The following is a 113,303-nucleotide window of genomic DNA, read 5'->3' on the forward strand; positions in this document are numbered from 1 at the left end:
GCCACACCCGGTTCCCCTGGGCCGCCGGGACATTACCGGCCCAACCGACCCAGGAAGAAAGGTAGGACGACTCATGACCCTGCGCGATACCCAGGAACCGGCCGCATCGGCCGAGCCTGCCACCGTGACCTTCCGCTCCGGCGACGAAAACTGTCACGCCTGGTATTTCCCGGCCGAATGCGCCGACCTCGATGGACCGGCCGGCCGTCCGGTCGCGGTCATGGCGCACGGTTTCGGGGGGACCAAGGATTCCGGTCTCGAACCGTTCGCGCGCGCCTACGCCGCGGCCGGGATCGACGTCCTGGCCTTCGACTTCCGGTATTTCGGGGCGAGCGGAGGCCGGCCGCGGCAGCGGGTGCGGATGGCCGAGCAGCTGGCCGACTACCGGGCCGCTGTCCTGGCCGCCGCCCGGCTGCCCGGAGTGGACCCGCACCGAGTGGTGCTGTGGGGTGTTTCGCTCTCCGGTGGCCATGTCTTCGCCGCCGGCGCCGCCGCGAGCGCCACCGCGCCGGACTCGGCCGCGGTCCGGGCCTCCGTCGCCGCGCTCGTCTCGGTCACCCCCCTGGTCGACGGCCGCGCGGCAGGGGTCCTCGCGGTCCGGGAGAGCGGTATCACCGGGGTACTGCGCGGAACGTTCGGCGCCGTCCGAGCCGGGCTGGCCGGCGTGACCGGCGGTTCCGGGCTCATCCCGCTCGTCGGCCGGCCGGGTGACGTCGCCGCGCTGACACCGGACGGCTACTACGAGTCCTACCGGGCGCTGGCCGGTCCCACCTGGCGCAACGAGATCGATCCGACTGTGCTGCTCCAGCTCTCCGGCTACCGGCCCGCCCGTGCCGCCGCCGCGCTGAACCTGCCCGTACTGGTGCAGATCGCCGATTTCGACCGCGGCGCGCCGCCCTACGCCGCAGCCAAGGCGGCGTTCGCGGCGCGGGCCGAGGTGCGCCACTACCCGTGCGACCACTTCGGGGTATGGCCGGGCAATCCGTTCTTCGACGCCGCCGTCGCGCACCAGCTGCTGTTCCTGCGCCGTCATCTCGCGCTGGACGAATCGAGTGGGACACGATCGTCGGCCGGGGCTCGCTGATCCGGCTCCAGCCTATGGGTGAGTCCTCTCACCCATAGGCTGCCTCTGTCGTCCAGGTCTGGGGCGTGTCCTGCGAAGGTTGCTCCGACCTGTAGATATCGGGTAATTCGTTATGGTCTCGTCGCGGCGGGAATATCGGCCCGCGCGGGGGTGACGCGGCCTGCGGTAGCGTCGGCGACACCCGGCGATGGTGTGAGACAGCACAAATTGCAGGCAGGTAACACCAGTTGTGAACGGCCTTACGTTCGTGACGATTCGGCATATCGTCATGCGGGTAATACCTGGGGTCGGCGGTGGTTGTCGCGGCTGCCGGCCACTGATCGATACACAGGAGCAGAATGACTGCCAGAACTGAACTCGTCCGCGAACTGAACGGACCCACCGCCGCCTCGGAAATGCTCTCCGATCAGGAGATCGCGGATTTGCTCGGATTGTTCCGCAGTGCCCAGCAACAGGAAAAGGACCTGCTCATCGAGGCCGTCAACGGAATGATCCGGTTCTTCCCACCGCCGTTCCGGGGGATCACCCGCCGGATCATGTTCGGGGACAAACTCGAAGGATGAGCGATCTGGTCACCCGCGCGCAGATGATCCTGCTCGCGCGCACGCTACACGTGCCTGTCGAACGTATCGCCTACCTCGAACGACTCGGACCCGAACACCTGCACGAACTCGAGCAGCGGATCTCGGGCCGGATCTACGAGTACCACGGCGAGATGTTCAAACGGATCGGGCGATTGATCCCGATCATCCCGCTCACGGTTTCGCTGCCCCTGGTCCAGCGAATCGTGCCCCCCATGATGACCGGCCGCGCGGCCGGGGCCGTCGGTGTGGAATATCCGGATGCCGCCGCCGATACCCTCACCATGCTCAAGACCGCGTACGCGGCGGACTGCACACCGTACGTGGATCCCAAGGCACTCGGTGAACTGGGCGACATCATGGCCTCCGAGCCGTTGGTCGCGATCGTGAACGAGGTATTGCGCCGCAAGGACCACATCACCGTCGGCCCTTTTCTCGAATACGCCAAACCGAAATTCGTCGAGGCGGTCGAGCACGGCACCCTCGACGACGAGGGCATCATCTTCTCCGCCGCCTACGCCTACTCCGCCTCCGCCATCAGCAACGTACTGCGCCAGTTGCTGGACGGCCGGTCGAAGCGGATTCCACGGATGATGGAGACCGTGCTGGCCGGTTCGCCGGAGTTGCAGGAAGCGTCGATCTCGGTGATGTCGCGTGCCGAGAACGATGTGGTCTCCCGGATCGGCGATATCCTGCTGTCCCTCGCCTCCGCGGAAGCTCTGGGTAAGCTCGCCGCCCGCACCATCCAGAAGGGTGCCGCGCCGGAACTGATGACCTTCGTATCCAAATTGAGCCGGCCGGGGCTGCAGCGGATGGCGATGAATCCGATCTTCGCCAATACCGCCGCGCTCAACGCGATCGTCGAATCCCTCGTCATCGCGTTCCAACCCGGGCCCTGGCGCGGTCTGCTGGTGCTCGCCGAACGCTGCCATCCCGACGTGCAGCGCTATATCGCCGGCCTGATCGCGCGGATGCCGCAGGAGCGGATCGCCGAACTTCCGTCGATCGCCAACACCGATGACCTGTGGGCCGAGCTCCTGCGGCTGGTCGCCGTCGCCGATCACCCTTCGCAACGCCACATCGGTGCGATCTGGGCGAAGTTGCCGGCGGAACGGCGGGCCGGGCTGCACCGCCGGATCGCCGAACTCCGACTGGACGTACAGCTGGCCGGAATCGTCGAAGAAGTGCCCAACATATCGGTGGAGGAGGTGTTCTACCAGCGGCGCCGACGCGGACGCCGACGTGGCCCGGCCCCCGATAGCTGGAGTGTCGCCTGAACGGGTGAAGGCCGCCGGCCGATCGTCGCACCGTGTCTCATTTCGGGCGCGGCTGCAGTGATTGCGGTCCACAGTCCGAAAATTCAATTACCTTCGTGTAGGTCTCTGATTTCGCTCGGAATTTGCTGTCCCTCGCCGGATGCGGCGGGCAAATCGACGAAAAGAGGTCGGCACGAGATGAGCAACGGACAGTTCCTCCATCGGATACGCCGTATGGCTGTTCTCACCGGTATCGCGGCGGCCGCGCTGGCGCCCACAGCGCCCGCGCTGGCCGAACCGCTGTGGCCGAACGGGCCGAACGTACCCGGCGCCCCGGCCATCATCCCGACCCAGGCGCCGTGCTCACCCGCGGCCCGGGCCTGCCTGCGTCTGTCCAGCAACGAGGTCTGGCTGATGGACGACGGCAAGGTCACCTACGGCCCGACGCCGATGTCACACGGCATGCAGGGATTCGAGACTCCGCCCGGGGTCTTCCACGTCGCGTTCAAAGAGCTGTACCACTGGAGCACGATGCACAACGCCCCGATGCACTACGCGGTCTTCTTCAACGGCGATATCGCCTTCCACATCGGGCCGGTGGAGCACAAATCGCACGGGTGTATCCGGCTGACCGAACCCGGCGCCATCGCGGTCTACCACTATCTGAACCCGGGTGATGTCGTCGAGGTCGTGCCCTGATACCTCGGGTGACCCGGTCCGGCCCGTCGCCCGCCGGCGTCGCGGGCCGGTCGGGGGCCCGGTCCCCGGGCCGGGCATCCGGTTTCGTACGCTTGTCCGATGTGGATCATCGTGGTTGTCGCCATCATCAGTTGTGTGCTCATCGCGATCGGCTTCGCGCTCGGTCTGCCGGACTGAGAACACACTGTCGCGCGTGACCACCTGCCCGGTGCGACCGGGCGGGTCGTAGTGAGCCACCCGGCGCGGTGGAGTCAGTCGGTGCTGTCCTCGGTCTCCTTCGCCGGGTCCGGAGCGGGGCGATCGGTCGCGACCGGGCGCAGCAGTGCCCAGGTCACGAAGGCCGCGGCGACCACCACCAGGGCCAGACCGGCCCACAGGTTCACATTGATACCGCCGGTCTTGGCTTCCTCGTCGACGGTGTCGTGGACGAGTCCGGTGATCACCAGGATGATCCCGTAGAGGCCGAGCAGGCTGCCCACGATGGTGCGGATATCGAAGAACACGATGGTTGTCCTATCCGGTGACGATATTGAGGACGATCACGAGTACCAGCGCGATACCCGCCAGCAGTACCGGGCGCTGATACCAGGGCAAGGTGGCGGCTTCGGGGTCGGTGCGCAGTTCGCGCGGTGTCTCCGAATACACCAGGCCGACCAGTTCGGACGCCGGTTTCGGCTCGGTCACCAGGGTTACCGCCACGCTGACCAGGATATCCAGTACGAAGGCCGCGCCGGCGGCGACGAAACTGACGCCCTGGCCCGATAGCGAGATCACCTCCGTCTCGTTCAGCACGAAGATGAAGACCGCTACCGCGGTACCCGACACCAGCCCGGTCCAGCCGGCCGTCGGGGTCATCCGTTTCCAGAACATGCCGAGGATGAATGTGGCGAACAGAGGCGCGTTGAAGAAGCTGAACAGCGTCTGCAGGTAGTCCATGATGTTGCTGAACCCGCCGGCGATGAACGCGGTGAAGATAGCGGCGATGGTGGCGCCCACGGTGGCCAGCCGGCCCACCCGCAGGTAGTAGCCGTCGGATTTGTCCTTGACGACGTACTGCTGCCACAGGTCGATACTGAACACCGTGTTGAACGCGGAGACGTTCGCCGCCATACCGGCCATGAACGCGGCCAGCAGCCCGGCCAGGCCCACCCCCAGCAGACCGTTGGGCAGCACATCCTTCATCAGGTAGAGCAATGCCTGGTTGTAGGTGACATCGCTGTCCACGTCCGGGTTCGCGGTGACCGCTGCTTTGTACTGGGCCATCTGCGGGACCATTACCGCACTGATCATGCCCGGGATGATCACGATCAACGGGATGAAGATCTTCGGGAACGCGCCGATGATCGGGGTGCGTCGCGCCGCGGCGATGGAATGGGTGGCCAGGGCGCGCTGCACTTCGACGAAGTTGGTGGTCCAGTAGCCGAAGGAGAGTACGAATCCGAGGCCGAACACGATGCCGAGAATCGACAGGAAATCATTGGCGAAACCCGACAGCGCGTTACCGGGCCAGGAGTCCAGCTGTTCAGCGCCGCCGGGAGAGGCGGCGACCTTGTCCTGCAAGCCCGACCAGCCGCCGACTCGGTGCAGGCCGATGAGGGTCAGCGGGAGAAGTGCGGCCACGATGACGAAGAACTGCAGCACCTCGTTGTAGATCGCCGCGGAGAGTCCGCCGAGGGTGATGTAGGACAGCACGATCACCGCCGCCACGATGACCGAAACCCAGAGCGGCCAGCCCAGCAGGACATTGACGATGGTGCCGAGCAGATAGAGGTTGACACCGGCGATGAGTACCTGGGCGACCGCGAAACTGAGCGCGTTCACCAGGTGCGCGCCGGTGCCGAAGCGGCGCCGCATGAACTCCGGGACACTGCGTACCTTCGACCCGTAGTAGAAGGGCATCATCACCACACCCAGGAAGAGCATGGCCGGGACCGCGCCGATCCAGAAGTAGTGGAAGGCGGGGAAACCGTATTCGGCGCCGTTGGCCGACATTCCCATGATCTCGACGGCGCCGAGGTTGGCGGAGATGAACGCCAGTCCGGTGACCCAGGCCGGTAGCGATCGCCCGGACAGGAAGAAGTCCATACTCGACGAGATCCGTTGCCGGGCCAGCAGGCCGATACCGAGGACGAAGACGAAATAGAGGGCGACGATCGCGTAGTCGACCGGCTGGGCGTCCAGCCGCAGCACCTCGCCTTCCGCGAACAATGAAACGACCTCATGGGATAGCTCGTGCTGCGACATACGACGTTCTCCTCGAAGCGGTCCCGGACAACCGCGCGCAGCTCGCCTCATCGCTTCTACCGATGGCTGGCCGCACTACCAGACCGGCTCTGGTGAATCAAACGTACCGTGCGGGCCGATCGGTCGGGTGGTGTCGGACGGAATCGGGCGTGTCAGTCGGTACGGGTCCCGCTGAGTGGGCTTCGCCCGACTGCGGGCGTCGTTGTACGGGCGCACCCTCTCGTGCGCTCTGCCGCGTCTTGCTACCATGGATGGCGGCGCATCCAATCGCATTGTGCGCCAGGGAATTTCGAAAATCCCTGGCGCCCCTGTGGTGTGCGCGGGTTTCGTGGTCACCGAAGTAGGGGTCGCCGTGATTGTACGCGTGCAGAGCACCGAGTTGTCCGGCGTAGAGCGTTTCGTCCGACGGCTGCTGACCGATTGGGGCCCGGGTCCCGCCCGGGTGGGCGGCGTGGCCCTGCTCGGCTCGCCGCTACCGCGCTCGCGTCGCCGGTCCGCCCCGGCCACCGACCTGCTGGTCTGGACTCCGCACGGCTGCACCCTGGTGGTGCTGGCCGATTTCGGGTCGGTCCAGCACGGAGTGCTGACCACCGGGCCCACCGGTCGCTGGCAGGTCGGCGAGAGTGCCGCGGATCTGCGCACCGGGAGATCCACGCCGAACCCGCTACTGCGCGGGCGCAAATTGCGCAACGAATTGTCCGCGATGTTCCGGCGGCACGGCCTGTCCGAGCAGCTCGATGTCCTTGTGGTGCTGATCCCCAAGACGGGCTCGCGGATCAGCTGGACCCCGCGGCCACCGGAGGACGGCATCGAGACCATCCTGGTCCGGATCGGTTCCTCCGCGGGGCTGACCGCGCATTTCGAGCGTTCGTCGGTGGGGGAAGTCCGCTGGCGCGGTGCGGATATCGCGCGAGCATTCGAGATCCTGGGGGTTCCGCGGCACCTGCCCGATCCCGGCGAGCTGGCGAAGGAGGGGTTCGTTCTCGCGCCGGGCAGCGTCGCCGATCTCCGCACCGCGGGGGACGAGTCGTCCGGACCACCGGTCGAACCCGCGGGTTCGCACCCCTTGATCGCGCTGTCCGGAAGGTCCGTCCGGCTTCCCGGACCACGAATCGAGGCGCCTACGGAGATGCCCGCTGCGGTCGTGGAACGGGATGCGCGGCCGCCCTCGACGGCGATCGGATCGGGGCCGTACTCGGCGATCGGATCGGGGTCGGCAGGGTCCGTGACAGCAACCGAGACGGACGCGCAAGGGACAACCGACAGCGACGTCCGAGCAGAGACGCGGGGCTCGGACGCGGACAACGGACCGGAGCGGGTCGGCGGGGCCCGCGGCGGCACGGAGGCGGAGTCGCGAGAAGGAACCGGGCCATCGGAGTGGGAGACCGGCGCGGCGCGCGGTGAACCGGCCGTGGGTCAGGCGGCATCGCGCGAATCCGGTGGGTCGCGGGCGGATGCGGTCGCAGCGAGCGGGCCGCCCGTCCGGCCTGCCCCGTCCGCCCCGAACCGCCGGGACTCCGACGGCCGCGCCGCCCCCGATTCCGATCGTGAGCACCGGGTCGCCGCCGGTGCTCGGGCCGGTGTGCTGCGTGGTCTCGCCGGTGCCCGCGAGATTCCGGCCCGGGTCCGCCGCGCCGCCGCGAGCCCGCGGCCGGCCGCCCCACCGCCCGGGGAAGCCCACAACTACGGCAGGCCGGAGCGCCGTGGAAGGGACCTGCGGTATCGCGCGGCCCTGGGGTTGTCCGGGGTGGCGCTCGCCGCCGTGACGGCGACGGTTTTCGCGGCATCCGGTTTCGCCCGGTTCGATGTGACCGAATACGGTGCCCTGTGCGGCGGTGGCGAGGGGAATCCGGCCGCCGCACCGTATTCGGGGGCCGGACCCAGCCCGATATATCTCGGTGGCGATCTACCGGAGTACACCGCGTTCGGGCCATCCGCGGTCTGGCGCCCGATCGACCCGGGTGCGGTCCAGCTGGTCGCGTGTGTAGCCCAGGAACGCCGCGGTGAACTCGTGCGGACCTGCCAATACCCACCGGCCCCCGGACAGCCGGTGGGCCGGACCCTCAACCTGTTCACGGCGGTCTATCGCCTCACGGTGTACGAGGCCCGCACGGCGAACCAACTGGCCGCGATGGCGATCACCGGCGACCAGTTCGGCGCGGATCCCGCGATCGCGGAACCGGATCCGTGCCGCGCGGCCACCGGCACGCCCGAGGACGGCCTACCGGGCCGACGGCACAGCCGGCCTTCGCAGCAGCAGATCGAGCAGGCCCTCACGCCGTTCGTGGCACCGGCGTCGCAACTGATCCGGGCCGCTCGCTGAGGTTTCCGGAGCCGGCACGGCATAACAGGACTCCTGATGGGCGGCGGACTCTCGCCACACCAGACGCTCGATCGACCCGGCTACGCGCCCAGGATGTCCCGCAGGAGGGCAGCGAGGCCACCAGGGCACCGGCCCCCGAATTCGCTGCCCAGGACCCCGATGAGCGAGTCGCGGGTGTCCGGTGTGCGGTCCGTTCCCGTGCCGAACTGCGGGCAGGCGCCCTCGTAACCGTTAGGCTCGGGACACCCGCCGATCATCGCCGCGCCGGTACCGGCGCCGGCCCGACCGCAGGAGATGCGACACAGTGGGCAAAGGTTCGATCCTCATCACCGGCGCGAGTTCCGGCCTCGGCGCCGAAATGGCCCGGCAGTTCGCTGCTCTCGGCTACGACCTGGCCCTGTGCGCTCGCCGCACGGAGCGGCTCGACGAGCTCTCCCAGGAGATCGCGGTGGCCCACCCCGAGGTCCGGGTGCGGATCGCGGAACTGGATGTCACCGATTTCGACGCCGTACCGAAGGTTTTCGACGGATTCGCCGACGATCTGGGCCGGATCGACCGGGTGATCGTCAATGCGGGTCTCGGTAAAGGTGTGCCGTTCGGCAAGGGCGGTGACCGTCCCAATCGTCAGACCGCCCAGACCAATTTCATCGGCGCCATGGCCCAGATGGAGGCGGCCATGAAGATCTTCCGCGCGCAGGGCGGTGGGCATCTGGTGGTGATCTCCTCCATCTCCGCGGTCCGCGGGATGCCCAAGACCATGACCAGCTACGCGGCGAGTAAGGCCGGAGTGGCGGCGATGGCCGAGGGGATCGCGGCCGAACGGGTGCCCGGCGTGGATGTGTCGATCATCTTCCCCGGCTACATCTCCTCGGAGATGAACGACAAGGCCGCGCATCCGCCCACGTTCCTGGTCGATACCCGCACCGGCGTCCGGTCCATGGTGTCGGCGATCGAGAAGCGGCGCTTCAAGGCCTACACCCCGGCGTGGCCGTGGGTACCGCTGGCCTACGCGATGAAGGTGCTGCCGCTGTCGATCGTGCGCAGGCTCGCCGGTATCTGACCGGCGCGCTCGGTGATCAGCCCCTTTCGTCCTCGCCGAGTATCGTCACGGCCGCCGAGAGTTCGGCGAGCGCGGCCACGATCTCGGTCAGGCGTTCGATGCCGAGTTCGGCCACCAGCCGGGCGGCGAATTCCGCGTGCCGCGGCGTGATCCGGGCCACGGCCGCGTGTCCGGCGTCGGTGATCGCGACCAGTTTGGCCCGGCGGTGTGCCGGATTGGGCCGGTACTCCGCGAGGCCCCGGTCCACCAGCAGGTCGGCGATGCGCTGCACCCCCTGCCGGGTGACGCCCATCGCCCGGGCGATCCCGGCCACCGGAAGTGGTTCGTGCAGTACCGCGCCCAGCACCTGCCACCAGGCGGCGGTGAGCCCGGCCGGTCCGGCCAGGTCCTCGGCGATCGCGAGGAACTGGCCGTTGAGCCGGAACGAGGTGATGGCGGCCGCGCTGAACAGCTGCTGTTCGGCGTTCTCCACGGTGCCCGTCCTCAGACCGCCGCCTGCCGTGCCTCGTATTCCGCGAGTACCGCGTAACCCGCCGGATCTCCGGCGCTGAAGAGGCGGTACCAGCCGTCGAGTACCTCGGGTTCGTAGATTTCCAGTGCTGCCAGTACTTCGCGCGCGAATTCGAAGGGCGCGGTGGAATTCGCGGTGATCACTCCGCGATCGGTGACGGCCGGTTCGTCGGCGTAGTACTCGCCGCCCGCGTAGCCGCTGGCAGCGAGGAATTCGGCGATATTGCTGGTGTGCCGGCGATCATCGAGCAGGCCGGCCCGGGCGAGGCCGAAGGTCGCGCCGCAGATAGCGGCGACCGGTACTCCGGCCGCGGCGAATTCGCGCGCCTTCTCGGCGAACGGGTCGAGTTCGCCCGTTTCCCAGCCGGTGGCACCCGGCAGGATGAGCATGGCGCTGTCGGCCGGAGTCAGCTCGGCCAGGGTGGTATCGGGGACGATCCGCATCCCGCCCATCGTGGTGACGGGATCGGCACTCGCACCGACCGTGCGGGTGCGGTACGCGCCCGGTTCGCGATGCCAGGCGTCGTTGTTGATATGCGCGGTCGCCGCCCCCACTTCCCAGTCGGCGAGGGTGTCGTATACGGCCAGGTGCACGAGTTTCGAAGTCATGACAACATGCTGTCAATAAGACAGTGTATTGTCAACATGGGCAGGACTCAGAACCGCGGCGTCCCGCCCACCACCTCGGCGCGTTCCAGCACGGATATCTCGTCCGCGCTGTATCCGAGTTCGGTGAGAACCGCGTGATTGTCCTGGCCGAGCAGTGGCGCGGGGGAGCGGTGATAGCTGCCCGGCCCGGCGGAGAAGCGGGCGGGGACCGTGCTGTGCCGCGCGGACGGATTGACCGGATGCGGGACCGCCTCGAAGAAGTTTCGATGGTGGAGTTGCGGGATCTCGCCCTGACGGTGCGGCTGGAGTACCTCGGCGACCGGGATCCCGGCAGCCCAGAGCCGGGATACGATCTCGCCGACTTCCCGGTCGGCGAACCAGGACGCGAGGTGTACGTCGATCTCGTCGTGCCGCTTGCGCCGGCCCGCGACCGTCCGCAACCCGGGGTCGGCAGCCCACACAGGCTGCTCCAGAATCTCGACGAGCGCGGCCCACTGCTCGTCGGTGGTGACGGCGAGCGCTACCCAGTTGTCGGGCCGGCCGAACTCGTCGAGTCCGGCTGCCCGGTAGAGGTTCTGTGGCGCGGCGTGCGGACCGCGGTTGCCCGTGCGTTCCAGCAGTGCGCCGTAGGCGGAATACTCGATGACCTGCTCGGCGGTGATGTTCAGCGCGGCGTCGACCATGGCCGCCTCGACCAGCACCCCCGCGCCGGTGCGGCGCCGGTGTTCGAGAGCGAGCAACAGGGCGATCAGGGCGTGCACACCGGCGTTCGGGTCGCCGAGACTATAGGGCTCCACCGGGTTCTGATCCGGATAACCGGTGCGCGCGGTGAGCCCGGAGGCGTCCTCGATCACGTAGGCGAAGGCCGGATTGTCGCGCCAGGGACCGTCGATACCGAAACCCGGCATCCGCACCATGACGGCATCCGGGCGCAGCCTACGGACAGTTTCCCAGTCGAGACCGATCTGCTCGATCACCCGGGGCGTGTAGTTCTCCACGATCACCTCGCAGGAGGCCACCAGCCGACGCAGGATCTCGCGGCCCGCCGCGGTGCGGAAATCGACGGTGATACCGCGCTTTCCCGTGTTCAGGCCGGTGAAAATCCCCGACTTTTCCCACCACCGGTCCTCGTCGATCGGTACGCCCGCGATGAGCCGGGTCCCGTCGGGACGCTGGGCCGATTCGACATGGATCACCTCCGCACCCTGCATGGCCAGGAAATGGGTGCAGGACGGACCCGCCCAGAACGTGGTCATATCGAGTACCCGCAGGCCTCGGAACGGAAGGGGATTCGAGGTGGCGATACCGGTCCGGGCCGGGCGGCCGGGGAATCCGGCGCTGCGGTAATGCTCGGTGTGCTCGCCCAGCCGGGGCGCCGGGGTGGGCTCGCGTAGCAGTGCGGGCAGGGTACGGAACGGTGGTCCGGGCTGGACGAAGCCGCCACGCGGATTCACGGTGAAGAAGTCGCGGGCCAGGTGCTGGTCGAATTCGGTGACATTGGCGCCGTCGGCCACTGGACTGTTCGGGATCCGGAATGCCGTGGCCAGCTCCCGGATCTCGTCGACCTTGTGCGCCGCGAACCATTCGGCGATCTCCGCGGCCTTCTCGTTGGTGCGTTCGGTGATGGCCGGAGTCGGGTCCTCCTCGATCCATTCGGGATGCCCGACCATGACGCACAGATCGAACCACTGCTGCGCGGTACCGCAGCCGACCGCGATCAGACCGTCGGCGGCTGTGGCGACACCGGGGCGGCTCAGCCTGCGCCGGGTACGGAACGGGCGGTTCACCGTCTCGTAGAACGACACCGGATAGTAGGAGAGCCCGAGAATCTGGGTTTCCAGCATCGACAGATCGACCAGTTCGCCGGTGGCCGTGGTGAGGGCGCGCTGCCGGGCGGTGAGCAGTGCGGCCGCCGCATACGCGCCCGCGAACCATTCCCCGGCATCCCCGCCGATATACAGCGGCGCCCGGTCGGGGGCGCCGCGGCCGAGGCCGACGATCCCACCCGACCAGGCTTGCAGGGTGAACTCGGTGGCGGGCCGCCCGGTCCACGGCCCGTCGAGACCGAACGGGGTGATCGCGGTGACCACGAGATGGGGATGGCGCTCGCGTAATGCGGCGGGCGAGTAGCCGGGGTCGCCGGCCGCTCCGGGGCCCGGTGACCAGACCACCGCGTCGGCGTTCGTCAACAGCCGGTCGAGCAGTTCGCGGTCCGCGGCGACCGCGGGATCGGCTACCACGCTGTGCGCGCCACCGGCGAGGAACTGGAAAAGCGCACCGTCCGCGCCGTTTTCGAGGATGGCGCCGGAGACCGACCGGCCACGCAGCGGGTTGCCCTCCGGTGGTTCGGCGGCGACCACCCGGGCTCCGGCATCGGCGAGGAGCTTGGCGCAGTAGGCGCCGGCGATCCCGCTCGACAGATCGACCACCACGTAGCCCGTCAGCGGCGAACTCTCCGGGGGGCCGTATCGGCCCGCGGTCCGATTCACTGTCATAACCCTCTCGATTCCTGTGCCGGGACTGCCGGCCGCGGTGGATCCGTGCGTCGGCGGGGAACCCCCCGGAGACCACGCTGCACCCGCACTGTGGTGCGGGTGCAGCGCACCGGCACGCCCGGGCCGGTGTTGTCGATCCCCCGATGGGGTGCGGCCGGGTTATTCCGGCTTCTCGCGACCCGATTTGCTCAGCCGGAATTCCGGGGGGAACCGGCTGTCGTTGTCCTTGACCGAGTTGTTGAGTCCGCCGTCGAGGGCGTTGTCCAGCATCAGGTCGTTGTCGTCGGCGTGGATATGGCCGCCCATCGATTCGAAGAAACCGCTGAGCAGGCTGCCCATGTACTCGCCCTGCTGCTGTTTCATGATCTCGAAGAAGACCTTCTGCATGAATACCGTGTCCGTGGGCCGGTTACGGGCGCAGGCCAGGGCGTACTTGCCGGTCTCGGCTTCGAGGTCGGCGCGGGGTACGACACTGTTGAGGAAATTGCACTCGTCCATCTCCGCCGCGGAGAACGCGCGGCCGGTGAACACCATTTCCTGGAACTTCCGCAACCCCATGGTCTGCGCCCAGGTCCACATCCGTGGACCCCAGCCGTAGTAGCGGAACGACGGATGCCCGAACAGCGCGTCGTCGGAGGAGATCACCAGGTCCGCGTCGGCGGCCTGGTAGAAGTGCCAGCCGTAGCAGTAGCCTTTGACCTCGACGATGCTGATCTTCTTGAACTCCTGCAGGCTCCGGCAGCCCGCCTGGGCGTTGGCGTACCACTGGCTGATGCTCGCGCCGTGCCGGAACGATTCCTTCGGCGGATACCGGACATCCTCGTCGGGACCGATCTTGTATTCGCTCAGGCGTGGTCCCTGGTCGGGGTCGTTCTGCACGGCCATGAACTCACCGAGATCCGCGCCGGACCCGAAATCGTCGCCCGCGCCGCGGATCACCAGCACCTTGACGTCATCATCGATACTCGCCCGGTGGATGAGATCGCCGTAGCGCACGCGCGCGGCCATGGTGGGCGCGTTGAGCTGATCGGGGCGGTCGAAGGTGATGGTCGCGATCCGGGTCGCGGGGTCCTTCGAATACCGGATGATCTCCTCGGCGCTCGGCTGCGCCGCGCTCCCCGCGGCTCCTTCGTCGTCGGTCCGTGCGCCGTTCGCGGGGGTGGTCATCGCGGCTCCCAGTGCGGGCTCGAGGTCAGGATCTGCGGGCCGTCCTCGCCGATGAGTACGGCATCGCGTCCGAAGACGGCACCCACCCCTTCGGCCCAGACGTAACCGGTCAGCGCGAGCACCATGCCGGGCTCGAGGATCTCGGCTTCCGCGGTACGCCGCAGCGCCGGCGCGACCACCGGCGGGTCGAAACCCATGCCGAGGCCGCGCGCGACCGGCATGACCGGTAGCGGCTCACCTGCGGCGAGATAGGCGTCGAGCAGACCGGCCGCGGGCGCACCCGGCCGACATGCCTGGAGGAGACTGTCCCACAGTCGGTTCCAGCGGCCGTAGAGTTTTCCGGTCGCCGGTGTCACCGCGCCGACCGGCCAGGTGCGCCCGACCTCACCGATGTATCCGTCGGCCAGGACTCCGGAGGAGAAGGCGACCAGATCGCCCTCCTGGACCCGCCGGTCCGCGGTCGCCCGCCGCCACGGATGATCGCGAGCGGTCACCCAGGCCGCATCCTGGGTCGCGGGGGTGCTCACACCGCCCGCGGCGCAGGCTTCCAGCAGCACACCGGCCAGCCCCTGTTCGGAGACCCCGGGTGCGAGTTCGGCCAGGCCGGCGGCGAGACCCTGTTCGGCGACCCGCAGGCCGGCGCGCATGGTCGCGATCTCGTCCGCGGTCTTGACCCGCCGGGCCGCCCGGAAGGCGAGTTCGCCGTCGACGATCTCGGCATTCGGGAACGCGGTGGGCAGCAGCTCGGCGAAACCGGGCGAGAGCGCGTCGGTGCCCACCCGCCGGGCATCGGCCGCACCTGCTATCTCGCGCAGCACCGCGACGAGATTGCGGGGATCCCACATGGTCTCGTACAGATTGTCGTGCGGGATGTCCTCGGGGATGCCCTCGTCCCAGGTGCTGTGCAGGTGGACCGCTCCGGTCCTCCGCACGATCAGGGCCACCGGGCCGAACGGCCGGGTCCCCGCCACCCACAGTTGGGGCGCGCCGGACAGATAGCGGGCGTTGGCCTGCCGTCCGGCGATCAGTACATCGAGGTCGTGGGCTCGCATCTGTGCCAGCACGCGCTCGCGGCGTCCCACCCGCAGCGCGCGATCGTCCGGCAGGATCTCAGTCGCCATAGGGGGCATAGGTGTAGTCGGTGAGAGGCTTGAAGCCTCCTTCGGTAACCACCACGATCTCCTCACTGCGGTAGCCGCCGGTGCCGTCCTCCCACACCACGGGTTCGAGGACCAGCACCATGCCGGGTCGGAGCACGAAGTTCTCGTCGAATTCGGCGCCGAGGTCGGTACCGATCATCGGCACCTCCGCGGCGCTCACGCCGATACCGTGCGAGATGTAGAAATGCGGGAGCCAGGGACGCTGCCCGCCGGCCGCCGCGGTGGCCGCGGCGCCGAGCTGGGCCGCGGTGGCGCCGGGGCGGATCTGCGCGAGGACCGCGTCCAGGATCTCCCGCCATTCGCGGTACTGCGCCTGCTGGCGCGGTGCCGGGTCCTGGCCGACTATCCAGGTACGGCCGAAATCCGAGCAGTAGCCGTTGTAGGTGATCGAGACATCGGTCCACAGCACATCACCGGCCGCGAGCTCCCGTTCGGTGGTGAGCAGCGGCAGCGCGAGATCGCCGTGCTTGGTCCACACTCCGTCGGCTTTGGTCGCCGGCATGACCTGCCAGATGGCGTCCAGCATGGTGGCGGTCGCGCCGAGTTCGAACGCGCGCCGGACGAATCGTGCGGACAGGTCGATCTGACGCTGTCCGGGCGCCAGCGAGGTGTGGATATCGACGATCGCCTCCTCGGTGATCCGGCAGGCCTTGCGGATACAGGAGAGTTCGTCGGGTGTCTTGATCAGTTTGGCCGGTCCGATGACCGCGGCCGCGTCCACCGGTTTCCCGCCCGGGAAGAGCCGGTCGCGGGCCCGCAGCATCGCACCGGTGTACTCGTCGACCGCGAAAGTCGATCCGGCCGGCACCAGATCGGCCAGGATGCGCGCGAAATCCGCGACACCCTCGTCGAATTCGAGGTACACCGGCGAATGCAGATGGTCGTCGGGCAGCTCGGATTCCGCCGCCGCGCCGGCCCGGAAGGGCAGGAACAGATGCGGCCATTCGTCGTCCGCGGTGACCACCGCGACCGGCCGTTCGACATGGGCCAGGCCGGCGTCGCCGAGCGGCCAGTTGGCACCGGTCGCGTAGACGACATTGTTGTTCAGCAGCAGAATCGCCGCGTCCACACCGCGCTCGGCCATCGCCGAACGCAGACGGGCCCCGGTCTCCCGGCGCATCCGGGCCCGGTCGGGAAGATCGGGTATATCGATCGCCGCGGTGGTCGCGGCGGAGAGTGCGGTCATCGCAACAGATCCTTCTCGCCCTCGGCGCTACAGCCCGGCCTGTACACCCAGGAAGTCCTTGATGTTTCCGCTCACGATGCGGGCGGCATCCTCCGGGCCGACGGCCGCCACGACCGCGGCCAGCGACTGCTCCGAGTAGCCGAATGTGCTCTCGTTGTGCGGATAGTCCGAGGACCACATCACCCGGTCCACCCCGATCTGGTCGATGATGGCCAGGCCGAGCGGGTCGACCATGAACGAGGCGCGCATATGGTTCTGCCAGTAATGGCGCACCTCGTGTTCGACCGGGCGGTTGTACATGTGCCGGTAGGAGGCGTTCATATGCTCGGCGTCCTGCAGCGCCGAGGCGACCCAGTTGATCCCGCCCTCGAACCAGCCGATCTGCAGGCCCGGATGCCGGTCGATGATGCCGCTGAACAGATACTTGGAGAACAGCTCCCGGAACGGGGCCACATTGTGCATCATGCCGACGACGACGCTGTTCACCTCGCACGGCGCCGACAGCGGCGATTCGCCGATATGGTGCGAGACCGGTACGCCGGATTCCTCGATGGCGTCCCAGACGCCGATCATCTCGGTGCTGCCGTAGTCGATGACATTGCCGTCGTCGTCCTTGCCGGCCGATAGTGGCAGCAGGAATGTTCTGAGGCCCAGTGCCTTCAGCTCGGTCAGGGTCCGGCGCGCCCCGTCGGCGTCCCACCAGTTGATCAATCCGACACCGTACAACTTCCCGCCGGAACGTTCCTGCACCTCGGCGATGTACTCGTTGTAGATGCGGAAACAGCGCTCGCGGACCGCCTTGTCCGGGTAGAAGAGCAGGGCCAGCAGCGAATTGGGGAACGCCAGTTCCCTGTCGATACCGTCGGCGCGCAGATCCGCCACCCGGGCCTCGAGGTTCGTGCTACCCGAACCGTCGAGCGGGTCGTACTGCATCAGTACCCGGCTGAAATCGCCGGGCAGGAACGATTTGCCCTTGCGCCCGATCTGGTAGGCCCCGTCCTCGTACCACACTCGGGGTGCCTTGTCCCGGAGCTCCTCGGGGAAGCGTTCGTAGAAGATATCGTCGGCGAGGGAGATGTGGTTGTCGGCGGAGAAGACCTCGGTGCCGGTGGGGAGTCCGAGTGTGCCCTCGGCGTGGCCCCGGCGATCCTTCGGCGGACCGAAACCCTGTGGCGGGTAGAGCTGGGCACTGCTGGGCGAAGTCGGCATCGTGACCCTCCAATGGATCGTTTGATTCGCGAATTTGCCGTCGGCGGTCGTGGCCCCGGGCGGCCGCTGCCGTCACCGTGTTATGCCGATTCCGTATGAATTGCTGCGCAAACGGATCGGCGGTGCGTGCGGCCGGATATCGGGTGGTGGCCCGCCAAGCTGAAAACGACATTGTCACAAAGCGAGAGTGACGTTCTATGAGATAGTGGCGATTTATGCGTTCTTCTGCGGCTAGGGCTGCGAGAATGATATTTTCATCAGAGGTTCACGCCGGGTGCCGCGAGTATTGCGCGGGGGCGGATTTCGGGTCTGTGATGGCCGCGATCCGCGCGTGAAGACCCGTTGCCGGGGCAACTTCCCTGTAACCCTTGTCACAGGATCGAAACCAACCTACTGTGTGTTCACTAGGTTTGTCAGATCGGGGTTCGGACCATGACAGCTCCTCGTCCTTATGCCGCACTCCTCGCCAAAGGGGAAGACCGCAGGCAGCGCATCCTCGCCGTCGCCCAACGTCTGCTCACCCGGAACGGCTGGCGCAGCACCACGCTCGCCCAGATCGCCGGAGAGGCCGGAGTGACCTCCGCGGGGTTGCTGCATCACTTCTCCTCCAAAGAGCAGTTGCTGCATGCCGTTCTGGACGCGCGCGACGCCGAGGACCTGGAGGACGCCAATATCAACGGCGATCTGATCGTCGAGATCCGCAAGGTGGTCACCCGGATGGAACGGCATCCGGAATTGGTCGGCACCTTCGTCGTCCTCCTGGTCGAGAACCTGATGCCCGAAGCGCCGCTGCACGATCGCATGCTCGATCGGTGGCATATGGCGGTCGAACTGGTCGTCCAGGCCATCCTCCGCGGCCAGGAGGACGGTCGGTACCGGCGCGATATCGACCCCCGGGTCCGTGCGGTGGAAATCGTCGCCTTCTTGAACGGAATGGAGATCTCATGGCTGCTCGATCGTTCGATCCCGCTGGCCGACGTATTCAACGGTTACACCGAGTCGCTGGCCCGCGACTTGGCGGCGAAGGAGATGTGATGAGGTACCGGCTCGATGTGGTGGCGGCAACCGTGGCCGACGCGGTCCAGTTCGCCGGCGGGTGGTTGTTCGATCGATCGGTGGCCGGCTGGGACGTGACGGTGCTGCTCGCGCAGCCGTCCGATATCCGGCCGTTGAAGATCCTCGGCGCCGAGGTCCGCGAGCTCGACGCGGTACTGGCCACCGAGGTGCCCGGCAGGCTGCCGCAGGCGCTGGCCGTCAACGCCGATGTCTGTAGCAGGGACGGCCGCGCCCGCAAGGGTGTACTGCGGGCCCTCGAAGACCGGGGGATCGAGGTCGTCGTCTGGGGTGACGGCTGGCCGGCCGGTCAGGATCACGGCGTGGATCCGGTGCTGCACCGGCTGAGCTGTGCCGCGCGAGCGTTCAAGGCGCAGGCGATGGTCGCGGCCGGGCTCTCGCCCGCCGCGGTGACGCCGAGCGAGATCTTTCGTAGCGGGGCCATGGAGTACGCGCCGTTCTGCGCGGATCTGGTGCCCGCGGTCTGATCGCGGGTCCGCATGCCGCCGGGTGGCCGAGCGGTCCCGTGTGGGTGGGCCCCGGTGTGCGGCCGGCCGGGTCGGCCTGGATCACGCCGACCCGGACAGTGTTCCGGTGGTAGCGGCGGGCTCCGGAAGCGGGACGCCGGAAGTGGGGCGTCGCCGCTGATTTTCCGGACCCGTCGCGAGGATTCGGCGACCGGATCGGAAGTTCGAAAATGCGTTTCGTACGCATTTGTGCGAATTCAACACGGGGGTCGAAGTATCGGGGGGATTTGAAACATCGAATTTCACAATTTCGTGGGTCGCTCGGGGGTTGTCGTGGGCGTTTCGCTGGTCCGCGGGTGGGGGGATCATGCCTGTTCGAGGGGTTTTTGTGGCGGCGCGGTCGCCGTTTGCCCGATCTGCCTGGGCGTTCCGGGAAACTTGTTGCCAAGTATTGAATTCTCCGTATTCGGATGTCATCCTATTGGAAATTGAGAATGACATTTCCGTACCGAGAGATGTGACAGCAGACCGGCTGAGACGGCATCAGCCTTCGGATCGTGATCCGTAGCCGTTCACCCGGGAACCGTTCGTCGCGCCGCGGCTCGTCCGGAGCCGCCCCGTCTCGGTGGGACCGCGCCACCCGGCGCATCCGCCGAGCCGTCGATCGTTCGACAGGAGCACTTCGATGCCGAATTCCTCGTTGCCCGGGTGCGTCCCCGGCCTCCCGGGGGACCGCCCGAACGGCACGGCGGCAACCGTTTCCGACGCGATGAGGTCCCGATGACCACCCGCACCCCGGTCTGGATCCGGGCCAAGGACCGGATCGCGGGACCTCTCCAGACAGTGGGCGGCCTGTTCGCCATGACCGCGGACGCGGTGAAATTCGCGTTCCGGCGGCCGTTCCAGACCCGGGAATTCTTCGAACAGGCGTGGTTCATCGTGCGGGTCTCGCTGGTTCCCACGCTGCTGGTGGCGATCCCGTTCACCGTGCTGGTCAGCTTCACCCTCAACATCCTGTTGCGCGAGTTGGGCGCCGCCGACCTGTCCGGGGCGGGCGCGGCCTTCGGGGCGGTGACCCAGGTGGGCCCGATGGTCACCGTGCTGATCGTGGCCGGTTCCGGAGCCACCGCGATGTGCGCCGATCTGGGGTCCCGGACCATCCGGGAGGAGATCGCGGCCATGGAGGTGCTCGGGATCGATCCGGTCCAGCGCCTGGTCACCCCGCGCATGCTGGCCTCCGGGCTGGTCGCGTTACTGCTGAACAACCTGGTCTGCATCATCGGCGTGCTCGGCGGATACGTCTTCTCGGTGTACGTGCAGGACGTGAATCCGGGTGCGTTCGTCGCCGGGATCACCCTGCTCACCGGCATCAACGAGGTGATCATCTCGTCGGTGAAGGCACTGCTGTTCGGGCTGGTCGCCGGGATCGTCGCCTGCTATCGCGGGCTGATCGTCACCGGTGGCGCGAAAGCGGTGGGTAACGCGGTCAACGAGACCGTGGTCTATGCGTTCATGTCGCTGTTCGTCATCAATGTGATGGTCACGGCGATCGGCATCCAGTTGACGACCGGATGAGAGGAGGTATCCGATGACAGCCTCCGCGGTTCTGGCGGCTCGGTATCCGATGATCATCCGCCGGCTGCGTAAACCGGTGGATGTACTGGGCCGGCTCGGTGACCACGCCATCTTCTATACGAAGGCGCTGGCATTCGCGCCGATGGCGGCGTGGCGGTACAAGCGGGAGACGATCCGGCTGATCGCCGAGATCAGTATGGGCGCGGGCACATTGGCGGCATTCGGCGGCACGGTGGTGATCGTCAGCTTTCTGACCCTGGCCACCGGCGGCACCCTGGCGGTACAGGGTTACAGCTCGCTCGGTGATATCGGGATCGAGGCACTCACCGGCTTCCTGTCCGCGTTCATCAACGTGCGGATCTCGGCCCCGGTCGTGGCCGGTATCGGACTGGCGGCCACCTTCGGTGCCGGCGTCACGGCGCAATTGGGCGCCATGCGGATCAACGAAGAGATCGATGCGCTGGAATCCATCGCGATAGAGCCGATCTCGTATCTCGTCGGCACTCGTATCGTGGCCGGGATGATCGCCATCACCCCGCTGTACGCGATCGCGGTGATCGCCTCGTTCCTGGCCAGCCGGTTCACCACCGTGGTGATCCTGGGCCAGTCCTCCGGACTCTACGACCACTACTTCGCCACCTTCCTGAACCCGATCGACCTGATCTGGTCGTTCCTACAGGCGATCCTCATGGCGATCACGATCCTGCTGATCCACACCTACTTCGGGTTCTTCGCCGCGGGCGGGCCCTCGGGTGTCGGGACAGCGGTGGGCAACGCGGTGCGGACCTCGCTCATCGCGGTCGTATCGGTGACGCTGCTGGTCTCGCTCGCCGTGTACGGGTCCAACGGCAACTTCGAGCTGTCGGGGTAGGGGATGGCGCTGGTGGCAAACGAAACGCAGTCGTGGGCGTACCGCCCACTGTCGGGCTCGCAGCCGCCCGGCCCGCCGGCGGGCCGCCGCCGGCGGGACCGGCTGCGGTCGTTGTCCGCGGCGGGACGGCCCGCCGCGGGGTTGGTGGCGCTGTCCGCCGGTATCGCGATCGTGGTCCTCGCCGTCACCCTCTTCCAGGGTGGATTCGCCGATACCGTGGCGGTCACCGTGCATTCGCCGCGGGCCGGGCTGGTGATGTACCCCGACGCCGAGGTGAAACTGCGCGGGGTCACGGTGGGTGCGGTGCACTCCATCGCGGAACGCTCCGACGGAACCGCCGAGATCGAACTGGCGATCGATCGCGGGCAGCTCGACCGCATACCCGGCGACGTCACCGTGGATATCGCCTCCACCACCGTGTTCGGTGCCAAATACATCCAGCTGGTGCCGCCCGACCGGCCCTCGGACCGCCGTCTGGAGGCCGGACAGGTGTTCGCCGCCGAGAGCGTGACGGTCGAGATCAATACGGTCTTCCAGCAACTCACCCAGGTGCTGGGCGAGATCCAGCCGGAGAAGCTGAACGAGACCCTCGGCGCCCTGGCCAACGCGATGCGCGGACGCGGTGACCGGGTGGGCCAGATGCTGGTCGACCTCGAGGCTTTCCTGGCGAAACTGGAACCGGGATTGCCCGCGTTGCGCGCCGATCTCGCCATGGCGCCGCAGGTCGCGGGGACCTACGCGGATTCGGCGCAGCCACTGGTGGACACCGTCGCCAACGCCACGAAATTGAGCAACACGGTGGTGGAGGAACAACAGCAGCTCGACGTTCTGCTCATGAGCCTGATCGGCCTGGCCGATACCGGCAATCGGGTGATCGGCGACAACGGCGCGGCGCTGGCGAGTTCACTCGACGCGCTCGTCCCCACCACCGATCTCACCAACCGCTACCGCACGGCGCTGACCTGCGCGCTGGACGGTCTCGGCTATCTCGCCTCGGTGAAACCGGTGCAGGTACCGGGAATCGGGTTGTCGGCGAACTTCCTCTGGGGTGTGGAACCGTACCGGTATCCGGATCATCTCCCGAAAGTCGCGGCCAAGGGCGGACCGCAGTGCTCGATGCTGCCGGTCGGTTACGAGGACTTCCCGCCGTTCGTAGTCACCGATGTCGGCGCCGACCCGAATGCCGGCCCGTTCCGGCCCGGGCTCACCCTGAACACCGAATCATTGGCCAGAGCGCTGTTCGGCCCGGCCGCCGCCGGGAAGGAAGCGCCGCGATGAGCAACCGCGATACGCCCCTGCTGAAATTCGGGATCTTCGCCGCGGTGATGGTGGTGCTCTCGGCCTGCCTGATCATCGTGTTCGGGGAGTACCGCAGCGGGTCCACCAACGAATACTCGGCGGTGTTCGCCGACTCCTCGGCGCTGCGCGAAGGGGATACGGTCCGGGTTTCGGGCGTTGTGGTCGGTTCCGTGCGCGGCGTCGAGCTCGAGCAGGACCACCGGGTACGGGTGGAATTCGACGCCGACCGGGCATTGCCACTGACCACGGGCACCCAGGTCGCGGTGCGGTATCTCAACCTCGTCGGTGATCGCTATCTCGAACTCGTCGACAAACCCGGCAACGAGCTGCCGGCGGGCGGGGAGCTACCGATCGAGAACACGGTCGGCGCACTGGATCTGGATCTGTTGCTCGGTGGTCTGAAACCGGTGATCCAGGGCCTGAACGCCCGTGATGTGAACGCGCTGACCTGGTCGCTGCTGGAGATCGTGCAGGGCAAGGAGGGCACAGTGAACTCCATCCTCGGGCGTACCGCCTCGTTCTCCGCGGCGCTGGCCGATAACAACCAGATCATCGCGCAGCTGATCGACAACCTGAAGACGGTGATGACGACACTGCAATCGGAGGGCGGCCAGTTCTCGAATCTGGTGGATCGACTCGAACAGCTGATCACCCAGCTCAGCAACGATCGTGATCCGATCGCCGCGGCGATCGACTCCCTGGAGAGCGGCACCGCCACGGTCGCCGATCTGCTCACCCAGGGCCGCCCGCCGCTGGCCGGCGCCATCGACCAGGTCAACCAGCTGGCCGCCAATATCGACGGCGACAAGCAGACCCTCGACACCGCTCTGCGGAAGGCTCCGGAGAATTTCCGGAAACTGGTGCGCACCGGCGCCTATGGCAACTTCATCCAGTACTACCTGTGCGATTTGACCCTGCGGGTCAACGATCTGTCCGGTCAGGTCGTGGAGATCCCGGCAGCCGTACAGACCGACGGAAGGTGCGCTCCCTGACATGTTTCGATACCGCGGAAGACATCTGCTGCGGCACGGCCTGGTCGGGATCGTGCTCATCGTCTGTGTCATCTCGCTGGGGCTGCAGTCCCAGCAGGTGATCGCCTGGGGGACGACGGTCCGCTACCAGGCCCTCTTCCAGGAGGCCGGGGGCCTGGAAGCCGGGGACGAGGTGATCGTGTCGGGTGTGCGGGTCGGTTCGGTGACCGATGTCCAGTTGGACAACGGGGACGCGCGAGTGGTGTTCACCGTGCGCGGTTCGGTGCCGGTGGGTGCCGAGAGCACGGTGCAGATCAAGACGGGTTCGTTACTGGGCAAGCGGATCATGACCCTGGTCTCGCACGGTGACGAGCACCTGCGGCCGCTGGCCACGATCCCGGTCGAGCGCACCTCGTCGCCGTATTCGCTGACCGACGCGCTCGGCGAGCTGACCACCAGCGCCGGGGCGATGGACACCGATTCGCTGAACAATTCGCTGAACATGCTCTCGTCGACACTCGATACGATCGCCCCGCAGCTGGGGCCGGCGTTCGACGGTCTGTCCGAATTGTCGAAAACCATCAACAGCCGCAATACCGCGCTGCGGGATCTGCTCGCCGCCTCCCGGGATGTCACCGGCATCCTGGCAGACCGCGGCCAGCAGGTGAACACCATGCTGCTCAACGCCAATACGCTGATCGGTGTTCTCGACGACCGTCGGCAGGCGATCGCGACCCTGCTGGCCAATACCGCCGTTGTCGCCGATCAGCTGACCGAACTCGTCGCCGACAACGAGGCCGAACTGGGGCCCGCACTGGACCGGCTCAACTCCGTGACCGAGGTGTTGCAGCAGAACCGTGACAACATCGCCAAGGCGATTCCGGGCCTGGCCAAGGCGTCGCTGACCCAGGGCGAGGCGGTATCGGGCGGACCGTTCTACAACGCCTATGTCGCCAATCTGATACCCGCCCAGTGGATCCGGCCGTTCGTCGACGCCGCGTTCGGCGGGTCGGTCCCGCAACCACCCGCACCGCAACCGGGGGCACCGCGATGAATCGGACGCCGATCCTGCGAGTGGCCGCCGGCGTCCTGGCTGTCGTGGTGGTGGCGGCCGCGTTCGCGCTGGTGAACCGTACAGTGCTCGCGCCGACCACGGTTCGCGCGATTTTCACCACCGCCACCGCCATCTATCCCGGTGACGATGTGCGCGTCTCCGGAGTGAAGGTGGGGACGATCGCGGGACTCGAACCGCGCGGCACCACCGTGGAGATGGAACTGCACATCGACCGGGGCGTGGATATCCCGGCGAACGCCGGCGCGGTGATCGTGGCGCAGAGCCTGATCGATTCGCGGTATGTCCAGCTCACCCCCGCATACCGCGGCGACGGTGACACCATGCCCGACGGGGCTGTCATCCCGCTGGAGCGCACCGCGGTCCCGGTGGAGTGGGACGAGATCAAAACACAGCTCACCCGGCTGGCCACCGAATTGGGACCCGACGGCGATCAGTCCTCCGGTCCGGCGGGCCGGTTCATCGACAGCGCGGCCAACGCCCTAGCGGGCAACGGCGACAAGCTGCGGCAGGTGCTGACACAGCTCTCCGGGGTCGGCCGGATCCTGGCATCCGGTAGCGGCGATATCGCGGACACGCTCGAGAATCTTCAGGTCTTCGTGACAGCCCTGCGCGACAGCAATGTACAGATCGTGCAGTTCCAGAACCGGCTGGCGACCCTCACCAGCGTGCTCGACAGCAGCCGCTCCGATCTCGACGCGGCACTGAACAATCTCGCCGTCGCCGTCGGCGAGGTACAGCGGTTCGTCGCGGCGAACCGGGACAAGGCCGGCGAACAGGTGGGCCGGCTGGCCGATGTCACCCAGAACCTCGTCGACAATCGCGGCGAACTCGAGGAGTTGCTACATATCTTCCCGACCAGCCTGGCCAACTTCTACAACATCTACAACCCCGATACCGGCACCGAGGCAGGGGTTTTCGTGCTGAACAACTTCTCCAACCCCATCGAGTTCGTCTGCGGCGGTATCGCCAGCGTGGAGAACATCGGCGCCGAGGAAGCCGCGCGCAAATGCCGCGACTATCTGGGGCCGGTGCTCGGGCTGATGAATTTCAACTATCTTCCGGTGCCGGTGAACCCGGGACTCGGCCCCTCGGCATCGCCGGACAACATCATCTACAGCGAACCGGGTCTGGTTCCGCCGGCCGCTCAGGCGGTGAGCCCGGCCGCGCCGCCCCCGCCACCGGCGCCCACCTTGGCCGAGATCCTCTTCCCCGGCGGGCGGTGATCGTATGGCGATACCGGGACGTCCGCGAAAACTGCGCCGAGCCGCGCTGGGCTGCGCGTGTGTGGTGATGACCGCGTCGGGATGTGCGTGGGACGGGGTGAACTCGCTTCCCCTGCCGGGAGCGACAGGCCGGGAGGCGGGCGCCACGACGCTCTATGTCGAGATGGCCGATGTCGGCACGCTGACCCCGAACTCACCGGTACTGATCGACGATGTCGTGGTCGGCAGTATCGGCGATATCCACGTCGAGAACTGGCATGCGCTGGTCGAGGTTTCCGTTGAACCGGGCGAGGTGATTCCGGCGAACGCGCAAGCCCGGGTCGGACAGACCAGCCTGCTGGGTTCGATGCACCTGGCACTGGATCCGCCGCCCGGCGTGGCGCCGCAGGGCCGGCTGGAGTCCGGCGCGCGTATCGGACTCGACGACACCGCGACCTATCCCTCGACCGAGCAGACCCTGGCCTCGCTGTCGGTGGTGGTCAACGGCGGCGGCCTGGGTCAGGTCGGCGATATCGTCGGCAGCCTCGGCGCGGCGTTCGAGGGCCGCGAGACGAATGTCCGCGCCCTGCTGGATCGTCTGGATGTCTTCCTCGGCACCCTCGACGCGCAGCGCGCCGATATCGTCGCCACCATCGACGGCCTGAACCGGCTCGGCGCTACGTTCGCCGCGCAGCGCGATGTGCTGACTGAGGCGCTGCACAGGATTCCGCCCGCGCTGGATGTACTGATCCGGGAGCGGCCGGATCTGGTCTCGGCCATGGACCATCTGCGCACCTTCAGCGATACCGCCAACAGTGTCCTGACCACCGTGCACGACGATCTGCTGACCAACCTGCGCAATCTGGAACCGACGCTGCGGGCGCTGGCCGCGGTCGGCCCGGATATCAACAAGGCCATCGCGTTCGCGACCGTGTTCCCCTACGGGCAGTATCTGGTCGACAACGGCGTGCGCGGCGATTTCATCAATCTTTTCGCCACGGTCGACCTCACCATCCCGCGGCTGCGTCGTGAACTGCTACTGGGTACGCCGTGGGGTGATCCGACCGCGGTCATCCAGGCCGCGGTGGGTGACCCGGGTTATGCGGAGCAGACCAAGAATCCACTCGGATTCGGTATCACTGCGCCGCCGGTCGCGGCGCCGCCCGCCGCTCCGACTCCGGTACCCGCTCCGGCTCCCGAACCTGCTCCGGCGCCGCCCCCCGCGCCCGCCCCCGGTCTGCCGTTCCCACTGCCGCAGTTACCGCTACCCCAGATACCCCTGCCACCCGGGATCGGAGGCCGCTGATGCTGCTGTCCCGTTTCGTCCGTGCCCAGCTCGTCATCTTCAGCATTCTCTCGGTGATCGGCCTGGTCGTGATGTCGGTGATCTATATGAAGCTGCCGACCCTGGCCGGAGTCGGCACCATGGATGTGGCGGTGGAACTGCCCGAGGCCGGTGGACTCTATCGGTTCGGCAATGTGACCTACCGGGGTATCCAAGTGGGAAAGGTGACTCGCGTCGATCTGACCGAGGACGGGGTGCGGGCCGTCCTCGCGATCGACGGTTCGCATCGGATACCGGCCGATCTGACCGCCGAGGTCCGCAGCGTATCGGCGGTGGGTGAGCAGTACGTGGATCTGCTCCCGCGCACCGATTCCCCGCCGTATCTGTACGACGGCGCCACCATCGAGCGCCGCGATACCGAGATTCCGCAGCCCGTGGGCCCCATGCTGGACCGGCTCAGCGCACTGGTCGGCACGATTCCGAAGGACGATCTGCGCCGGCTGCTCGACGAGATGTTCGCGGGTGTGCACGGCGCGAGCGACGATCTCGACTCGCTACTGAGCTCCGCCGAGAAACTGACCGCGACGATGAACGGCGTGGGCGACAGCACCCGCACCCTGGTAGAAGATGCCGTGCCGCTGCTGGATTCACAGGTGCAGTCGGCGGACGCGATCCGGATCTGGACCCGCGCCACCGCGAATGTCACCGGGCAACTGGTGGCCGACGATCCGCAGCTGCGCACCCTGCTGCACTCGGGACCGGGCTTCGCCGGCGAAGTGTCCCAGCTGCTGGACTCCCTCCAGCTCACCCTGCCGGTGTTGTTGTCCAACCTCACCTCGGTGGGCCAGCTCGCGGTCACCTACAACGCGGGTCTGGAGCAGCTGCTGGTGCTACTGCCTCCGGCGGTGTCACTGGTCCAGGCGGTGCAGCCCACCAAGAACGCGTCAGGTCTGGGTATCGGCGACTTCCGGGTCAGCGGCGTCTCCGACCCACCGGCCTGTACGGTCGGCTTCCTGCCGCCCTCGGAGTGGCGGTCGCCGCAGGATGTCACCACCATCGACACCCCCGACAATCTGTACTGCAAACTGCCGCAGGATCATTCGGTCGCCGTACGTGGCGCGCGCAATATCCCCTGCGCGGGCCACCCGGGCAAACGCGCGCCGACCGCGGAGATTTGCAACAGCGACCAGGACTACGTGCCGGTGGCTCCGGAACAGCCGGTGGTGGGCCCCTATCCCCGTGACCCGGAGCTGGAGGAGCAGGGTATTCCGCCGGATTCACGCTTCGCCCCGCCGCCGGGCAATGCTCCCGCCGCGGATACGACCGCGCCGGGGGGCACTGCGCCGGCGGTCGCCTTCGCCCAGTACGACCCGAACACCGGTGAGTACATGGGTCCCGACGGTCAGCTGTATCGGCAGACCGACCTCGTGGCCGACAGCCACAGCAGCTGGGAGGAAATGCTGCCCCGCTGACCCCGCATCCTCGCTGACCGGGGCCGGAACCGATGCCCCCGGATGAGCACTTCCGTGGGCGGGGCCCGCCCCGGGTTCTGGAGCGACGTAGCGAAGGAGCGCAGCGACTGAGCGAAGGAGTGAAGAACCGGGGTTGATAGGGCCCCGCCCACGCGCCGCCGGAGGCGGCGCAAATAAACACAGCACCTTCGCGGACGGGCCTGCCCCGACACCTTCGCAGGTCGGGTGCGCTTGTGAAGATGGTGATGGGAGCTTGCTCGGGAAGGGGAGGGTGGGCTTGCTCGCGAAAGTGGATGCGCACTTGCTCGTGAAGGTGCTGTGTTTTCGGCGCGCTGGCGCGCGCGGGGTTGAGGCCCCCTCAGTCCCGCCGTTCAGGCCTCGAGACTCGCGCTTCGCGCATGCGCTTTCGAGGCCTGAACGGCGGGACGGGCCTCAACCCTTTGAGGTGTCTCGCAAAACTCGACTCATTCGGGTTGCGTCCAGCGTGGATGTCCGGATCCGGATGCTTTCCCGTCCTTCTGTCTTCTCCGGATGGTCCACCTCAGTGGGCGGGGCCCGCCCCGGTTCTGGAGCGACGTAGCGAAGGAGCGCAGCGACTGAGCGAAGGAGTGAAGAACCGGGGTTAATAGGGCCCCGCCCCCGCGGCGCCGAAGGCGCCGCCATTAAACAGAGCTCCGGGGTAGGCCGAGGACTCGCTGGGCGATGATATTGCGCTGGATCTCGGAGGTGCCGCCGGCGATCGTGCCGGAGAAGCTGCGCAGATACCGTTCGAACCAGCTCGGCGCGTGATCCTCGAGGTTGAGCAGGTTGTGCCGAGAGGTGACCGATGGATGGGTCAGGCCGTCGGTGCCCGCGGCGTCGAGGGCGGCTTCGAGACCCTGCTGTACCGCCTCGGAACCCAGCAGTTTCAGTACCGACAACGCCGCCACATCGGTTTCGCCGCGCTGTTCGCGCGCAAGCGCCGCCGAACCCAGGAGTTCCAGCGCCTGCAGATCCATCACCGTGGTCGCGAAGCGATCGGTGTCCAATTCGGTGTGGGGGGTGAAATCCTTGACCAGCATGCGCAGCCGCTGGGCGAAACTCATCCACAGCAGCGTGCGTTCGTGGCCGAGCGAGCCGTTCGCCACGGTCCAGCCCTTGTTCAGTTCACCGACCAGGTTCTCCGCCGGAACCCGGGCTTCTTCGAAGAACACCTCGTTGAAATCGAGATCGTCGGCGGCGCAGGCCGAGGCGAACGGGCGGCGCCGCACCCCCGGGGTGCCGGTGGGAATCAGCAGGACGGAGATACCCCGGTGCTTGGGAGCCGCGGGGTCGGTGCGAACGAAGGTCAGGACGACATCGGAGTCGTGCGCGCCCGAGGTCCACACCTTCTGGCCGGTGACCACGAAATGGCCGCCGTCGCGGACCGCGCGGGTGCGCAACCCGGCCAGATCCGAGCCGGCGCCGGGCTCGCTCATCCCGAGGGCCGCGGGCATCTCGCCGCGCAGGATCGGCACCGCCCACTTCTTCTGCTGTTCGGGGGTGCCGAAGGTGATGAGGGATGCGGCGATGATGCCCTGACCCTGCGGGTTGCAGCTTTCGTAGATCCGGCGCCTGCCCAGTTCCTCGCGGTGCACGTACTGCTGCAGAACCGTGGCGTTGCGGCCGCCGAATTCGGGTGGATAGCCCGGTACCAGCCAGCCGTGGTCGAACTGCACCGACTGCCATTCGCGGGCCCATTGCGGCACATGTGAGCTCGAGCGGGGCCGTTCGACCGCGGTTGCCTCGGGCGGCAGATACTCGTCGAGGAATGCGATGAACTCGGCGCGGAACCGTTCCACGTCCTCGTCGAAAGTCAGCTGCACGATGTACCTCCCTTTAGCCAGATATGAGAATATCATTCTCTCAGCGGGATATTCTAGTTTCCGTAGGTGGCGCGACCAGCCGGGCCGAAGTTCACTCGGTGGTTGCCGCCGTGGTGATGGGAGGTACGCCATGCGGAGTGCCGGTAGTGGGCTGACCCTGCAGCAGCGGATCGACGCACGTTCGGTCCGCACCACGAAACTGTTCGGCAGCGTCCAGGTGCAGCGCTTCCTGGATGCCGCCCGGGTGTTGATCACCGAGCGGGGTAGTACCGATTTCACCATGCACGAGGTGGTCGACTACGCGGGTCAGTCGCTGCGCAGCTTCTATCTGCTCTTCGACGGCAAACACGAACTGCTGCTCGCTCTCTACGAAGAGGCGATCGCCAAGGTGGCGGGCCAGATCCGGGAAGCCACCGGTAACGACGACGATCCGCTGGACAGGCTGCGGCTCGCGGTGGAGCTGCTGTTCGAGTTCTGCCGACCGGATCCGGGCGCGCACCGTCCGTTGTTCACCGAGTACGCGCCGCAACTGCTGATGTCGGATCCCATCGAGATCCAGGTCGCGCATGCCTCGCTGTTCGAATTGCTGGCCGATCTCATGTATGACGCGGCCGCCGCGGGTCATCTCCGGACGCATACCCGGCCGCGCCGGATGGCCGCCATGACCTTGCAGACCGTGATGTTCGTCGCTCAGGGCGCCCGCACCGACGACGGGTCGCATGCGATCACCGCCGCCGAAGTATGGAACCTCTGCGCCTTCGGTGTGCTCGGGAACGCGGAAGGGTCTGCGGGAACCCGCTGACGAGCGGCCCGAGCAGACCGCGCGGTCGGCGAGTCGGGGTCGCGGTGCTGCGGATATGATATTCTCGGTTTTCGAGAATATCGATATCACCACTGGCTGAGCGTGGGAACGTGGCGCTCGGCGTTCAGGAAGTAGTCGCATGAGTATTTCGCTACTGCTGGATATGGCGGCGTCGACCGACCCGGACCGGGTGGCCGTCGTATCCGGTGAATCCCGCTGGACCGGCGCGGAGCTGGATGCGCTGGCGCACGGCGGTGCGGGCGCGATCGCGGCCTCCGGCGCCCGCAGTGTCGCGTATGTGGGTACAGGGGGCGCGCTGCTGCCGCTGCTGATCTTCGCCTCGGCCCGGGCCGGTGTGCCGTTCACCCCCTTGAACTATCGCCTGAGCGGCGACAAACTCGCCGAACTGGTGCGGCGTATCGACGCGCCACTGGTGGTCCACGACGACGCCTACGCGCACGCGGTCGCCGGTACCGCAGACCTGCTGTGGACCGCGGCGGAATTCCTGGATCGGGCCCGGACTTCGGAACCGGCCGGTGCCGAACCGGATCCCGACGCCGCGGCGGTGGTGCTGTTCACCTCCGGGACGACCTCGCAGCCGAAAGCGGTGGAGCTCTCCCACAACAACCTGGTCAGCTACATCACCGGCACAGTGGAATTCGCCTCCGCCGCCCCCGAGGACGTCTCCCTGATCTGCGTACCGCCCTACCATGTGGCCGGGGTCGGCGCGGCGCTGTCGAACCTGTACGCGGGCCGGAAGATGGTGTACCTGCGCAATTTCGAACCGCAGGAATGGATCCGGCTGGTGGAGACCGAGCGGGTCACCACGGCGACGGTGGTACCGACCATGCTGGACCGGATTGTCACCGGGCTGAAACAGAGCGGATCGCGGCTACCGACCCTGCGCACCCTGGCCTACGGCGGCTCGAAGGTGGGGCTGCCGCTGGTGCGCACCGCACTCGAATTGCTGCCCGAGGTCGGATTCGTCAACGCCTACGGGCTCACCGAGACCAGTTCCACCATCGCGGTGCTCGGGCCCGATGATCACCGGGCCGCGCTGATCGCCGACGACGACACGGTCGCCGAACGGCTCGGCTCGGTCGGACAGCCGGTACCGGGGATCGAGGTACAGATACGCGACGAGGCCGGCACCGTCCTCCCCGCCGGGATGCCCGGTGAACTGTTCGTCCGCGGCCCTCAGGTCTCGGGCCGCTACACCGGGATCGGTTCGGTGCTGGATGCCGAGGGTTGGTTCCCCACCAAGGATCTGGCGGTCCTGGACGACGGCGGATACCTGTTCATCCACGGCCGCAGCGACGACACCATCATCCGCGGCGGGGAGAACATCGCCCCGGCCGAGATCGAGGACGTCCTGGTCGAACATCCGGCCGTGCACGAGGTCGCGGTGGTGGGTGTCGAGGATGCCGAATGGGGACAGATCATCGTCGCGGTGGTGGTAGCCGCGGATGCCGGCAGCATCCCCGATCCGGAGGAATTGCGCGCCTACGTGCGATCCGGATTGCGCGGCTCCCGGACACCGGATCGTGTGGTGTTCCGCCCCGAACTCCCCGCGACCCCCACCGGGAAGATCCTGCGCCGCGAACTCGTCGCCGATCTGACCCGCGAGACCGCCGGCGCGTAGCCGCGCCCGCCCTGAAAGGAACAAACGCTCATGGTCAAAACCGGTACCCGGCTACGGAGCCAGGTGTGCAGTACCGAGGTCATCATCGTCCGGGCCGCCGACAGCCTCGATGATCTCCGGGCGGGCGGGGTGCCGATGGTGCCCATCGACGGCGGCGCGACGGCTTCCGATAGCAGCCCGCAGGAGGGTTTCGCGGCAGGCAACCTCATCGGTAAACGCTATGTCGACGACGAGGGCGCCGAAGTTCTCGTGACCAAGGCCGGTGCGGGCACGCTCAGCGTCGGCACCACACCGCTGGCCATCAAGGAAGCAAAGCCGCTGCCCGCAAGCGACTAGGCATCTCGCCCCGCCTTTGCTGCGGCCGTGCGCGGGCTGTGGGCGACTGCGAGACAGTGCCATTCAGACGAGTGATCGAGGTGGGACAGATGATCCAGGCCACCACCGACCCGCTGATCTTGGCGGCGGAGGAAGCCGACGCCGAAGCGGCGGCCGCGGAGGCCGAAGCGGTCGCCGCGCGGGCGTCCGCGACGGCCGCCCGCGCCCGTGCCCGGGCGGCGCGGTTACGCCGGGAGGCCGGGACGTCGGGCGAACCGCCCGGCTCCGGCGCCACCGCGGCGGAGAAACCGGACGCCGCGGCGCCGGCAGCCGAAACCTCGTCGAAGATCGCGGACGATACTGCACCCGCCGCCGAACCGGACGAGAACTCCGAGCCGCCGAAAGCGGCCGAAACCGATTCGGAGCGGGCCGGGACCGGCACCGATTCGGAGCGTGCGGGGTCCGATACCGCCGCGACGGATTCGGCCGATGCGGGAGTCGGCCCCGGCATCTCGCCGGAGAAGCCCGGCGACCCGAAACAGGTCCGCTTCCTACGGATGGTCCGCCGATTGCCGCCGCGAGCGGTGCGTCGCCCGCGTGGTCGCAGCCTGGGCCGGGTCGCGGCAGCGGTGGTCGTGGTCGCCGCCATGGCGGTCAGCGGATTCTCGATCTGGAACCACCATCAGATCGGCGTACAGCAAGCCCGCTCGGACGAGTATCTCGGCGCCGCGCGGCAGGGTGTCCTGGCGCTGACCAGTATGGATTCCGGGCGCGCCGCCGACGATGTGCAGCGGGTGCTCGATCGATCCACCGGTGCCTTCCGCACCGATTTCCAGACCCGGGCCGAAGATTTCACCAAGGTCGTCGAACAGTCCCAGGTCGCTACCCAGGGTGAGATCACCGCGTCCGCCGTCGAATCCATGACCGACGAATCGGCGGTGGTACTCGTTTCGGCCGTCTCCCGGATCACCAATTCGGCCGGAGCGCAGCAGGAGCCGCGGGTGTGGCGGTTGAGTGTCACCGTCACCCGGGACGGTCCGGATCTCAAGATGTCGAAAGTGGAGTTCGTGCCGTGAGAATCCCCAGCTTCCGCCGTACCGTCCGGCGCTCCCCGGAATCGCTGCTGCTCACCCTGGTGGCCGCGGTCGCGGTGGCCGTCGCCGCCTCGCTGCTGGCCTTCCAGCACCGCCCGGACGATCAGGGCGATGCGGTGAAGAACGAGGTCCTCTCGGCGGCGACCGAGGGCACCGTCGCGCTGCTCTCGTATTCACCGGAGTCGCTGGACAACGATTTCGCGGCCGCGAAATCCCGGATGACCGGTGACTTCCGCACGTACTACAACCAGTTCACCGAAAAGGTCATCGCACCCGCCGCCAAGGAGAAGTCGGTGAAGACGACGGCGACGATCGTGCGGTCGGCGGTGTCCGAAGTTCATTCCGATTCGGCGGTCGCGCTGCTGTTCATCAACCAGACGACCACCAGTGCCGAAAAACCGGATCCCGCGCTGGCGGCGAGCAGCGTCCGCGTGACCCTGTCGAAGGTAGAGGACTCATGGCTGATCTCGTCGTTCGATCCCGTCTGAGCAACACTGCCGGGGAGGCGATCCCGCTGCCGCCCGGTATGCGCGCGGACGAACCCGTGCTCGTCACGGTCTATCCCGTCCTGGACTATTTCTCCACTTGCCCGCGCTGTGGATATCCCGCCGAGGCCTCCGCCACCGTGCGAACCTACGCCGACGGCGGTACCACCAGCGAAACGCATGTCACCTGCGGTATGCCCTGCGGCTGGCATCGGGTGGGCTAGCGATACGACCCGACCGGAAGGCGCTGGTACTCCTCGGAGTACCAGCGCCTTTCGCGGTTACAGGGATTGGGGACGCGCCTCGTCCGCCGTCGCGGCGGGCTCGCCGTTCATCCGGTTCGAGTCGGGCAGCACGGTGATGGCGTGTACCGGGCAGTCGAGCAGCGCGCGGGTCACCGCGCCCTCGTCGGTGGATGCGATGGCCGGACCGCCGGCCAGCGAGGCGTAACCCCAGTCGTCGAGGGGGAAATGCTCGGGCGCGTGCTTGGCACAGATGCCGAACCCGTCGCAGAGTGTGCGGTCCAGTTTGATCTTCACCGCAACACCTCCGTCGCCACCCGGTAGGGGGCATGGTCGGTAGCGGGCCCCGCCGCGCAGTCCGGGCACCGGCTGCCGAGATGTGCGGTGACCTCCCGCGGGAAGCGGTCCAGCAGACTCGCCGCGGTATTGCAGGCGGCATCCAGGGTGCCGCAGGCCCCGCGCCCGCGCAGCACCGTCGACCAGCGGCGCAACCGTCGCAGGTCGTCCCCGCCGGCCCGGCCGTCGGCAAGTGCCCCGGCCGCCGCCGCCATGGCCGCGGTTCCGTTGAAACAGGACCCGCACTGACCGGCGTTCTCCCGGTCGAAATAGTTCAGGACCCCGGCGGCCACCGCCACCGGGCATTCCTCGGTGATGAGGGCGATCGCCCCGCACCCCAGGCCCGCTCCTGCCCGGCGCAGTGTCTCGTGGTCCAGCGTGAGATCCAGAACCGTCCGGTCGAGCAGGCCCGTGAAGTAGCCGCCGATCAGGGCGCCGCGCAGGCCGCTCGCCGCGATACCGTGCAGCGCGAGGAGATCGGCGAACGGAAGTCCGTGCGGCAGTTCGTAGAGTGCGGGCGCGCGCCCCGCGGCGGTGACCGTGGCCAGGAACGTTCCGGGGGAGAGCGCGGTACCGGCGGCCCGGTATGTATCGGCACCCCAGCGGTCCAGGAACGGCAGATTGGCCAATGTCTCCACATTGCTGACCAGGGTCGGCAGCCCCGCGACACCGGCTTCGAAAGGACGCGGCGGTTTATCGGTGGGTTTGGCCGGGCCACCGTTGATGGCCTGCACGGCCGCGGTCTCCTCGCCGGCGACATACCCGGGTTCGACCCGCACCACGGTGATCTCCGGTCCGTCGGGCAGCCCGCCGCCGAGTTCCTCCAACGCGGAATCGACACACCGGGCGGATTCCGGATCCGATACGTAGACGTAGGCCCGCCGCGAACGCACCAGCGCGGCCGCCAGCCGAAGACCGTCGAGCACCAGATGTGGGCGGTGGCGCAGCAGCCAGCGGTCCTTGAACGAAGCGGGCTCGCCCTCCTCGCCGTTGGCCACGATCACCGTATCGGTCCACCCCGCCGGCGCGCCGGCGCCCACCCGGCTACCACCGCGGACACCGCTCACCTTCACGGCGAACGGGAACCCGGCCCCGCCCCGGCCGCGCAACCCGCTGCGCTCGACCTCGTCCGCCAGCCCGGCCACCGATCCGACCGGGCGATAGCCGCCGCGGTCGCGGTACTCGTAGGCCGTTTCCACCCCACCGCCGGTGAGGAGTAGGCGTGGATCGCTACCGGGGTACGGGACCACCGTGAGGCCCCCGGCCGACGAGAAGATGTGCTGCATCGTCCCTCCTGAGTGGACGCGGCATCCGGCCGCTCGTATCGGGTGCGACCTCCGCCGTCGCCGGGGCCGTGCGTGGACTTCGGGTAGGCCTCGCCCCACTGCGCCCGTTAGGCTGATCCGCATGCGAACTGCGGTGCTGCGGGTGAATGTGGACCCGGCCGGAGAACTCTCCGCCGAATCGCTGGCCCAGGGGATGGCCGAGTTGATCCGGATCCTGGCCGCGTCGGGTGCGCAAGTATCGGACCGTGACCTCGCCGCCGCACCGCGCGCCCGGCGAGAGGTCCAGGTACTGCTGAACACCGCCGACGCTGGGGCCGATACCGAGCGGGTGCTCGCGTCGTGCGGGCGTGCGTTCGGCACAGCGCCCACCCCGGGGGTGATCACCTATGTGAGCCGTGGCACCGATGCCGACGCCCACGGGGTCCTCGCGGGATTCGGGCTCACCGGGGAAATCATCCGGGTGCCGGGCACCGAGGGCTACGACATTCTGCAGGTTCGCTTGCGCGAAGCCGATCTGGAGCGGGTACCGGAGAGCCGGATACACACCGCGCTGGAAGCGTCGACCAACTGCGAGGTCCGGATCTCGGCGGTCTGAGGGCGCGGGCGGCCCGGTCATCGCTCGCCCAGGAACTTCAGGATCTCCGGCGCGGCCAGCACCCAGGTATCGAACATGTTGTACTGCTGCACCCGGCCCTGGGCGCGATCCTGCATCGCGCGTTCCCAGGCGTCCTCCGGCCACGGCGGATCGATCAGCGTCGACCCCTCGATCAGGCAGCTCACCTCGAGCGAAGTGCGTTTGGGATGGTCCATATCCTTGGCGCCGCCGCGAATGATCAGCGTGGGCACCTGGATACGTTCGAACATGTCGTCGTCGACGCCGGGAATCGTCTGCCCCGGTTTCGGTACATAGGCGTTGAGCCAGCGCAGCGACAGTTTCACGAAATCCGCCGAGTCCAGATCCCGCAGCCGCTGCTCGTTGTCCGGGTTCTCCGCGATGCGTTCCCGCCACTCTTTCATCCGGAGCAGCCCCTCGACCCCCAGCGCCCGCACGGTCTGCAGGCTGGGCAGAACGTAGTAGGCGCCCAGATTGAAGGTGCCGTAGACCCCGCCGACGATATTCCACAGCACGAGATCGGTGACCAGCTCCGGATACAGCATGGTGGTGAGCATCGAATCCCGGGCGCCGCCGGAGCCGCCGGCCAGGATCACCGGACCGGTATCGAGCTCGGCCAGCAGCCCGGACAAGGTCTCGGCGCGCATATGCGATTCGGTCTGCCCGAAGAACTGGACGTCGGAGGCACCGCAGTTGGGCCGATCCCACAGCAGCACCCGGTGGCCGCCGGCGACCAGTGCCTCGGCCAGGGGCCGGAGCCCGGGAATATCTTTGCTGTAGCGGCCGCCGGGGGTGAGCACGATGAGATCACCGGTATCGCCGAGTATCTCGTAGACGACTCGGCCGCCGTTCACCGTTACCGCGGGCATTACACACTCCTGGAGGGGGATTCGGGGAGAGGACCGGGCGGGCACTCCCGCGGCCGGCGTCTCGGACCGGCCGGGTCGTCTTGCTTTCCGGATGTGCCGGATCAGGCGGTGACCAGTACGTCGTCGCCTACCACGCGCACCGGATAGGTACGGATACTCCATTCGGGTTTCACCGCGGTGGTGCCGGTGGCCAGTTCGAAACCCCACTGGTGCCACGGGCAGTAGATGAACTCGTTGTCGCGCACCATCACCGAATCGCCCGGCACCGATTCGTCGACGACGGTGCGGCCGCGGGCACGGCCCGCGCACAGCGGGCCGCCCTCGTGCGGACAGTAGTTCGCGATGGCGTAGAAGGTGCCGTTCACGTTGTACACACCGACCCCGTGGCGGCCGATCGGCACCACCTTCGACGAGCCCGGCGGGATCTCGTCCACGGTGGCCACCACGTGTTCGCGGCCTTGCGCGAGGCGCGGAACGTCCCCGCCGACCGGCCGTGGCACGCTCGCCGCCGGAGCCTCGGGTGCGGGCCCGGCGTCGGGTGTCTCGATTCCCTCCGCCATCAGTGGACCCGTATCTGCCCGGGCAGGGCCGGCACGGTTTCCGGCAGGTGGTAGGTCTCGATACCGTTGCGGAACATAACCTTCTCCCGGGCCGTGGGCGGGAGATGTTTCACCAACCAGCGGGGGTCGTCGAAGGTCCAGTGCGGGTAATCCGAGGAGTAGAGCAGGATCTTGTCCGCTTCCATCCATTCGAATGCCCGGGTGAGCTCGGTCTTGTCCTCCGGGTAGTCGAGCGGCTGGGTGGTGAACTTGATGTGCTCTTTGACGTACTCCGACGGTTTGCGCGTAATCGACATGAACGATCCGCGTGCCGCGTATATCGCGTCCATCCGCCACATGAGCGGCAGGATCCAGGTGAACGCGTGTTCCACGAAGACGATGCGCAACGCCGGGAACCGATCGAAGACCCCGTCGAAGATCAGGCTCATGATCTGGTTCGCCGCGAGCAGGGAGTAGGTGACCATGAAATCGTGGTTGTAGCTGGGGAAGCCGACCGGCGGCATGGGCATGGTCTCGTAGGCGCCCCGGCTCAGATGACAGCTCACCGGCAGACCGTGTTTCACCGCGGCGGCCCAGATCGGGTCGTAGCGAGGGTCACCCCAGCAGGGCCGGGGTTCGGCCTTGATGAGGATCTGCGACATATAGGTGTGCCCGGCCCAGTGTTCGATCTCGGCGACCGCGGCCTGCGGATCGTCGATGGCCACACAGATCGAACCGCGCCAGCGCTGATGCCAGTTGTTGTGCGCGTCCAGCCATTGCGCGTCGAGCCACCGGTTCACGGCTGTCGCCATCGCGGCGGTCGCCTCGGGTAGCCGGGTCGCCTTCACTGTGGGCTCGAGGATGACGATATCCGAGCCGGCCTCCATGATGAGTTGCCGGAAGGCCATATCCGGGTCGCTACCGGGGAATTCGCCGTTCGCGGGGAAGGTGTCCACCCGCATCGCCTTGGAATGGGCGTAGTCCGGCGCGTCGTAGATGATGGTGTCGCCGACGCGGTGACCGAGGAAGAACGAAGTACGCCACGGTTCCGGGATATGGTCCACCAGATCACCCCGGCGGGGGACCGGATGGACATCGGAATCGACGACCCGTACCGGAACCAGTTCCGTAGCCGGTACTCGCGCCCGTACCTGTGCTGTGGTCAACATGCCTCCTTCGTAGGGGCTGCATCTGATCGGCGGAGGCCGTAGCGAAGGCGGAGGTATCGCATCATCACGCCTCCTCGAGTAGCACTGTCGCGGCATCGGCCGCCCGCACCCGCTGCATCAGCCGACCGCGGTGACCGCGTCGATATCGATGCTGTACAAGCTTGCGGCGTTACGCCAATAGAGTTTTTCGCGCTGCTGCGCGGTGAGTGCGGCGGGCAGCGTGCCGGTATCGCCGCTGTGCCAGTGCGGATAACTGGATCCGAACATCACCATGTCGTCCTTGCCGGTGAAGTCCAGCCATTCGGCGGCGTAGGGCGCATCGCCGGGCCCGTCGATCGTCGCGTGCACGAAGTACACATGTCCCGGCAGGTAGTCGCTCGGCATCCGGGGCGCCCACGGGGTCTGTTCGAGATGTGGCCGGCCGAAGGTGTCCATCCGCCAGGTGAACGGGGTCAGCAGATCGGCGCCGCCGTCGGCCCAGACGAATTTCAGGCCCGGATACCGCTCGAAGACGCCCTCAGCGATCATATTCATCAGGTGGTAGATGTAGTTCAGCCCCATGAACCCGTAGTACTGCTCATAGGTGCGGGGATGCCCGGACGGGGTCGGCGGCAGACCGATACTCTCCCCGGTCTCGATATGCGCGGCGACCGGTAGATTCGCCGCCTCGGCTGCTTCCCACAGCGGCCAGAACTGCGGTTTGCCGTACAGTTCGCGCGATTGCAGCGGGATCCCGAGTTGCACGATGCGCGGATGGTCACCGAGCCGGCCGATCTCGCGCAGCGCACCGCTCAGATCCTCGGGATTGACCCGCAGGGTGCCGCGGAAGCGATCGTGGTAGGTGCCACTGTCCAGCCAGCGCGACACCATCATATCGTTGTGGGCCGAGAGGACCGCGGTGGTGAGATGGCGATCCGGCAGGATTCCGCGGGTCATCGGATGCAGGACGGCCACGTCCACGCCGCGCTCCTCGAAGAGTTGCTGCCCCACGAACTCCGGATCCGAACCCGGATAGCCGCGGTGCGGTCCCCGGGCGCCCTTCACGTATTCGCCGCCGGGCGCGCCGTACCAGTCCATTTCCGCGTCCGGGATACCACGGCTCTTGAACGGTTCGTTCAGGTGGGAGCGCATATCGTCGTTGGAGCGGAAGAAGATGTGCACGCTGGTGTCGATCACCGGAGTGCGAGTGCCGTCGGGCAGGTCCTTCATCGCGGTTCCTCGTCGGAGAGGGAAGGGCCGGCCGAACCCCGCGGTATCGGCCGGCCCTTCTCGGTCAGTACTCGAAGTCGATCACTGCGGCGTCGGGCCGCTCGGTCACCGGCGCCGCAAGGCCCTGCTCGTCGCAGATCCGCTGCAGATGTTCCAGGGTCTCGTCCAGACTGGGGCCCAGCCGTTTACCGGGGGTGAAGGTGGCCGGCAGATTGCGCATCCCCTGGATGACACCGATCGTGTCGTAGTGCACCGTGCCCGCCGGATCACATTTGTAGTCGGGCATCCGATCCAGGACCGCGAGCAGCATGGATTTGAACACCGTGCGCGCCACATTCGAGCCGATGCACCGGTGGACGCCCAGCCCGAAGCTGAAGTGCCGGTTGCCCTTACGGTCCATGATGATCTCGTCGGCATCGGGGAAGATACTCTGATCGCGATTGGCCATGGCCCAGGACAACCACAGCCGTTCGCCCTCTTTGAATTCGGTGCTCTGGTAGGTGCAGTCGTCGGCGATGGTGCGTCCGTCACCTGGGGCGGGTGTGAAGAAACGCAAGAACTCCTCGGTGGCGGGATCGAGCAGATCGTCGCGGTCGCGGCTGAGCTCGTCGCGCTGGTCCGGGTTGTCCGAAAGCCACTCCAGGGAGTGCGCGGTGAGCGCGGTGGTGGTGTCGAAGCCACCGCCGATGAGGAGACCGATCATCCCGAGCAGTTCCATATCGGGTGCCGGCTCGCCGTCGATCCGCAGTTCGGTGAGCGCTTTGATCAGACCGGGACGCGGCTCGGTCTTTGCCTCATGGAGGCTCGTCAGGATATCGATACCCATGGTCCGGTGCATTTCGGCGACCCGGGGGGCGTCGGGGGAGTTCTCCGGGGTGTACACCGAGGCGTGTACCGGATCGCTGTACACCGACCATTTCTTCAGCGGGATCCCCAGCATGGCCAGGGTCAGGACCGCGGGGACGATATTGGCCAGATCGTCCACGAAATCGATCCGGCCCGTTTCGATCTTCTCGTCCAGGCCGGCCCGGACGATCTCATCGATGAACGGCTGCCAGCGTTTCACCGCGGCGGGTGACAGATACGGATTGAGAACCGAGCGGTAGGTGCGGTGTTCGGGCTCGTCCATTTCCAGCATGCCGCCGCGGACCATCGCGGCGCGTTGTGCCTTCGGAATCGAGATGCCCTGGTACCCACGGCGTTCGTTGTGTACGTCGTGGTCGACCGACACCTCGGGGCAGCGGGCGAGTTCGAAGACCGCGTTGCCGCCGGCGGCGACCCAGTGCCCGTTGTAGGTATCCGACCACGCCACCGGGCACTTCGTATGCATCTCGTGGGTGATCTCGGCGAACTTCTCCCGGTATTCGGGGGTGTGCCGATCGAAGTGGTAGCGGTTCTGCTTGCGCTGGTCGTTATCCGTCGAAGTCACGATCTGTAGTCCCTCTGCTGCTCACTGGGTGCGGCGAACCTTCGCCGGGGGCCCGGAACTCTGCGCCGCTCCGGGAGTCGGGTGCCGATCCGCCACCGGTGCGGCGGCGTGCGCATCGATCGCCTGCGTTCGCGCGCCGCCCGCACCGGCGTGGCCGGGCGGGGTCAGAGTTTGTGGTCGTACCACTTCAGGTAGCCGCCGGCGTCGACCCGCAGCTGCATACCGGTGACGAAGCGAGCTTCGTCGGAGACGAGGAACAGGATGGCGTTGGAGATATCGACCGGCTCGATCCACGGGGTCTTCATGGCCTGCTGGACGTAGAAGGCCGGTTCCGCGTCGGCGCGGGTCGGGTTCTCCAGATCCGGCCGGAACGACCGGTACATCGGCTCGCTCTGCAACATATCGGTATTGCAGTTGGTGGGGTGCACCACGTTGGCGCGGATACCTCGCGGCGAGAGGTGCCGGGCGATATCGAAGACGTAGTAGGACAGCGCTCGCTTGGAATGCACATAGGCCATACCGCCGAGATCCGAGCCGGGATTGTCGACCTTGCTGGTGTCGACCATCGCCGCGGTCGAGCCGGTGGCCACGATGGACGCGCCTTCGCCGAGATGCGGGAGTGCGGCCTGGATGGCGTTGATGGTGCCCACCAGGTTCGTATTGATGACATCGGTCCACGCCTGGATATCCGGCTGGCCCTTCATACCCGCGACGCCCGCCTGGGCGATGACGATATCGAGTTTGCCGAACTCCGCGACGCCCGCGTCCAGCGCCGCTTTCAGGGCGACGGCGTCACGGACGTCGGTCTGGGTCGCGACGATACGGCGGCCGGTCTTCTCGACCAGGCGCACGGTTTCCTCGAGGTCTTCGGGCGTGGCCAGCGGGTATCCGATGGTCGACATGTTCTGGCAGAGGTCGACAGCGATGATGTCCGCGCCTTCCTCCGCCAGTCGGACGGCATGGCTACGGCCCTGACCGCGCGCGGCGCCCGTGATGAATGCGACTTTGCCCTCAACACGTCCCACAGCATTCCCTTTCGATCTGTTTCCGGGAGTCACCTGCCCGGTGTGCCGGTCCGCCGGTGGCGGTGCGCGGCACGGGACAGGTACGCGGCGAATGCCGCGCGTCGATCCGGCCGCGGACCCGTTTCGGTGTCGACCCGGCACCGCCGGGTACCGGCTCCGGACATACGGCTGTTCTCGTATGCGAAAGAACTTCGTTTTCGCATACGAGAACGGTACTCTACCCGTGGGCTCGGCGGCAAGGTTTCGGAAGAAGCCTGGTCAATTGATCAACACGGGCTCGTACGGCATATCGGCAGTTGGCGACCGATATCGGTATCCAGGCGGTCGAGTGTCGGAGCGAATTAATCGTTCGCGTTGTCAGAGAATTCAATTTTCACCAGTCGGCGGTACGGACTCCGACGCGCTCGCGTAGGTGCCCGATACGGGTGCCGAGCACCGCGCCGGCGCGGAAGGGGTGGACCGATATGTCCGACCGACCTGTTCGAGGTGGGGTCCGGTGACCCGGGCCCTGCCCGACGAGCGCTTCGGGGAGGTGGTGGGCGCGGTGCTGCGTATGCGGCCCGGCTGTGAGCTCCCCTCCCGGGCGGCGGTGCGGGCCTTCTTCGAGCGGGCCGGAGTGGCGCGGCAGAAGTTCCCGGAGCGGTTGTTCGAGGCCGCGGAGTTCCCGCGCACCCCCAGCGGCAAGATCCGGAAACATTTGATCCGGCAGGGTATTGCGGCATCCATCCTGCGAGAATAGTATTCTCAAAAAGGGAGATTATCGTTTTACTCGCGCCGGATCCGGCCCGTGCTCCAGCACGGCAGCCCGCCGGACCCGGCGGCTCGAACTCCGCCTGCTCGCCGAAAGGACAGCGCAGTGCCATCGCTTCAGCCATCGGCTGCCGAACCCGATCCGTCGAACAGCTGGGACTCCGAGACCGATGTCGTCGTTCTCGGTTCCGGAGCCGCCGGGCTCACCGCCGCGCTCGCCGCCGCTGTCGAGGGCGCGGCGGTGACGCTGTTCGAGAAAGCGGCCACCGTCGGCGGAACCAGCGCGGTCTCCGGTGGACTGGCCTGGATCCCCGCCCACACCCGGGCGGCTCGGGAACTCACCGTGGCCGACGCGCTGGCCTATCTGAACGCGCAATCCCTGGATTCGATGGACGACGAACTGGTCGAGGTGTTCGTGCGCACCGGCGCGCGGATGCTCGATTTCGTCGAAGAGCACAGTGCGGTGAAATTCGAAGTGGCCGACGGGTTCCCGGACTACAAACCGGAACTTCCCGGCGGTCAGCCCGCCGGCGGCCGGTCGCTGGGTCCCGCGGCCTACGACCTGGCGCGCCTGGGTGAATGGCGAGACCGGATCACCACCTTCCCGCTCGACTGGAGCAATGTCGGCTTCGACGCCGAGACCCGGGCCCGGCTGCGGGCCGTGCTCGGCGACGCGACCGCCGATATCTGCGTGGCCGGTCAGGCGCTGGTCGCGGGGTTGCTCGAAGGTGTACTCGCCGCCGGGATCACCCCGCGCACCGGAGCCCGGGGTGTGGAGCTGATCGCCGAAGGCGGTGCCGTGACCGGAGTCCGGGTCGAAGTCGACGGCAGCCGGCTCGCTGTCCGGGCCCGGCGCGGCGTGGTGCTGGCCACGGGTGGATTCGAGTGGGATCCGCGCTTGGTCAAGGCGTTTCTGCGCGGGCCGATGACCGGACCGGTCTCCCCACCGAACAACACCGGCGACGGCCTGCGGATGGCCATGGCGCACGGCGCCGATCTCGGGAACATGGGTGAAGCCTGGTGGGTTCCCGTGGTGCAACTGCCCGGCGACACTATCGAGGGCGAACAACGCAGCCGCAGTGTCCGGCTGGAACGTACCCGCCCGCGCAGCATCATCGTGAACCGGGCCGGTAAGCGGTTCGTCAACGAGGCCGCCGAATACAACTCCATGGCAGGCGCCTTCCATTACCTGGACCCGCGCGGTGGCTATGTGAACAATCCCGGCTGGATGGTGTTCGACGCCGAACATCTGCGCCGCTACGGATTCCTGGGTATCGAACCCGGCGGCGCCGCGCCCGAGTGGTTCTGCGAATCCACGGATCTCGACGAACTCGGCGCCCGGACCGGAATAGACCCCGCGGGCCTACAGCGCACCGTGGCCGACTGGAACCGCGCGGTCGCCGCCGGTGCCGATCCCGATTTCGGTCGCGGCGCCAGTGAATACGACGGCTACTGGGGTGACCCGGACGCCGACACGGTCGCCGGACGCACCCTGGGCCCGGTCGATACCGGTCCCTACTACGCGGTCCCGGTGACCGTGGGCGCGATGGGTACCAAGGGTGGCCCGCGCACCGATCGCGACGCACGGGTCCGGCATATCAGCGGCGCGGCGATCCCCGGGCTGTACGCGGCCGGTAACGCGATGGCCGGGGTGACCGGGCGCGCCTACGGCGGCGCCGGCGGAACCATCGGCCTCGGGATGGTCTGGGGGCTGCGCGCGGGACATCACGCGGCCACCGGCGAATCGGTGAAGTACTGAGCGAGCGCGGGCAATCGGGCGGCGCGTACGCCCGGCGGACCGGCGCCGGGCCGGTGGACAGAGCGGAAGGTAGCGGTGTCGGAATACGAGAGTGTGTGGTGCGACCTGCAAGGTGTCGCGTTCAGCCAGGGATACCTGGATGTAGCGGGGGTCCGCACGCGCTACCTGCATGCCGGCGACCGGAACAGACCCGCGCTGGTGTTGCTGCACGGGTCGGGTGGACATGCCGAGGCCTACGTCCGGAATCTGGCGGCGCATGCCGAGCACTTCTCCACCTGGTCGATCGATATGCTCGGCCACGGATACACCGATAAGCCCGGCCATCCGCTGGAAATCGAACACTATGTGCGGCATCTGATCTCGTTCCTCGATACCATCGGCGCCGCCCGTGCCCATATCAGCGGAGAGTCACTGGGCGGCTGGGTCGCCGCCCGGGCCGCCTACGCCCACCCGGGCCGGGTCGACAGACTGGTGCTCAACACCGCGGGCGGTTCGCAGGCCGATCCCGAGGTCATGCGGCGGATCGTCACGCTGTCCATGGCGGCCGCCACCGACCCCACCTGGGAAACGGTGCAGGCGCGCATCACCTGGCTGATGGCGGACAAATCCAAGGATTACGCCGATATCGTGGCCAGCCGGCAGCGTGTCTACCGGCAGCCCGGTTTCGCCGACGCCATGCGCGACATCATGGCGTTGCAGGATCCGGAGATCCGTGCCCGCAATCTGCTCGGACCCGAGGAGTACGGCGGTATCACCGCGCCGACCCTCGTGGTGTGGACCAGCGACGATCCCACCGCCGACGTGGCCGAGGGCAAACGGATCGCCTCGATGATCCCGGGTGCCCGGTTCGAGGTCCTCCCCGGCTGCGGGCACTGGCCGCAATACGAGTCGCCCGCGGCGTTCGACGCGCTTCATCTCGAATTCCTGCTGGGTGGTTGATATGAGTACCGGAAACGGCAGCGGGCCGGAGCGTTTCGACGTAGTGATCGTCGGCGCGGGGCCGGTCGGGCTGACCATCGCGAACAGCCTGGGTCGCTACGGTGTGCACACCCTGCTGGTGGAGGAACGACCCAGCCTCATCGACTATCCGCGCGGCGTCGGGATCGACGACGAATCACTGCGCACGATGCAGGCCACCGGACTGGTGGAACGAATCCTGCCGCATACGAACCCGAACCAGATCATGCGGTTCGTCGACGGACAGCGCCGGCTGCTGGCCGAGATCGCGCCCACCGAGCAGCAGTTCGGCTGGCCAAAGCGCAGCGGGTTCATCCAGCCGCTGGTGGACGCCGAGTTGCTGGCCGGGCTGGACCGCTTCGACTGCGTGGAGATCCGGTGGGCCACCGCGCTGAGCGAATGCGACGACACCGGCGACGAGGTCGTGGTGGGGCTCGATACCGCGGACGGGGCGCAGCAGGTGCGGACCCGGTACGTGGTGGGTTGCGACGGTGGTCGCAGCACGACGCGGCACACGATGGGGGTGAGTTTCGAGGGCACCACTTCCCCGACCCGCTGGCTGGTGGTGGATATCGACGGCGACCCGCTCGGCCATCCGAATGTGGAAGTCGGGGCGGACCCGGCGCGGCCGAACGTCTCGATCTCGCTGGCCCACGGGATCCGCCGGTTCGAGTTCCTGTTGCACGACGACGAATCCGATTCCGATGCCGAGACCGCGGAGTTCCTGGCCCGGCTGCTCGCCCCTTTCGTACCACATCCGGAGCGTCTCGATGTGATCCGGCGCCGGGTCTACACCCATCATTCCCGGATCGCGGGGGAATTCCGGAAGGGCCGGTTGTTGCTGGCCGGGGATGCCGCGCATCTCATGCCGGTCTGGCAGGGCCAGGGCTACAACAGCGGAATCCGGGACGCGGCGAACCTCGGCTGGAAGCTGGCGGCGGTGGTGTCCGGGGTCGCCGGTGACGGTCTGCTCGATACCTACGACCAGGAGCGCCGCAAACACGCGCGGGCCATGATCGACCTGTCCACCATGGTCGGGCGGGTCATCTCGCCGACGAACCATCGGGTCGCGGCGGTACGCGACGTAGCGGTACGCGGACTGGCGCTGGTACCGCCCTTGAAACGGTACGTGCTCGGTATGCGGTTCAAACCCATGCCGCGCTATGACCGCGGTGCGGTGGTGCACGGCTGGTCGCGGTCGCCGAACTCGGCGGTCGGCACTCTGTTCATCCAGCCGCGGGTCGCGACCCGCGCGCAGCCGGACGTGTTGCTGGACGAGACGCTGGGCCCCTGGCTCGCGGTGCTGTGCTGGAACAACCAGCCCCGGAAATCGCTGGGGGAGGCCGAGTTCGCCCGGTGGAAGGAACTCGGCGCCCGTTTCGTGGAAGCGCGGCCCGCGACCCAGCTGCACTGGACCGGGCACGACGACCCCGATGTGGCGGTGATCGGTGACCACACCGGCGCCCTGAAGAAATGGTTCGACGGCCAGCTCGATTCGGTGCTGTTCCTGCGTCCGGACCGGTGCATCGCCGGCGCCTGTATCGCCCAGCACGCGCCCGAACTCGGCGCCGCGCTGCGCAGAACCCTCGAACTCGCCCCGGGAGGTACCGATGCCGCTGGCCGTGTGCTGCGTCTCGCACAGCCCACTCCTTGAGCTGCCGGGACCGGGTCCCGAACTGCGCGCGGAGGTGGGCGAAGCGCTCGACCGGGCGCGCGATTTCGTACGGAACTTCGACCCGGAGCTGGTGGTGCTGTTCGCCCCGGACCATTACAACGGGTTCTTCTACAAGCTCATGCCGCCCTTCTGCCTGGGCACCGCGGCGACCGCGGTGGGGGACTACGGGACTTATGCCGGGCCGCTGAACGTTCCGGCGGATCGGGCACTGGCGCTGGCCGAAGCACTGCTCGACGCCGGTATCGATATCGCGACGTCGGCGCAGATGTCGGTGGACCACGGCACCGTGCAGCCACTGCAACGGCTGTTCGGGGACGCCACCGCGCGACCGGTCATCCCCGTCTTCGTGAACTCCGTGGCGACGCCGCTGGGTCCGCTGCGCCGGGTACGCGCGCTGGGTACCGCGGTGGGCCGTCATCTGGCCACCTCGGGCAAGCGAGTGCTGGTCGTCGGATCGGGCGGTCTGTCCCACGACCCGCCGGTACCGCAGCGCGCCACCGCACCCGAGCCGGTGCTGGAGCGGATCGTGCACGGCCGCCCGATGACCACCGAACAGCGGGCCGCCCGCCAGACCGCGGTGATCGCCGCCGCCCGTGACTTCGCCGCCGGCGACAGTCCGCTACAGGCACTCAACCCCGAATGGGACCGGGCGTTCCTCGAGCTCGTGGACACCGGCGGCCTGGCCGCCGTGGACGACTGGGACAACAGCGATATCACCCGGGTCGCGGGCAATTCGGCGCACGAGATCCGCACCTGGGTAGCGGCTTTCGCGGCGCTCGCCGCGCAGGGGTCCTATCGCACCGGCGTCCGCTATTACCGGCCCGCACCAGAACTCATCGCCGGCTTCGCCGTTCGTACGGCCCGGCCCGCCGATGAGCCGATCGAGGACAGGAGGCGATGAGTGAGCATCGACGAGACGGGTTTCGACGAAACCGTCGATCTACTGGTGATCGGTTCCGGCGGCGGCGGGATGAGTGCCGCACTACGTGCCGAAGCGCTGGGGCTGAACACGCTGGTGGTGGAGAAGGCCGGCTACTACGGCGGATCCACCGCGCTCTCCGGTGGCGGTATCTGGGTGCCGAACGCACCCGCGCAGCAGCGGGACGGTTTCGCGCTCGATCCCGACGCGGTGGTCGGCTATCTGCGCACCATCACCGGCGGGCTGGTGACCGACGAACGGTTGCGGGCCTATGTCGAGAGATCGCCGGACATGATGGCCTTCCTCGAGGAACGCAGTCAGTGGCTGGAATTCGTCTGGAAACCCGGCTACGCCGACTACTACCCCGAAGTCACGGGCGGCTCGCCGCAGGGCAGCACGATCAATGTCCCGCCGATCGATCTGCGCGCACTCGGCGACGAGGAGGAGAAGCTGCTCAAACCGCTCGCCCTCGCGCCGAAGGGGATCTGGCTGGGGCCCAAGGATCTGCAGATGTTCTATCAGGTCCGGCAGAACTGGCGCGGTAAGGCGGTGATGCTGAAACTGATCTGGCGGATGTTCCGCGCCCATGTGTTCGGCGACCGGATCGCCGCCATCGGCCAGTCCTTGATCGCCCGGCTGCGGTTGGCCATGAAAGAACGCGACATCCCGCTGTGGCTGAATTCGCCGATGACCTCGCTGATCACCGCTGCCGACGGACAGGTGACCGGCGCGGTGGTGACCCGCGACGGTGAACCGGTGCGGATCCGGGCCCGCCGCGGCGTGATCCTGGCGACCGGCGGTTTCGACCACGATATGACCTGGCGCAAAGCGGAACTGCCGGAGGTCGACCAGGACTGGAGTTTCGGTAACCCGGTGGCCTTGGGCGACGGGATCCGGGCCGGGCAGCACGTCGGCGCGGCCACCGAGCTGATGGACGAGGCCTGGTGGTTCCCGGCCATCCAGTGGCCCGACGGCCGGATGCAGTTCATGCTCAACGAACGCATGATGCCCGCACAGTTCATCGTGAACGGGGCGGGTGAGCGGTTCATCAACGAGGCCGCCCCCTATATGGACTTCGGGCACGCCATGATCGAGGGCCAGCGCACCGGGGTGACCCATATCCCGTGCTGGCTGATCACCGATCACCGCTCCTGGCACAAGTACGTGATCGGCGGGCATCTGCCGATTCCGACAGTACCGTTCGCGCCGGTACCGACCGGGTACAAGATGGTGCGGGCCTGGTTGGAGTCGGGGGTGGTGAAAGCCGCCGGGAGCTTCGCCGAACTCGCCGAGAAGATCGAAGTGCCCGCCGCCGAACTCGAGGCCACCGCCGCCCGGTTCAACGAACTCGCCCGCGGCGGTCACGACGACGATTTCCAGCGCGGCGACAGCGTGTACGACAACTACTACGGCGACCCCACGCTGCCCAATCCGAATCTGTTCCCGATCGGCAAAGCGCCCTATTACGCCTTCCGGATCGTCCTCGGCGATCTCGGGACTTCGGGCGGCCTGAGTACCGACGAGAACGCCCGGGTGTTGCGCGCCGACGGGTCGGTGATCGACGGACTGTACGCGGTCGGCAACGCCTCGGCCGCCGTCATGGGCCGCAGTTACGCGGGCGCCGGCGCCACCATCGGCCCGGCCATGACCTTCGGATACATCGCCGCCGAGCACTGCGCCGGGCGAACAGGGTCCGGAGCAGCGGGGGATAGCGGCGAAGGGGCGGCCGGGCCGGTCGAAGGAGATGACGTGACGATCGAAACCACTGGAGGTAATCGATGAAAATATCCCTCTTCTACGAGTTCGCACTGCCGCGGCCCTGGAGCGACGACGACGAATTCGAGATGTTCCGAGACGGGCTGACCGAAGTAGAAGCTGCGGATAAGGCCGGTTTCTCCACCGTCTGGCTCACCGAACACCATTTCCTCGAGGAGTACTGCCACTCCACCGCGCCGGAGATGTTCCTCGCCGCCGCCAGCCAGCGGACCGAGAACATCCGCCTCGGCTTCGGCGTCATGCATCTGCCGCCCGGAATCAACCATCCCGCCCGCGTCGCCGAACGGGTCGCGACCCTCGACCATCTTTCGGGTGGCCGGGTCGAGTTCGGCACCGGTGAGTCGTCGTCGGTGGGTGAGCTCGGCGGATTCGATATCGACCCCGCCGACAAGCGTGGCCAGTGGGAAGAAGCACTCGACGTCACCCTGCGGTGTATGACCGAGACCCCGTTCACCGGGTTCAAGGGTCAGCACATCGAGATGCCGCCCCGCAACATCATCCCGAAGCCGCGCCAGACCCCGCATCCGCCGCTGTGGGTCGCGTGTACCCGCCCGTCCTCGGTGCAGATGGCGGCGCAGAAGGGGATCGGCGCGCTCAGCTTCGCCTATACCGGCCCCGGTCCGCTCGGTGACCGGGTGCGTGGCTACTACGAGGAGTTCGAGGAGAAGGCGGCGCCCACCGTGCCGCAGATCAATCCGAACATCCTCGCCATCGGCGGTGATCTGTCGATGATGGTGGCGCGCACCGACGACGAGGCCGTGAAGCGGCTCGGCGTCGGTGGTGGGTTCTTCTCGTTCGGGATCATGCACTACTACATGACCGGGATGCACGTCCCCGGCCGCACCGGAGTGTGGGAGCGCTACCTGGACGCGGTGAAAGAGGACGAGACCCTCGCCTACGGTCCCGGCCGCGGTGCGATCGGCGGCCCGGACACCGTGCGCGAGTTCCTGCGCGGCTACGAGGAGAGCGGGGTCGACGAGATCATCCTGCTGCTCAACCCGCGCAGCCACGAAGGAACGATGGAATCCATCGAGATCATGGGCAAGGAGATCCTGCCCGAATTCATCGAACGGGACGAGAAAGCGGTGGCCGCGAAGGCCAAACGACTCGAACCCGTGATCGAGAAGGTAGAGCAGCGGCGGCGCCCGCTGGCCTCGCCGGAATTCGATGAGGAGTACTCGTTCGGTGGCCTGCCCACCGGTCGCGGCGGCAAGTTCACCGCCAGTGAGATCCCCGAGGCGATGGCCGAGATCAACGAGGGCCGGGTGCAGGCCGCCCAGCGGCTCAAAGAAGAACAGCAGGGCTGAGCGGCCGAACCCGGTCGTAGGGACAAGAGAGCGAGGTACCGGAGGTGGAGACGATCGACCAACGGTGGCGTTTCGACGGGAAACGTGTGGTGGTGACCGGCTGTGCCTCCGGTATCGGGGCCTGTGTGGTGCATCAGCTGCGGCATCTGGGCGCCGAGATCGTCGGGCTGGACCTGCTCCGCCCCGGTACCGAACTCGACGAGTTCCACGAAATGGACCAGGCCGACCCCGAATCCATCGACCGGGCCGCGCGCAGGATCGGCCCGGGGGTCGACGCGCTGTTCAATATCGCCGGCGTCTCCTCCGGTATCGGTGACCCGCTACGGGTGGCCACCATCAATTTCCTGGGTCTGCGGCATTTCACCGAAGCCGTGGTGCCGCAGATGGCGCCCGGCTCGGCGGTGGTCAGCGTTTCCTCGCTCGCCGCCGCCGGTTATCTGGACAACCGGTGGGCGGTGAAGGGACTCCTGGACACCGGGTCGATGGCCGAGGGCATCGCCTGGTGCGAGAACAATCCGGACGCCCTGGCCGACGGCGGCTACCGCCTGTCCAAGGAAGCGATCATCCTCTACACAGTGCGGCGGTCGGTGGAACTGGCCGCCCGCGGTATCCGGATGAACTGCACCGGCCCCGGTGTCACCGAAACCCCGATCCTGGACCAGTTGCGCGGCGCGTACGGCCAAGACTATCTCGACGGGATCCCGAAACCGCTGGGCCGCTCGGCCGATCCCGTGGAGCAGGCGGCAGCACTGCTGTTCCTCAACAGCCGGGCCGCCGGCTATATCACCGGCCAGGTGCTGTGGGTCGACGGCGGAAATCTCGCCGTACGCCTGGCGAACGAATTGGCCGGATCCGTACCTGTGGAGACGGAATGACGACCGGCGGCTATCGAATACGAGCAGAAGGAGGAGCAGCGTGGCTACTCTGACCGATTTCCGGAAACTCGGCGACAGCGTTCGCAATTGGGGCCGCTGGGGCGCCGACGACGAACTCGGCACGCTGAATTTCATCACTCCGGCCAAGGTCGCGGCCGCGGCCGGGCTGGTACGCCACGGCAAGGTGTTCCCGCTGGGAATCGACTTCAGCTCCAACGGCCCCCAGGGTGCGTTCAAGTTCCGGGCCAACCCCACGCATGTGATGACCGTGGACGGCGGCGACGCCGAAACACTGGTCGAATACGGCCCGAAATGGCTCCAGAATTCAGTGGCCGGTGAGCTGGCCGGATTCTTCGCCGACAACCCCTTCCGTTTCAACGACGATATGCTGATCATGCCGCTGCAAGCCGCTACCCAGTGGGACGCCTTCTCGCACGTCTACTACGACGACAAGCTCTACAACGGGTTCCCGGCGAATTCGGTGACCAGTATGGGCGCGTTCCACTGCGGTATCGAAAAAGTCGACTGCAAAGGCATCACCAGCCGCGGCGTTCTGCTGGACCTGGTGAAATACCGGGGCGCGGACGTATTCCTCGAAGTCGGTGAGCCGATCACCGGTGACGAACTCGACGAGTGCGCGAAACGGCAGGGCGTAACCATCGAATCCGGCGATATCGTGCTGGTCCGCACCGGATGGTGGAACCGTTTCCTCGAGGCGGGCGACGGCTCCGAGCCCTATGCCGGTCTGGACTGGACGTGTGCGAAATGGCTGCACGACCACGAAATCGCCGCGGTGGCCGCGGACAACCTGATGGTGGAGAACCCGGTCTCCGGCGTGGACGGCACGGTCCTGCCGATGCATATGCTCTGTCTCCGCGATATGGGCCTGATGCTCGGCGAGTATTGGGATTTCACCGCCCTGGCCGCCGATTGCGCCGCCGACGGAATCTACGAATTCCAGCTGATCGCACCGCCGCTGCGGGTGGTGGGTGCGGTGGGATCACCGATCAACCCGATCGCCATCAAATAGGAGACCGGTCATGACCTTGGGAAGCACAATGGTGGAGCGCACCGAATCCGGCGCGGATACCCAGCCGTTCGTCGTCGGCCTCGGCGGGACGCTGCGGGCGAACTCCTCGACCGAACGGGCGTTACGCCACTGCCTGGACGAGGTCGAGAAACGGGGCGGGCGTACCGCTCTGTTCAGCGGCCAGGATATCGATCTGCCGATGTACAACCCGCACGATCCCGCCCGCACCCCGCAGGCGATCGCGCTGGTGCAGGCCCTGCGCGCCGCCGACGCCGTGATCGTCGGATCGCCCGGCTACCACGGCGCGATCTCCGGTCTGGTGAAGAACGCGCTGGACTACGTGGAGGATATGCGCACCGATCCCATCGTCTATCTGGACAACAAGCCGTGGGGCTGTATCACCTGCGCCTACGGCTGGCAGGCCGCGGTCGGCACCCTCGGCCAGCTGCGCGGAATCGGCCACGCGCTGCGCGCCTGGCCCACGCCCATCGGTGTCGCGATCAATTCGGCGGACAAGATCTGGGACGACACCGGCGCGGTATCCGACCCCGGGGTTCGCGGCCAGCTCGAACTGCTCGCCACCCAGGTACTCACCAGCGCCAAGGCGATCGGTACAGCATGAGTGGTTTCGCGCACCGCACGCTCGTGGTCGACGGGCTGCACACGCATTTCCTGGAGGCGGGTGCCGGTGAACCCGTCGTGCTGCTGCACGGCGGGGAATTCGGTGCGAGTGCCGAAATCGGCTGGGAACACACCATCGATGCGCTCGCACAGCGTTATCACCTGATCGCGCCGGATATGCTCGGCTTCGGTGAATCGGCGAAGGTCATCGATTTCGCCGACGGCCGGGGGATGCGTATCCGGCATATCGCGCGCCTGTGCGCACTGCTCGGTATCGAATCCGCTTATTTCATCGGCAATTCCATGGGCGCGGTGAATCTGCTGGCCGATACCACCGCCGAGAATCCGGTACTGCCGGTGCGTGCGATGGTGACCATCTGTGGTGGCGGGCAGATCCGGGCCGGCGAGCATATGCAGGCCCTCTACGATTTCGACGCCACCCTGCCCGCCATGCGCAGGATCGTCACCGCGCTCTTCGCCTCACCCGCGTATCCGGCCGACGAGGACTGTGTACGCCGGCGGTTCGAATCGGCAACCGCCCCCGGCGCCTGGGAGGCGATCGCGGCGGCCCGGTTCCGGCGGCCCGGTGCTGCACCCCCGCCCGGACCGGGTGACCGGCCTTTCGAGCGGATCCAGGTCCCGACCTTGGTGATCGAGGGCGGCGCCGACAAACTCCTGCAGCCGGGATGGGCCGCCGAGATAGCGGCCCGCATCCCGGACGCTCGTTCGGCAGTCGTCGACGAGGCCGGGCACTGCCCGCAACTGGAACGCCCCGAGGCGGTCAACGCCCTGCTCCTGGACTTCCTGGACGGGCAGTCCCGTCCCGCGCCCGCCCCGGACTACGTGCGCAGCGGATGAGTCGCCGGGTCTCGCGGCGAGAGCGCGGGATGGGACTGCGGGCTACGGAATGTTGTGACGAAAGGAGATTCAGCGCATGGGCAACGAGTTGGCGGGCAAGGTCGCGGTGGTGACCGGTGGCGCGACCGGACTGGGCAGCGCCATGGTCGAGCGATTCGTCGCCGAGGGCGCCCGGGTGGTGGTCGGGGATATCGACGCCGAGCGCGGAGCCGCGGTGGCGCAACGCAGTGGTGCCCTCTTCCTGCGTACCGATGTGGGGGAGCCGGACCAGATCACCGCACTCGTCGATCTCGCGGTGGAGCGTTTCGGCGGCCTGCACATCATGTGCAACAACGCCGGTATCTCCGGGACGATGCACAAGAGCATCCTGTTCGACGATTTCGCCGACTTCCACCGGGTGATGTCGGTCAATGTGCTCGGTGTGATGGCCGGAACCGGAGTGGCCGCGCGGCATATGTCGCAGAACGGTGGCGGTTCGATCATCAACCTGTCCTCGGTGGGCGGGGTACAGGCCGGTGGTGGAGTGATGACCTATCGTGCCTCGAAGGCCGCGGTCATCCATTTCACGAGGTCGGCGGCAATCGAATTGGCGCAGTACGAGATTCGCGTCAACTGCCTCGCCCCCGGCAATATCCCCACCGATCTACTGGCCAAGGCGTCCACGACCATGTCGCCGGAGAAGGCGGAGCGGATGACGCGGGCCATGCGGGAGATGATGAACCAGGACCGGCCGTTACCGCGGGAGGGCACACCCGAGGATGTCGCCGAAGCAGCCGTCTACTTCGCGGGCGACCGGTCCCGCTATCTCACCGGGACGGTGCTGACCGTCGACGGCGGTACCACCGCCGGTAAACCGCTGCGCGCCCGGCGAACCGATACGGCCTCGAACGGTTCCGCCGGAGCTCCGGCGGGGGCGTTATGAGCCGGCCGAGTCCCGAGAACCCCACACCGGAAAGAGCAATGTCATGAAAGTGGCTGTCGAACAAGGGAAATGCATTGCCGCCGGGCATTGCGTGATGGCGGCGGACGCGGTATTCGATCAGCGTGAGGACGACGGCATCGTCGTTCTGCTGGACGAGAACCCGCCGGACGAACTCGCCGATGAGGTGCGCGAGGCCGCCGCCGTCTGCCCCGCCATGGCCATTCACGTCCACGAGGAGTAGCAGTGTCGAATTCTTCGGTATCGAATTCCGGGTCCGAGATCCACGCCGGGACCGTTCTGCACTATCCGCTGGACCGGGCTCCCGGGTGCCCGTTCGCGCCGCCGCCGGAGGTTCTGGGATTGGTGGCCGACGCCCCGCTGAGCCGTGTACGCATCTGGGATGGCAGCACGCCATGGCTGGTCACCGGGTACACCGAGCTGAAATCGCTCATGTCCGATCCACGGATCAGTGTCGAGGACCATCATCCCGGCTTCCCGCACTGGAACGAGGGCATGCTCGACCTGGTGAATCACCGTGCCAAATCGGTGTTCAACACCGACGGGGAGGAGCACAGCCGGTTTCGCCGGATGATGACCAAACCCTTCACGGTGAAACGCGTCGACGCCCTGCGTCCGGCGATCCAGCAGATCACCGACGACCATATCGACGCCATTCTGGCCGGTCCGCGGCCCGCCGATCTGGTCGAGGCGCTGGCGCTTCCGGTGCCGTCGCTGGTGATCAGCGAAATGCTGGGTGTGCCCTACGCCGACCACGAATTCTTCCAGCAGCACGCGACGACCGGAGTCTCGCGCTACGCCACCAAAGAGGAAGCGGCGAACGGGCGGGTCGGGCTGGCTCGGTACCTGATCGATCTGATCAAGTCCAAGATGGAGAACCCGGCCGAGGATATGGTCACCGAACTCGCCGAACGGGTCACCGCCGGTGAGATCTCCATGAAGGAAGCCGCCCAGATCGGCACCGGGGTGCTCATCGCGGGTCACGAGACCAGTGCGAACATGATCTCGCTGGGCACCCTGGCCCTGCTCGAGAATCCCGACCAGCTGGCGCTGCTGCGCGATACCGATGATCCCAAGGTCGTCGCGAACGCGGTCGAGGAACTGCTGCGCTATCTGAGCATCATCCAGAACGGTCAGCGCCGCGTCGCGCTCGACGATATCGAGATCGGCGGGCACACGATCAAGGCCGGTGAGGGCGTGATCATCGACCTCGCCCCGGCCAACTGGGATCCGAACCAGTTCCCCGAACCGGACAAACTCGATCTCACCCGCCCGGCCCGGCTGCACGTCGGCTTCGGTTTCGGACCGCATCAGTGCGTCGGCCAGCAGCTGGCCCGGGTGGAACTGCAGATCGTCTTCAGAACCCTGCTGCAGCGGATTCCGGGCATGCGCCTGGCGATTCCGGTGGCAGACGTCGAATTCAAACACGACAAGCTGGCCTACGGCGTGTACCGGCTACCCGTGACGTGGTGAACACGCCGTACAACTCCCGAGAGGAGACGAACTGTGACGACCAGCGCGCCCAGTGACGTCTACTACGACCCCTACGATGTCGAGCTGAACGCCGACCCGTATCCCATGTTCAAGCGGCTCCGCGACGAGAGACCGCTCTACTACAACGAAACCCACGATTTCTTCGCGCTCAGCCGCTTCGCCGATGTCAATGCCGCGCTGATCGACAAGGACACCTTCAGTTCGGCGCGCGGCGCGATCATCGAGCTGATCAAGGCGAATATCGAGATCCCACCGGGGGTGCTGATCTTCGAGGATCCGCCGATCCACACGATGCATCGCAAACTGCTGGCCCGGATGTTCACCCCACGCAAGATCGCCGCACTGGAGGAGAAGATCCGCGAGTTCTGCCGGCGCAGTCTCGACCCGCTCGTCGGTACCGGCCGGATCGATTTCATCGCCGATCTGGGCGCGCAGATGCCGATGCGGACCATCGGCATGTTGCTCGGCATTCCCGAAGAGGATCAGGAGGCCATCCGCGATTTCGCCAATGAGCAGATGCGCACCGAAGAGGGTAAGCCGATGAAGGCCGCCGAAGACGGCATGGCCAGCGGTGAGATCTTCGAGAAGTACGTCGACTGGCGGGTCGAGCATCCCTCCGACGACATCATCTCCGAACTGCTCGGTGTCGAGTTCGAGGACGAGACCGGCACTGTCCGCCACCTCTCCCGGGCCGAACTGCTCACCTACATCAATGTCGTATCCGGGGCGGGTAACGAGACCACCACCCGGCTGATCGGTTGGGCCGGCAAAGTGCTCTCCGAATACCCGGACCAGCGCCGCGAACTCGTCCGGAATCCGGCGCTCATTCCGGCGGCCATCGAGGAACTGCTGCGGTACGAGCCACCGGCGCCGCATGTCGCCCGCTACGTCACCCGCGATGTCGAGTACCACGGGCAGACAGTTCCCGAAGGCAGCGCGATGATGATGCTGATCGGCGCCGCCAACCGTGACGATCGGCAGTTCGCGCCGGACGGGGATGTCTTCGACATCCACCGGGAGAGCAAACCGCATCTGGCCTTCAGCGTGGGGACCCATTTCTGCATGGGTTCGGCGCTGGCGCGGTTGGAGGGCCGGATCGCGCTGGAGGAGATCCTGAAACGCTTCCCCGAATGGGAGGCCGACACCTCGAACGCCGAGCTCTCGCCGACCTCCACGGTGCGAGGCTGGGAGAGCATGCCGGCGTTCACCGGCTGAGACGGCCGGGCACGGTGTTACTTCGAGCGCACATCGCTTCCGGACCAGCGGTTGGGTAGTTGCGGCCACCGGGAGGGTTCCCGTGGTCCACCCGCTCGCGCTGGGAGACAGTGGGCAGAGCCTGGTGCAGGTCGGCCGATCGGATCAGGGCCTGTTCGAAGTGAAGTGGGCGGTACTGCGCTGCGGTGCCACCCACCCTCCGTTTCGGCGAAAGATGATGCCCGCTTCGGGATACAGTGCCGATTAGCGTCAGTAGTCGCGGTTCATGACCGAAATCCGTGTGTGGCACCGCTTCCCACGTCCCGCGCCCGAGACCGACCGGGCATGCGCTCCCGCCGCTCGGCGTCCTCGACGAGCTCGCATCGCCAGTCGTAATGGACTCGGTAGAGGAGTTCGGTGGCCACCGGCACCGCGGCGTCTTCGCGGGGGACAGTGGCCAGGTGAATGGTTCCCCCGTACAAGGCCAGGCAGCTCAGGACCGCGCGCAGATGCTCGTGCCCGTGATTTTCCAGGGTCACGGTTCCGTCGGTGTGGGCGTGTGCGACTTCGTGCAGGCCCACTGTCCGTATCTCGTCGACCTCTGTGTAGGCCGGCGGTGGATCGAAGACGTGGTGGGTGCACTGTGGCACCGAGGCGTCGCGAACGGCGACCGCGATGTTGATGTCGGTCCGTACGCCGGCCGCGGCCGCGGTGCTGACGATATCGAGGAGCCGGGCGCGGGTCGCGACTGCCTGTGCGTCGATGGTGGTCCACAGTGGCCCGACACGATGGCTCTCGAGATGGAGGTAGCGGTCGACCATCACCTGTGCTTCCGGCTGTGTGATGGTGAGCTCGGGCAGCAGATCCTTCGGATCGGTTCTCGCGCGCATCGATGAGGGTCTGAACTGCGGACTGTCTACGTCTGTACAGCTCAGCGGCAGGCCTTCGATCGAGAGTCGCACCGCGACCACGTCATCGAGTTCCACCGAGCCGGTCGCCGGGTTCGCCCAGAAGCCGCGCAGTGCCGGCCGAGTCGGGTCGGGCAGCGTCTCCATGATGTACATGCGGTACCAGGCCGGTGTGGAATCGTGCCGGCTCTTCCAGAGAATCTCGACGGTCACGGGGTCGTCGGGGGTGCAGTCCGCGAAGATCCATTGCATCTCGTCGGACCCTGCGGATGCGTCCTCGGGAGGCGTCCACAGGCCGAAGGAGTTCCAGGCCCACTCCACGTCGTACTCCTCGCCACGGGACCGGGCCACTGTTCGGAGGTAATGCCGGGTCGTTTCCCTGAGAACGACGGCGCCGTCCCCGGCAGCGGCAAGGCGAATCGAGTTGCTCACGACGACTTCTCCTGACGGGGGAGGGCTACGGCCACCCAGCGTACGAGCACACGCAAGGTCGTTGTGTTTCGCGTCGTCACCGGGCATTTCAGAGGGTCGCCACCTGGTGCTCCAGCACGGTGAGAATCGTCGCGCGATCGACGGGACTGTGTGGCGTGACCGCGTCCAGCGACAGGCCGGAGACCAGTGCGGCCAGATGCGCGGCGGCGCGAGCCGGGTCGGCGGTACCGGTCGCGGCTGTCGCGTCGGTGAGCACTTGCCGCAGATCCGCGGCCATCTGGCGGACCACAGGTTCGAACGCGGCCTCGAGCCGGGAGGCGGCGATGACCTCCAGTAGGACGATCGCCTCACGATGGCGTTCCTCGTCCAGGGGCACCAACTCCGCGAGTACGGCGAGCAGGTACCGGCGGGCTGCCCGCCGGTCTCCGTCCCCGGGCGCGGGGTGACGGGTGAGGCGTTGCCCCATCCGGTCGCCGACCTCGGTCGCGACGGCGACGATCAGTGATTCGTGGTAGGCGAAGTAGTGCCGTACCGACCCGAGACGATCATCCGATTCTCGGGTCCATGGAATTCGAGCCCTGGCAGATCACCGACGACTATCTGGGCGGCGGCGGTCACCACACCTACATCGAATCGGGCAGCTATACCGAGGATTCGGCCGGGCAGATCGCGCACGACACCGTGCACGAGTGGCGGCACGACCTGGGTGAGGTCATCGGCGCGCTACTGCGGGCGGGGCTGCGGATCGCTGCGGTCGAGGAATTGCCCACCATGGATTGGCCGGCGTTCCCCGACCTGGTGCCGTGCCGACAGGGGTGGACGCTGCCGCCGGAAGCGCCGCGGATTCCGCTGAACTTCGCCGTCGTGGCCACGCGACCGGACTGAAAGTGCCGCCCGGCAAGCTCGTCCGGTTCGCCGAGCAGTGGGGGATCGGGTGCCGCACCGGGCAAGGACACGCGCGACCGTCCGGTCGGGGACCATATCGAGAATCAGCTGCCCTCTACGCTGGGCTGATGTTCTTCATCTTCGGTTTCGGCACCAAGCGGCGCAACCTCGGCCCCGGCGGAACCCGGAGCTGCCCACGCTGCCACAACACGACGCAGTGGACGCGTGTGCGGGAGTTCAAGCAGTTCACCGTGTTCTTCGTTCCGGTCGCGCGCTGGCAGCGCCGCTCGCTCGAAGTGTGCGGCATCTGCGGCACCGCGGTCGAAGCCTGAGCGGAGGCGCCGGCCTCGTTCGCCGGTGCGACGCCGTTCGGACGCATTCTGGTCGGCCGTTACCCCGGCCGGCTCAGTCGAGGAACATATCCGGGATCGGATTCGTGCCGCCGCCGTATTCCGACAGGTCGGTGCGGCCGGACTCGATGAGGGCGGTGGCGTCGATATAGCAGTTGCCGGTGTTGTACCGCGCCTCGCGGGACAAGATATCCGCGGCGGCGTCGCCCATGATCCGCGGATCCCGCGACCGTTCCAGCAGGTCCGAACCGTCGGGCAGATTCGCCACTGCCGAGGTCGCGATATAGGTCTGCGGCCACAGGCAGTTCGCCGCGATCCCGGCATCGGCGTACTCCGCCGCCCAGCCGAGGGTCAGCAGGGTCATGCCGTATTTCGAAAGGGTGTAGGAGGGGTGGGCGCCGAGCCAGCGCGGGCTGGTGTTGAGTGGCGGCGCGATGGTCAGGATATGCGGGTTCGGGGCCTGCCGGAGGTGCGGTAGGCAGGCCCGGGTCAGCAGGAAGGTACCGCGCAGGTTGATCTGCTGCATCAGGTCGAATTTCTTGGCCGAGAGTCGTTCGGTGGGGTCGGTGGCGATGGCGCTCGCGTTGTTCACGCAGTAGTCGATCCGGCCGAATCGCTCGAGCGCGGTGTCGACGACCCGCCGGATATCCTCCTCCACCCGCACATCACCGACCACCGCGGCCGCTTTCCCGCCCGCCGCCTCGATCTCGGCGACCGCGGTGTGCACGGTCCCCGGGAGCCTCGGATGGGGCTCGGCCGTCTTGGCCAACAAGACCACGTTCGCGCCCCGGCGGGCGGCCGACAGGGCGACGGCGAGCCCGATACCGCGGCTGGCTCCGGATACCACCAGGGTCCGGTCGGTGCAGATCTGCTGTTCGGTCGGCATATCACTCCTGGTCGATTGCGCGTTTGCGCGAAGCGGTATTGGCATTCTCATTTTCTGCAAGTATCGTATTCAACGATGAACGACGCAGTCCATACCTCCTCGGGTATCCCGCTCGATCCGGTCTACGGGCCGGACGACCGGCGTACCGAACCACCCGCGCCCGGCGCGTTTCCGTTCACCCGGGGCAACTACGCCACCGGATACCGGGGACGACTGTGGACCTTCCGGCAGTACTCGGGATTCGGCACGGCCGAAGAGTCCAACCGGCGCTATCGCTACCTGATGGACCAGGGCGGCACCGGCCTATCGGTCGCGCTCGACCTGCCCACCCAGTGCGGTTACGACTCCGACGATCCCGAAGTGGGGGAGGAGGTCGGCCGGGTCGGGGTCGCGGTCGACACCCTCGCCGACGCCGAGATCCTCTTCGACGGCATCCCCCTGGACAAGATCAGCACCAGCTTCACCATCAACGGCACGGCCGCGATCCTGCTCGCGTTCTACGTCGCCGCGGCGGAGAAGAAAGGTGTGCCCCGGGAGAAGCTCACGGGCACCATCCAGAACGACATCCTGAAGGAATACGCCTCACGCGGCACCTGGATCTGGCCCCCGCAGCCCTCGCTGCGGCTCATCGCCGACACCATCGAATTCTGTGCCGCCGAGGTGCCGCGGTTCAACGCGATCTCGGTGGCGGGCGCGCATTTCCGCGACGCCGGCGCGACCGCGGTGCAGGAGATGGCGTTCACCCTCGCCGACGGTGTCACCTACTGCGATACCGTCGTCGAACGCGGCCGGATGAGTATCGAGAGGTTCGCCCCGCAGATCTCGTTCTTCTTCTACACCCACGGTGATTTCTTCGAGGAGATCGCCAAATACCGAGCCGGGCGGCGCCGCTGGGCGACCATCGTGCGCGAACGCTACGGCGCGACCTCGGACAAAGCCTCGATGTTCCGTTTCGGCTGTGTGGCCGGCGGTGCCTCGCTCTACGCCCCGCAAGCGCAGAACAATCTCGTCCGGATCGCCTACGAGGCGATGGCGGCGGTGCTCGGCGGGGTGCAGTCGATGTTCACCGCGGCCTGGGACGAACCCTTCGCGCTGCCCAGCGAGGAATCGGCGACCATGGCGCTGCGCACCCAGCAGATCCTCGCCTACGAGACCGGGGTGACCCGGGTGGCCGACCCGCTCGGCGGTTCGTATTTCGTGGAAGCGCTCACCGACAAGACCGAAGCGGCCATCCAGGAGATCATGGCCGACCTGGAGAACCGCGGCGGGATGGTCCGCGCCATCGAGGACGGTTATCTGCAGGGCCTGATCGCCGACGAAGCCTACAAACTGCACCAGGAGATCGAATCCGGCGTCAAACCCGTAGTCGGAGTGAACAAATTCGTCTCCGATGAGCCCGCACCCGAGATCTCCACCTACGAGCTCGATGCCGAGGGCCGCGAGAAGCAGCTGAAACGGCTGGCCAAGGTCAAAGCCGAACGGGATTCCACCGCGGTGCGCGACACGCTGGCCGCGCTGTCCCGAGCCGCCGAAGGAGACGAGAATCTGATGCATCGTCTGGTCGAATGCGCCAACGCCTACTGCACGGTGGGCGAGATGACCGCCGCGCTCAAAACGGTCTGGGGCGAATTCCAGCAGCCGGTGGTGTTCTGATGACCGCGCGGGTACTTGTCGCCAAACCCGGTCTGGACGGCCACGATCGTGGCGCCAAGATCGTCGCCAGAACGTTGCGCGATGCCGGGTTCGAAGTGGTGTACACCGGGATCCGGCAGCGGATAGAGGACATCGTGTCCATCGCCGTCCAGGAGGACGTCGCGGTGGTGGGACTGAGCATCCTGTCCGGCGCGCACGTCGCCCTCACTCAGCGGGTGGTCGACGCATTGCGCGGAGCCGACGCCGCCGATATCGCGGTCGTGGTCGGCGGCACGATTCCGCAGGGCGATATCGAGAAATTGCGGGCCGCCGGCGCCGCCGCGGTCTTCCCGACCGGTACCCCACTGGATGTCCTGGTCACCGAGATGCGGGCGCTCACCGGCACTTCGGCACCGGCCTCGACCTGACCTCTGGACGCCGCGTCGTCCGGCCCGGAGCCGCCGCCATGACGGTGGGCGGCGGCTCCACCCGAATCATGAGAGTGGAGGAATCGTGCGGATCGGCGTGATGATCGGACCCGAGCGCGGCGATACCGCGCGCAAGGCCGCCCGGATGATCGACGACATCAAGTGGGCCGAAGCGGCCGGTATGGACACCGCCTGGATTCCGCAGATCCCCACGGATTTCGACGCGCTGGTCACCGTGGCCCTGCTGGGATCGGTAACCGAACGGATCGAACTCGGTACCGCGGTGGTCCCTCTCCAAGCGCAGCATCCGATCGCCCTGGCCCGCCAGGCGCTGTCCGCGCACGCGGTGGCCGGCGGCCGGCTCGCGCTCGGAGTCGGCCCGTCGCATCACTGGATCGTGCAGGACATGCTCGGACTGCCCTACGAGAAGCCCGCCGCCTACACCCGGGACTACCTCGAGGTGCTGAATCCGGCACTGAACGGACCCGGCACGATCGAGGTTTCGAACGGAACCTTCACCGTGCACAATCCGCTCGACCTCGGGCCGGTGGCTCCGCTGCCCGTTCTGGTGGCGGCGCTGGGCCCGGTCATGCTGCGGATCGCCGGCGAACACGCCGACGGCACCATCCTGTGGATGGCCGACGAACGCGCCATCGCCGACCATATCGCCCCCCGGATCAACAAAGCCGCCGCCGACGCCGGGCGCGGCATCCCGAGAATCGTTGCCGGGCTGCCCATCTGCCTGTGCGCGAACGCAGATATCGACACCGCGCGTGAACGCGCCAACCGGATTCTCGGCGAGGCCGAGGTGTCACCGAACTATCAGCGGCTGCTGGAACAGGGCGATGCCCGCGATATCGGCGATATCTGTATCGCCGGTGACGAGGAAGCCATCGCCGCCGGATTGCGCCGGTACGCCGACGCCGGTGCCACCGATCTGTCGGTACGCCTGCTGCCGATCGGTGACAACCGCGACGAACTGGTCGCCTCCAAACGGCGCACCCGGGAGATGATCGCGGAAATCGCGAAGGACCTGCGGTGATGCGATACCTCCGCCTTCGCTACGGCCTCCGCGGACCGCATGAATCCGTTCGGAAGGAGCTTCTATGATGCGATATCTTCGCCTTCGCTTCGGCCTCCGCGGATCGTATGAATCCGCTCCGAAAGAGCTTCTATGATTACCGGGCCGTTGGCCGGCATTCGAGTGCTGGAGGTCGGCACGATGTTGGCCGGTCCCTACGCCACCATGATGCTCGCCGATCTGGGCGCCGACGTGGTGAAACTCGAACCGCCGGGCGGTGATATCTCGCGTAAGGTCGGCGATTCTTATTTCGCCAGTCTCAACCGCGGGAAACGCAGTATCTGCCTGGACCTGACCTCCGAGGCCGGCCAGCGCAGGCTGGGTGAACTCGCCGCCGATTCGCATGCGCTGCTGGTGAACCTGAAACCCTCGGCCATCCGCAAACTCGGGCTCACCTACGAGGCGCTGCGCCGCCACAACGAGCGCATCGTCTGCGTCGCGCTCACCGGTTTCGGCCTGGACAACGGTGACGACCCCGCCTTCGACTACGTCGTGCAGGCGGCCACCGGCGTCGCCGCCCTCACCGGCGATCCGGCCGGGCCACCGATGCTGCCCGGCTACTCCTCCGCCGACAATTCCACCGGCCTGACCGCCGCCCTCGGCCTGCTCGCCCAGATCGTCTCGGGACGCGGTGGACAGATCGACGTCTCGCTACGCGATGTGATGCTGTCCCAGCTGAACTATCACGCGGCCGCCTACCTCGACGACGGTGTCGAACCCGAGCGCCGCCCCAACGGCGCCCACTCGTATTACGTTCCGGCCCAGCTGTTCCCGACCGCTCAGGGGCACCTGGCCCTGTTCATCACCCACGACGGCTTCTGGAAACTCTTCGCGGGAGAGGCCGGGCTGGCCGGGTTCGAAACCATGGCGGAGCGGGCGAGCAGTCGGGAATCCGTCCTCGGCATGGTGACCGCGGTACTGGCCACCGATACCGCGGCCTCCTGGGAGGCCCGGCTGCGACCGCTGGGTGTGCCTGCCGCCGCGGTCCGCACGCTGCCGGAGGCGCTGGAGGCGACGCCGGACATGGTCGTGCGGGCCGGGGAACACCGGCTCGTCGCCACGTCGATACACGTGGCGGGCTGGACCCCGGACTACCGCCCGCCACCCCGCCTCGGCGAACACGACGCTGCCACCGGAAACGGTACGGCGGCGTAGCTCGATTCGGCAGGTGGGTGACCAGCGGGCCCGCGACTGTCCGCTGCTGGGCAGGTCAGAAGGCCAATTCCGGCCAGCCGATGCGGATAGGGAACGGAAAGTCGATCAGAACGCCGTCCTGGTCGGCGGACGTCCATTCCCCGGTCAGTAGGTAGTTGGTGGGGTGCAAAGGATGAACCCCGTCGGGCAGATGAGCTGCGCCGGTTTGGAGTGCGTAGGCGCGGATCGTGGCGATCGTGCTGACGTCGGCCGCCAGCGCTATCTCCCAGTACCAGGGAATCCCAGCGCCCGCGTAGCGGCTCTTCTTGGCTTCGACGTCGGATTTTGTGTTCGACGGGGAGAGCACCTCGCCTACCAGAAGGGTGTCCGCGGCCCGGATGTCCTGGTACGGCGACTCCAGGCATCGATACACGAGGAAATCGGGCGTGAGGAAGTCCGATTTGCCCTGCTCGCCGAGGAAAACATTGTTCTCGAAATCCACCTGCCAGCAGGTTTCCGGTCTTTCCGCCATACTTTTGCGTGCACACAGTTCGAGGGCGTTGGTCAGGCGGCGTGTGAAGCGCTGATGCTCCGCGGGCCCGCGCCGCAGCCACACCACGCGCCCGGCCCAGAGCTCGATCTGGCCGGCCACCTCATCGGGTAGCCGCTCCAGCTCCTCCCAGGTCATGTACTCGGGGAGGTCGGGCTTCTCGATCCGGGGCGAGGACATGCTCCCATGCTATGGCGAAGGGGGTGGGTGAGCGCTACCCTCCGGCGCGAGGTCCTGCACAGCGGACCTTTTCCGAGGGAAATCGGGCAAGCGAACAGCGGAACTCCTATCTCTTTCACCCGATGCATTGTCGCTACGGAGGCGCGGCTATGGCCGCTCGGCGTCTCCGCCGCCGTGCTGCTCAGTAAGTACCGCCCAGCGCTCCACCTCGGCGAACACGGCGGCGACGCGCCCTGGCTTCGCGCTGAGCGATCGTCAGTGGCAGCGCCGCTGTCGCCCTGGTGAACGATATCGGGAAGGTCGCCCAGGCCGAGGACACGATAAACCGGCCGAAGGAAGCCTATGAGGTGGGCTCCGGGCGTGCGCCGTGGGAGGACGCCGTATGACCTTCCGGTGGAGTTCGGTGACTGAATCAGGCGGTATCCGTGTTCGATGATCCGAACCTGGATCCCGGCGTGGAATCCATGGCCCGTCGGGTACTTGCCGCGGCGGAACGTCTGGAGACGGCGAGCCTACGAGTAGAGCGCACCGTGCTGGAGGATCTGTGGAGCGAACCGGTTCCGGTGACAGAGGAGCTCATGGCGTCGGTGGCGGCGATGCCGAACGCCTCGCCGGAGTTGCGGCACTACCGCGCGCGTCGATGCAGGCGAATGCCGCTGGCCGGATATAGAGCAGATCGCGCGGCCGGTGCCGCCGGAGGTCGCGGAACTCGAGAGTTTCGCCCTCCTATGTATGGGCTTGGGATACACCGGCTTCCGCACCGGAAAAACCCGTGCCCCCGCCCGCCTCGCGCCGGAATGACAACGTTGCCGGGCCGAGCGATTGGCCAGACGATTTCGACGATTACCCGACACAGAGGACTTGGCTGCAATGAGAAGAACACTGGTGACGGCACTGCTCGCCGGAGTAGTCGCGGCGACGAGTATCTCCTGCAGCGGCGCGGGTGACACAGCGGACACACCGCCCGTCGCACATCCCTGCGATATCCCCGCTACGGCTCTCACCGAAGCCGAGATCGCGCTGCAGCCCTTGATGACCGAGCCATTCGGGACCGAATTCTCGGGGTGGGACGGCTGTATCTGGAAGTCCACTGCTGGGTGGTACGACGCGGCCGTGTACTTCGGTCCGAGTTCGCTGGACGAGTTTCAGCAGGACCCGCGTTACCAGGATTACCGGGTCGCGGGGCCCGCCATGGCCGGCGACCGGACGGCACTTGAATTCGGTGACGCACTCGACCCGGATCGGAAGGAGCGCTGCTACTTCGGTGTGGAACTTCCGCAGGGGATGGCACTCATCTGGTCGCGTCTGCCGGTCGGGCCCGGCGGGGGTGCGGCGGTCGGCGATATCTGTGCGGAGGGGGAGCGGGTCGCCGAGGTGCTGAGCTCCTACCTGCCCGAATGACGGGATGCCGCCGCGCTTGCAGTGGTCACCGCCTGATCGTTCGGCGAGCCGCGTTGCTGGTCGGCGGGTTGAGTGAGGGTTGAGGGGTGGGTAGGGTCAGCGGGGACGCGGGGGGCCGGCCGGTTCCCGGTTCGATATGGAATTTCGATATGGAATGCCGGTGTCGGGAGGTTCGTGATGGCCGCTTATGGGTCGGTCCGGGGGATTCTGTGTGGAGTGGGGGTTGTGCTGCTGGTCGCCGGGTGTGGTTCCGAAACCGAGGGGACGGCGTCTCCGGTGACCACGACGACCGGGTTGCCGATTGCGGCGGAGGCTCCGTCGTCGTTCGATCCGTGTACCGATATCCCGCAGGAAGTGCTGGCGTCGGAGGATCTGAGGCGGGGAGTGACGGACGCAAATGTCGACGGTTCGCGCGGGATCAAGTGGCGGGGGTGTAGTTACGTGGCTCCTGATAGTTATGCGGTAGGGATCACCACGACGAACCTGACTGTGGACGTGGTTCGGGCCAATGCGGACTACACCATCCAAGGCGAGTACACCGTCGATGGGCGGACCGCGCTGGCAGCGAACAGCGTTGACCACCCCGAGCCACGCAGGCGCTGCCTGTTCTACGTGGCGATGGAGGGCGGAAGCCTCGAACTGTCGATGAGCAATCCGTCGTCGAATGACAAGACCGGGCATCTGGATACCTGCGAGCTTGCACTCGGTCTGGCGGAGAAGGTCGTTCCGCTCATCCCGGATGCATGAGCTGTGAAATCGGAGGCCGAATCGTTCGAAGCGAAGGAACGCGAATGTGAGTGAGAATAGTCCACCGCGGCCACTGGAAGATCTGCTTACAGAGGCGCGGGAAGGTCGGCTGTCGGTGAACCTTGGCGCTGGATCATCGGATGTAATCCGAGTAAACGCCGAAGAGTTCGTGTATATAGTGCGTGACTGCGAAGGATTCAAGCTTCTCATCCGGGAATTGCAACGAATGGCGGAGGATATCGCCGATCGGGATAAATGGGATCTCGGAGAGGATAATCCGGATCTTCCTTCGGCGGCGACCATGGTCGGACGTTTCCGTTCCAAGGCCAAAGAATCTGAAGATTCCAATGATGTATTTGCGATCCTGGAGCAGCACTACCGGATCGTCGAGGATATTCAGGAGTTGCACCGGGTGATCGCGCAGCGGTACATGGAGACCGATGAGACGTTCGCCGGTCGGTACAACGAGTTGATGGCCGGGGCGCCGCCGGTCGTGCCGTTGGCGATGCCGCCGGCGTTCCCGGTGAACCCGGGGCAGTAGAAGATTCGTGGTGCGGCCGCGCAGTGCGTCAGTCGGTTCGGAACAGGGGGCACGATGACCTTTCAGAACGAGAATCCGAAAATCGGTGATCCGGAGGAACCCAACGGGTTCTCTCACTCTCAGATCAACGGGGCGTTCGAACCGTTGGCGCCGGGTGATCACGGGATGGCCGCGTCGGACCAGTACGGACAGATCGCCGCGCAGTGGGAGAGTGGGGTGCAGGTGTTCGCGGCGCGGATCCGCCGGTCCAGCGCGGCTGCCTGGGAGGGGCCGGCGGCGGAACAGTCGCGGCAGGCGATCGGCAACTACGCCACCCGGGCCGAGGACCTGGTTCCAGCCCTGAACGCGCTGGCTGTTCAGGTCTACGAGTCCGTGACGTCGATCATGCGTACCCAGAACAATCTGCCCGAGGTGATCGAGAAGCGTTGGGGCTTGGATCCGAGGGAGTGGACCGTCCTCGGATTCGACAACGAGCGGACCGACAACGAGGAAGCGGCCCGGCAGGTCATGCGGGACTACTACGTGACCGGCTTCGTCCAGGCCGATACGAAGATCCCGGTCCTGCCCGTTCCGGTGAATCCGGCACAGCCCCTGCATCCCGATCTGCCCACCGGCGATCAGCCCGGACCGGGTGGTATCTCCACCGAGCAGGGCGGCAACCCCAACGGCACTGATACCGGCGGACCGCAGGGCGAGAACCCCACCGGCGAGGAACCCGATGCGGAACAGCCGGGCGATGATCCGGGCACCGAACAGCCGCAGGATCCGGGCACCGAGCAGCCCGGGGCGACGCCCGCGGAGACGGAACCAGCTACTACCGAGGGTCCGATATCCACGACCCCCAGTACCACCACCGTACCGAGCACCACCTCGACCACTCCCGGGCCGGGCACTCCAGGTTCTCCGAGCGGTAGTCCGGTGACCTCCGGTGACCCCGGCCGTACTGTGCCCGGCACACCGAACACCACCGGAACTCCCGTGGCGGCGGCCCCTGGCGCCACCACGTCCGGTGCGGCGCGTAGCGGTATGCCGGGGATGATGTCGCCGGGAGCGGGCGGCCGCGGTCAGCAGGGGGTGGACGACGACAAGCACGAGATCCCGGACTATCTGATCAATGCCGAGAACACCGACGAACTGCTCGGCGAGTTGCCGCCGACGATTCCCGGTGGAGTGCTGGGCGCCGATATACCGGCCGCGCAGCCATCGGAACGCGACTGATCGATCGTCTGCCCGCCCCGGGCACCGGCTGACGGCTACCGGCCGAGGCGCCGGCGGCCGTCACATAAGCGAGGAACAACCACCGACAATGAGCACCTGGATCTGGGAGCCGGACGATTTCGCCGCGCTCTGGTATCGCGACGGGATCGACCGGTTCCCCCGCCCGCTGCGCTATCTGAGCCGCTACAAGACCCGGAACCCGTTCGAGGCCCATGCGGCGGCCGTCCGCGCGCAGTACGGCCGGGACGAGCGCGAACTGATCCGGCGAGCCCTGCACACCGTGTCCGACGGTGATTTGCGGATCGAGATTCTGGGTGCCTCAACCGCGACCACCAGAGGCCGGATGCGTGAGTACCGGGTAGTCGGCGCGCGCACCGCTCACTACGGGGCGGTACTGGCGCAGTCGGTAATCGACGGTGTCGACGGTTCGATCCACGCTCAGCTGTTCGCCGCCGAACAACTGCCGAAACGTCTTGCCGGCCTGGTGCCGCGGTGCGATCCCGGCCGGGAAGCGGCGGGTACGTTCCATATCGACGATCTTGCGCCCAGCCGGGAAAAGCAGCAATCCTTCCGGCGCGGTCCCGGGGAACAGTACCGCCGTCTCGCGCAGCGGCCGGCGGACGGCGGTGGTGTCGCGGGCCTGCGGGTCGGGTCGATTCTGGATCGCCCCGAAGCCTGGTACCGAACCCAGTGGTACGACATCACCGGCGATGGACGCTACCTGGAGAAACGGACGCGCGAGCATGTCACGGTCCGGCCGGGCAGCGCCGCTGACCTCGCGGGTGGGTTCGCCGACTGGATCGACCGCGCACAGCGCCGACTGCGCGAGGACGAACCGGATACCTGGTAGCACGGTCCGTGGTGGCCCGGTGCTCGCGGCAGCGTCGGTGAACCTGTGCGGGCGGCAGGATCCGGTGCCGTCGGGTTGCCGCTATTCATCGAGATACCGTGCGATATCGGTGAGGGAGGGCGCCTCGTACAGCGGTTCGCCGTCCACGGCGTCCAGCAGCAACCATCCGGCCGCTGTGCCCAGTTCGCGGACGAGCCGGTAACCGCGGGTTCCGGCGTGAGCGGCGAGCATATCGAACGGTGCGAGGTGATCGTTGCGTTCCGGAGGTCCGTTCATCGTGTCTTCCCGGTTTCCTGCGGCGGCCACCGGCGCAGCGCGTTCGACACCCGGACGAGGGTGGCGATATCGGCAGTGGGTAGCCAATTTCTCCTCCCGGGAATGGGATTCGCACCGGGAATGCGATGTGGCAAATTCTCTTTCATGAGCGAATACCCTTCATCCGGGCGAATCAGTAGCCTGAGAATTCCCGATCGCCGGGAATCATTCTTCGTTCCTCGACCAGGCGCGCCCTGGCTTGTCTTTTGATCGGGCACGCCACCGTGGGGCACTCGATATGAGTCTGCATCACCTGATGGGCGTGCTGGACGGTCATCACTGGTACAGGCCGGTGATCGGTCACCGGTAGTCCGAACAGCATGGTCACCTCGCAACGTCGGGGACGGTCTGGCCCGCGCCGGCCCGGTGGGCGCTGCGCGGTGGTATCGGTTTCGCCGAGCCGGTTCGGATGATGTGGAATATTCCGCCACGGAATTTTCCATGTCTTCGTCGGCGTATTCAGTCAATCATCCTCTTTCCCGGTTGGGAATCGATACGTAAGATTCAGTCGCACAATGGAATTGCTCCGGTTGGATCGGTAATTCCAGACTGTTCGACCGTTCCATTCGAGATGGAATAACCGCTAGTAACACCAACGAAGGGGAGGTCTCTGTGTCGACCGAATCGAATGCCGCAACCCCACCGACTTTGCCTCGTCGGGTACTGGGCCGCCGTCTGCGCGAACTGCGTGAAGTGGCGGGGATGAGCCGCGCGAACGCGGCCCGCCGGTGCGAGATGGGTGCGCAAACGTTGTGGCGCTTGGAGTCCGGGCGCAACAGCGAGACCAAGAAGATGGTGGTCAACGCGCTGTGCGATACGTACGGAGCGAGCGTTGAGGACCGCCGCGAACTGCTGTGGCTGGTTGAGGAATCTCGCAAGGACGGGTGGTGGCAGTCGTACGCTGATGCGATGGTGCCGGAAGTCGAAATGTACTTTGGGCTCGAACAAGCGGCGTGTGAGGTTTTCTCCTGGCAGACAGCAACTTTGCCGGGGCTTCTCCAAAGTTCAGATTACCGCCGTGCGCTGTGGGAAGTTGCGAAGTCTCTCGGGAAGCCGGTCGATCTCGACCGCGAGGTCAGCCTGCTGCAACGACGTCAAGAGCGGCTGCAGGACATGTCCGGTTTCACATTGGGCGTCGCTCTGAGCGAGTCTGTGCTTCGGCACCCCACAGGTGGTGTGGAGACCATGGCGCACCAGTTGGATCATCTTGTCGAAATGTCCGCACTGCCGAACATTTCGCTGCGAGTAGTGCCTTTTCTTACCCCGGACCACCTCGGCTTGACAGCGAAGGACTTCATCTACTTGGCGTTCCCCGACCATCTGAATCCGGTACTGACGGAGCCGCCGGTGGTCTACGTCGAAGGTTTCAGCGGGGCGTTGTACCTGGACAAGCAGAGTGAGGTCGCTCAGTATCAGGCAGCTCGTCGTTCCATTCTGCAAGTAGCATTGGACGAGCGAGACACACAGCGCCTTATCGAGGCGACGGCGAGGGAGTATCGGGCATGAGCATTGACCTAACTGGCGCAGCCTGGTTCAAAAGCACCCGTAGTGCCAGCGGCAGGGAGTGCGTCGAGGTGGCCCACCTGCGCAGTGGGCTGGTGGGTGTGCGAGATTCCAAGAACCCCACCGGCCCGGCCCTGGTTTTCGGTCCGGGGGAGTGGGACGCCTTCACCGCCGGTCTGTGCGCGGGCGGACCCAGGCCGGCGGACTGAGTGCTCAGGGATATCCGGACGTACCGACCACACTCCCGGCGCTCGGCTGGAGTGTGGTCGGTTCTGGATCATGTCGGCTGGTTCGCCCCGAAGGGACTGGATTCAATTCGAGGCGAGCACGGCACCAAGGTCAGCGGCCAACGCCTCCGCAATGGCACGAGCTCCCGGCTCTACCTCCGAACGTCCTGCCCGAGGGCCGCTGATACCTTCCCGGTCGGACATGTTCGAACCGAAAACGGCCGCGCTGACGAAAACATTGCTCTTCCGGAAGGCGTTCAAGGCGGTGTCGTCCGGAGCACCCCAGGATACGAAGGATTCATCCCCGAGACCAGTTGCCGCACTGCCCTTTGTATCGTCGAGAGCGCGATCGAAATGCCGCTCCGTGGCCTCGACCGCATCATCGCCCAGCCTCAATGAGAACGACAGGGTGATGGTCCGGTGAAGGGGTTCCCCGGCCGACCAGGGTTCGACCCTCTGATATTCGGCGGTGCACACTTTGACAGGCTTTTCCGGGCTGGACAGGCCCGAGCTCTCATCTTCGAACTCCACCGCGTCGCTGAACAGTGCGCCGGTGTAGGCGCGGATGGCACTCATCGCCGGCGCGGCCACCTGAGCGCAGGAATCCGTCAGCCCGCCGAACATCGGCTCCGCTCCGGCCTGTCCGGCCTCCTCGACACCGCATCCCGTCACAGCCCCGAGAACCAACAACGCACTCACCGTCGACGATCGGAGCCCTCGGACACGATCCTGCGTCCGCCGCCAGTGCTTCATCCCTCGACTCCATCCTGCTTCCAACCGTCGTCCTGGTTGTCGTACTCGTGAGACTCGGTGGTAGGCCAGGCACTCTTGCCATCGGAGTTCGTCGGCAAACCCGCAGGATTCTTGATCATGTTCTCGAGGTGCTTGGTCGCGAGATAAACCTTCGTTTCATTCTCGACGAATCCGGTGATCGCCTCGACTATCAGTTCGACACCCGCCACGATCGCCGCGTTCATATTGTTCACGACCCAGAGCAGTGCGCCGCCACCGGTGGCGGCCGATTCGCCCAGAGCCACACCCACTTCGGCCACAATCGTTCCCAGTTTGTTGACGATCGCGGTGTAGAGGGCCCGGCCGTCCTCCGCGATGGCAACGAGTTCGTCGTGAATACTGTTGCACAGCCCCTTGAGGGCGTCGACCGCCGCCAGCTGGGCTGTTCTCGACGCGGTGTAGGCCTTGTACGCGCTGCCGTCCCAGTTACCATCCATATTGAATTCGACTCGGGTCAGACGGCCGGACACACCGCCGACCTGGGCGCCGAGAGCCTGCCACTGCGCCGCGTAGTCTACGAACAGCCAGGGGGCGAACATGCCTGCGACCGCCTGGTCCAGCTTGTCGAAGAGCTCCGCCAGCTTCTCCTGCATATCGTCACGCGTACCGGTGAGCAATAGGTAGGATGCGAAGCTGAGCACTTTGAGCTTGTCGAACTCATCGTTGATGCGGTCCGGCAGCGTCTTCACCTCGTCCACCTTCTCGGTGAAAAGGTCGCGGAGTTCGGCCAGTTTCTCCTGGGTCAGGTCATCACTCATCAGATCTGAAAGCCCATATCGCCGGCGACCTGGTTCAGCGCCTGCTCGTTCGCCTGCTCCTGCATACCGAAGCTCACTACTGTGGCGTGCAGTGCGTTTCCGACCTGCTCGGCCGAGACAGCGCCCTCGTTCAGCCGATCCTGGATGAAGGCAGCGGCTTGGCTGTATGCGTTCCAGGCTCCGACGAACAGGGGACCGAATTCCACTGCGCTGAACTTGAGGTCTTCGACCGCTCCGGCTGCTTTCCTCAGTTCGGGGGCAGCCTCGTTCAGCCATCCCTTGGATGCCGATTCGAGAAGATTCAGATCTGCTTTCAGTTCACGAGGCATCAGATTTCGTTCTCCTGTAGATATTTCTCGTGCCGTACGATGCGGGCGGCGAGTTCCCGGTCGGACTCCTGGTCGAGGAAGATGTCTTTCACTTTTTCCGGCTTCCTGGCCCTGATCTGCGCGCAGCAAACGACGATGTCTTGCGAAATGTATTTCTGGTCGGTGCGGGCGGCCCAGTCCGGATCCACGGCGACCGAGATCAACCTCGAGCGCGTGGCCACCACTGTGATTCCCGGTTCGTCGTACTGGTTGTATCCCGGCCCGTGCACTGTATGTGGCTTCTGCGTGAACAGCTCGTCGTACAGCTTGAGGTATTCCTCATAGGTACGGGTCCGCAGAAGGAGTGGAGTTACCTCGCGGAGGATAGGGATAGTCGCGGGTGGAATCGTTCCGGACTCGATCAGGCGAGCAGCCAGCTCCTGAACTGCGTAGTGGTAGGCGTCCATAATCGACTGTCCGTATTGGCTCGGTGCGAAACTGTCCTTCCATGCACGCTTCAACGTGACTGCGGTGGGCAAGCGGTCGAGCCCGCATTCGACTTCGATGAGTGTGGACTGGCGGGTGACCGGCTCGGGGCTCGTGTGCGCTTCGCCCCAGCCTTCCCAAGGTGGTCTTTCTCGGGGTTTCCACGGGTCGTAACTCTCGTCGTCATCTCCGTACAGCGAGTATTTTGAAGCCAAACCGGTCACCCTTTCGAATCTGCTCTGGGGCAGTGGTTGTCGCGGGCAACGACGAACTGAACGGAGTCTCCTCATACCGGAGAATTGCGGTAGTGGCAGAGTCCCGTCCCGCGCCCACCCCCGAGAACATCTGTCCCTCGGTCCCTCCCAGACGGTTCCCAGCGTCCAGCGTGTCAACTTATATCGCACCGGCTGCATCACGCAACAGTTTGCGTCCGGAAGGGCGCTGTACGACAGACGCCATCGGCATCTGTGCCCATAGGCGCAGGGCGCTCCCGTTTCAGGGCTTGCCCCTGGTTTTCGGTCAGGAAGTGGGATGCCTTCACGCTGAGGTGCGCATCGGCGGATTCGAGTAGCCACGGCGAACGCTGAACAGTAACCGCGGCATGGAAATACCGCGGTTGCTGCCCGAGAGCGTGACGGGCGGACCCGCCGCCGGCCGTTTCCGAACCGGAGTTTCAGCCGTTGCCCAGGGTGCGACTCAGGAGGGGGAGGAGACGGTCCCAATGGCGTTGTAGTCCCGGGGGGTCGAAAGCAGCGGTATCGGACATGGTGAAGCCGTGGACGGTGCCGGGGTAGATCTCGGAGGTGTAGTCGACCCCCGTGTCGTCCACAGCCTGGTTGAGTTCGCCGAGGGCTTCGGGCGTGATATCGGTTTCGGCGTGGCCGAAGTGGATCTGCGCGGTGAGGTGGCGCAAGCTGGAGGGTCCGTCGGCGCCCACGGGAGCGTGGAATCCGGCGAGAGCGGCTACCCGGCCGGGATGGGCTGCCGCGGTGCGGGTCGCCAGGAGCCCGCCGATGCAGTAGCCGGTCACCGCGACCGGCCCGGCGCCGACCTCGGGCTGAGATGTCAGGAAATCGAGATAGGCGCCGGCATCGCGGAGCACACTGTCGCCGGAGATGTGGGCCTCGATCAAGGGCATCAGCTGGGCGGTGATCGCGTGCCGGCTCTCCTCTCCGATGTATTCGGGTAGTTCGATCACCGGTGCCGGGCCGTGCCGGTAGAAGAAGTTGGGCACGAGCACGTAGTACCCGTGCCCGGCCAGTTCACGGGCCATCTCCCGTAGCGTGGGCCGGATACCGAAAGCATCCGCGTACATCAGCACCCCGGGGTGCCGTTCGCCGTGGTCGGGGAAGGTGGCGAAAGCGTCGGCCCGGCCGTCGGCGGTGGGAATGTGCAGTGTCTTGCTGGGCATGAATTGTCCTGTCGTCATCGATATCGGCTCATGATCGATACGACGGAGGCGGAGCCCGCTCAGCAGCGCAGGATTCCCGATCGGACAGCGGGCCCACAGCGGCCCGGACGGCGCTCAGAAGAGCACCGGGTCACCGATCCGTGTGTGGCGCAATGCCGTCCCGGTAGTCATCGCCGCACAGCGTAACCCATCGGCGCAGCCACCCTTCCAGCGAGAGTTCAGGACAGACCGGCCGTAACCGGACCTCGGGTGAGGACGTGATGTGCTGAGCTCCGGGGACTACGGACCGGCTGTGATCGGCCCGGCCGGGCGATCGGCGCAAGTGGAACGCTCCCATTTCCAGCATTGGCGGGTGCGGGTGGTCGCCGGTACCGTTGGCCTGTTCCGGGCCGTTCACGCGCGCCTCGAACGGGGAATCGGGACTACTCCAACGAGGTGAGAAAGATGGATGGACTCCGGACCGTCGTACTGATCGCGGCCACGCTGGCCACCGGGCTGATGGCAGGGGTCTTCGGCATCTACGCGGTAGCGATCATGCCCGGCCTGCGGACCACCGACGACCGCACGTTCATCGGCGCCTACCAGGCGATCGATCGCGCGATCGTCAATCCGCTGTTCCTGGCCACCTTCCTGGGCGCACTGATCCTGTCGATCGCGGCAGCGCTGCTGAATCTCGGCGGCGCCGGTCGGTCGGTGTTGCTCTGGGTGGCGGCCGCGGCCCTGCTCTACCTGAGTGCGGTGGTGATAACTTTCGCGGTCCACCTGCCGCTGAACGACGCGTTGAAGGCCGCGGGCGCGCCCGCTGAGCTGGCCGATCCGGCGGCGGTACGGGAAGCGTTCGCTGAGGCGCGATGGGTGGCCTGGAACATCGTGCGTACGGTGACGAGCACGGCGGCCTTCGCCTGCCTGGGCTGGGCGCTGGTGTTGTGGGGGCGGGCCCAGGCCGCTGGCTGACCGGCACTGGTCCGAAGGCCGGTTCCGGTCGGGCTTCGTGAAGCGAAGACCACATCGGCGTCCGGTCCGGAACCGGACGGGTAATGGAGGTTCCCTTCCCCTTCAAGATATATCGCACAGGGGGACTTGCGGCAAGGCCGGGGGCATGGCGCAGAATATTCGGCCGAAGGCCAGGACCTGCGAAAATGCGGGGTTCGCGCGGTGTGCGCGGGCCATGCGAGCGTCTGGCGAACTCCGAACTCTCAGTGGATAGGTGGCCCGTGTTCGATGTGATCATTGCCGGCGGTGGCCCGACCGGTTTGATGCTGGCCGGGGAGCTGCGCCTGCACGGTGTGCGCGTGCTCGTACTGGAAAAAGAGGCTGAGCCGCCCGAGTATGTCCGCTCGCTGGGGCTGCATGTTCGCAGCATCGAGGTGATGGATCAGCGTGGTCTGCTGGAGCGGTTCCTCGCGCGCGGCCGGAAGCACCCGCTCGGGAGCTTCTTTGCCGGTATCACCAAGCGCTCACCCGAGCGGCTGGACAGCGCGCACGCTTACGTGCTCGGCATTCCGCAAACCGTCACCGAGCCCCTGTTGGCCGAGCATGCCGCCGAGCTCGGCGCGGAGATCCGGCGCGGTAGCGAGGTGACCGGACTGAGCCAGGACGAGCAAGGGGTGGACATCGAACTGGCCGACGGTACGCGGTTGCGCGCGCGTTATCTCGTGGGCTGCGACGGTGGCCGCAGTACGGTGCGCAAATTGCTCGGTGTCGATTTCCCCGGCGACCCGTCCCGGAACGACACGCTGCTGGGCGAAATGGCGGCAACCGAGGATCCGGCCACGATCGCCGCCACCGTCGCCGAGATCCGTAAGACGCAGCTGCGATTCGGCTTGGGGCCGCTCGACGACGGGGTGTACCGCGTCGTCGTTCCCGCAGCCGAGGTGGTCGACGACCGTTCGGTCACACCGACACTCGAGGAATTCGCGCAGCAGCTGCGGGTGTTCGCCGGCACCGACTTCGGTGTGCATTCGCCGCGGTGGCTGTCCCGTTTCGGCGACGCCACCAGGCTGGCCGAGCGGTATCGAGTCGGGCGGGTGCTGCTGGCCGGCGATGCGGCGCATGTGCACCCGCCGATGGGCGGCCAGGGGCTCAACCTCGGCATCCAGGACGCGTTCAACCTCGGCTGGAAACTGGCGGCCGAGATCGGCGGCTGGGCGCCGGAGGGGTTGCTGGACAGCTATGAGAGCGAACGGCGGCCCGTGGCCGCCGAGGTGCTCGACAACACTCGCGCGCAGGCGGAATTGATGTCCACCGAACCGGGTGCGCAGGCGGTGCGCCGGCTGCTGTCGGAATTGATGGACTTCGAGGAGGTGAACCGCTACCTGATCGAGAAGATCGTCGCGATCGGTATCCGCTACGACTTCGGCGACGGGCATGATCTGCTCGGCCGGCGCCTGCGCGACGTGCGATTGGAGCGCGGACGCCTCTACGAGCTGATGCACGCCGGCCGCGGCCTGCTCCTCGACCGGACCGGCCGGCTCTCGGTCGCCGGGTGGACGGATCGGATCGACCACGTTGTCGACAGCAGCGAGGAACTCGACGTACCCGCCGTCCTGCTTCGCCCCGACGGTCATGTCGCATGGGTCGGCGACGAGCAGCGCGACTTGCTCGAGCACCTGCCGCGCTGGTTCGGCGCGGCCCGCGCGTCTCGGGGCGAGCAGTCACCTGTGACAGCGCGTGATGAAGCGGCTTCGGCGAAGGACACGCCTCAGTCGCTCGACAAACGGTAGGGTCGCGCCCGCGCCAGATGTTCGTGCGCCTGGGCAGGCCTCGTCACGCGGCGGCAACGCCGTACCTTAGGAGCGCTGCAGTTCATGCCGTCGGAAGGCCAGTTCGCGTTCCATCCGCCGGAGCGGAGATCCGGTGAACGGCAGTCGATCGAACTCGATGGATTCGGCCCAGCCAGGCGAACAGGAACTGGAGGTACAGGTTCCTGATGGCCACGCGTGGGGCATGTGCCACGGAGGCGAGTGCTTCGACCACCTCGATCGCGTCTGCCCGATATTTTTCGGAGGGCGGTATCCCCATGACCTGAGTGGCGTCCTCGAACGGCGAACGTTTCCACACACCACCGGTTTCGAACCGATCGAATCGCTGCACCAGCAATCCTGATGTTCCCGTGCGGTCGGCGATCATTTGTGCGATCGCTACCGGGATGTTGAGCGATCGCGCGGCCGTGAGGTGGATTGCTTCGTTTTCGATCAGATAGGGGAATCCGGCCTGTGAAAGCTTCAGAATGAAACGCCCGAAGCCGGCTGCGAGCGGAGTGCTGATCATGGACGCGCTCGCCTTTTGCTGTACACCGGGTAGTGCGTGGGGATCGATTTTGTCCACAAGTGCTGTGAAGTCCAGGTCCTCCGGGCGATCTCCGTCGACGAGGGCAGCAACCTCGGTGAGCGGTTCACCATGCGGTACCACTTGGACATCTCCGGGTGCATCCGCGCCGACTGCCAACAGTAGCGTGAACTCGTCGTCGAGTCCGGTTTTGACCGCGCGTCGCAATACCGACAACCGATGTCCTTCGGGCAGTAGCCCCGCGAAGAAGGCCGGGAGACTGCCACCGTGGGTGCGGATAGGATCCTCGGTCACCGGGAGGGTGGTGGCTACCGGTCGCGCCGGAGGTGCTGCCCGGTGAGACCGCGCCGGCGCCGTCGTACATGGCGGCGCTGACCGTTGTCGTCGACGATATCGGCCGGGCTCGGATACTCGTCGAGGAAGCGGGCACCGAGACGCGGACCACTGGCACCGGATTCTTCGTTTCCGGTCGGGACGCATGTGGTTGTGGGCTGTTCTTCAGCGCGGCGCGATGATCGTCGACACCACGGCGGCAAGGTCCGGGGACCATGTTCGGCCCGGTCACCGTATTCCGCGCGATCCCCATGCGTGCGCCGACCGATTCGCGTCATCGGCGACCGTGCGACGGGCAGAACACTGGTATTGCAGGAGTAGAGGCCGGGTGTCGGTACCGTCCTTTACCATCGCCGGATGTCGTTCACCCTGCGCCAATGGCATACCGATACCGGCGAACCCGAGCCGGAGCCTTCGGTGAGGCATACACCGGTCGTGCACCGAGAACCACACGGGCCTTGGACATTCGAGATCCGCAGCGATATCCCACTGTCGCCGATCGACTGTGGACGGATCATCGCCTTTATCGTTTCACCGGAGGGGTCCGGTGAGGACAGCGATAACAGCACAGCCGATGCGGCTGTTCGGGCGAGTGCCGAACTCACGGAAGCACTCGGCACGGGGCGCAGTCTGGACGACTACCTGGAAGAGGATGCGTCGCTGCTCATCCGGACCGACTTCGGTGACGACGATGCGTGGCGGGTCGTGGCCGCGTTGTCGATGGCCCCCGGCGTGGGCGAGGATGCCGAATTCGTTGCCACGCTGACCTGCATCGATAATCCGGAGAACGACGGTTTGTCGATCGACGCATTGCTCGACAAGATCGGCGACCGGCCGACCTACTATGCCTTCCTCGCCGACACCGTCACCCTCACCGAACCCGAGCATCCGATCCTCGCCGTCGACACCGGCCCGGAGGAGACCGGTCACGAACGCGGCCGGACGGTCCGAGTCCTCCCGTCGGAGATGGCGGCTATCGAGAACAACCTGTCCATCGCCAATATGGACTTCGCGGAATTCGCCGACGCCGCCGGACCGGACGGTGTGTTCCGCGGCTTCATCTGAGGGTCCCGCGGTGACCCCAGGTGGTACTCGCGTATGGATACGGCCGATCCGGAAATTCTCGGCCGGGTGGCGCGATGAATTATCGGCCCGGTAGGCGTCTGCACCGGTATGTCTACGCATACTCTCGAAACCGTCGGTGCCGATATCGTCTACGACGTGCACGGCCCGCTGCCCACCGCTGGGGGACGGCCGCCGCTGTTCATGATCGGGCAACCCATGGAGGCGGCCGGTTTCCGTGCGCTCGCGGCGCAATTTCCCGACCGTACCGTGGTCACCTACGACCCGCGGGGTATCGGCCGCAGCGTGCGCAAGGACGGTCGCGTAGACCATGTGCCGGCGATCCAGGCGCAGGACGTGCATGCCGTTGTCGAGGTGCTCGGTGCCGGTCCGGTCGAGATGTTCGCGAGCAGCGGCGGCGCGGTGACCGCGCTCGCGCTCGTAGCGGCCCACCCCGGCGACGTGGTCACACTGGTGGCGCACGAACCGCCGCTGATCCCGGTGTTGCCCGATGCCGCGGCCGCCGAACGTGCCCGCGCGGCCGTGCGTGACGCATACGAGGCCAAGGGCTTCGGTGCCGGGATGGCGGCCTTCGTCGCGATGACTTCCTGGCCGGGTGAGTTCACCGACGAGTACTTCGCGCAACCGGCCGCCGACCCCGGCCTGTTCGGGATGCCGACCGAGGACGATGGTTGCCGGGACGATCCGCTGCTGTCGGATCGGTCCTGGGCCGTCAGCAGCTATCGGATCGATGCCACCGCCGCGGCGGTCGCGCCGACCCGCATCGTCATCGCGGTGGGAGTGGAAACAGGGGATACGTTCACCGGCCGCACCGCGGTGGCGACCGCCGAAGTGCTGGGTCAGCGTGTGAGTGTGTTCCCGAGTCATCACGGCGGCTTCCTCGACGGAGAATTCGGGTACGCGGGGCAGCCCGAGGAGTTCGCGCGCAGGCTGCGCGAGGTCCTGAACGATCAGGAGTGAGCCGGTACGGCCTCTCCACGCGAAGCGCGGTGTCGCCGGTCGACGACGCGGTCGGAAGATGGGCACTCCGGCCGCGACCGCTCGGCAGCGCCCACGTATGGCGGCCACCAGCGCGCGGGGCTGGACCCACACTGTTCTGCGCGCGCAGTGCGGCGCGTTCCCGGCCCGGCCGATGAACGAGGTCAACGGTGAAGGCAGCAGCGCTACTCGTAGTGGACGGTCACCGACGGGGTGTCCGGGACGGCCTGGCACGTGAGGATGTAGCCCTCCTCGAGGTCGTCGTCGGTGAGGGCATCGTTGACCCGCATGGTCGCCTTGCCCTCGGTGAGTTTGGCCATGCAGGTGGCGCAGTTGCCGGATTCGCAGGAGAACGGGGGCGTCAGCCCGGCGCGGCGGGCGCTCTCCAGCAGGGTTTCGCCGTCGCGGCGCGGGACGGATTTCTTCTTGCGATTGAGGAAGATCGTCACCGTGCCCTCCTCGGTGGCGGCGGATCCCACGGGGGCGGCCGCCGATGTGGCGGTGCTCGCCGCCTGCGCGACGGGACCGGTGCCGACCGCCGGGGTCGCGGGAGGGCTGGACACGGTTGCGGCGGGAGTCGCGGCTACGGTCGAACCGGACCGTGCGGCAGGCGGATTCGGGGCGTCGGCGACCAGTGTCGGAGCTGGTTTCGGGGCGTCGGCCGCGGGTGGGGCAGGTTCGGCCGGGGCGCCGCCGAACCGCTCGGAGAAGATCTGGCCCGGGCCGGGCAGTGCGTTCTCGACGAGTTCCATGAAAGGTTCCGGGCCGCAGATATAGGCGTCGCCGGCGGTGTGGGGTCCGACGAATTCGAGGACCTTCGCGGTGTCCACATAACCGTGTTCGTCGTCGCGGTGCCGTACGACCGTCAGTCGGCCGGGGTAGCGGGCGGCCAGCTCGTCCAGCGCAGCTTCGAAGATGGCGGAGGTGCGGTCGCGGTCGGCGCACAGCAGCCGGACCTCGCGATCGGTGGTCGCCAGGGTGCTCTTGGCCAGCGAGATGATCGGGGTGATTCCACTGCCGCCGGAGAATCCCAGTACCGGAGCTGTGCCTTCACGCAGACAGAAGCGCCCGGTCGGCACCGTCAGCTCGACCTCGTCGCCTTCGCTGAGGTTGTCGTGCATCCAGTTCGACACCGTGCCGCCGGGTACCCGTTTGACCGTGGTCATGAACTCGGTGTCGGTCACCGGGCAACTCGACATCGAGTACGACCGGAAGCACGGCTTGCCGTCGACCACGAACTTGAACGTGCAGAACTGCCCGGCCTGGTAGGAGAACGGCCCATCGTGCGGTTCGAGCACGAAGGTGCGGGTGTCCGGTGTCTCCTTCACGATGCGCGTCACCTTCGCGCGCCGGAACAACGGTGGTCTCGCCATGATCGCCTCCCTCTGGTATTAAGATTCTATCCAAGCGAGAATGATATTCTCAAATTCGGATAGGAAACGGCATGAAGTGCTACCGGATCGGGGGACGCAGATGACAGGTCCCACAGTGCTCGCCTTCGGAGACCGCGAGTACACCCGCGCCGAGCTGGACACGGCGGCGGACGGCCTGGCCGAGGTACTCGCGCGCCGCGGGGTCGAGTCCGGGCAGCGGGTGGCGCTGATGTCGTCCAACCGGCCGGAATTCGTGACCGCGGTGCTGGCCGTCTGGCGGTTGGGTGCGGCGGTCGTGCTGCTCAGTCCGGCCTGGAAACGTGCCGAGGTCGCGCACGCGCTCGAAATCACCGGCGCGCGGCACGCGCTCGGCGATCATCCGGTGCTGGCCGAGCTCATGGACATGATCTCGCTGGACGACCCGATACCAGCGGCCGCCCGGACCTTCACCGAGCCGGATCCCGGCGCCGACGCGGTACTCGTATTCAGCTCCGGCACCACCGGGATGCCGAAAGCGGTGCGCCACACCCACGCCTCGTTCGCGGTCGCGGTGCGGCACTGGCGCGACGCGCTGCGGCTGGGGCCGGGCGACCGGATCCAGGTGGCGACGCCACCCTCACATATCCTCGGCATCCTCAATATCGTCACCGCGCTGGAATGCGGGGCCCGGGTCCGGCTGCATCAGCGGTTCGATCTGGAACGGGTGCTGCGCACCATCGAATCCGACAAGATCACCATCGAGATGGCGGTCGCGCCGATCGCGCTGGCGATGGCGCAGTACCCCGGTCTCGAGTCCTTCGATCTGTCGTCGTTGCGGTACATCATGTGGGGCGCGACCCCGGTAACTGCGAGCGTGGCCGAAACCGTGACCCGGCGGACCGGCGCGACGTGGTTGCCCGCCTACGGAGCGAGCGAACTCCCGGTGATCGCTTGCAATCCGATCGAATCCCCGCGACTGGACTCGGTGGGAAAGGCCGTGCCCGGTGTGCAGGTACGGGTGGTGTCGCTGGACGACGGGAAACCGGTGGCGCCGGGGGCGGACGGTGAGGTCCAGTTGCGTGCCGAGTCGGTGATGGCCGGGTACCTGCCCGATTCGGCGACCGCGGGCGCGTTCGACGACGGCTGGTACCGCACCGGTGATGTCGGGAACCTGGATGCGGACGGCTGGCTGCGCCTGACCGACCGGTCCAAGGAAATGATCAAGGTACGCGGATTCCAGGTGGCGCCGGCGGAGATCGAAACGGTGCTGCACGGCCACGACGCGGTCGCCGACTGCGCGGTATTCGGAGTGCCCGACGGCGCGAACGGTGAGGCGATCGTGGCCGCCGTCGCCACCTCGGCGCCGGTTACGGCCGAGGAACTGATGACGACGGTTCAGGAGCGGCTGGCCGGCTACAAGCGGTTGCGCCGGGTGCTGTTCGTGGACGAGATACCCCGCCTGCCGTCCGGCAAGGTGCTGCGGCGAGTGCTGAAGGAGCAGTATGGACGTCCGGCTGACGAATGAACAGCGGCAACTGCGGGACGCGGCCGCGAAACTGGCCGACGAACTCGGCCCGGGTTCGGTGCTGGATCTGGCCGACCCCCGGCGTCGCACCCGGTTGGAGGAAGCGGTATCGGGCACCGGATTCCGTGAACTGCGCTCCGACGGGGCCTCCGGCGTGGAGGTGGCCCTCGTGGCGGAGGAGTTCGCGCGCGGATTGGTGGACGTCCCGTTCCTGGGGCCGGTCCTCGCCGACGATCTGCGGGACCGGCTCGACGGAGACACCGCGCGGTGGACGGTCGCGCATACGGGCGTGGCGATCGACGCGTCCGGTTGCGACCGGGTGCTGAAGCTGGAGGGGAGCGGTGTGTTCGCCGGGCCGGTCGGCGACGAGGTCGCCGGTGCGGATCTCACCCGGGCCGCGGGCGCGGCCGCGGGCCCGTGGGAGCACTGCGGCGATATTTCCGCGGAGCACCGGGATCGCTGGCTGGCGCTGGCATTCACTGCCACCTGCGCCGATCTGGTCGGTGCCGCGCGCGGCGCCCAGCGGCTCGCGGTGGAGTACGCGAAAGTTCGTGCGCAGTACGGGCAGGCGATCGGCTCCTATCAGTCGATCGGACACCTGCTGGCGGAGAGCGAAGCGCTGATCGAGGGTTCGATCAGTGTGCTGTGGCATGCCGCCTGGGCCGTCGACGAACTCGAACCCGCCGAAGCGCTGCGGGCGGCGCGGATCGCCAAGATCTACGCCGCGCGTGCCGCGCGCACCGTCTGTGAAACCGCGATCCAGGTGCACGGCGGAATCGGCAACACCTGGGAATGCCTGGCCCATGTGTATCTGCGGCGGGCACTGGTATCCACCGAACTGTTCCCCGTACGCCTGGAGGAGGCCGGTCTTGGACTTTCGTGATTCCCCGGAAGAAGCGGCGTTCCGGGAGCGCCTGCGCGACTGGCTCGCCGGTGTGGCGGGCAAATACCCGACCTCCGGCGACGAGTACTGGGCCCGGCAGGGCGAATGGCATGCCGAGCTGTACCGGGCCGGATTCTTCGGACTGTCCTGGCCCAAGGCGTACGGCGGTCAGGAACTGCCACCGGTCTACGACGTGCTCCTGGACGAGGAGCTGGCGATCGCGGGTGCCCCGCCGCGACCGAGTCTCGGGTACCTGATCCAAGGCCTGGGCCACCACGCGAGTCCAGAACTGTGCCGCCGGTTCCTGCCGGGCATGATCGACGGAAGCCAGCGCTGGTGCCAGGGTTTCAGTGAACCGGGCGCCGGATCGGATCTGGCCTCGCTCACCACCACGGCCACCCGTGAGGGCGACGAATACGTCATACGCGGGCACAAGATCTGGACGAGCTACTCCGATGTGGCCGACTGGTGCCTGCTGCTGGCGCGTACCGACCCCGTCGCGCCCCGGCACAAGGGGATCTCGGCCTTCGTGCTGTCGATGAAGCAACCTGGAGTGGAACAACGCCCGCTGGAGATGATGAGTGGTGTGACCACCGAATTCGGGCAGGTGCTGTTCGACGGTGCCCGGGTACCCGCGGACCAGATGGTGGGCGCGCCGGGTGAAGGCTGGAAGCTCGCCATGACCGTGGTCGGCCACGAACGCGAACCCTCCACACTGGGATACGCCGCACGCTACGGGAAGCTGGTGCGCCAGCTGGCATCTCGTGCCGAGGGGCGGGCGCCCGACGAACTCGCGTGGGCGGCCGTCCAGGCGGAGATGCTACGACTGCACGTGCGGCGGCGGCTGTCCGAACAATTGGACGGCGTGACCCACGGTCCGCAGGGGTCGCTCGACAAACTGCTCATGACCTGGGTCGATCAATCGGTCGGGCATGCCGCGCTCGCCGTGGCCGGTACCGGTGACCAGGAGATGTTCGGCTCCTACCTCTACAGCCGCGCACAAAGCGTGATGGGCGGGACATCGCAGATCCAGAAGAACATCATCGCCGCGCGCATCCTCGGATTGGGAGCCTGAAATGTACGATATGCCACCGGAGATCGATGTCCGGGCCGATGGTCCGCTGCGGATCATCACTCTCAACCGCCCGGATGCGCTCAACGCCGTGGACGACGCGCTGCACACCGGCCTGGCCCGGCTGTGGCCCCGGCTCGCCGAGGACCACGACGCCCGCGCCGCGGTACTCACCGGTGCCGGTAAGGCGTTCTCCGCCGGCGGCGATTTCACCTACCTGGCGGAATTGGGCCGCGATACGGTGCTACGCGAGAAAACCATCGCGCACGGCCGCGATATCGTGCTGGGGATGGCGCGCTGCCGGGTTCCGGTGGTCGCCGCGGTCAACGGTCCCGCCGTCGGTCTCGGCTGCAGCCTGGTCTCGCTGAGCGATATCGTCTATATCGCCGAAACCGCCTACCTCGCCGACCCGCACGTCCAGGTCGGATTGGTGGCGGCCGACGGCGGCCCGCTGACCTGGCCGCTGCACACGAGTCTGCTGCTGGCCAAGGAATACGCGCTCACCGGCGCCCGCATCCCCGCCGAACGAGCCCGGGAGATGGGCCTGGTCAACCACGTGGTGGCCGACCCGCTGGCGGAGGCGCTGGCCTGTGCGAAACGGATCGCCGAGATGCCCCGCCAAGCTGTGGAAGCGACCAAGCGCGTACTGAACATCCAGCTGGAGAAATCGGTGGCGGCCACCCTGGACTACGCCACCACCGCGGAATACCAGTCCTTTCAGACCGACGATTTCCACGCGACGATCGCCAAGCTCACCGGTGGCAAATAGGCCTCGATCCGGAGCGGAACGCTTCGTGTGTCTTCCCGTCATCCAGGGGAGCACCTGCCGGACACATGAGTTCCTGCGGGACCCGCTCGTCCTGGACATCGGCGTGTCGGTCAGCAGAGCCGGAGTCGTTCACCTCCGATCCGGTCGGAGTAGATTTCGGTTTCCCGCACCCGCGGGCCATACGATCATGTAGCGATGCCCAGCATTCTCTCGTGCGCTGATCCGCTCCATCCACGGCGCACCGATCCCCACTTCGCCGCCGAGACTGCGACCGCTCGCGAACTCGGTGCCGACGTCGGGTTGATCGACCACGACTTGCTGTTGGCCGGCGACGTCGCGGCGGCGGTTCGGAATGTCCCCCGCGACAGCGGCCCGGCCTGGTATCGCGGCTGGATGATCCCTACGCCTGCATACTCGGCGTTGGCCGAAACTCTCACGGCTCGCGGCACACTACTGATGACCGATGCTACGGCCTATCGGGCAGCACACGAATTACCCGGGTGGTACGCAATTTTCGCGCCGGTGACGCCGGCCAGTCGGTGGCTGGCCGGACCGCCCGGCCGGGTGCCTGACACAGCAACCTTGGCCGCGTTCGTCGCCGAGCAGGAAGACTATCTCGCGGGTGGCATCGTGTTACGGACTTTCGAATCCTTCGGCGCTGGTGATCGGCGAGCCGCAGAAGCAAGGGTGTGGTGGCTGGACGGTGAGCCGGTGCTGGTCGGAGCGCATCCCGATACACCCGAGGACTATCCGTTGCCGGTGTTGAACCGTGTCGCCGCATGCGTTGCGCAATTGGGCGCCCGTTTTGTCACGACCGATCTCGCGTTGCGCGAGGATGGTGTCTGGCGGGTAGTAGAAGTCGGTGACGGACAAGTATCCGACTTGCCTGCGGGTTTCGAGCCCGAATCGATCATCGGACCGCTACTTGCTGCTCCGGCACGGTGAGCGGATACCGCGAATCGCCGACACCACCGCCGACTTCTCCGCCGATGCCACCAACCGTCCCGGCAGAATCCGCAACCGCGTCCTGTGGACCCTGCAGATCCTGCTCGGCCTGTTCTTCGTCATCGCCTCCGGCGGACCCGAATCATGTTGTGGCGAGAAGGGCTTCCGAGCGTTGGACGGTCCCCGTGATTCCGGTGCCGTCCTGCGACGCGAGCAGAGCCGCGGCCCGGCCCATTGTTTCCGGTGGTTCCACCATCTCGGCCGGGATATCGCCGCCGCCCGCGGCCTGCCAGCCCTCGGTGAGTACCACCCGTGACGGGCTCAGGCAGTTCACCGCGATATTGTCCGGCCGCAGATCGGTCGCCAATCCGGTGTAGAGCCGTTCGACCGCGGCCTTGGAGACCCAGTAGGCGTTGGATCCGCGGTCGGTCATCTCCACCCCGGTGGTGGTGATCGCGACGAGTGAACCGCCGCCGCGGGCGCGGATGTGCGGGATTACTTCCCGGGTCACCAGGAACACCCCGGTGAGGTTCACGTCCAGGCACAGTTGCCAGCGTTTGAGCGGGGTGGTTTCGACCGGTCCCAGCCACAACACGCCCGCATTCGCGACCAGGATGTCGATTCCGCCGAATTCGGCGACCGTGGCAGCGATCGCGGCGCGGACCGATTTCTCGTCGGTGACATCGCAGGGCACCGCCAGCGCCCGGCCGCCCGCGGCGTGTATCCGCGCGGCCACTTCGTGGATGGTCCCCGGAACCCGGCCGGTGTCCTCGGAACGTGCCGCTACCGCGACCGCCGCGCCCTGCTCGGCCAGGTTCACCGCGATGGCGGCACCGATACCCCGGCTGGCCCCGGCGACGAAGACGACCCTCCCCGCGAGCGATCCCGCGGTTGCGCGGGCGGGGCCCGCCGGGGACGGTGCCCCTGGTTCGACCGTCTCGGACCGGCCGCCGGCATCCTGGGCCGGGCCCGCGGGTTCGTTCACTTCGGCGGGAATCGCAGGGCGCCGTCGAGGCGGATGACCTCGCCGTTGAGGTAGTCGTTCTCCACGATCGACTGGACCAGTTGCCCGTACTCCGGCGAGCGGCCCATCCGCTTCGGGAACGGGATCTGCGGGGACCAGTACTGTTCGAGCTGGTCGGCGGCCTTGCCGTAGGCGGGGGTGTTGAAGGTACCCGGTGCGATGGTGACCACGCGGATACCGAGGGGGGACAGGTCACGGGCGGCCACCAGGGTCATCCCGATCACGCCGCCCTTGGCCGCCGAATAGGGAAGCTGGCCGATCTGGCCCTCGTATCCGGCGACCGACGCGGTGTTGACGATCACGCCGCGCGACCCCTCCTCGGTCGGCGCGGATTCGGCGATGGCCGCCGCGGACAGCCGCATCACGTTGAATACGGCGATCAGATAGAACTCGATGGTGGTGCGGAATCCGTCCAGTGCGAGCGGGCTGCCGTCCTTGCCCACCAGCCGGCCGCCGGCCGCGGGGCCACCGTGCGTGTCGACCGAGATACGCAGCGGGCCCAAGGATTTCGCCTCCTCGACGGCGGCCTGTACCGATTCCTCGCTGGTGGCGTCGGTATGCACGTAGCGGATACCGAGTTCGTCGGACAACTCCTTGCCCTTGTCGTCGGCGACGTCGGCCACCACCACTTTGGCTCCGGCGGCGTGCAGCCGCCGGACCGTCGCCTCGCCCAGTCCGCCCGTACCGCCGACGACAATCGCCGAACTTCCCTCGATCTGCATGGCGCTCACCTCTCTTGCGATTATCGCTCTCAGATTGAGAGAATACTATTCTCATGTATATCGGCAAGATCGTCGACGTGGGGGAAACTGGAGAGAACTGATGCCTGAAGCCGTGATCGTATCCGCGCTGCGCACCCCGATCGGAACCGCCGTCAAGGGCACGCTGCGCGAAACCACCGCCTTCGACCTGGCCCATCACGTGGTCGAGGCGACGACCAAACAGCTCGAGACCGACGCGCCCATCGACGATCTGGTCCTCGGTGAAGGCCGCTACGGCGGTGGTGTGATCGCCCGGCATGCGGCGGTCACCGCGGGCCTGACCGGGGTGCCCGGCCTGGCGCACAACCGTCACTGCGCGGCCGGTATGGCGGCGGTGCAGACCGCCGCGGCCGGTATCCGGGCCGGTATGGACCGGTTGGTGCTCGCCGGCGGGGTCAATGCCGACTCCACCGCGCCCAAATCCCGGTTCCGGGTGGGACCCGAAGAATGGGCCGACCCCTGGACCTCGCCCTCGCATCCGGATCGGCCGGATGCGCCGAACCTGGACATGTCGATCACCGTGGGCTGGAACGCGGCGGTGAAATCCGGGATCTCCCGCGAGGAGCTCGACGCCTGGGCGCTGCGCTCGCATCGCAACGCGATCTCCGCGATCGACGAGGGCCGCTTCGGCGACGAGGTGGTCCCGATCGATACACCGTTCGGGCAGTTCGCGGTCGACGAGCATCCGCGTCGGACTACCACCCTGGAGAAACTCGCCTCGCTGAAGGTCCTGCACCCCGAGATCGACGGGTTCTCGATCACCGCGGGCAATGCAGCCGGCGCCAACGACGGTGCCGCCCTGCTCACCGTCGCCAGCGATGAACTGGGGCTGCCCGCGCTGGCCACGATCCGGTCCTGGGCCTCGGTGGGTGTCGATCCCGCCGACACCGGACTCGCGCCTATCGAGGCCATCACCAAGGCCGCCCGCAAAGCGGGAATCTCGCTCGGTGAGGTGAAACTGTTCGAGATCAACGAGGCGTTCGCCTCGGTGCCGATCGCGGCCGTGCGGGCCCTGGACCTGGACCCGGATCTGGTGAACGTGAACGGTAGCGGCTGCTCGCTGGGGCATCCGGTAGCGGCCACCGGGGCGCGCATGATCGTGACCACGATCCACGAATTGCGCCGTCGCGGCGGTGGTCTGGCGATCGTGGCCATGTGCGCGGGCGGGGGTATGGGTTCGGCGACGGTACTCGAGGTCGCCGCGCCGTGAACGACAACGGTGCCGCCGGGGGCAGGTCCCCGGCGGAACTGATCGCCGCCGCGCGCACCGGTTCGGTGCGCGCGGCGGGCCGGTTGCTCACCCTGATCGAGGGACCGGGGCGCGACGCGGTGCTGCGGCTGCTGGAACCCGCCGCTATCCGGGTCGTCGGTTTCACCGGGCCACCGGGAGCGGGTAAGTCCACCACCATCGCGGCGGTGGTGAGTACCTATCGCGCACAGGGTCTGCGGGTCGCGGTTCTGGCGGTGGACCCGTCCTCGCCCTACAGCGGTGGCGCGCTGCTCGGCGACCGCATCCGGATGGCCGCCCATATCGACGACCCGCAGGTGCTCATTCGGTCGATGGCCACCCGCGGGCATCTGGGCGGCCTGTCGGCCGCAGTACCCGCGGCGATCCGGCTCCTTGCCTTCCTGTCCTACGACCTTGTCGTCATCGAATCGGTAGGGGTGGGTCAGTCCGAGATCGAGATCGCTGCCGTGGCGGACCCCACCGTCGTGGTTCTCACCCCGGGCGCCGGGGACGCTGTTCAGGCCGCGAAGGCGGGACTGCTCGAGGTGGCCGACATACTGGTTGTGAACAAGGCCGACCGGGACGGGGCCGAGCAGACGGTTCGCGAACTGCGCGCCGAATCCGATGTCCCGATTCTCACGGCTGTCGCGGCGAACGGCACCGGTATCCGCGAACTGGTCGCCGCCGTCGACGCCCACCATCGCGCCGATACCGCGCAGCGCCGTGCCGCGAGGGCGAGGGCGCAGATCCTGTCATTGGCCTACAGCAGGCTGCGCATCCATCCCGGCCTCGGTGCTCTCGCCGACGCGGTGGGGGCGGGAGAGTGCGACCCCTATACCGCCGTCGACCATCTGATGCGCCCGAATGATCCGGGATCGGCGTATCCGGCTTCGCCGCCGAGTGACCGGCTCGTCGAACCCGAGACCCGCTGATTCTTCTGCTCTGCTCGTTCGATGCGGTTTGAAGCTGTGCCCGAGTCCCGCGACGGGAGCGCCGATACCGGTTCTTTTGGCCGACGCCCGATGTTGTCTGTCGTAGTGCTCCGGCAGCATGGACCTATGTCCGAGTCGAACAGACAGTTGACGATTCGCACAACCGGCGAACCGCGAGACGATATCGCTCGGCCCGACGCGATCTCTCGCGATGATTCGCTGTGGGGCTCGTCGAGTCCGCCGTTGCCGGCAGCGGCCGACATCGCCGACGATTCCCCTTCGTTCGATGCCGTGACCGCAGAAGAACGCCACCGTCGGGCAGCCGACGCGGGCGACCGGGCCGCGATGGTAGACCTCGCGATGCTGTTGGGCGACCAGGGCCGGGCGGTCGACGCCGAAACCTCGGCCCGCCGCGCCGCCGAGGCCGGCGCCGTCGCGGGGATGAACTACCTCGCGATACTGCTGGAGAACAGAGGTGAGATCACCGAGGCCGAGTTCTGGTACCGCCGGGCTGCCGCCGGCGGCTACCGCCCGGCGATGAACAACCTCGCGGTCCTGCTGGAGGAAAGAAACGAGACCGGTGCGGCCGAAGCCTGGTACCGCCGCGCTGCCGCCGCCGGTCACCCGAGGGCGATGAACAACCTCGCCGTCCTGCTGGAGACAAGGGGTGAGGCCGGTGCGGCCGAGACGTGGTACCGAAGGGCCGCCGACAGCGGTTACCTCGGGGCGATGTTCAATCTCGCGCTCATGCTGGAAGGACGAAATGAGGCCGGCGGGGCGGAGGTCTGGTTCCGCCGGGCTGCTGCCTTCGGTCACCCGGGGGCGATGTTCGCGCTCGCGGTCGTGCTCGATCGACGGTGTGACATCGTCGGAGCCGAGGAATGGTATCGGCGGGCTGCTGTCGCTGGGGAAACCGACGCGATGTTCAACCTCGCGGAGATAATGACCGCACGGGGTGAGGCCGACGCAGCGGAGGAATGGTATCGGCGGGCCGCCGTCGCCGGGGACGCCGAAAGTATGTATCTGCTCGCCCGCCTTCTGGAACGGAAGGACACCGGCGAGATATACCGGCTCGCTGGAGCTCTGGAACGGAGGCGCCGGGCAGCCGAAGAAGCCGCAACCTGGTTGCGGCGGGCTGCCGAAGCCGGCCATGCCGGGGCCGTATTCCGGCTCGCGGAACTGCTGGAGCGCGGGGGCAGGGCGGAAGAAGCCGAAACTTGGTTACGGCGTGCTGTCAGCGGCGGTAACCACCAGGCGATGTACAGCATTGCGCGCCTTCTGAAAGCGAGCGGGAAAGCGGACGAAGCCGAGATCTGGTTGCGGCGCGCGGTGGCCGGTCTTCGCCCCGGCGACCCGCGCAGCGGAAACCCGACCAGCGGCGCGGCGGCACCTCGACGCTAGACGAGAGCTTCGGCCCGTTACCTCGGATCAGGCGCTCGCCGGCCGGTAGTCCGTGTGTAGGCGGGTCAGCCGCTGGGTCCGGATACGCCAGTCGCCGTCGATCTTGGCATAGGTTTCGTGGTAGTGCCCGAACCCGTGCACGCGTGTACCGTCCGGCCAGGTCAGCCGGTCCTCCAAGGCCCAGATACCCTGTGCCGTGGTCTCGCTCAGCACCTCGATCTCGGGGGAGTGCCCGTGATGGATCGTCAGCGCGTCGCCGATCCGGGCGGTGAGAAAAGTGAGGAACGTATCCGCTCCGGTGATCACCTCGCCGCCCGACTCGGACAGGTCGATCACGACGTCGTCGCAGAACAGTACGCGGAATCCGGCCCAGTCCTTGGTGTCCATCAAACGGAAATAGCGGGCTTTGAGCGCACGGAGCGCTTCGTGGTCGTTCATGGTCGTCCCAGATTCGCGTTGATCGCCGGCAGGTCCAGTACCGTGCGGATCCCAGGCGGCGCCGCACAGACATGGGCGACGGCGTTGACAGCGCGGTTGGCGGTATAGGACGGGGAGCGTTCGGCCATTTCCTCGAGCGGGAAGGGGAACACCATATCGATCTCGAGCGGCGCGTCCCCGCGCACCGACAGATGCCAGCCGGTCGGGCGGATCTCCCAGCCGGTTCCGGCGCCGGTGCCACAGTGCCAGACGGCCCGGAAGGACACGACGGTATGCCCGTCGCGCAGACCGGAGATCGTGATGCGCTGGGCGGCCACTGTGTCCTTTTCGATTGTGCCGGCGGCGATTTCGAAGGTGTGCTCCGCGGTCGCGACCTCACCGGCCGCGGTGACGTCGTCGAGGGGCAGGCCGATTCCGTCGGCGAGCAGGCGCAGCGACGGACCGAAACTGTCGCGCAGATGGTCGAGGCGCGCACCCGCGAAATCGGCCGGAGGACTGCCGAACCCCATCACATCGAACAGGATCCCCGGTGAATTCCGCTGAGAGAGATCGGCGTACTCCTCGATGGCCAGCGAATCCAGTCGCCGCTGAATCGATGTGAGCACCAGCGGCACCGCCTCGGTGATGAATCCCGGACTGCTGCCGGTGCTGTGGATCGAGGTGGCGCCCACCGCGCAGGCCGCCTCCACCCGGATCCGGATATCGGGATCCATACTGGGCGGGTGGTGGAAGAGTCCGCAGGTGGTGACGATATTCGTGCCCCCGGCCAGTATCGCGCAGACCTCGTCGATATCGCAGTTCTGCGGCATGTAGAGCACGCAGTCCGGCCGTCGGGTGAGGATCTGTTCGATATCGCCGGTCGCCTCGACCCGGGTCGGAGCGTCCAGTCCGCAGAGTGCGGCGGCGTCGAGTCCGTGTTTTTCCGGCGAATGCGAATACAGTGCGGCCAGTTCGAGTTCCGGATGTGCGACGATCGCGCGCAGGGCCCGCCGGCCGATGGTGCCGGTGGCCCATTGGGCCACTCGGTACGGACCGCCGGAGTCGCGGTGGGCGGGGGAGGTCGGGGTACTGGGTTCCATCGGGCTCTCCGTCCGTGGTGTGCGGTAACGGCCGGACGTCAGGGGCGGAAACGCAGCAGGGCTTCCTGAGCGAAAGAGGCCACCAGGGTGCCGTCGGTGGTGAGGACGTCACCGCGCCCGTAGGCGCGCCCGTGGGCCAGTACCGTGCCGTGGTGCCGCAGCAGCAGCCAGTCGTCGCTGCGGAACGGACGGTGGAACCAGAGCGTGTGCGAGGTGGTGGCCGAGGTGAATTCGGTGCCGTTGCCGCTGTGCTCGAACCCGTCGATCTGGCGCAGCACCGTGCCGATCACGTTCAGATCGGTCGCGTAGGCCAGCAGGCCCGGCGCGAGTTCGGTGCCGACCTCCGGAGTCCGCATCCACAGGTCGTATTCGGCCGGTCCCACCGATTGATCGCTCAGATCGGTGAGCGACCGGGTCTCCCACGGGATGAGGCCGATCTCGATCCGGTGTTCGGGTCCGGGCAGCGGGCCCGGCGCCGCGACCTCTTGGCTCTCCCGGCCCTCTTCCATCGCGGTCATGGAAACCAGCGCCGTGGCGATCACATCGCCCTTCTGCCGCGCGACGACGGTGAGGGTCGCGAAGGAGCGGCCGCGGTGTTGTGGTTGCACCACGTAGTACACCGGGGCATCGCTCTTACCTTCGCGTGCGAAGATCACGTGCACGGATTTGACCGTCTTGTCCGGGCAGGCGAAAACGGCGGCGCGCAGGAACTGCGCCAGCAACTGGCCGCCGAAGAGCCGGTGGTACTCCAGCTGCTGATTGGGGCCTTCGAATACCGACAGCGTGGCCTGCGGATCGGGGGCGGGCGCGTCGTCGTCACCGGTCTGCGGTGCGGTGGGCCGCAGGCGGAGGTCCATGCACGCGAGAAGGTCGGTCCAGAGATCGGGCATACAGTGAGTGTAATCCTGTTTCTCGGATTTGGAGAACGTTATTCTCGCCTAATCGGCGTGCGCGAAACCCCGAGCGCAGAATTCCCAGATCTCCTCGGCCGAGATCGGATACGCGGTCTCGTCGTCGATCCCGCCGTTGGACTGCGCGGTGAACATGACCGTCTGCATCACCATGGCGGCCATCCGCCGCGGATTGACCTCGGTGCGCAGCAGTCCGGCTTTGTCGGCATCGACCATCAGTTCGGTGAACAATGCCAGCAGCGGAGTGTGCGCGACCTTCACCTGCGCCGGATGGCTGACCAGCAGCTGCGGTGCGAAATCGGTGAACAGCGGGCGCTGCGCGGTCGGATCCGGGCGGCACAGCTCGTAGAGGAGTTCCACGGCCAGCTGCAGCCGTTCCAGGGCGTCGTCCTTACCTGCCGCGGCCGCGCGGATCTGTTCGGAGGTGCGGCTCAGGGCATCCTCGAACAGGGCCAGCAGTAGTTCGTGCTTACCGTCGAACTGCAGGTAGAAGCTGCGCAGCGACTGTTTCGACCGGTCCACGACCTCCTGGACCGTGAAATCGGTGGTGCCCTTCTCGGTGATGATCGCCTGGGCGGCATCGAGGAAGCGCTGGACCCGCTGTTCGGCGCGTAGTTTCGCGGTGCGGATCGAGCGCTCGACGGCGCGCTGCTTCCAGGCCGGTTCTTCGCTCGGGCTGGTCACCGGGCGGCCCGTCCGATCCCATCGATCCCATCTGTGGAGAACATGAGTGCACTGTACCGGAGAACGTCCCATGTCTGGGCAGGCACGTCCCATGTTCGCTCCATTGGGGAGACTATTAATTTCATCTCAAGAGAATGCTATTCTCCTGAACGTAACGCAACCCCGCCACAGGAGGCAGTCCGGATGCTCTTCGAGTTCGATGCCGATCAACGGCTGTTGCGCGATACGGTCCGGGAAGTCACCGTCAAGGAGTGCCCGCCCGCGGTGATCCGGGAGATCGTCGACGCCGGTGCGGATCCGGGCCGGCTCTGGAAGACCTATATCGAACTCGGCTGGACCGAACTCGTCGAACCGGACGCGACCGTGGAACTCGGTATCGTCCTCGAAGGCTTGGGCCGGGCGACCGACCCGACACCCTATCTTGCCACCATGACCCAGTTCGCGCCGCTCGCCGGGGATTCGGTGACCGCCGACGGAACCGGGGCCGCGGTGTTCGAGGGAGTCACCGCGACCCGCGACGGGGACGGGTGGCTGCTGAACGGCAGCGCCGTGCCGGTGCTCGACGGGGACCGGTGCGATCGCCTGGCCGTGGTCACCGAAGCCGGTGTGTTCGTGGTCCCCGCGCACGCGGTCACCGCCCGGCGGACCGACGCCTTCGATCCGGTGCTGCACCTGGCCGAGGTCACCTTCGGCGCGGTGCGGGTCACCGACGGTGACCGTACGGCCGCGGATCCCGAACGCGCCCGCCAGCTGGCGCTGACCGGTCTGGCGCTGACGACGGTGGGCGCCTGCCAGCGGGTCCTCGATCTGGTGCTCGAGCATGTGCGGACCCGGCGCCAATTCGATTCCCCGATCGGCGCCTTCCAGGCGGTGCAGCACAAGGCGACCGATATGCATCTGGCCATCGAACGGGCCCGGGCACTGGGATATTTCGCGGCACTGTGCTTGGCCGAGGATGATCCGCGGCGAAAACTGGCGGCCGCGATGGCGAAAGCCGCGGCGGGTGAATGCCAGTCGACCGTGTTCCGTCACGGGGTGCAGTTGTTCGGGGCCATGGGGTTCACCTGGGAGAACGATCTGCAATTCGCGATCAAACGGGCCAAGGCCGGTGAACTGCTGTTCGGCGGCGCGGCGCGGCATCGCGCGGTGGTCGCCGCGGAATACCTCGCCACCGCGCGGTGATCGGCGACACCATGGGATCGCGTCCCCGCGGTGGCCGGGAGAACCGGTGCCGCGGGCGGCGCAGCAAACGGAAATCGAGTGCCGGGTTCGTACCCGGTGTACCCCGGAACCGAGGAGCACTGTTTTGTCGTATATCGACTACGAGGTCGCCGACAAGATCGCGACGATAACGCTGAACCGGCCCGAGGCCGCCAATGCGCAGAATTCGGCACTGCTGGACGAACTCGACGCTGCCTGGACCCGGGCGGCCACCGATGACGAGGTCGTGGTCATCGTCCTGAACGCCGCCGGTAAGCATTTCTCGGCCGGCCACGATCTGAAGGACGACAGCTGGCCCGAGCCGGAGAAGATCACACTCGACTGGATCTACCAGACCGAGAGCCGACGGTACCTGGAATACACATTGCGGTGGCGCAATGTCCCCAAACCGTCCATCGCGGCGGTTCAGGGCCGGTGTATCGCGGGTGGCCTGATGCTGTGCTGGCCGTGCGATCTCATCATCGCCGCGGATAACGCGCTGTTCTCCGATCCGGTCGTGATGATGGGGATCGGCGGCGTCGAGTATCACGGGCACACGTGGGAACTCGGGCCGCGTAAGGCCAAGGAGATCCTGTTCACCGGCCGTGCGGTCACCGCGCAGGAAGCCGAACAGACCGGCATGGTGAACATGGTGGTGCCGCTGGACGAGTTGCCCGCGAAGACCGCGGAGGTGGCGGGCCGGATCGCGAAGATGCCGCCGTTCGGGTTGCGTCAGGCGAAGCGGGCCGTGAACCAGACACTGGACGTGCAGGGCTTCTACGCGGCGGTGCAATCGGTTTTCGATGTTCATTCCACCGGGCACGGAAACGCGCTGAGTGTGAGCGGATATCCGATTCTGGTCGACCTCGAACAAATGAAAACGAACATCAAGTAGATCTACCGATCGGGGGATCGATCCGTTCGCCGCGGTATCGATCCCCCGATATCGGAATAGCGATCACCGATATGGAACCGGGCGATCAGGGATTCTTCGACACGGGTAGCGTAACCGAATTACGCCGACCCGGAACCCTGTTTCCGAATTTCCCTGATGGACAACGATTCGAGTGTTCATCGGAAAGGTTTCCGCCATGCGTTCCAGCAGAACCCGGCGTAGCGCCGCAATTTTCGGCCTGATCGCTCTGACCGCCACGGCCGTCATCGGCTGCGGTGATTCCGAAGACGATGCCGCCGCTGCCACCTCGGCCCCGGCCGCCGCCAGTTCGGCCGCGCCCGCCGCCGCCTCCCCGGAGACCGAGAAGGAGATCACCGACGCCTTCGTCACCTTCTTCAACGGCACCGCGCCGGCGGCGACACGGGCCGGTCTCGTCGAGAAGGGGGATGCCTTCGCGCCGATGCTCGAGGGAATGGCCGCGGACCCGCGGGCTTCCGGAACCAGTGTGACCGTCTCCGCGGTCGAACTCGTCGACGACAAGACCGCGGATGTCACCTACACACTGCTGCTCGGCGGGAACCCGGTGCTGCCGGACCAGTCGGGGCAGGCGCTGAAGGAGGGCGACAAGTGGAAGGTCGCGGCGATGACGTTCTGCGCACTGCTGGCGGTCCAGGGCAGTGGTGAGCCTAACCCGGCGTGTAGCTGATCACCGCCTGTCGGAGGACACTGTTCCCTTCGCCGGAACATCCGTTCCCGCGCGGTGATACCGCGCGGTGAGCGCTCCACCGGCCCGGGTGTCGCGTATCGATCGCGCAGTATCGGTACGCCGCCCGGGCCCGCGACGGCCCCGGCGGAATGTGGGTGTATCGAAGAGCGGTCGAGGGGGTCGTGGGGAAGCCGAGAAGGTGTTGTGGGGTGTCCGGCTGCCGCCCGGATGGCGTAGCGATCCCGGTCGCGCCGGTAAGGAGCCGGCGCGCGGGATGTTTACCGGATTTCTTTCCGTTCAAATGCTCCGAATTCGCCCTTACCTCAGGGTTTCCCGGGCTAAGCTCGCCGCGGCATCTGCGGTAACCCTGTTTCCGGAGCTGCGCTTCATCACTCTGCAGAAAGACGAATCGATGTCACGAAGACACCGGGTAGCGCGTATCGCTGCCGCGGGCGGGGTCGCGCTCGCGCTGACCGCGGCCACCGGCTGCGGTAATTTTTTCGGCCCCGACAACTGTTATGTTCTACCCACCGCGGAGAATTCGGCCGAAAAGTCCGCTACCGCAGCGGGAGCCGCCCCCGGCGTCGCGGTCGCGGATTCCCCGGCCGCCGCGAATGCCGCGATCATGGGCGTCTACGAGGCGTTTTTCGCCCCCGCCACCTCGACCGCGGACCGTGTTTCTCTGGTAGAACGCGGTTCGGAATTCGAGACCGAGATCGCGGGAATGGCGAATCATATCCGGACCGCGCTCACGACAGTGGATGTCACCGAGGTAGTGCTGGCCCAACCCGGAAAGGCCGAATTGCGCTTCACGCTCAACATATCCGGAAATCCGGTGGTGAACGGGCAAGTCGGCCATGCGGTCCGGGAGGCGGACGGTTGGAAGATAGCCGCCTCCACCATGTGCGGGCTGGTCGCGATATCCGGGGGAGTATCGCAGGCCTGCGCCTGAGCCGATTCTGTCCCGGCTGCCGGAACGCCTCGTCGGGGGCGTCGTTGAGCCGGATCCCCGAGCCACCGCCCTGGCGCGCCGACCAGGGCGAGACGGCTTGCGTCTCACAGATGTGCGAGCCGCGGTGCGTACCCCAGATCGCGGAGCGTGGCGCCGGCCTCCCGGGTGAGTTCCCGGGCACTGCCGAGCAACCCGTCGAGCACCAGTACCCGCCTGTAGTGGCGGTGGAATTCGTGTTCGGCCGTGAACCCGATTCCGCCCAGCACCTGCTGACAGTTCCGGGCCGTCACCAGTGCCGCGCGACCCGCGGCGGCTTTGGCCAGTAGCGCCCCGAGGGACTCGGACTCTTCGGGCCGCGGGCTGTGCAGATCCGGATGAGCCGGGTGATGGGCATCGCCGGGCGAGACCGCGAGTGTGGCCTCCGCGCCTTCGACGGCCACCAGTGATTCGGCCAGCCGGTGCCGGATCGCCTGGAACCCGGCCACCGGCTTTCCGAACTGATGCCGTTCGAGGGCATGGGTCCGAGCCAGGCCGAGCATGGCCCGCGCCGACCCCACCAGCCACCAGCCGAGTGCGCGGCGTGCCGCGCCGATCGGTAGTTCCGCTGCGGCCACGGGCAATTCGGTGGTGTCGCCGAGGCGTCGTAGGGGTAGGTCCGCATCGAGCGGTTCCGGCGTTCCCGGTGGGCCGTCGCTGTCCCAGCGCACCCAGGTGCCACCGGTGAAAGGTAGTGGTACGGCTTCGCCGAAGGGACGGCCCGCGGCGTGTGCGATCACGTCGTTGAGCAGCGGGGCGTGCGCACCGGTTTCGCCGAGCAGCCGGAACACCAGGGGTACGGCGACCTCTGCGGTATCGGCGGGGCCGGTGAGCAGGTCGTGCCAGCCGAGGTCGCGCAGCGCCGTATACAGGGCGGCGCCGGTGGTCGTGGTCATCGTCTTGCGGAGCGTATCGGTGAGCAGGATCTGTTCGTCGGTATCCACTGCTCACTCCTTCCCCAGGTCGAGCAGGCGGCGGGCGATGATATTGCGCTGGATCTCGGCCGTGCCGCCGTAGATGGTGGCCGCCCGCGAGTACAGGAATTCCGAACGCCATTCGGTGTCGTCGAGCTCGACGACACCGGGCAGCAGATCGCGGGCGGTATCGAACAGTAGCTGTTCGGCACCCGCCAGCAGGACCTTGTCGATGGAGGTGTCCGGGCCGAGTGTGGCGCCGCCGGCCAGCCGCCGCTGGGTGGCGCGGGACCGGCAGCGCACGGTGTGCAGCGCCAGATAGGCGGCGCCCAGATCGGCGTCGTCACCGGCCGCGGTCTGGTCCAGCACCCGGTCCAGCCGGGTGAAGAGATGGGCGATCCGGTGCCAGAAGCAGGTGGACCGCTCATAGGGCAGCAGATCCATCGCGACCCGCCAGCCGTCGCCGGGGCGGCCGAGCATCCGATCGGCGCCGATCACGACATTGTCGAAGTACACCTCGGCGAACTCGTCGACACCGTGCATGGTGCGCAACGGTCGCACTGTGATCCCGGGTGTGTCCATATCGACGAAGAACGCGGTGATCCCGTCGTGGCCGGGGCCGGTGCGGGTGAGCAGGACACAGCGGGCGGCGAACTGCGCCAGGCTGGTCCACACCTTCTGGCCGTCGACCACCCAGTCCGATCCACGCTGTTCGGCGCGGGTGCGCAGCGAGGCCAGATCCGAGCCGGAGCCCGGTTCGGAGAAACCCTGGCACCACTGCTCACTGCCGTCGAGCAGCCGGGGCACCATCTGCGCTGCCAGTACCGGCCGGGCATAGGAGATCATGGTGGGCGCGAGCACCTCGACCATGGAATAGATCCCGGGTTCGGCGAGGCCGCGGGTGGCGACCTCTTCACCGAGCACCGCTCGCAGCAGCGGTTCGTCACCGAGACCGCCGACGGTCTCGGGCCAGCCGTAGCGCATCCAGCCACCGTCGTAGAGCGCCCGCCGGACCCGGGCCAACTGCGCGACCTGCGCGTCGAAACCGGGCTCGGGTCCGGGGGTGAGGTCGTGCTCGTCCAGCCAGGCACGCAGCGCCGAACGGAATTCCTCGACCTTCATACCGTGTCCATGGGGTGTGAGCGAGGGCCCTGCGTGGTGAGGCTTCGCTTCCGCCTCCGGGCCCGACTCGCTCATGCTGTGTCCGATGGGTATGGGCGAGGGCCCTGCGTGGTGAGGCTTCGCTTCCGCCTCCGGGCCTGACTCGCTCATACCGCCGGCCGGTCGAAGGCGTGCGGGATACCGGAATCGTGGATGCCGCTGCGCCGGATGAAGGTCATCGCGCGGGTCCGCAGCCGCCAGCCCTGCTCGGTGCGCAGATAGGTATCGCTGTAGTAGCCGATCCGCATATCGTGGCTGGAATGCTCCACGAAGCACAGGGGCTGGGTGCCGGTCCCGGTATCGCCGTCCAGTTCGATGAGCGGGGTCCCGGTGAGGAACAGCCCCTTGGGTGCGGCGCCCACGAGTTCGGGGAACACGTCGAGGGTGTAGGTGTCGCCGAACGCGCTGTAGGTGCCGTCGGGTGTGAACACACCGATGAGACCGTCGATATCGCCCTTGGTGATGGTCACCGCGTATCGCGCGAGCAGTTGCTGGATCTCGATCAGGTCATCTGTTGCCGCCATAGACCTTCCCGCCTTTCATCACGAACCGCACCTGCTGGGTGACGGTGATATCGGCCAGCGGATCGCCGGGCACGCCGATCACATCCGCCAGCAGTCCCTCGGCCAGGCGGCCGCGATCGCTCACCTGGATCAGCTCGGCCGCGACAACCGTGGCCGCGCGCAGCACCGACAACGGATCCAGACCACGTTCGACCAGCGCCACCAACTCATCGGCATTGCGTCCGTGCGGTATGGCCGGCGCGTCGGTGCCGACCGCGATCTTCACCCCGGCGTCGAAGGCTGCCTTCACCGAAGTACGGGCCTTGGGAAACATCTCGGCGGCCTTGGCCTGTAACTCGGGCGCAGCCTTGGAGACATCCATGGCATCGGCCAACCGGGTGGTCGGCACCAGATAGGTGCCGGACCGAACCATGAGGTCGATCGCCTCGTCGTCGACCAGGAACCCGTGCTCGATACAGTCGATACCGGCTCCGACCGCCTCCTTCACCGCCTCCGCCCCGTGGGTGTGGGCGGCCACGCGCAGGCCGCGCCGGTGCGCCTCGTCCACGATCGCCCGCAGTTCCTCGGTCGAATAGTGTTGTGCGCCGGGGGCACCGGTCAGCGACATCACCCCGCCGGAAACGCAGACCTTGATCAGCTGAGCGCCGTGCTTGATCTGGTATCGGACCGCTTTGCGCACTTCGTCGACACCGTTGGCGATACCCTCCTCCAGGGTCAGCTTCAGCACATCGGGTGCGAAGGCGGAGAACATCGTGGGATCCAGATGCCCGCCGGTCGGGGTGATGGCATGCCCGGCGGGCACGATGCGCGGGCCGTCGATCCAGCCCGCGTCGATGGCCTTGCCGAGCGCCACGTCCAGGAGGTAACCGCCGGTCTTGACGAAGAGACCGAGGTTGCGCACCGTGGTGAACCCGGCGCGCAGGGTGCGCCGGGCATTGCCCACCGCGCGCAACATGCGCAGTGGCGGATCGTCCTGGACCGAGGAGGCGAGGCCGGTCTCGCCCCTACCGCCCATCAGGAGGTTGACCTCCATATCCATCAACCCCGGCAGCAGGACGAGATCGCCCAGATCGACGATCTCGCCCTCGGGTTCACCCATCACCGCCCCGGCGCCTACGCCCCCGACCCCGACGATCCGATCACCCTCGACGCGCAGGATGCCGGGCCGGATGATCTCGCCGGTGTCCATGTCGAGCAGCCCGGCGGCTCGCAGCGTCAGCACGGTCACACCACCGGCTCCCGCACGATATCGAGGTAGGCCGCGCCGCTGTCGGGTACCCGTGGCTGCTTCCAGACCTCGACCGGGAACGAGGCCATCACCAGCGACTGCATCAGATGGAACAGATTGCGGGCATCGTCGGGCAGATCGTCGAGGTCGAACCGGTCGCAGTAGGCGATGGCATCCTCGAGCCGCGCCATACCCGCGTCGTAGAAATCCTGCATCTCCGGCATCGTGGAGGCAAGCCGTTTGGCGTAGCGCTCGGGTTCGGTGGGCAGGATCCAGTCCTCGAACCGGGCCAGATCGGCGAATTCGGCAGGCAGTTTCGACTCAGTTGCCATTGCGGTACTCCTCGACTTTCTTCTGGGCGGTCTTGTGCAGGTGGCGCAGCAGGATCTCCTGGTCGTTGAGCGGGAAATCGGTGACGGTGCGGGTCGCGATCATCGTCTGGGTGGCTTCGAGGGTGTTGGCGTCCTGCAACGCGTATTCCTTGAAGGTCACCCCGGCCAGTTCCTGGGCCAGGCGTTCCCGGGCATTTTTCGCGGGCACGAAGTACAGATCGGCTTCGAAGATGTGCTTGTTCACCGCGGTCGGCCAGTAGTGGTAGGTGAGATACCAGCCCGGTGCCCAGAACAGCAGTGAGAAGTTGGGCCAGATCTCGAATTCGTCCACGCCCCAGGCTTTGTGGCCGCTGGGGTTGATGCCCACGGGCAACGGGTCCAGACCCTCGATATCGGGCCGGTCCCACGGGCCGAACAGACCGCTGCGCAGGATGCGCTCGATCGGCTTGACCATGTTCAGATCCTTGGGCGGCGCCATTCCACCCCACGACGAGATCATCGAATGAGGCGGCTGGAGGTCGTAGTGCAGCGCCTCGTATCCGTAGCCGGCGAGCTTGTCCGCTTCGTCCTTGACCGCCTGCTTCATATGCAGGATCGGCGCGTGATAGAACTCGGCGAAGGCGTCGATGAACAACTTCCAGTTGCTACCGACCTCGGCCTTGTAACTGAAGACCTCGGTCATCTCGTGGAAGGGATAGCCCTCCAGGCCCTTGATCATCGGGCCGAGGAAGGTGGTCAGCGGCTCGGCGTCCTGATCGAGGTTGACGAAGACGAAGCCCTCCCACACCTCGCAACGCACATCCTTGAGGCCGTAGTCGGCGCGGTCGAGGCCGAAGAATTCCTTCTCCTGCTGGACGAAGGTCAGCTCGCCCTCGAGGCTGTAGCGCCAGGCGTGGTACTTGCAGGTGAACTGTTTGCAGAAGCCCGAGGTCTCCTCGTTGGGGAAATCGTCCCAGACCAGCTTGTTGCCGCGGTGGCGGCAGACGTTGTGATAGGCGTGGATCTGGTCGTCGTTACCGCGGACGATGATCAGCGAGGTACCCGCGGAGGGAAGTTCCTTGGTGAAGTAGCTGCCCTTGCGGGGCAGCCGCTCCACCCGGCCGACATTGAGCCAGGTGCGCTTGAAGATGGCGTTGCGCTCGTCCTCGTAGAACTGGGGATCGATCGAATCGCTGTAGTCGACCGGTTCGGTGCCCAGGTCCGGGTAATGCTCGGTCCAGCTACCCGCTGCCGGTTTGTTGAAGTGTGCCAAGGGATTACCTCTCGTACTCGGATCGGACGCCGAAGGTGTTGAAGGCTGCGGCGAGCGTGTTGTAGGTGCCGATGGTGAAGATCAGGTCCATCCGCTGGTGTTCGTCGAGCTGCCCGCACAGCGCGTCCCAGGTGGCATCGGACAGATTCGATTTCTCGTCGAGTTCGTCGACCGCCCGCAGGATCAGCGCGTCGAGCGCGTCGGTGGCCTCGCCCCGGCGGACCGCCTCGATCTCGGACTCGGTGATCCCCTCGGCGAGGGCGGCTTCCCGGTGGTGGTTCCACTCGTAGACGCAGTCACGGCGGTGCGCGACCCGCAGGATCGCGAGTTCACGCAGTCGGGCCGGCAGCGACGACCGGAACAGCAGGTGGACGTTCAGGGTCAGGAACGCCTCGGTGAGCGCCGGATGCCGGACCAGTGTCGACAGGGCGTTGCTCGCCGATTCCGGATTACGCATCCGGCGCGGCAGCATCACCCGGAGCGCGGCGTCGACTTCGTCGTCCCACTCGTCGGCGGGCAGCGGCGGTACACGCATCGCGCCTCCTCTCGATGAGAATGGTATTCTCGCTTTCGGATAACAGGTTTCCATGCGGCGGCCTGTTAGTCAACGCGAAGGTCTATGGACAGGTCGCGGGTGCTGTGGGGCGGGCGAGGACGTTGTGGCTTGTCTGTCCTGGACGAAGAGTCGTGGCGGCCGGGGTGCCCGAAAAACAGGATATTGATTCTCGATAAGTGAGAAGCTAGTTTTCATTCACCGAGAGCTACGGATACGGCCCGGCCGGACCGGGAAGTTTCGCCGCGAGCTCGGTGCGCGGGCGGATCCGTACCGCCCGATCACGATCGGCCGGCCGATGGGGCCGGCGCAGAAAGGACCGTCGTGAGACCGAAGCGAATAGCCGCAGGCCTGATCGCCGTGGCATTGCTCGCCACCGTCGGCTGTGGGGGCCGTACCGGAACCGAAACGGAGAATGCCTCCGAAGCCGATTCGGTGGTCGCCGATTTCGGTGACCTCACCGGTGTATGCCAGGACGGGGACGCCTCGGGTTCACCGACCCAGGGCGTCACCGACACCGAGATCACCATCGGTGTCTTCTCCGATGTCGGCTACTCGAAGAATCCCGAATTCATCGATGCCGCGAAGGTGTTCACCTCGTGGTGCAACGCCGCGGGCGGGATCAACGGCCGCACCCTCACCACGCAGACCCACGATTCCAAGGTGATGGCGGTCCGCCAGAAGATGGTGGAGGCCTGCCGGACCGATTTCGCGCTGGTCGGCGGTGGTGCCGGGCTGGACGGCCTCGGCACGAAGGAACGCCTCGAATGCACCCTGCCCGATATCCCGGCGCAGGTCTCGCAGCAGCCCAACCTGGGCACCGATCTGCAGGTGATCCCCTCACCCAGCACCTACGCCCACTACGACCCCTACAACGCGTTCCGGCAGTGGCTGACCAAAGAGGCCTATCCGCAATCGGCCGGTGCGGTCGGCATCATCAACGGCGACTCCCCGGTCACCAAGGTCCTCGGTGACAAGGCCGTCGAATCGCTGAACGCGATGGGCGCCGAGGTCATCTACAACGAGCTGTACCCGGTGGGCGGGGTGACCGACTGGACGCCCTACGCGCAGGCCATCAAGAACAGCGGAGTCCGCGGGTTGGTCTGGTACGGCGAGGACGGGCCGCTGACCAAGCTCGAGGAGAAGCTGACCTCGATGGACTACAAGCTCGACTGGATCGATCCGAACAACAACGCCTTCAAACCCGACTATGTCGACCTGCTCGGTCGCTCGGCGAGTTTCCAGAACAATCTGGTCGACCTGGGCGGGGTGGTGCCGCCGCAGCTGGCCGATCAGTCCCCGGCGATGCAGCAACTGCAGGATCTGTACGAGGAGTACGCGCCGGACGCGGTGATCACCCTCCCGGCGGTGCGCGCCTTCTCCGCCTGGCTGCTGTTCGCGAAGGCCGCGAGCAGCTGCGGTGCCGAACTGACCCGGACCTGCCTGGTGACAGCCGCCCAGAAGGAAACCGAGTGGGCCGGTGGTGGGCTGCACAGCCCGAACGATCTGTCGAACCGGGATGCTCCGCCGACCTGCTTCAATGTCATGCAGGCCACGCCGGAGGGCTGGAAGGCTCCGGATTTCGCCGCCGACAACGGCCTGTTCCGGTGTAACACCCCGCCCTACCGCTATACCGGCAACTACGGCGAGCCGCTGACGCTCGCCGATGTCGGCAAGACCATGGCCGACGTCGAGTAAACGGTCATGGATCAATTCCTCGCCTTCGGGATCGTCGGGCTGAGCACCGCGGCCGTCTATGCCGTGATCGGCAGCGGCCTGGTGCTCACCCATACGACCACCGGGATCTTCAACTTCGCGCACGGCGCCGCCGGCATGATGGCTGCCTTCTCCTACTGGCAGCTCACCGCCGGGTGGGGTGTACCGGTACCGATCGCGCTGGCGATCGTGCTGATCGTGCTCGCCCCACTCTCCGGCCTACTCGTGGAGCGGGCGCTACGGGCGGTGCAGGGACTCGGCGACGCCGAGAAACTGGTGATGACGGTCGCCCTGCTGAGCGGGCTCATCGCCCTCGCCCGCTGGATCTGGAACCCCATGCAGGCCCGGACGCTGCCGACCTTCTTCCCCGACGCCGAACCCATCCGGCTCGGTGCGGCGACGGTCACCTGGCATCAGGCGCTCACCATGCTGGTGGCCGTCGCGGTGGCCGTGGCACTGCGGGTGCTGCTGTTCAACACTCGCACCGGCGCGGAAATGCGCGCCACCGTCGACGACCGGGCACTGGCCGGGCTCACCGGCGCGGACCCGGTCCGGGCCAACCGGGTCGCCTGGATCCTGGGTATCGAGTTGGCGGCGGTGGGCGGCATTCTCATCGCCCCGACTGTTTCGCTGGACGCCGCGACGCTGTCGCTGCTGATCGTCAGCGCCTACACGGCGGCGATCTTCGGCCGGCTGCGGAGCCTGCCGATGACCTTCCTCGGGGCGGTCGTGGTCGGCCTGATGGAGAGCTATCTGACCGGATACCTGCCGCAGAACGAATACCTGCCGGGGCTCCGGCTGGCCGCGCCGGCGCTGCTGCTACTGGCCGCGCTGCTGCTGTTCCCGCACGGCCGGCTGCGCGGTCGCGACCGCAAACTCAGTCCGGTACCGACGCCGTCGCGCAGTGGTGCGGTGTTCTTCGCCGTGGTGATCGTGGTGCTCGGTCTGATGGTCGCCACCACGCTCGGGGAAAGCGATCTCATCGCCTACGGCCCGATGTTCGCCTTCGGTGTCATCGCGCTGTCGTTCGTACCGTTGTCCGGTTACGCGGGGCAGATATCGCTGGCCCAGTTGAGTATGGCCGGGATCGGGGCGGTGGCCTACGCGCATCTTGCCCCGGACGGGCAATGGTGGGGTCTGGTCGGGGCGGTGGTCATCGCGGCGATCGCGGGGGCACTGGTCGCGGTACCGGCGCTGCGGCTGTCGGGTGTGTACCTCGCCTTGGGTACAGCGGCTTTCGCGGTGATCCTGGACCGGTGGATCTTCACCCTGCCCGCCTTCGAGGTGGCGGGTGTGCGGATCTCGTTCTTCGACCAGGGATCGGTCGAAGTGGCCGGGCTGAGCTTTTTCGGGCTGAAACTCGAAGAGGCCGAACAGATCACCGTTTTCGCGGCGATATGCCTGGCGGTGGCCACCCTCGGTGTCGCGGCCCTGCGCCGCGGCCGGTTCGGGCGGCGGCTGATCGCCCTGCGCGACAGCGAGGCCGCCTACGCGACTCTCGGTGGGAATCTGCTGTTCGCGAAGGTCGCGGTGTTCGCGCTCAGCGCGGGTACGGCCGGGCTCGGCGGCGCCCTCTTCGGGATGCAGATGGGTTCGGTGACACCCGAACAGTTCAATTTCGTCGCCGGTATGCCGATCTTCCTGGTGGCGGTGTTCGCCGGACTCGGCGCGCTGGGCAACGGCCTGTTCGTCGGTGTCGCGCTGTACGGGCCGCTGCTGGCTGTTCCGGTGCTCTTCCCGTCGACCGAGAACCTGATCCACGTGATCCCCGCGCTGGCCGGTATCGCCTTCGGCGGCGGCGTGGTCAGTCACGGTGCCGTGGCACGGATGCGGGAGGGTTTCGAGGCGGCAATTCGCAACCGGGTGGCGCTGGCGGCCATGGTCGGTGTCCCGGTGGTGCTGTGGGTGCTGCGGCTGGCCGGTGCGATCGACGGCTGGATCCTGTTCTGGGGCTCGGTGATCGGTGTCTTCGCGGTCCGGATCTGGGCGGACAACCGCGCACGGCGGGCCGTCGCGGGTGAACCGGATATCCCGGTCGAGTGGTGGGGTGTGAAACGGCCCTGGCGGTCTTCGGACAAGGAGGAGCTGGAACATGCCATCGCTGCTGCGGGTTAGCGATATCACGGTCACCTTCGGCGGCCGCCGGGCCCTCGACGGCGCCGGGCTCACTGCCGAAGCGGGCCGGGTCACCGGTCTGATCGGGCCCAACGGGGCCGGG

At 66.9% G+C, this 113,303-nt stretch carries 114 protein-coding genes (1 of these 114 running past the window's edge); 71 read left to right on the forward strand and 43 right to left on the reverse strand.

The annotated features are described in order from the left end of the window. Positions 1-73 precede the first annotated feature (73 nt). The 4 genes from IEY68_RS17425 to IEY68_RS17440 all read left to right on the forward strand — a co-directional run bounded on the left by IEY68_RS17425 (position 74) and on the right by IEY68_RS17440 (position 3,620). On the forward strand, positions 74-1,084 hold the full coding sequence (locus IEY68_RS17425; RefSeq protein ID WP_058852944.1) for an alpha/beta hydrolase: 1,011 nt from the start codon (positions 74-76) through the stop codon (positions 1,082-1,084). A gap of 338 nt (positions 1,085-1,422) precedes the next feature. Continuing rightward, positions 1,423-1,647 carry a hypothetical protein gene (locus tag IEY68_RS17430; RefSeq protein WP_058852943.1) on the forward strand — a complete coding sequence of 75 codons (225 nt, stop codon included), beginning with the start codon at positions 1,423-1,425 and terminating at the stop codon, positions 1,645-1,647. Continuing rightward, on the forward strand, positions 1,644-2,942 hold the full coding sequence (locus tag IEY68_RS17435; RefSeq protein WP_058852942.1) for a hypothetical protein: 1,299 nt from the start codon (positions 1,644-1,646) through the stop codon (positions 2,940-2,942). Before IEY68_RS17430 ends, IEY68_RS17435 begins: the two co-directional genes overlap by 4 nt. A 213-nt stretch (positions 2,943-3,155) precedes the next feature. Continuing rightward, positions 3,156-3,620 (forward strand): L,D-transpeptidase, encoded by a 465-nt coding sequence (locus IEY68_RS17440; protein ID WP_058852945.1) that lies wholly within the window; start codon positions 3,156-3,158, stop codon positions 3,618-3,620. Positions 3,621-3,871: 251 nt separating this feature from the next. Here IEY68_RS17440 and IEY68_RS17445 read toward each other — a convergent pair whose 3' ends face one another. Together IEY68_RS17445 and IEY68_RS17450 are read right to left on the reverse strand one after the other, a co-directional pair. Next, positions 3,872-4,123 carry a hypothetical protein gene (locus IEY68_RS17445; protein ID WP_058852941.1) on the reverse strand — a complete coding sequence of 84 codons (252 nt, stop codon included), beginning with the start codon at positions 4,121-4,123 and terminating at the stop codon, positions 3,872-3,874. A gap of 10 nt (positions 4,124-4,133) precedes the next feature. After that, positions 4,134-5,864 (reverse strand): sodium:solute symporter family protein, encoded by a 1,731-nt coding sequence (locus IEY68_RS17450; RefSeq protein WP_058852940.1) that lies wholly within the window; start codon positions 5,862-5,864, stop codon positions 4,134-4,136. Positions 5,865-6,216: 352 nt separating this feature from the next. Here IEY68_RS17450 and IEY68_RS17455 point away from each other — a divergent pair, with 352 nt between their 5' ends. Both IEY68_RS17455 and IEY68_RS17460 read left to right on the forward strand, forming a co-directional pair. Then, positions 6,217-8,187 (forward strand): hypothetical protein, encoded by a 1,971-nt coding sequence (locus IEY68_RS17455; RefSeq protein ID WP_189094358.1) that lies wholly within the window; start codon positions 6,217-6,219, stop codon positions 8,185-8,187. A 304-nt stretch (positions 8,188-8,491) separates the two neighbouring features. Beyond that, positions 8,492-9,247, forward strand: coding sequence for an SDR family oxidoreductase (locus IEY68_RS17460; protein ID WP_058853023.1), 756 nt, complete (start codon positions 8,492-8,494; stop codon positions 9,245-9,247). A gap of 16 nt (positions 9,248-9,263) precedes the next feature. Here the strand turns inward: IEY68_RS17460 and IEY68_RS17465 are convergent, their stop codons facing one another. The 7 genes from IEY68_RS17465 to IEY68_RS17495 all read right to left on the reverse strand — a co-directional run bounded on the left by IEY68_RS17465 (position 9,264) and on the right by IEY68_RS17495 (position 17,583). Further along, a complete protein-coding gene (locus IEY68_RS17465; RefSeq protein ID WP_058853024.1) occupies positions 9,264-9,719 on the reverse strand; it encodes a MarR family winged helix-turn-helix transcriptional regulator in 456 nt (151 codons plus the stop codon). Between the two features lie 11 nt (positions 9,720-9,730). Next, the gene (locus IEY68_RS17470; RefSeq protein WP_058853025.1) at positions 9,731-10,366 is read right to left on the reverse strand and encodes a type 1 glutamine amidotransferase family protein; all 636 of its coding nucleotides are present in this window, start codon (positions 10,364-10,366) and stop codon (positions 9,731-9,733) included. A gap of 47 nt (positions 10,367-10,413) precedes the next feature. Then, positions 10,414-12,861, reverse strand: coding sequence for a CaiB/BaiF CoA-transferase family protein (locus IEY68_RS17475; protein ID WP_058853026.1), 2,448 nt, complete (start codon positions 12,859-12,861; stop codon positions 10,414-10,416). Positions 12,862-13,020: 159 nt separating this feature from the next. Beyond that, positions 13,021-14,028: an enoyl-CoA hydratase/isomerase family protein gene (locus IEY68_RS17480; RefSeq protein WP_058853027.1), complete on the reverse strand. Its 1,008-nt coding sequence runs from the start codon at positions 14,026-14,028 to the stop codon at positions 13,021-13,023. Further along, positions 14,025-15,149, reverse strand: a complete 1,125-nt coding sequence (locus IEY68_RS17485; RefSeq protein ID WP_058853028.1) for a M24 family metallopeptidase — start codon at positions 15,147-15,149, stop codon at positions 14,025-14,027. The genes IEY68_RS17480 and IEY68_RS17485 overlap by 4 nt, the downstream gene beginning before the upstream one ends. Then, positions 15,139-16,374: a M24 family metallopeptidase gene (locus IEY68_RS17490; protein ID WP_058853029.1), complete on the reverse strand. Its 1,236-nt coding sequence runs from the start codon at positions 16,372-16,374 to the stop codon at positions 15,139-15,141. The genes IEY68_RS17485 and IEY68_RS17490 overlap by 11 nt, the downstream gene beginning before the upstream one ends. Before the next feature lie 27 nt (positions 16,375-16,401). Next, positions 16,402-17,583, reverse strand: coding sequence for an amidohydrolase family protein (locus IEY68_RS17495; RefSeq protein ID WP_058853030.1), 1,182 nt, complete (start codon positions 17,581-17,583; stop codon positions 16,402-16,404). Between the two features lie 432 nt (positions 17,584-18,015). On the opposite strand from IEY68_RS17495, the gene IEY68_RS17500 reads away from it, so the two are divergent. From IEY68_RS17500 to IEY68_RS17545, 10 genes are all read left to right on the forward strand, one after another. Further along, entirely contained in the window at positions 18,016-18,618 is a 603-nt protein-coding gene (locus IEY68_RS17500) for a TetR/AcrR family transcriptional regulator (RefSeq protein ID WP_058853031.1), read from the forward strand. Beyond that, complete coding sequence (locus IEY68_RS17505; protein WP_058853035.1) at positions 18,618-19,124, forward strand: hypothetical protein; 507 nt, start codon at positions 18,618-18,620, stop codon at positions 19,122-19,124. Before IEY68_RS17500 ends, IEY68_RS17505 begins: the two co-directional genes overlap by 1 nt. 759 nt (positions 19,125-19,883) lie before the next feature. Next, on the forward strand, positions 19,884-20,678 hold the full coding sequence (locus IEY68_RS17510; RefSeq protein ID WP_058853033.1) for an MlaE family ABC transporter permease: 795 nt from the start codon (positions 19,884-19,886) through the stop codon (positions 20,676-20,678). A gap of 13 nt (positions 20,679-20,691) precedes the next feature. Further along, positions 20,692-21,549: an MlaE family ABC transporter permease gene (locus IEY68_RS17515; protein ID WP_058853034.1), complete on the forward strand. Its 858-nt coding sequence runs from the start codon at positions 20,692-20,694 to the stop codon at positions 21,547-21,549. 12 nt (positions 21,550-21,561) lie between these two features. Further along, positions 21,562-22,827, forward strand: coding sequence for an MCE family protein (locus IEY68_RS17520; protein WP_229718846.1), 1,266 nt, complete (start codon positions 21,562-21,564; stop codon positions 22,825-22,827). Further along, positions 22,824-23,840 (forward strand): MCE family protein, encoded by a 1,017-nt coding sequence (locus IEY68_RS17525; RefSeq protein WP_063001061.1) that lies wholly within the window; start codon positions 22,824-22,826, stop codon positions 23,838-23,840. Before IEY68_RS17520 ends, IEY68_RS17525 begins: the two co-directional genes overlap by 4 nt. A gap of 1 nt (position 23,841) precedes the next feature. Next, positions 23,842-24,873, forward strand: a complete 1,032-nt coding sequence (locus IEY68_RS17530; protein WP_063001063.1) for an MCE family protein — start codon at positions 23,842-23,844, stop codon at positions 24,871-24,873. After that, a complete protein-coding gene (locus IEY68_RS17535) occupies positions 24,870-26,117 on the forward strand; it encodes an MCE family protein (RefSeq protein ID WP_063001065.1) in 1,248 nt (415 codons plus the stop codon). The genes IEY68_RS17530 and IEY68_RS17535 overlap by 4 nt, the downstream gene beginning before the upstream one ends. Positions 26,118-26,121: 4 nt before the next feature. Then, positions 26,122-27,402, forward strand: a complete 1,281-nt coding sequence (locus IEY68_RS17540; RefSeq protein ID WP_063001067.1) for an MCE family protein — start codon at positions 26,122-26,124, stop codon at positions 27,400-27,402. 2 nt (positions 27,403-27,404) lie between these two features. Next, positions 27,405-28,853, forward strand: coding sequence for an MCE family protein (locus IEY68_RS17545; protein WP_063001071.1), 1,449 nt, complete (start codon positions 27,405-27,407; stop codon positions 28,851-28,853). Positions 28,854-29,515: 662 nt separating this feature from the next. On the opposite strand, the gene IEY68_RS17550 is transcribed toward IEY68_RS17545, so the two are convergent. Next, positions 29,516-30,697, reverse strand: coding sequence for an acyl-CoA dehydrogenase family protein (locus IEY68_RS17550; RefSeq protein ID WP_058852922.1), 1,182 nt, complete (start codon positions 30,695-30,697; stop codon positions 29,516-29,518). A gap of 130 nt (positions 30,698-30,827) precedes the next feature. On the opposite strand from IEY68_RS17550, the gene IEY68_RS17555 reads away from it, so the two are divergent. The 6 genes from IEY68_RS17555 to IEY68_RS17580 all read left to right on the forward strand — a co-directional run bounded on the left by IEY68_RS17555 (position 30,828) and on the right by IEY68_RS17580 (position 35,259). After that, complete coding sequence (locus tag IEY68_RS17555) at positions 30,828-31,499, forward strand: TetR/AcrR family transcriptional regulator (RefSeq protein ID WP_058852923.1); 672 nt, start codon at positions 30,828-30,830, stop codon at positions 31,497-31,499. A 139-nt stretch (positions 31,500-31,638) separates the two neighbouring features. Beyond that, positions 31,639-33,141: a class I adenylate-forming enzyme family protein gene (locus IEY68_RS17560; RefSeq protein WP_058852924.1), complete on the forward strand. Its 1,503-nt coding sequence runs from the start codon at positions 31,639-31,641 to the stop codon at positions 33,139-33,141. A 30-nt stretch (positions 33,142-33,171) separates the two neighbouring features. Next, positions 33,172-33,477, forward strand: coding sequence for a hypothetical protein (locus IEY68_RS17565; RefSeq protein WP_058852925.1), 306 nt, complete (start codon positions 33,172-33,174; stop codon positions 33,475-33,477). An 89-nt stretch (positions 33,478-33,566) separates the two neighbouring features. After that, complete coding sequence (locus IEY68_RS17570; RefSeq protein WP_062998662.1) at positions 33,567-34,532, forward strand: Rv1363c family protein; 966 nt, start codon at positions 33,567-33,569, stop codon at positions 34,530-34,532. Beyond that, complete coding sequence (locus tag IEY68_RS17575) at positions 34,529-35,038, forward strand: hypothetical protein (protein WP_058853482.1); 510 nt, start codon at positions 34,529-34,531, stop codon at positions 35,036-35,038. Before IEY68_RS17570 ends, IEY68_RS17575 begins: the two co-directional genes overlap by 4 nt. Then, a complete protein-coding gene (locus tag IEY68_RS17580) occupies positions 35,008-35,259 on the forward strand; it encodes a hypothetical protein (RefSeq protein ID WP_058853483.1) in 252 nt (83 codons plus the stop codon). The genes IEY68_RS17575 and IEY68_RS17580 overlap by 31 nt, the downstream gene beginning before the upstream one ends. Positions 35,260-35,316: 57 nt before the next feature. Here IEY68_RS17580 and IEY68_RS17585 read toward each other — a convergent pair whose 3' ends face one another. Both IEY68_RS17585 and IEY68_RS17590 read right to left on the reverse strand, forming a co-directional pair. Then, positions 35,317-35,574 (reverse strand): ferredoxin, encoded by a 258-nt coding sequence (locus IEY68_RS17585; protein ID WP_058853484.1) that lies wholly within the window; start codon positions 35,572-35,574, stop codon positions 35,317-35,319. Continuing rightward, positions 35,571-36,899, reverse strand: coding sequence for an NADH-ubiquinone oxidoreductase-F iron-sulfur binding region domain-containing protein (locus IEY68_RS17590; RefSeq protein ID WP_058853485.1), 1,329 nt, complete (start codon positions 36,897-36,899; stop codon positions 35,571-35,573). The genes IEY68_RS17585 and IEY68_RS17590 overlap by 4 nt, the downstream gene beginning before the upstream one ends. Positions 36,900-37,020: 121 nt before the next feature. Between IEY68_RS17590 and IEY68_RS17595 the strand changes: the two genes are divergently transcribed. Then, the gene (locus tag IEY68_RS17595) at positions 37,021-37,494 is read left to right on the forward strand and encodes a hypothetical protein (RefSeq protein WP_058853486.1); all 474 of its coding nucleotides are present in this window, start codon (positions 37,021-37,023) and stop codon (positions 37,492-37,494) included. Positions 37,495-37,511: 17 nt separating this feature from the next. On the opposite strand, the gene IEY68_RS17600 is transcribed toward IEY68_RS17595, so the two are convergent. The 6 genes from IEY68_RS17600 to IEY68_RS17625 all read right to left on the reverse strand — a co-directional run bounded on the left by IEY68_RS17600 (position 37,512) and on the right by IEY68_RS17625 (position 43,752). Beyond that, positions 37,512-38,381, reverse strand: coding sequence for an alpha/beta fold hydrolase (locus tag IEY68_RS17600; RefSeq protein ID WP_058853487.1), 870 nt, complete (start codon positions 38,379-38,381; stop codon positions 37,512-37,514). A 101-nt stretch (positions 38,382-38,482) separates the two neighbouring features. Further along, on the reverse strand, positions 38,483-38,941 hold the full coding sequence (locus tag IEY68_RS17605; RefSeq protein ID WP_229718847.1) for a Rieske (2Fe-2S) protein: 459 nt from the start codon (positions 38,939-38,941) through the stop codon (positions 38,483-38,485). Next, positions 38,941-40,089 carry an amidohydrolase family protein gene (locus IEY68_RS17610; protein WP_058853488.1) on the reverse strand — a complete coding sequence of 383 codons (1,149 nt, stop codon included), beginning with the start codon at positions 40,087-40,089 and terminating at the stop codon, positions 38,941-38,943. Before IEY68_RS17610 ends, IEY68_RS17605 begins: the two co-directional genes overlap by 1 nt. 117 nt (positions 40,090-40,206) lie before the next feature. Continuing rightward, positions 40,207-41,298 carry an amidohydrolase family protein gene (locus IEY68_RS17615; protein WP_058853489.1) on the reverse strand — a complete coding sequence of 364 codons (1,092 nt, stop codon included), beginning with the start codon at positions 41,296-41,298 and terminating at the stop codon, positions 40,207-40,209. Between the two features lie 64 nt (positions 41,299-41,362). Then, positions 41,363-42,727, reverse strand: coding sequence for a cytochrome P450 (locus IEY68_RS17620; protein ID WP_373292983.1), 1,365 nt, complete (start codon positions 42,725-42,727; stop codon positions 41,363-41,365). A 164-nt stretch (positions 42,728-42,891) separates the two neighbouring features. Further along, positions 42,892-43,752, reverse strand: a complete 861-nt coding sequence (locus IEY68_RS17625) for a mycofactocin-coupled SDR family oxidoreductase (RefSeq protein WP_058853491.1) — start codon at positions 43,750-43,752, stop codon at positions 42,892-42,894. 496 nt (positions 43,753-44,248) lie between these two features. Between IEY68_RS17625 and IEY68_RS17630 the strand changes: the two genes are divergently transcribed. From IEY68_RS17630 to IEY68_RS17700, 15 genes are all read left to right on the forward strand, one after another. Continuing rightward, complete coding sequence (locus IEY68_RS17630; protein ID WP_058853492.1) at positions 44,249-44,491, forward strand: hypothetical protein; 243 nt, start codon at positions 44,249-44,251, stop codon at positions 44,489-44,491. Positions 44,492-44,608: 117 nt separating this feature from the next. Next, positions 44,609-46,261, forward strand: a complete 1,653-nt coding sequence (locus tag IEY68_RS17635; protein WP_058853493.1) for an FAD-dependent oxidoreductase — start codon at positions 44,609-44,611, stop codon at positions 46,259-46,261. Positions 46,262-46,336: 75 nt separating this feature from the next. Beyond that, entirely contained in the window at positions 46,337-47,200 is an 864-nt protein-coding gene (locus IEY68_RS17640) for an alpha/beta fold hydrolase (RefSeq protein WP_058853494.1), read from the forward strand. Position 47,201: 1 nt separating this feature from the next. After that, a complete protein-coding gene (locus IEY68_RS17645; RefSeq protein WP_058853495.1) occupies positions 47,202-48,872 on the forward strand; it encodes a bifunctional 3-(3-hydroxy-phenyl)propionate/3-hydroxycinnamic acid hydroxylase in 1,671 nt (556 codons plus the stop codon). Then, positions 48,829-49,794 carry a 3-carboxyethylcatechol 2,3-dioxygenase gene (locus IEY68_RS17650; protein ID WP_058853496.1) on the forward strand — a complete coding sequence of 322 codons (966 nt, stop codon included), beginning with the start codon at positions 48,829-48,831 and terminating at the stop codon, positions 49,792-49,794. Before IEY68_RS17645 ends, IEY68_RS17650 begins: the two co-directional genes overlap by 44 nt. Positions 49,795-49,863: 69 nt before the next feature. Next, complete coding sequence (locus IEY68_RS17655; protein WP_229718867.1) at positions 49,864-51,594, forward strand: FAD-binding protein; 1,731 nt, start codon at positions 49,864-49,866, stop codon at positions 51,592-51,594. Next, positions 51,591-52,895, forward strand: a complete 1,305-nt coding sequence (locus tag IEY68_RS17660; RefSeq protein ID WP_058853497.1) for an LLM class flavin-dependent oxidoreductase — start codon at positions 51,591-51,593, stop codon at positions 52,893-52,895. The genes IEY68_RS17655 and IEY68_RS17660 overlap by 4 nt, the downstream gene beginning before the upstream one ends. 44 nt (positions 52,896-52,939) lie before the next feature. Continuing rightward, positions 52,940-53,770 (forward strand): coniferyl-alcohol dehydrogenase, encoded by an 831-nt coding sequence (locus IEY68_RS17665; protein ID WP_058853498.1) that lies wholly within the window; start codon positions 52,940-52,942, stop codon positions 53,768-53,770. A gap of 40 nt (positions 53,771-53,810) precedes the next feature. Beyond that, positions 53,811-54,800 carry a cyclase family protein gene (locus IEY68_RS17670; RefSeq protein ID WP_058853499.1) on the forward strand — a complete coding sequence of 330 codons (990 nt, stop codon included), beginning with the start codon at positions 53,811-53,813 and terminating at the stop codon, positions 54,798-54,800. 10 nt (positions 54,801-54,810) lie between these two features. Continuing rightward, positions 54,811-55,422, forward strand: a complete 612-nt coding sequence (locus IEY68_RS17675; RefSeq protein ID WP_229718848.1) for an NADPH-dependent FMN reductase — start codon at positions 54,811-54,813, stop codon at positions 55,420-55,422. Continuing rightward, the gene (locus IEY68_RS17680; protein WP_058853501.1) at positions 55,419-56,279 is read left to right on the forward strand and encodes an alpha/beta fold hydrolase; all 861 of its coding nucleotides are present in this window, start codon (positions 55,419-55,421) and stop codon (positions 56,277-56,279) included. Before IEY68_RS17675 ends, IEY68_RS17680 begins: the two co-directional genes overlap by 4 nt. A gap of 76 nt (positions 56,280-56,355) precedes the next feature. After that, positions 56,356-57,201 (forward strand): SDR family NAD(P)-dependent oxidoreductase, encoded by an 846-nt coding sequence (locus IEY68_RS17685; RefSeq protein ID WP_058853502.1) that lies wholly within the window; start codon positions 56,356-56,358, stop codon positions 57,199-57,201. Between the two features lie 43 nt (positions 57,202-57,244). Beyond that, on the forward strand, positions 57,245-57,442 hold the full coding sequence (locus tag IEY68_RS17690; RefSeq protein ID WP_058853503.1) for a ferredoxin: 198 nt from the start codon (positions 57,245-57,247) through the stop codon (positions 57,440-57,442). 2 nt (positions 57,443-57,444) lie between these two features. Then, a complete protein-coding gene (locus IEY68_RS17695; protein ID WP_058853504.1) occupies positions 57,445-58,692 on the forward strand; it encodes a cytochrome P450 in 1,248 nt (415 codons plus the stop codon). Between the two features lie 33 nt (positions 58,693-58,725). Next, positions 58,726-59,928 carry a cytochrome P450 gene (locus tag IEY68_RS17700; RefSeq protein WP_058853505.1) on the forward strand — a complete coding sequence of 401 codons (1,203 nt, stop codon included), beginning with the start codon at positions 58,726-58,728 and terminating at the stop codon, positions 59,926-59,928. 263 nt (positions 59,929-60,191) lie between these two features. On the opposite strand, the gene IEY68_RS17705 is transcribed toward IEY68_RS17700, so the two are convergent. Next, a complete protein-coding gene (locus IEY68_RS17705; protein WP_156426042.1) occupies positions 60,192-61,247 on the reverse strand; it encodes a hypothetical protein in 1,056 nt (351 codons plus the stop codon). Positions 61,248-61,335: 88 nt separating this feature from the next. Next, the gene (locus tag IEY68_RS17710) at positions 61,336-61,713 is read right to left on the reverse strand and encodes a TetR family transcriptional regulator C-terminal domain-containing protein (protein ID WP_082681153.1); all 378 of its coding nucleotides are present in this window, start codon (positions 61,711-61,713) and stop codon (positions 61,336-61,338) included. Between the two features lie 98 nt (positions 61,714-61,811). On the opposite strand from IEY68_RS17710, the gene IEY68_RS17715 reads away from it, so the two are divergent. Then, complete coding sequence (locus IEY68_RS17715) at positions 61,812-62,132, forward strand: hypothetical protein (RefSeq protein WP_308434977.1); 321 nt, start codon at positions 61,812-61,814, stop codon at positions 62,130-62,132. Positions 62,133-62,260: 128 nt separating this feature from the next. Then, entirely contained in the window at positions 62,261-62,464 is a 204-nt protein-coding gene (locus IEY68_RS17720; RefSeq protein WP_058853508.1) for a zinc-ribbon domain-containing protein, read from the forward strand. 73 nt (positions 62,465-62,537) lie between these two features. On the opposite strand, the gene IEY68_RS17725 is transcribed toward IEY68_RS17720, so the two are convergent. Continuing rightward, positions 62,538-63,368 (reverse strand): SDR family oxidoreductase, encoded by an 831-nt coding sequence (locus IEY68_RS17725; protein ID WP_058853509.1) that lies wholly within the window; start codon positions 63,366-63,368, stop codon positions 62,538-62,540. A gap of 75 nt (positions 63,369-63,443) precedes the next feature. Here IEY68_RS17725 and IEY68_RS17730 point away from each other — a divergent pair, with 75 nt between their 5' ends. From IEY68_RS17730 to IEY68_RS17745, 4 genes are all read left to right on the forward strand, one after another. Further along, positions 63,444-65,021: a methylmalonyl-CoA mutase family protein gene (locus IEY68_RS17730; RefSeq protein ID WP_058853510.1), complete on the forward strand. Its 1,578-nt coding sequence runs from the start codon at positions 63,444-63,446 to the stop codon at positions 65,019-65,021. Further along, positions 65,021-65,428 carry a cobalamin B12-binding domain-containing protein gene (locus IEY68_RS17735; protein WP_058853511.1) on the forward strand — a complete coding sequence of 136 codons (408 nt, stop codon included), beginning with the start codon at positions 65,021-65,023 and terminating at the stop codon, positions 65,426-65,428. Before IEY68_RS17730 ends, IEY68_RS17735 begins: the two co-directional genes overlap by 1 nt. Before the next feature lie 85 nt (positions 65,429-65,513). Next, complete coding sequence (locus IEY68_RS17740; RefSeq protein ID WP_058853512.1) at positions 65,514-66,470, forward strand: LLM class F420-dependent oxidoreductase; 957 nt, start codon at positions 65,514-65,516, stop codon at positions 66,468-66,470. Positions 66,471-66,602: 132 nt separating this feature from the next. Beyond that, positions 66,603-67,664 (forward strand): CaiB/BaiF CoA transferase family protein, encoded by a 1,062-nt coding sequence (locus IEY68_RS17745; protein WP_058853513.1) that lies wholly within the window; start codon positions 66,603-66,605, stop codon positions 67,662-67,664. Between the two features lie 55 nt (positions 67,665-67,719). Here IEY68_RS17745 and IEY68_RS17750 read toward each other — a convergent pair whose 3' ends face one another. Beyond that, a complete protein-coding gene (locus IEY68_RS17750; protein ID WP_058853514.1) occupies positions 67,720-68,373 on the reverse strand; it encodes a Uma2 family endonuclease in 654 nt (217 codons plus the stop codon). Positions 68,374-69,243: 870 nt separating this feature from the next. Between IEY68_RS17750 and IEY68_RS17755 the strand changes: the two genes are divergently transcribed. The 5 genes from IEY68_RS17755 (at position 69,244) to IEY68_RS17775 (ending at position 73,130) form a co-directional block, all read left to right on the forward strand. After that, positions 69,244-69,774: a DUF3558 family protein gene (locus IEY68_RS17755; RefSeq protein ID WP_058853515.1), complete on the forward strand. Its 531-nt coding sequence runs from the start codon at positions 69,244-69,246 to the stop codon at positions 69,772-69,774. Positions 69,775-69,999: 225 nt separating this feature from the next. Beyond that, positions 70,000-70,521 (forward strand): DUF3558 domain-containing protein, encoded by a 522-nt coding sequence (locus IEY68_RS17760; protein ID WP_229718849.1) that lies wholly within the window; start codon positions 70,000-70,002, stop codon positions 70,519-70,521. A 46-nt stretch (positions 70,522-70,567) separates the two neighbouring features. Beyond that, positions 70,568-71,062: a hypothetical protein gene (locus IEY68_RS17765; protein WP_058853517.1), complete on the forward strand. Its 495-nt coding sequence runs from the start codon at positions 70,568-70,570 to the stop codon at positions 71,060-71,062. 54 nt (positions 71,063-71,116) lie between these two features. Further along, entirely contained in the window at positions 71,117-72,280 is a 1,164-nt protein-coding gene (locus IEY68_RS17770) for a hypothetical protein (RefSeq protein WP_058853518.1), read from the forward strand. Between the two features lie 88 nt (positions 72,281-72,368). After that, positions 72,369-73,130 carry an ESX secretion-associated protein EspG gene (locus IEY68_RS17775; RefSeq protein ID WP_058853519.1) on the forward strand — a complete coding sequence of 254 codons (762 nt, stop codon included), beginning with the start codon at positions 72,369-72,371 and terminating at the stop codon, positions 73,128-73,130. An 81-nt stretch (positions 73,131-73,211) separates the two neighbouring features. Here IEY68_RS17775 and IEY68_RS17780 read toward each other — a convergent pair whose 3' ends face one another. Further along, complete coding sequence (locus IEY68_RS17780; RefSeq protein ID WP_156426043.1) at positions 73,212-73,406, reverse strand: hypothetical protein; 195 nt, start codon at positions 73,404-73,406, stop codon at positions 73,212-73,214. Between the two features lie 651 nt (positions 73,407-74,057). On the opposite strand from IEY68_RS17780, the gene IEY68_RS17785 reads away from it, so the two are divergent. After that, complete coding sequence (locus IEY68_RS17785; protein WP_063916325.1) at positions 74,058-74,951, forward strand: helix-turn-helix domain-containing protein; 894 nt, start codon at positions 74,058-74,060, stop codon at positions 74,949-74,951. Further along, positions 74,948-75,157, forward strand: coding sequence for a DUF397 domain-containing protein (locus IEY68_RS17790; protein ID WP_058853521.1), 210 nt, complete (start codon positions 74,948-74,950; stop codon positions 75,155-75,157). Before IEY68_RS17785 ends, IEY68_RS17790 begins: the two co-directional genes overlap by 4 nt. Positions 75,158-75,259: 102 nt before the next feature. Here IEY68_RS17790 and IEY68_RS17795 read toward each other — a convergent pair whose 3' ends face one another. The 5 genes from IEY68_RS17795 to IEY68_RS17815 form a co-directional block, all read right to left on the reverse strand. After that, complete coding sequence (locus IEY68_RS17795; RefSeq protein WP_156426045.1) at positions 75,260-75,799, reverse strand: hypothetical protein; 540 nt, start codon at positions 75,797-75,799, stop codon at positions 75,260-75,262. Between the two features lie 125 nt (positions 75,800-75,924). After that, on the reverse strand, positions 75,925-76,725 hold the full coding sequence (locus IEY68_RS17800) for a hypothetical protein (RefSeq protein ID WP_058853523.1): 801 nt from the start codon (positions 76,723-76,725) through the stop codon (positions 75,925-75,927). Beyond that, positions 76,725-77,054, reverse strand: coding sequence for a hypothetical protein (locus tag IEY68_RS17805; protein ID WP_058853524.1), 330 nt, complete (start codon positions 77,052-77,054; stop codon positions 76,725-76,727). Before IEY68_RS17805 ends, IEY68_RS17800 begins: the two co-directional genes overlap by 1 nt. Next, complete coding sequence (locus IEY68_RS17810; protein WP_156426046.1) at positions 77,054-77,743, reverse strand: hypothetical protein; 690 nt, start codon at positions 77,741-77,743, stop codon at positions 77,054-77,056. The genes IEY68_RS17805 and IEY68_RS17810 overlap by 1 nt, the downstream gene beginning before the upstream one ends. A 449-nt stretch (positions 77,744-78,192) precedes the next feature. Then, positions 78,193-78,930 (reverse strand): dienelactone hydrolase family protein, encoded by a 738-nt coding sequence (locus tag IEY68_RS17815; protein ID WP_058853526.1) that lies wholly within the window; start codon positions 78,928-78,930, stop codon positions 78,193-78,195. Positions 78,931-79,374: 444 nt separating this feature from the next. Between IEY68_RS17815 and IEY68_RS17820 the strand changes: the two genes are divergently transcribed. Further along, positions 79,375-79,884, forward strand: a complete 510-nt coding sequence (locus IEY68_RS17820) for an anthrone oxygenase family protein (protein WP_058853527.1) — start codon at positions 79,375-79,377, stop codon at positions 79,882-79,884. Between the two features lie 260 nt (positions 79,885-80,144). Then, complete coding sequence (gene rox, locus IEY68_RS17825) at positions 80,145-81,653, forward strand: rifampin monooxygenase (RefSeq protein ID WP_082681155.1); 1,509 nt, start codon at positions 80,145-80,147, stop codon at positions 81,651-81,653. Positions 81,654-81,735: 82 nt separating this feature from the next. On the opposite strand, the gene IEY68_RS17830 is transcribed toward rox, so the two are convergent. Further along, positions 81,736-82,512 (reverse strand): type II toxin-antitoxin system HipA family toxin, encoded by a 777-nt coding sequence (locus IEY68_RS17830; RefSeq protein WP_058853528.1) that lies wholly within the window; start codon positions 82,510-82,512, stop codon positions 81,736-81,738. A gap of 32 nt (positions 82,513-82,544) precedes the next feature. Here IEY68_RS17830 and IEY68_RS36295 point away from each other — a divergent pair, with 32 nt between their 5' ends. From IEY68_RS36295 to IEY68_RS17840, 3 genes are all read left to right on the forward strand, one after another. Next, a complete protein-coding gene (locus IEY68_RS36295; protein ID WP_058853529.1) occupies positions 82,545-82,733 on the forward strand; it encodes a hypothetical protein in 189 nt (62 codons plus the stop codon). 175 nt (positions 82,734-82,908) lie between these two features. Continuing rightward, positions 82,909-83,616, forward strand: a complete 708-nt coding sequence (locus IEY68_RS17835) for a DUF6924 domain-containing protein (RefSeq protein WP_058853530.1) — start codon at positions 82,909-82,911, stop codon at positions 83,614-83,616. 108 nt (positions 83,617-83,724) lie between these two features. Continuing rightward, on the forward strand, positions 83,725-84,594 hold the full coding sequence (locus IEY68_RS17840) for an alpha/beta fold hydrolase (RefSeq protein ID WP_062998652.1): 870 nt from the start codon (positions 83,725-83,727) through the stop codon (positions 84,592-84,594). Positions 84,595-84,797: 203 nt separating this feature from the next. Here the strand turns inward: IEY68_RS17840 and IEY68_RS17845 are convergent, their stop codons facing one another. After that, complete coding sequence (locus IEY68_RS17845) at positions 84,798-85,985, reverse strand: ferredoxin--NADP reductase (protein WP_058853531.1); 1,188 nt, start codon at positions 85,983-85,985, stop codon at positions 84,798-84,800. Positions 85,986-86,085: 100 nt separating this feature from the next. Here IEY68_RS17845 and IEY68_RS17850 point away from each other — a divergent pair, with 100 nt between their 5' ends. The 5 genes from IEY68_RS17850 to IEY68_RS36300 all read left to right on the forward strand — a co-directional run bounded on the left by IEY68_RS17850 (position 86,086) and on the right by IEY68_RS36300 (position 91,158). Further along, the gene (locus IEY68_RS17850; protein WP_058853532.1) at positions 86,086-87,489 is read left to right on the forward strand and encodes a class I adenylate-forming enzyme family protein; all 1,404 of its coding nucleotides are present in this window, start codon (positions 86,086-86,088) and stop codon (positions 87,487-87,489) included. Continuing rightward, positions 87,467-88,372, forward strand: coding sequence for an acyl-CoA dehydrogenase family protein (locus IEY68_RS17855; protein WP_058853533.1), 906 nt, complete (start codon positions 87,467-87,469; stop codon positions 88,370-88,372). Before IEY68_RS17850 ends, IEY68_RS17855 begins: the two co-directional genes overlap by 23 nt. Beyond that, a complete protein-coding gene (locus tag IEY68_RS17860) occupies positions 88,359-89,447 on the forward strand; it encodes an acyl-CoA dehydrogenase family protein (RefSeq protein ID WP_062998650.1) in 1,089 nt (362 codons plus the stop codon). Before IEY68_RS17855 ends, IEY68_RS17860 begins: the two co-directional genes overlap by 14 nt. Before the next feature lies 1 nt (position 89,448). Further along, entirely contained in the window at positions 89,449-90,213 is a 765-nt protein-coding gene (locus IEY68_RS17865) for an enoyl-CoA hydratase/isomerase family protein (protein WP_058853534.1), read from the forward strand. A 456-nt stretch (positions 90,214-90,669) separates the two neighbouring features. After that, positions 90,670-91,158, forward strand: coding sequence for an ATP-grasp domain-containing protein (locus IEY68_RS36300; RefSeq protein WP_268241631.1), 489 nt, complete (start codon positions 90,670-90,672; stop codon positions 91,156-91,158). A gap of 142 nt (positions 91,159-91,300) precedes the next feature. Here IEY68_RS36300 and IEY68_RS17875 read toward each other — a convergent pair whose 3' ends face one another. Then, complete coding sequence (locus IEY68_RS17875; RefSeq protein WP_082681157.1) at positions 91,301-92,143, reverse strand: SDR family NAD(P)-dependent oxidoreductase; 843 nt, start codon at positions 92,141-92,143, stop codon at positions 91,301-91,303. Then, the gene (locus tag IEY68_RS17880) at positions 92,140-92,904 is read right to left on the reverse strand and encodes an SDR family NAD(P)-dependent oxidoreductase (RefSeq protein WP_058853535.1); all 765 of its coding nucleotides are present in this window, start codon (positions 92,902-92,904) and stop codon (positions 92,140-92,142) included. Before IEY68_RS17880 ends, IEY68_RS17875 begins: the two co-directional genes overlap by 4 nt. A 100-nt stretch (positions 92,905-93,004) precedes the next feature. Between IEY68_RS17880 and IEY68_RS17885 the strand changes: the two genes are divergently transcribed. The 3 genes from IEY68_RS17885 to IEY68_RS17895 all read left to right on the forward strand — a co-directional run bounded on the left by IEY68_RS17885 (position 93,005) and on the right by IEY68_RS17895 (position 96,504). Beyond that, positions 93,005-94,153: a thiolase family protein gene (locus tag IEY68_RS17885; RefSeq protein ID WP_058853536.1), complete on the forward strand. Its 1,149-nt coding sequence runs from the start codon at positions 93,005-93,007 to the stop codon at positions 94,151-94,153. Then, entirely contained in the window at positions 94,150-95,103 is a 954-nt protein-coding gene (locus tag IEY68_RS17890) for an ArgK/MeaB family GTPase (protein ID WP_062998646.1), read from the forward strand. Before IEY68_RS17885 ends, IEY68_RS17890 begins: the two co-directional genes overlap by 4 nt. 126 nt (positions 95,104-95,229) lie before the next feature. Next, positions 95,230-96,504, forward strand: a complete 1,275-nt coding sequence (locus IEY68_RS17895; protein WP_062998644.1) for a tetratricopeptide repeat protein — start codon at positions 95,230-95,232, stop codon at positions 96,502-96,504. Positions 96,505-96,531: 27 nt separating this feature from the next. Here IEY68_RS17895 and IEY68_RS17900 read toward each other — a convergent pair whose 3' ends face one another. From IEY68_RS17900 to IEY68_RS17915, 4 genes are read right to left on the reverse strand one after another with little or no spacing between them, the layout of a single operon-like run. Continuing rightward, positions 96,532-96,942, reverse strand: coding sequence for a nuclear transport factor 2 family protein (locus IEY68_RS17900; RefSeq protein ID WP_058853537.1), 411 nt, complete (start codon positions 96,940-96,942; stop codon positions 96,532-96,534). Continuing rightward, positions 96,939-98,021, reverse strand: a complete 1,083-nt coding sequence (locus IEY68_RS17905) for an NAD(P)H-dependent amine dehydrogenase family protein (RefSeq protein ID WP_058853538.1) — start codon at positions 98,019-98,021, stop codon at positions 96,939-96,941. The genes IEY68_RS17900 and IEY68_RS17905 overlap by 4 nt, the downstream gene beginning before the upstream one ends. 38 nt (positions 98,022-98,059) lie before the next feature. Continuing rightward, complete coding sequence (locus IEY68_RS17910) at positions 98,060-98,911, reverse strand: acyl-CoA thioesterase (protein ID WP_058853539.1); 852 nt, start codon at positions 98,909-98,911, stop codon at positions 98,060-98,062. Positions 98,912-98,959: 48 nt separating this feature from the next. Continuing rightward, positions 98,960-99,616, reverse strand: a complete 657-nt coding sequence (locus IEY68_RS17915) for a TetR/AcrR family transcriptional regulator (protein WP_058853540.1) — start codon at positions 99,614-99,616, stop codon at positions 98,960-98,962. 183 nt (positions 99,617-99,799) lie between these two features. Between IEY68_RS17915 and IEY68_RS17920 the strand changes: the two genes are divergently transcribed. The 4 genes from IEY68_RS17920 to IEY68_RS17935 all read left to right on the forward strand — a co-directional run bounded on the left by IEY68_RS17920 (position 99,800) and on the right by IEY68_RS17935 (position 103,369). Further along, entirely contained in the window at positions 99,800-100,798 is a 999-nt protein-coding gene (locus tag IEY68_RS17920) for an acyl-CoA dehydrogenase family protein (RefSeq protein WP_058853541.1), read from the forward strand. A 124-nt stretch (positions 100,799-100,922) separates the two neighbouring features. Continuing rightward, positions 100,923-101,711, forward strand: a complete 789-nt coding sequence (locus IEY68_RS17925; RefSeq protein ID WP_058853542.1) for an enoyl-CoA hydratase — start codon at positions 100,923-100,925, stop codon at positions 101,709-101,711. 196 nt (positions 101,712-101,907) lie between these two features. Then, positions 101,908-102,417 (forward strand): MTB12 C-terminal domain-containing protein, encoded by a 510-nt coding sequence (locus IEY68_RS17930; RefSeq protein ID WP_058853751.1) that lies wholly within the window; start codon positions 101,908-101,910, stop codon positions 102,415-102,417. 412 nt (positions 102,418-102,829) lie between these two features. Further along, positions 102,830-103,369, forward strand: coding sequence for an MTB12 C-terminal domain-containing protein (locus tag IEY68_RS17935; RefSeq protein WP_058853543.1), 540 nt, complete (start codon positions 102,830-102,832; stop codon positions 103,367-103,369). Positions 103,370-103,473: 104 nt separating this feature from the next. Here the strand turns inward: IEY68_RS17935 and IEY68_RS17940 are convergent, their stop codons facing one another. The 7 genes from IEY68_RS17940 to IEY68_RS17970 form a co-directional block, all read right to left on the reverse strand. Then, positions 103,474-104,349: an acyl-CoA dehydrogenase family protein gene (locus IEY68_RS17940; protein ID WP_058853544.1), complete on the reverse strand. Its 876-nt coding sequence runs from the start codon at positions 104,347-104,349 to the stop codon at positions 103,474-103,476. Positions 104,350-104,352: 3 nt separating this feature from the next. After that, positions 104,353-105,441: an acyl-CoA dehydrogenase family protein gene (locus tag IEY68_RS17945; RefSeq protein WP_058853545.1), complete on the reverse strand. Its 1,089-nt coding sequence runs from the start codon at positions 105,439-105,441 to the stop codon at positions 104,353-104,355. A 146-nt stretch (positions 105,442-105,587) separates the two neighbouring features. Beyond that, positions 105,588-106,004, reverse strand: a complete 417-nt coding sequence (locus IEY68_RS17950) for a nuclear transport factor 2 family protein (RefSeq protein WP_062998642.1) — start codon at positions 106,002-106,004, stop codon at positions 105,588-105,590. Then, on the reverse strand, positions 105,988-107,226 hold the full coding sequence (locus tag IEY68_RS17955) for a metal-dependent hydrolase family protein (RefSeq protein WP_058853753.1): 1,239 nt from the start codon (positions 107,224-107,226) through the stop codon (positions 105,988-105,990). Before IEY68_RS17955 ends, IEY68_RS17950 begins: the two co-directional genes overlap by 17 nt. A gap of 2 nt (positions 107,227-107,228) precedes the next feature. Then, positions 107,229-107,564 carry a hypothetical protein gene (locus IEY68_RS17960; protein ID WP_058853546.1) on the reverse strand — a complete coding sequence of 112 codons (336 nt, stop codon included), beginning with the start codon at positions 107,562-107,564 and terminating at the stop codon, positions 107,229-107,231. After that, positions 107,554-108,816 (reverse strand): aromatic ring-hydroxylating oxygenase subunit alpha, encoded by a 1,263-nt coding sequence (locus IEY68_RS17965; protein WP_058853547.1) that lies wholly within the window; start codon positions 108,814-108,816, stop codon positions 107,554-107,556. Before IEY68_RS17965 ends, IEY68_RS17960 begins: the two co-directional genes overlap by 11 nt. Before the next feature lie 4 nt (positions 108,817-108,820). Beyond that, positions 108,821-109,351, reverse strand: a complete 531-nt coding sequence (locus tag IEY68_RS17970; RefSeq protein WP_058853548.1) for a carboxymuconolactone decarboxylase family protein — start codon at positions 109,349-109,351, stop codon at positions 108,821-108,823. Positions 109,352-109,693: 342 nt separating this feature from the next. On the opposite strand from IEY68_RS17970, the gene IEY68_RS17975 reads away from it, so the two are divergent. The 3 genes in view from IEY68_RS17975 to IEY68_RS17985 are tightly spaced (at most 6 nt apart) and all read left to right on the forward strand, a layout consistent with a single transcriptional unit that may run on beyond the window. Then, on the forward strand, positions 109,694-111,067 hold the full coding sequence (locus IEY68_RS17975) for an ABC transporter substrate-binding protein (protein ID WP_058853549.1): 1,374 nt from the start codon (positions 109,694-109,696) through the stop codon (positions 111,065-111,067). Between the two features lie 6 nt (positions 111,068-111,073). Continuing rightward, on the forward strand, positions 111,074-113,200 hold the full coding sequence (locus IEY68_RS17980) for a branched-chain amino acid ABC transporter permease (protein ID WP_058853550.1): 2,127 nt from the start codon (positions 111,074-111,076) through the stop codon (positions 113,198-113,200). Continuing rightward, on the forward strand, positions 113,178-113,303 hold the 5' portion of the coding sequence (locus IEY68_RS17985; protein ID WP_058853551.1) for an ABC transporter ATP-binding protein. Its footprint extends 588 nt past the window's final position; only the first 126 of its 714 coding nucleotides appear in the window; its start codon is at positions 113,178-113,180; its stop codon lies beyond the right edge, outside the window. Before IEY68_RS17980 ends, IEY68_RS17985 begins: the two co-directional genes overlap by 23 nt.

It is taken from the genome of Nocardia jinanensis (assembly GCF_014645735.1).
GTDB classification, from domain to species: domain Bacteria; phylum Actinomycetota; class Actinomycetes; order Mycobacteriales; family Mycobacteriaceae; genus Nocardia; species Nocardia jinanensis.

Excerpts from the sequence above, each read along its gene's own strand:
- IEY68_RS17650 (WP_058853496.1), top strand. The coding sequence starts at position 48,829 with ATGCCGCTGGCCGTGTGCTGCGTCTCGCACAGCCCACTCCTTGAGCTG.
- IEY68_RS17800 (WP_058853523.1), bottom strand. The coding sequence starts at position 76,725 with ATGAGTGATGACCTGACCCAGGAGAAACTGGCCGAACTCCGCGACCTT.
- IEY68_RS17895 (WP_062998644.1), top strand. The coding sequence starts at position 95,230 with ATGTCCGAGTCGAACAGACAGTTGACGATTCGCACAACCGGCGAACCG.
- IEY68_RS17485 (WP_058853028.1), bottom strand. The coding sequence starts at position 15,149 with ATGGCGACTGAGATCCTGCCGGACGATCGCGCGCTGCGGGTGGGACGC.
- IEY68_RS17495 (WP_058853030.1), bottom strand. The coding sequence starts at position 17,583 with ATGCCGACTTCGCCCAGCAGTGCCCAGCTCTACCCGCCACAGGGTTTC.
- IEY68_RS17835 (WP_058853530.1), top strand. The coding sequence starts at position 82,909 with ATGTCGTTCACCCTGCGCCAATGGCATACCGATACCGGCGAACCCGAG.
- IEY68_RS17605 (WP_229718847.1), bottom strand. The coding sequence starts at position 38,941 with ATGGCGGAGGGAATCGAGACACCCGACGCCGGGCCCGCACCCGAGGCT.
- IEY68_RS17475 (WP_058853026.1), bottom strand. The coding sequence starts at position 12,861 with ATGACAGTGAATCGGACCGCGGGCCGATACGGCCCCCCGGAGAGTTCG.
- IEY68_RS17540 (WP_063001067.1), top strand. The coding sequence starts at position 26,122 with ATGGCGATACCGGGACGTCCGCGAAAACTGCGCCGAGCCGCGCTGGGC.
- IEY68_RS17750 (WP_058853514.1), bottom strand. The coding sequence starts at position 68,373 with ATGTCCTCGCCCCGGATCGAGAAGCCCGACCTCCCCGAGTACATGACC.
- IEY68_RS17645 (WP_058853495.1), top strand. The coding sequence starts at position 47,202 with ATGAGTACCGGAAACGGCAGCGGGCCGGAGCGTTTCGACGTAGTGATC.
- IEY68_RS36300 (WP_268241631.1), top strand. The coding sequence starts at position 90,670 with ATGACCGATGCTACGGCCTATCGGGCAGCACACGAATTACCCGGGTGG.
- IEY68_RS17525 (WP_063001061.1), top strand. The coding sequence starts at position 22,824 with ATGAGCAACCGCGATACGCCCCTGCTGAAATTCGGGATCTTCGCCGCG.
- IEY68_RS17660 (WP_058853497.1), top strand. The coding sequence starts at position 51,591 with ATGAAAATATCCCTCTTCTACGAGTTCGCACTGCCGCGGCCCTGGAGC.
- IEY68_RS17565 (WP_058852925.1), top strand. The coding sequence starts at position 33,172 with ATGGTCAAAACCGGTACCCGGCTACGGAGCCAGGTGTGCAGTACCGAG.
- IEY68_RS17980 (WP_058853550.1), top strand. The coding sequence starts at position 111,074 with ATGGATCAATTCCTCGCCTTCGGGATCGTCGGGCTGAGCACCGCGGCC.
- IEY68_RS17910 (WP_058853539.1), bottom strand. The coding sequence starts at position 98,911 with ATGCCCGATCTCTGGACCGACCTTCTCGCGTGCATGGACCTCCGCCTG.
- IEY68_RS17595 (WP_058853486.1), top strand. The coding sequence starts at position 37,021 with ATGCGAACTGCGGTGCTGCGGGTGAATGTGGACCCGGCCGGAGAACTC.
- IEY68_RS17850 (WP_058853532.1), top strand. The coding sequence starts at position 86,086 with ATGACAGGTCCCACAGTGCTCGCCTTCGGAGACCGCGAGTACACCCGC.
- IEY68_RS17470 (WP_058853025.1), bottom strand. The coding sequence starts at position 10,366 with ATGACTTCGAAACTCGTGCACCTGGCCGTATACGACACCCTCGCCGAC.
- IEY68_RS17505 (WP_058853035.1), top strand. The coding sequence starts at position 18,618 with ATGAGGTACCGGCTCGATGTGGTGGCGGCAACCGTGGCCGACGCGGTC.
- IEY68_RS17960 (WP_058853546.1), bottom strand. The coding sequence starts at position 107,564 with ATGGCAACTGAGTCGAAACTGCCTGCCGAATTCGCCGATCTGGCCCGG.
- IEY68_RS17590 (WP_058853485.1), bottom strand. The coding sequence starts at position 36,899 with ATGCAGCACATCTTCTCGTCGGCCGGGGGCCTCACGGTGGTCCCGTAC.
- IEY68_RS17930 (WP_058853751.1), top strand. The coding sequence starts at position 101,908 with ATGCGTTCCAGCAGAACCCGGCGTAGCGCCGCAATTTTCGGCCTGATC.
- IEY68_RS17490 (WP_058853029.1), bottom strand. The coding sequence starts at position 16,374 with ATGACCGCACTCTCCGCCGCGACCACCGCGGCGATCGATATACCCGAT.
- IEY68_RS17615 (WP_058853489.1), bottom strand. The coding sequence starts at position 41,298 with ATGAAGGACCTGCCCGACGGCACTCGCACTCCGGTGATCGACACCAGC.
- IEY68_RS17570 (WP_062998662.1), top strand. The coding sequence starts at position 33,567 with ATGATCCAGGCCACCACCGACCCGCTGATCTTGGCGGCGGAGGAAGCC.
- IEY68_RS17500 (WP_058853031.1), top strand. The coding sequence starts at position 18,016 with ATGACAGCTCCTCGTCCTTATGCCGCACTCCTCGCCAAAGGGGAAGAC.
- IEY68_RS17435 (WP_058852942.1), top strand. The coding sequence starts at position 1,644 with ATGAGCGATCTGGTCACCCGCGCGCAGATGATCCTGCTCGCGCGCACG.
- IEY68_RS17885 (WP_058853536.1), top strand. The coding sequence starts at position 93,005 with ATGCCTGAAGCCGTGATCGTATCCGCGCTGCGCACCCCGATCGGAACC.
- IEY68_RS17945 (WP_058853545.1), bottom strand. The coding sequence starts at position 105,441 with ATGAAGGTCGAGGAATTCCGTTCGGCGCTGCGTGCCTGGCTGGACGAG.
- IEY68_RS17725 (WP_058853509.1), bottom strand. The coding sequence starts at position 63,368 with ATGCCGACCGAACAGCAGATCTGCACCGACCGGACCCTGGTGGTATCC.
- IEY68_RS17580 (WP_058853483.1), top strand. The coding sequence starts at position 35,008 with ATGGCTGATCTCGTCGTTCGATCCCGTCTGAGCAACACTGCCGGGGAG.
- IEY68_RS17535 (WP_063001065.1), top strand. The coding sequence starts at position 24,870 with ATGAATCGGACGCCGATCCTGCGAGTGGCCGCCGGCGTCCTGGCTGTC.
- IEY68_RS17610 (WP_058853488.1), bottom strand. The coding sequence starts at position 40,089 with ATGTTGACCACAGCACAGGTACGGGCGCGAGTACCGGCTACGGAACTG.
- IEY68_RS17845 (WP_058853531.1), bottom strand. The coding sequence starts at position 85,985 with ATGGCGAGACCACCGTTGTTCCGGCGCGCGAAGGTGACGCGCATCGTG.
- IEY68_RS17920 (WP_058853541.1), top strand. The coding sequence starts at position 99,800 with ATGCTCTTCGAGTTCGATGCCGATCAACGGCTGTTGCGCGATACGGTC.
- IEY68_RS17805 (WP_058853524.1), bottom strand. The coding sequence starts at position 77,054 with ATGCCTCGTGAACTGAAAGCAGATCTGAATCTTCTCGAATCGGCATCC.
- IEY68_RS17790 (WP_058853521.1), top strand. The coding sequence starts at position 74,948 with ATGAGCATTGACCTAACTGGCGCAGCCTGGTTCAAAAGCACCCGTAGT.
- IEY68_RS17685 (WP_058853502.1), top strand. The coding sequence starts at position 56,356 with ATGGGCAACGAGTTGGCGGGCAAGGTCGCGGTGGTGACCGGTGGCGCG.
- IEY68_RS17430 (WP_058852943.1), top strand. The coding sequence starts at position 1,423 with ATGACTGCCAGAACTGAACTCGTCCGCGAACTGAACGGACCCACCGCC.
- IEY68_RS17715 (WP_308434977.1), top strand. The coding sequence starts at position 61,812 with ATGGAATTCGAGCCCTGGCAGATCACCGACGACTATCTGGGCGGCGGC.
- IEY68_RS17820 (WP_058853527.1), top strand. The coding sequence starts at position 79,375 with ATGGATGGACTCCGGACCGTCGTACTGATCGCGGCCACGCTGGCCACC.
- IEY68_RS17510 (WP_058853033.1), top strand. The coding sequence starts at position 19,884 with ATGACCACCCGCACCCCGGTCTGGATCCGGGCCAAGGACCGGATCGCG.
- IEY68_RS17815 (WP_058853526.1), bottom strand. The coding sequence starts at position 78,930 with ATGCCCAGCAAGACACTGCACATTCCCACCGCCGACGGCCGGGCCGAC.
- IEY68_RS17530 (WP_063001063.1), top strand. The coding sequence starts at position 23,842 with ATGTTTCGATACCGCGGAAGACATCTGCTGCGGCACGGCCTGGTCGGG.
- IEY68_RS17675 (WP_229718848.1), top strand. The coding sequence starts at position 54,811 with ATGACCTTGGGAAGCACAATGGTGGAGCGCACCGAATCCGGCGCGGAT.
- IEY68_RS17730 (WP_058853510.1), top strand. The coding sequence starts at position 63,444 with ATGAACGACGCAGTCCATACCTCCTCGGGTATCCCGCTCGATCCGGTC.
- IEY68_RS17680 (WP_058853501.1), top strand. The coding sequence starts at position 55,419 with ATGAGTGGTTTCGCGCACCGCACGCTCGTGGTCGACGGGCTGCACACG.
- IEY68_RS17720 (WP_058853508.1), top strand. The coding sequence starts at position 62,261 with ATGTTCTTCATCTTCGGTTTCGGCACCAAGCGGCGCAACCTCGGCCCC.
- IEY68_RS17900 (WP_058853537.1), bottom strand. The coding sequence starts at position 96,942 with ATGAACGACCACGAAGCGCTCCGTGCGCTCAAAGCCCGCTATTTCCGT.
- IEY68_RS17865 (WP_058853534.1), top strand. The coding sequence starts at position 89,449 with ATGTACGATATGCCACCGGAGATCGATGTCCGGGCCGATGGTCCGCTG.
- IEY68_RS17735 (WP_058853511.1), top strand. The coding sequence starts at position 65,021 with ATGACCGCGCGGGTACTTGTCGCCAAACCCGGTCTGGACGGCCACGAT.
- IEY68_RS17710 (WP_082681153.1), bottom strand. The coding sequence starts at position 61,713 with ATGGGGCAACGCCTCACCCGTCACCCCGCGCCCGGGGACGGAGACCGG.
- IEY68_RS17935 (WP_058853543.1), top strand. The coding sequence starts at position 102,830 with ATGTCACGAAGACACCGGGTAGCGCGTATCGCTGCCGCGGGCGGGGTC.
- IEY68_RS17905 (WP_058853538.1), bottom strand. The coding sequence starts at position 98,021 with ATGGAACCCAGTACCCCGACCTCCCCCGCCCACCGCGACTCCGGCGGT.
- IEY68_RS17450 (WP_058852940.1), bottom strand. The coding sequence starts at position 5,864 with ATGTCGCAGCACGAGCTATCCCATGAGGTCGTTTCATTGTTCGCGGAA.
- IEY68_RS17600 (WP_058853487.1), bottom strand. The coding sequence starts at position 38,381 with ATGCCCGCGGTAACGGTGAACGGCGGCCGAGTCGTCTACGAGATACTC.
- IEY68_RS17745 (WP_058853513.1), top strand. The coding sequence starts at position 66,603 with ATGATTACCGGGCCGTTGGCCGGCATTCGAGTGCTGGAGGTCGGCACG.
- IEY68_RS17770 (WP_058853518.1), top strand. The coding sequence starts at position 71,117 with ATGACCTTTCAGAACGAGAATCCGAAAATCGGTGATCCGGAGGAACCC.
- IEY68_RS17880 (WP_058853535.1), bottom strand. The coding sequence starts at position 92,904 with ATGCAGATCGAGGGAAGTTCGGCGATTGTCGTCGGCGGTACGGGCGGA.
- IEY68_RS17690 (WP_058853503.1), top strand. The coding sequence starts at position 57,245 with ATGAAAGTGGCTGTCGAACAAGGGAAATGCATTGCCGCCGGGCATTGC.
- IEY68_RS17555 (WP_058852923.1), top strand. The coding sequence starts at position 30,828 with ATGCGGAGTGCCGGTAGTGGGCTGACCCTGCAGCAGCGGATCGACGCA.
- IEY68_RS17560 (WP_058852924.1), top strand. The coding sequence starts at position 31,639 with ATGAGTATTTCGCTACTGCTGGATATGGCGGCGTCGACCGACCCGGAC.
- IEY68_RS17950 (WP_062998642.1), bottom strand. The coding sequence starts at position 106,004 with ATGGCGGCAACAGATGACCTGATCGAGATCCAGCAACTGCTCGCGCGA.
- IEY68_RS17440 (WP_058852945.1), top strand. The coding sequence starts at position 3,156 with ATGGCTGTTCTCACCGGTATCGCGGCGGCCGCGCTGGCGCCCACAGCG.
- IEY68_RS17425 (WP_058852944.1), top strand. The coding sequence starts at position 74 with ATGACCCTGCGCGATACCCAGGAACCGGCCGCATCGGCCGAGCCTGCC.
- IEY68_RS17775 (WP_058853519.1), top strand. The coding sequence starts at position 72,369 with ATGAGCACCTGGATCTGGGAGCCGGACGATTTCGCCGCGCTCTGGTAT.
- IEY68_RS17840 (WP_062998652.1), top strand. The coding sequence starts at position 83,725 with ATGTCTACGCATACTCTCGAAACCGTCGGTGCCGATATCGTCTACGAC.
- IEY68_RS17655 (WP_229718867.1), top strand. The coding sequence starts at position 49,864 with ATGAGTGCCGCACTACGTGCCGAAGCGCTGGGGCTGAACACGCTGGTG.
- IEY68_RS17795 (WP_156426045.1), bottom strand. The coding sequence starts at position 75,799 with ATGTTCGGCGGGCTGACGGATTCCTGCGCTCAGGTGGCCGCGCCGGCG.
- IEY68_RS17480 (WP_058853027.1), bottom strand. The coding sequence starts at position 14,028 with ATGACCACCCCCGCGAACGGCGCACGGACCGACGACGAAGGAGCCGCG.
- IEY68_RS17755 (WP_058853515.1), top strand. The coding sequence starts at position 69,244 with ATGAGAAGAACACTGGTGACGGCACTGCTCGCCGGAGTAGTCGCGGCG.
- IEY68_RS17780 (WP_156426043.1), bottom strand. The coding sequence starts at position 73,406 with ATGAACGGACCTCCGGAACGCAACGATCACCTCGCACCGTTCGATATG.
- IEY68_RS17970 (WP_058853548.1), bottom strand. The coding sequence starts at position 109,351 with ATGCGTGTACCGCCGCTGCCCGCCGACGAGTGGGACGACGAAGTCGAC.
- IEY68_RS17855 (WP_058853533.1), top strand. The coding sequence starts at position 87,467 with ATGGACGTCCGGCTGACGAATGAACAGCGGCAACTGCGGGACGCGGCC.
- IEY68_RS17515 (WP_058853034.1), top strand. The coding sequence starts at position 20,692 with ATGACAGCCTCCGCGGTTCTGGCGGCTCGGTATCCGATGATCATCCGC.